Raw genomic sequence first — 110538 nt, forward strand, 5'->3', positions numbered from 1 at the left:
CTCCCGTTCCTCCCGTCGCTCCAACGACGATTGCCTTTTCCATATTCGGTCACCTCTCGCTTAAATTGTGATTGATCAATTACTAACTTGAAACCAATATAACACCCGTTTATTGATTGGTCAATAACTCAACCTGAAAAACCTTCCGCGTTCATTTTTCCATCAACTCGGGCATGCCCAAAGCCGCGGAAACGTTGCACAGCATCCCCCTCGCCAGAAATAGCATCGTGCGCTCCTCGGCATTCGGTAATTCCGCTCTGCAGAAGGAATCGAGCACGATTCGGCGAACCTCTCCAAATCCGTTGCGCATCGCTTCCCGGATGACGTCTTCCCCGATCGTCTGAGCTTGCATTTGCAGGAAAACCTCGTTCCGATGGGATTGCAGAATGTCTTCGTAGGCCTTGGTCAGAGCCGTCTCCAGCCGTTCCGGCGCGGCAGATTCCGCCACTTTGCGGAACGCGTCGGCAACTCTCGTCCACGAAGCTTCCAGCGCCGCCAGCAGCAGCTCCTCCTTGGTCGAGAAGAACCGGAACACGTACGGCTGCGAGATGTTTGCCCTCTGCGCCACTTGCGCCGTCGTCGCCCTGAAGTACCCGGTCTCCGCAAACACCTCGATGGCCGCCGATATAATCTCCGATTTGCGGTTTACCGCGATCGATTCCGATTTGGCCATGGTTCTCCCGCCTCGCTTGATGGTTAGTGATGGATCAATTTTAGTATGAGTATATCGGTTAGGGCGCGGCCTTGCAACTTCCGCAGCGCACTCGTGCCGACCAAAAGACCGCGACAGTCCGCCCGCAGGCGGACCCGCACGGTCCAAATGTCCGCTCGGCTCGTACCGATCGGCCATTATCGATGCAGCGCATATCGATTCGCCTTGCTTAGACGGCGAACGGTCTGCACCTCTTCTTCCGTGAGCGGCGGCGCGTCCGCGGCGGCAAGGTTCTGCAGCAGCTGCTCGCGGGAGCTCGCGCCGGGGATGGCGACGGCTACCGCCGGATGGCTGAGCGAGTAGCGTATGGCCAGCTGCGTCAGGCTGCGCCCTTCGCTTGTCAGCTGTCCCAGCCGTTCGCGAAGCGAAATGAGCTCCTCCAGCTCGTAATCCGGCACGCCTTTGACCGGCTCGCGACGAGCCGCCAGCGCTCCGCCGGCCAAGGGCCCCCTCGCAATGACGCCGATCCCTTTCTCCCGGAGCAAAGGAAGCACCTCCTCCTCCGCCCGCCGATCCACGATGCTGTAGGCGTTCATGACGCTCGCGATCGCGGAGCGCGCGGCATATTCCCGGATGACGTTGGGGCGGATCGAAGAGATTCCGTACTCCCGGATGACGCCCTCCCGCTTCAACTGCTCGAACGCTTCGATCGTCTCGTCGATGGGGTCGTCGATCGTCCCTCCGTGCAGCTGGTAGAGATCGATGTAGTCCGTGCCGAGCCGGCGCAAGCTATCCTTGACCGCCGACAGAATGTACGTCTTGGACGGATCCCATACCCATCCGTCTTGTCCGGGAATGCGCCGGTTGCCCGCCTTCGTGGCCAGCACCACCCGGTCGCGCCGCCCCCGGATCGCTTCGCCGACCCATTCCTCGTTGCGTCCGCCGTCGTACAGATCGGCGGTGTCGAGGAAGTTGACGCCCCGCTCCAGCGCCTCGTGAACAAGCGCAACCGCCTTCCGTTCCTCCGTCCCCAGCGACATGCAGCCGAGTCCGATCTCTCCGACGATCAGATCGGATCGGCCCAGACGGTTCATTTTCATGCAAGATCAACTCCCGCTTATGAATGTGGTGCGACTGCCGGTGCAGACGGATCACTCGTGCAAGAAACGGGCGACGAATGCGCGATAGGAGGAGCGAACCGGAATGGCGTTCGCCAGCCGGACCAAGATCTCCTGCATCTCCCGCAAACATGCTCTTCCGAGCCAATCCTCCTCCAGCAGCTCCTCCGGCAGCATCGGATCGCTAAGGCTCAAATCCGCGACCAGTTCGCCCAGCTCCAGAAACCGAACGAACAAGTTCAACCCATCGTCCGGCTCGTCGAACAGCGGGGCGATCGCCGGCCGGAATTCGGTGCGGAGCCAATCGATCTTGACCCGATAGACCTCATTCAGCTCGTCCAAACGCCATATTTGTCTCGCTTGGCGAGACGCAGGGGCCCCGTGAACGAAAACTCCCCTCGCTAGGGTCACGCGGCCTTGCAAGCCGTAGTTTTCCGCGACACGAAGGATTTCCCCCGCGTAATCCCATGGCGAGACATAAACGCTCTTGTACATCGCTCCGAATCCGAGCTGCAGCAGATCGTTCCTGAACGAATCGCGCTTCTTGCGCTCAGATTCCGGCACCTCAAAGAGAACGCTCAGCCACTGGCCGTCCCAGCGTTTGTCGAGCAAGAGCGGCTTTCGGTTGATCGTGTTCATGAAATCGAGACCCGGCTGCGTAATCGAATAAGAAGAGCGCTCGGGCGATAAAACGTAGCCGTCCTTCTTCAACCGTGCGAGCGCATTCCGGATGACTTGATGGTCGATGCCCCGTTTTTCGTAAATCTCAACGAGTTGCCTTACATCGATGCTTGCAGCGGAGGAGAGAAGGAACAGCAGCTGCTTCTCCAACGACAACAAGACGTCTCCCCCTTTTATCGTTCAAATAAATGCGGAGGCAATTGACAGAATAAGTCTATTGATTATAATATAAAAAACAACGTTCGTTGCATAAATTATTATAAGAGGAGATCCGCGCCATGCATATTCGATTTCACGGCCATTCCTGTGTCCAGTTGACGTCGGTGACACATTCCGTTCTCATCGATCCTTTTGTCACCCCGAACCCGGCTGCCGTTACGAAAGTGGAGGACATTCGCGTTCAGTACGTTCTGCTGACTCACGGTCATGATGATCATATCACCGATGCGGTTTCCGTTGCAAAAGGAAATAACGCTCCGATCATCGCGGTAGAGGAGCTGGCCGAGCTCCTGGAAGGGCAAGGAGCCGAGACGGAAGCTATGCACGCGGGGGGCGATTGGGTTTTCCCGTTCGGACGCGTTTATCTGACGCAAGCCACCCATACCTCATCCGTGCGCAAAGCGGACGGACAACGGCTTTACGCCGGGGTTCCCGTCGGTTTCGTCGTCGAAATGGAAGACAAGGTCGTTTATCACGCCGGGGATACGGGGCTGTTCGGGGATATGCGATGGATTGGCGAGCGATTCGGGATCGACGTTGCCTTTCTGCCGATCGGGGGCCGGTTCACGATGGGACCGGACGATGCGTTGCAGGCCGCGGAATGGCTCCGCGCCCGGCATGTCGTTCCGATTCATTACGGAACGTTCCCTTCCATCCGCCAAGACGGGGAGAGCTTTATACGGAAGCTGGCCGGCAAGGGAATCGCGGGAACGGAGATGAAGCCGGGGGACGAATGGGAAATGCGCTAGCGGATTGCACATGAAAGGAAGGGTCGACGATGTCCATCTTCTATACGTTTTATCACATTATGTTCCCTATCTTGGTTCCGATCGGAATCGGCGCTCTTCTTCATCGGCGGTTTAAGTTCGAATTAAGCAGCTTCTCCAAGCTCATATTGAACTATTACGTTCCCGCGCTCGCATTCGTCAAAATCTACGAATCGAAGCTGTCGTTCGGGCTGGTCGCCTCCGTGTTCGGTTTCCTGCTCCTGCAATTCGCCGCCGTCGTGTCCGTCGGCTATGGAATCAGCCGCGTCATGGACTACTCCAAACCGATGACCGCCAGCTTCTCCAACAGTGTCTGTCTGACGAACAACGGCAACGTGGGCATTCCCGTCAACGCTTTGGCTTTTAAGCAAGACGCCTTCGCGATGTCCGTTCAGGTCATCGTGGTTGTCTTCGAGCTGTTCACCACGTTTACTTTCGGACTCGTGAATGCCAGCAAAGCGACCGCAGGACTTAAGGGCGCTTTGGCGCAATTCGCGAAGATGCCGGTCCTTTACGCGATCGCAGTCGGCGTATTGCTGCAAATATGTCGCATTCAACTTCCCGAACCGATCGTGACGCCGCTGGATCAGATCGCCTCCGGCATGCTCTCTTTCGCGCTTGTATCGATCGGCGCCCAGCTCGCTTCGGCGAAGCTGCAGCTGAACACCTCGGCCGTTCTGCTGAGCAGCCTCGTACGCCTGGTTATCTCGCCGGCATGCGCCTTCGCATTCATCCAATTGCTCCATCTCCACGGGATCGCGGCGCAGGCATTGATGATCGCCAGCGCGATTCCGACATCGCGCAACAGCGCGGCTCTTGCGCTCGAGTACGGCAACGAGCCCGCCTTCGCCGCCCAGGCCGTGCTCGTCTCCATGCTGCTCGGCAGCGTCACGCTTACCGTTGTCGTCGATCTGGCCATGCGGCTGTTCTGACCGTCAAGGTCCAAGCCGCGAATCAGGGCGGGGGAGCCAGCACTTTCCGGCGGGGAAGACCGAGCTCCGCCCGTCTCTGCACGTACAATCCGATGGAGATGCGAATGCGCTCCTGGCGGACTTTGGCCCTCGAACGGGACAGGCTGTTGTAGACGTTGGCCGTCGTGGTGCCGAGCAGCTTCGCGATCTCCGCCGGCGGCAGTTCCCCGAAGAAATGCGCCTCGAAAATCATGCGTTCCCGCTTGGACAGAATGCGAAGCAAGTCCCGAAGGCCCTCCAGCATATCCCTCCGCATCAAGCACTCCGACGGGTCCATGCGGCGCTGCGCTTCGAGTTCGGCAGTCGTCTGCAGCCGGAACAGGATGCGGTCGATATTCGTCCAGTCCGTCTCGCCATCTTCAGCCGCGGGGGCAGGCCGCATTCTCCCGCCGCCGTCCGGCCAGCCGGAGAACGGCCTCTCTTTGGCATAAGGCCCGCCGCGGCGAAGCTTCATGAGCGCCTGGTTCCGCACGATCCGGCACAGCCAAGGGTTGAACTTGCCCGTGTCCATCAGCGAGCCGAGATGGAGGAACGCGCGAATCAGCGCATCCTGCACGATGTCCTCCGCCAGATGGGGATCGCGGACCATCCGGTTCGCCACCCCGAGCGCCTCCGCCCGATATTGGCGGACCAGCTCCCCGAACGCCTCCCGGCTGCCTTCGCGCGCCCGCTCGATCAGCTCGCGTTCGGAGAGCCGGGGGCCGGGCTCTTCCTCAACGTCGTCCCGAATGAATTCCGGATGACTCCATCGTACGGCTCTGTCTGCTCTCCGCTCCGCCGCCACGTCGCCGACTCCCCTCATTTTCGCCTCAAGCCGATTCGGCCCTTCCTTGGACGGATGCCGCAGGATCGCGAAACCTATCGTCCGTCCGCAATTATTTCGGTTTGACGATCGTCCGCATGACAAACTCCGCGTTGGGGATCCGGTACCCTTCGCCCAGCACCATAATCCCCGAGAGGATCGAGAAGTAATTGCCGACGATCTCCTCCGGATCGCCGTCCGCGATCTCCCCCGCCTGCTGGCCTTCCTTGAACAAAGGCAGCAGCCGGTCGATATACGCTTGCAGCGGGTATTCTTTCATAAGCCGGCCGGCCTTCTCCGGCACGCCGTCCGAGTGGGCGGCCTGGTAGATGAGCATGAAATACGGCGTATTCTCCTTGCTCAGAATGTGCTCCGTCAGCAGCCGGATCCGCTCCAGAGGGGAGCCGGGCAGTCCGTACAGGCCCTCGATGGAGGCGATCGACGTCTCCACCGCCCCCTGGATGAGCATCGAGAACAGGTCGTCCTTCGTCTTGAAATAGTGGTAAACAAGCCCGTGGCTGATCCCGGCTTCCGCGGCGATCATGCTCATCTTGGTTCCGATAATCCCCCGCCGGGCGAAAACCTTAATGGCTGCCTGAACGATCTGATCCTTGCGCTCGTCGCGAATTTGATCCAGCTGCTCTTCCCTTAATGGCGACATCGTTCCTCATCCTTTGATTAGGCGTTAGCTGATTAGAAACTGCCGAACACACTGAGACACTTCCGCGGGCGACTCGCCGTTCTCCGGCGACAGATGATGGAGCTTGGGAATCGAGAGCGTCCGCGAACGCCCGATCGTCCGCTCCAGCTCTCCGGCCATGCGATGAACGGATTCCGGGCTTTTCCCGCCCGACAGGACGAGCACGTCCGCCCGGATCTCCCCGTACCTGGGATACGTGGACGCCAGACGCCTGACTTCCCGGTGCTCGTTCAGATTCTCGGACAGAAGCCGCAAAATCCGGCTCCAATGGTTCCCGCGGATGACCATCCTCAAGATGAGTTTAGCATACCATTTCGGGAGCCGCGACAGCGGCGTATGTCCCGCGCCCCGCACGAACGCTGCGAACGCCGCCCGATAGTCTCCCCGGTTCATGTCCTTCTCATATTCGGACAGCCAATTCCAGTCCGCCGGTTCCGATTGAACGACGACTCCCGGCTCATAAAGCGCGATCTTGGCGAACGCCGAAGTCGCCATGGCCGCCTCCAGCGCGGCCAGCCCTCCGTAGCTGTGGCCGAAGAGGTAGACGGCTCCCGTCGCTTCCTGCACAGCGAGAAGATCCTCGCGCTCCTTGGCGATGGAGTAATCCGGCCCCTGCGGCCCGCTGCCTCCGCGGCCCCGGCGATCCACGATATGAACCGTGAAAGAATCCGACAGCTTGCCGGCGAGCTCGGTGAATTCCTCCGATGTGCTAAGCGCTCCGGGGACGACCAGAAGCCCGGGGCCGCGGCCGAAGCTTCGATAAGCGATCGTGGTTCCGTCCTTCGACGTAACCGCGTTATAAGAATTTTTAGTCATTGGGCATCACTCCGTTTTTTTTGATTGACTAAATCAGTCAACAATAGAATATGCGAAATGCGTACCCGTGTCAACCTCGAAATGTCTACCCGCAGATAGACCGCGTCCGCTTGCGAATCCTGCCGCCGATAGACGCGGCCGGGACCGGCGGGGAAGTATGATGAAGTCAGTTCAAACGAACGAAAAATAAGAAATGCGGAGGCGACTGACAAATGAAAAGCAACAGAATGGTACGGATGGCCGGAATCGCGTTTATTCTCGGATTGGTTTTCTCGTTTCAGACGACGGGGCTTGGAGAGAAGGAGTGGGCGATCCTTGCCGGCTTCGCGATCTTGGGGTTCTGCGCCGGTGCGGTACAGGCGCAAGCGATCTTGAAGGCACGGCAAGGCGCCATGAGCAAAGCGCTGCGGAACGTGCTCGTCGTCCTCTCCTTCGCGGTGCTGTTCGCCATCAAAGGCATCGTCGCTACCAGCATCGTCTCCCATCTTCAAAATACCGGCGACTCCCTGCTCGTGCAAATTTTCTTCTCGATCTTCGGTCTGTTTCTCGCCCGCGGGCTCATTCTGGGAAATTCCTCCAGGAAACCCTCGGCCGTTTAATGAACCCACTTCTCCGAATGGTAAGCCTTCATAAAGCCGAGGAAAGACTCCAGCGCCTCGACGCCTCTCGTCTCGGCTTCCCTCGCTTGCGCAAGCAGCGCGGCGGCCCGGTCGGCGGTCTCCGGATCCTTAGGGGTTCCGCCCTGCGGAAAAGGAAACAAGGCCCGAAGCTCGGCGAACGCGGCGGCCACGGCTTCATACTCCGCGGCGGCCGCCGCCGCATATTCGCGAACCTTGCGCTCGACGAAGTTGCTCCCGTCCCACTTGACGGCGAGCTCGCGCAGGAACCGGGCCGCGAATTCTCTCGCGTCGCCGATCACCGCCGCGTTATACGCGTTGCCCAATTCGTCCGCCGCGCGATCGTTCATGACCCGGATCCAGGCATCGTAGCCGGCCAGGCCCATCGCGAACCGGTCCTTGAAAAATCCGGCGTCGTTCCACTCTCGTCCGCGGGCATGGTCGACGATCATATCCAGCGCCATCCGCAGCATTTCGTACTTCGAATGGGGAAGGCTCTCGCTGATCGTGATCAGAAACAGCACGTGGATTCTCGGATTCGCGAACTTGGCGTAGGGGATCGTGCCATCTTGGGATTTGTCCTTGGCGTAGAACAGCTGCTTCTCGTCATCATAGCCGTAGATCAGCCCGAATTCAGGCTCGAACAGGTCCACGGCAATCGCCGGCACGCCCTTATCGATCGTCTCGTGAATCAGCGCCATCGTCTTCTCCACGAGCTCCGGCGTCGCCGGCGCTTGCGCCTCCCCCATATTGCTGATAAAGCCCAGATTGCATAGATTGCGGCGAAGAATGTACCCGCCGGGAAAAGAAGTCGGGCCTTCGATGCCGACTCGCTGCCGCTCGATGTTCATGCGGAAGGCATGTCCGGTCAGGCCCATCACGTCCACGAGCGACAAATATTTTTTGTCCGTGTAGCTCACCGCGCCGTGGATGGCATAAGCCGCGGTTGTCCAAGTCTCTTCCCAATCGTCCTTGCGTTTGATTTCCGTCATCCGGACCGTTCCTCCCTCGAACCCTGTTTTTTCGGCTCCTATGCAGTCTGATGCCGCAAGCGGGAGAAATCTATCATCGGCTTATCAGCTTCTCCGCGACGATCTCCGTCGTCAGCCCGGCGATGCCAAGCTCCGTCCGTCCCCGGTCATGCCTGCTCTTAGAATCGGTTCATGAATATTTAGGGCCGGCGTCGAATAGCCATGATTTCCGTAAGTGAATTCGAGGAGGGAACGAATGAAACGTCGATTCATCGCTTGGGCCGTCTTGCTGCCGATGTTGATGCTGCTGTCGCCGCTGCAAGCATGGGCCGCCGGGGGAAGCGCTGCGGCAGGAACCGGTTCCGAGACGCTTCTGTATCAGGTGAACGGAACCCTGTCGGACTTCGACCAAAGCCGCGTTCTATGGACGGAGACGGGCAATCATGCGCTCTGGCTGATCGACCGCAAGGACGGGAGTCAGATCAAAGTGTTTGACGCCGGCGGGTCCGGCACTGTCGATCAGGCGAAACTAACCGCTCAAGGCGTCGTGTTCGCCTCGGCCGGATCGGCCCGTTATTGGGAGAACGGCACGGTGCGGGAGCTCGGCGTCAGTCAGAGGCTGAACGCGGCCAAAGGGAATTTTGCGGTATTTTCGAGCGTGGTCGTCGACTTGGGGACCGGCCGGATCCGTTCGCTGCCGAACTCGGGTTTTCAGAATGCGAACCGGTTCGATCTTGCGGCTGACGGCACGGTCGTTTATACGGATTCGACTTACACGTCGAAGCTGTACCAATCGCTGGCCGACGGAACGTTGACCGCTTGGGTGCCTCCCAATCCCCCCTATACCGCCTATTCCGGGGTGCTGACGGACGGAACCAACCTGATTTACAGAGTTCTCAAGTATACGAGCAGCGGAGAAAAGTGGTCTTTGCGCTTCCGCGATGGGGCCGGCCAAGCGACGGAGCTCGCGCTGAATCCGTTTCTCGGGGACTACTTCGACAACAGCAAGCAGGCTTTTCAAATCCGCAACGGCTGGGTCGCTTATAAAGCCTACGATAAAGACAAAGGCCACTGGATCTTGTACGTCCGGTCGCCGGAAGGCCCGACCCGGCAAGTTTACGAGGGTCCCTCTTCGTGGTCGGTCATGGATATTTTCAGGCGTCTCAGCCTCAACGAGCTCGGAGCGGACGGCTCGGTCGTGTTCACGGCCGATAATGTTGCCTACTACGCTTCGGCTCAAACGAACGGACTTGTGCGTCTGCCCGGCAGCTCGGGAGAATATCGCTACCTGGAGCACGTTGTCGGCGGGCCGGGCGGGACCGAGTATCGGCTCGGCGCATGGTACCGGCTCTCCGGCGATTCGTTGTACGGAGTTCAGGTTTAATACGGAAAGGCAGCGGCGATCGTTCGTCCGCTGCCTTCCTTCATACGGTGCCGTCCCACTCCGACCGGAACTGCTCCAGGTATCGCTCCATGAACCGGTGCCGTTCCTCGGCGATTCGCATCGCGGAAGGCGTGTTGATCCGATCTTTGAGTTTCAGCAGCTTCTCGTGAAAATGATTGATGGCCGTGCTCTTCCCTTGACGATACTCCGCCGGGGTCATCGAATCCCGAGGCGGCAGGGAGGGATCGTAGATCGGATGCCCCTTCCAACCGGCATATAGAAACGTTCGGGCGATCGCGATCGCTCCGATTGCATCCAGGCGGTCCGCGTCTTGGACGATTTTCCCCTCGAGCGTGCGCATCGGGGGATTGGCGCCTGCATTGTACGACATCGTGGAGATGATCTCGATGACGTGCTCGCGATCGTTCCCTTCGAGCGGCTGTCGTTGAAGCCAATCGCCAACCTTCTTTAGCCCGCTCTCCTTGGACTCGTTCAGCTTCTCGTCCGCCACGTCGTGAAGAAGGGCGGCGACCGTGCAGACGAAAAGATCCGCACCTTCGCCGACCGCCAATCTCCCGGCCATTCGCGCGACCCGCCGGACATGCCACCAGTCGTGCCCGGTGTTGTCATGCTCCAAGACGGATCTGGCAAAATGCTCGGCGGCGCGAACGATGCTCCCTTGCTCTTCCGTTAGCTCCAACAGGCTCTCCTCCCTAAGTGCCGCAGAACGTTCGATAAGGCACGGCGGATTCTTCGGGCAATGCGCAGTACTCCTCTTGTTCGGGAGAATGGTCGTACGGATGGGCCAGAACGCCGAGCAGGCGCTCCATCACGCTGTAGTCCCCGCGTTCCGTCGCCGCGGCCAATGCTTCTTCCACCCGATGGTTGCGGGGGATGACCGCCGGATTGCTGCGGCGCATCAGCTCTTCGGAGGAGACTTCGGATTCCGCGTTCCTCCCCTGTCTCGCGCGCCACCGTTCCCGCCACTGGACGAACTCCGGCGTATCGATCGGCGCCGAGCCTTCCCGGCTGCCGATCGTGAGAGAACGGAAGGTGTTGGTGTAGTCGGCACGGTGTTTTCGCATCAAATCAAGCAGGCTCTCGATCAGCGCTTCATCCTCCGCCTCTTCGCCGGTCATCCCCAGCTTCGCCCTCATTCCCGTCAGCCAATGGCTTTTGAACTGCGGGCCGAATTCGGCGATGGCCTCCTCGGCCAGACGAAGGGCCTGCGTCTCGTCGTCATGAAATAGCGGCAGCAAAGCTTCGGCCAGTCTCGCAAGATTCCATGCGGCGATATAGGGCTGATTGCCGTAAGCGTAGCGGCCCTGAACGTCGATGGAGCTGAACACCGTCGCCGGGTCGTAGACATCCATGAAGGCGCAGGGCCCGTAATCGATCGTCTCCCCGCTGATCGCCATGTTGTCGGTGTTCATCACTCCGTGAATGAAGCCGACCAGCTGCCATTTCGCGATGAGCGAGGCCTGGCGCTTGATGACTTCCCGCAGAAGAAGGAGGTAGCGGTTCCCATCCTCCTCCTTGCCGATATCCGGATCATGCCGCTGCAGCGCATAATCCGCCAGCGTCCGAAGATCCTGCTCCTCTCCCCAATTCGCGGCGAATTGGAACGTGCCGACCCGCAAATGGCTGGCCGCGACGCGGGTGAGCACCGCGCCGGGCAGCTCGGTCTCGCGAAGGATCTCTTCGCCGGTCGTCGCGACCGCCAAGCTGCGCGTCGTCGGGATGCCGAGTCCGTGCATGGCTTCGCTAATGATGTATTCCCGCAGCATCGGCCCCAGCGCCGCGCGGCCGTCTCCCCCTCGGGAGTACGGCGTTCGGCCCGAGCCTTTCAGCTGGATGTCCACCCGCTTGCCTTGGGGCGTGATCTGCTCTCCCAGCAAAATCGCGCGGCCGTCCCCGAGCATCGCGAAGTGCCCGAACTGATGCCCCGCGTAAGCCTGAGCGAGCGGGAGAGCTCCCTGGGGAATCCGGTTGCCCGCGAACGTCTCCGCCCCTTCTTCGCTCCTCAGCGCTTCGGCTTTTAGCCCCAGCTCTTTGGCCAGAGCCTCGTTCAGAATCGCCAGTTTCGGCAAAGGTACGGGTGTCGGTTTCTGTCTGGCGAACAGTCTCTCCGGCAGACGGGCGTAGCTGTTGTCGAAGTTCCACCCGGCATCGTTGGTCGTGGTCATCGTATCCTCCCGGATGCTTTCTTTTTCCAGCTTATTATAACCCGCTATCTCCGCTCTAAAAAGGCAGCCTCACGCAATCTGCCCGTCGATCAGCGCCAATGCGGTGACCGAGAACAGCTCCGGCTTGAAATCGGCCTTGTTCATATAAGCGACCATAGCGGCTCCGCTCCACACCATGCGCAGCTTATCGGACAGCTCGCGCGGATTCGGGAGCCCGGCTTCCTCGGCCATGTCCGCCATCCGGTCGAACACTTCGTTGCGGCATTGAAGCGCTTTGATATGGCATGGATGATCGGTCTCGGGGAACTCCACGAGCGTATTCATGAAGGCGCACCCTCGATACGCAGGCCGCTTCATTCGCTCCGCAACATACTCGATCAAGAAACGAAGCTGCTCCAAGGCCGACTCCGGACGTTCGCGGCGCGCATGCTCGATATGGCCGAGACTGCGCGACAGGTGATGCTCCAAGTAGGCGGCGACCAGATCGTCTTTGGTCGGGTAGTTCCGATAAAAGCTGGCCTTGGCCACGCCCGACTCCAGAATGATTCGGTCGATGCCGACCGCCCGCACGCCTTCTTGATAAAACAATTCGTTGGCCACCCGCAAAATGCGCTCTTTCGCGCTTTCCTTTTTTTCCATCGCCGACCTTCACCCGCCCCTATTTATTTTCCAAAATTTTCGCTGTTCCCGATTGACATGAGACAGATCTGTCTGTATCATCAGACCATGATATGAGACAGAACTGTCTACCTCATTTTACTGCGGTTGCTGTCTCGGATCAACCCGATATCCCGAGAGAGGTGTAAAAAAGTGAGTCACGCAAGCCCAACAACCCCTTTTATCGATCCGAGAAGATGGTTATCGCTCTCCATCGTGATTCTGGCTACGTTTATGGTCGTGCTGGATACCTTTATCGTGAACGTTGCGCTTCCTTCGATCGCGCAGGAGCTTCATGCCGATTTTTCCGAACTGCAGCTGATCGTCGCCGCTTATGTGCTCGGGTATGCCGTGCTCTTGGTGACGGGCGGAAGATTGGGAGATCTGTTCGGACGCAAGATCATGTTCCTCGTTGGCGTCGCAGGCTTCGTCGGGGCGTCGGCCTGGTGCGGATTGTCCGATTCGGCGAACATGCTGATCGCCGCGAGGATCGCCCAGGGAATCTCGGCCGCCGCGATGGCGCCGCAGGTGTTGTCGATCATTCAAGTTATGTTCCCTGCGGAAGAGAGGGGTAAAGCGCTCGGCATTTACGGCGGCGTACTCGGCCTTGGCGCCATCGCGGGCCAGATCGCCGGCGGCTTGCTGCTGAGAGCGGATTGGTGGGGGATGGGCTGGAGGCTGGTTTTCCTCGTGAACGTTCCGGTCGGAATCTTCGCCTTCGTCTTCGCGCTCAAGATGCTTCGGGAATCGCGCGCGCCCGAGCGAAAGCGAGTGGACTTCGTCGGCGTCGGTCTGCTCGCGGCCGGGCTCGGCTTGTTCATCTATCCGCTGGTCGTGGGGCAGGAACGAGGGTGGCCGCTGTGGACATACGTCGATCTCTTCGCCTCTCTTCCCCTGCTCGCGATCTTCGTTCGCTACGAGATCGGACTTCTCCGCCGCGGATCTTCGCCGCTGCTTCCCATGACGCTGTTCCGCGAACGGTCGTTTCGGATGGGGATGGGAATCGCGCTGGCCTTCTACAGCGGAAATGCCGCGCTCTATTTGCTGCTGTCGGTCTTCATGCAATCCGGCAGAGGCGCCGCGCCGCTTCAATCCGCCTACGCCTTCGTTCCGCTCGCGGCCGGCTTCTTCGTCGCTTCCTTGCTCTCTCCGCGGTTGAAAAAGCGCTGGGGCAACCGCATATTGATGGCCGGAGCGCTCCTGATGGCCGTCGGCTATCTGTTGCTGATCGGGGTTGCGAACGGGTTGACCGGCTTGGGAATCGGGGAGATGTTCGTCCCGCTGCTGATCGCGGGCCTCGGCCAAGGCGCGGTCGCCGCGCCGCTGATCCAGACCGTTCTCAGCGGGGTCCAAGGCCCTCATGCCGGCGCGGCGTCCGGCGTGCTGAACACGTTCACGCAGGTCGCCCAAGCGATCGGAATCGCGGTCATCGGCACCTTGTACCAATCGCTGCTGGAGCACTACGGCGGCGAATCGTCGGCCGATCCCAGCATTCGCACGATGCAAGGGGCGCTTACCGCCATTCTGCTCCTGGCCGCGCTGACTTTCCTCCTGCTGACCCTTCTCGGCCGCAAACGGAAGGAAGCCGCCTCGCAAGTCGCCGCGTAAGCAGGCGCCCTAAAGGCCGAGCGCTCGCCGCGCTCGGTCTTTGAGGTCTTTCTTGGTCTTTCTTGGTCTTTCTTGGTCTTTGAGGTCTTTGAGGTCTTTGAGGTCTTATTCGGTATTACTTAGTATTACTAAGTTTCTCCGCACCTCGTCCGAGGTTTTTGATCTGATTTCAGACTAATTCCGCTCCTTCTCGCTCCCGCGCGCCGCTTTTAGTTTGATTTCAGACTAACTTCGCGCTTCCACCCTCTCACACGCGACTTTTGCTCTGATTTCAGACTAATTCCACACTTCTAACCTCTCACAAGCGACTTTTAGTCTGATTTCAAACTAACTTCGCGCTTCCACCCTCTCACACGCGACTTTTGCTCTGATTTCAAACTAACTCCGCACTTCTACCCTCTCACACGCGACTTTTAATCTGATTTCAAACTAACTCAGCACTTCTACCTTCTCACATGCGACTTTTAATCTGATTTCAAACTAATTCCGCGTCTCCACCCTCCCACACGCGACTTTTAGTCTGATCTCAAACTAATTCCGCGTTTCCACCCTCCCACACGCAGTTTTTGCTCTGATTTCAAACTAACTCCGCCCCTCCGGTCTCCTGAAGTCAGACTGAAGAAGCCCATAATACCTCAAATCCTCATACCCCTCTCCCTTCCGGATATGCTGGCGCAGAACCCCCTCGTGCTTCATGCCGATCTTCTCCATCACGCGATAGGAAGCCGGGTTCCGAGTCATCGCCGCCGCGAAAACCCGGTTGAGCTTCAATTCTTCAAACGCAAACTCCACAACGCGCGAAGCCGCTTCCGTACCATAGCCCGCGCCCCAATAAGGCTTGCCGATCCAATACGCCAGTTCCGCCGTGCGATGAGACTTGTTGATATGCAGACCGACAATCCCGATAAAAGCCCCGTCCGAGTCAAGAGTCACGGCGAACGAATAGCCGTCTCCCCCGGCCGCCGCCTCGCGTCTCGCACGGATAAATGCGGGGGCCGAGCCTGCCGGATACGGATGAGGGATGCCCAACGTCGTATCCGCTACTTCTTTGTCCCCGGCCAAAGTCTCAATCGCTTCCGCATCGCGAAGCTCAAGCGCGCGCAAAATCAATCGTGCCGTTATCATGACCTCCGTCATGCAGATCCCCCCATGTTCATGCCGTACCTTGAACCGACCGAGCCCTTCCCTTTCAAGATCCATACACTTTATACGGATCTGAAAATTCTGTCAACTCATTTGCGAATCCTACACTGTTACCATTCGAACGTCTGTTCTATAATGAAGCAGAAAGGGGCTGCGGCGATGACCGCTTCAAGTTCGGCTCGAAATCAAGATTCTTTAAGCCAAACCCAGATAGACGCTCTTATTCGGATCGTTCTAACGAACCCTCTCCTGAATACCGTTTTCCGGAAGACTCCCCATTTGAACTTGCCGGAATATTACATAGGAGCAGGCTGCATCGCCCAGTCCGTCTGGAATCATTCCTTCGGGATGCCGATCGATAACGGAATACGCGATATCGATTGGGTTTACTATGATCCGGATCTTTCGTACGACAAGGAATGCGAGGTTATCGACTCTGTCCGGCGGGAATTCGACTCTCTCGCCGTCCGCTTGGACATTAAAAATCAAGCCCGTGTCCATCTGTGGTACGAGCAGCATTTCGGATATCCGATCGAACCTTTTTCGTCGCTTGAAGAAGCGATCCGTACCTGGCCGACGACGGCCACCGCGATTGGCATGCGCATGAACCCGAACAAGGAGTGGAAAGTGTATGCGCCATTCGGATTGAGCGACCTCTTCTCCTTAACCGTAAGGGCAAATAAAGTCCAGATTACCGAAGAGATTTACGAGAGGAAAATCAACCGGTGGAAGGCGATATGGCCGGGCCTTACGGTTATCCCTTGGGAGTAAGCCTGCGTGTTTTTCGTTAACCCACGGAGCAAGGCCTGTGCTAAAATTTATAGACAGGGCTACTATTCCCAGGGGGTGTCCCGTGACGACAACCGGCAGCAACGAAACACCCGGCTTCGTTCCCAAATCGCTTGCGATCGAGTTTGACGTGCGCCAGTTGGTGTCGCTGCACTATTTCGAATTCGCCAAAGATTTCATCTTCAGCGGAGAGAGACACGACTTCTGGGAGTTTCTATACATTGATAAAGGCGAGATCGAAGTCATGGCCGACACGACCGGCTATAAGCTGAAGCAAGGCGACATGATCTTCCACCGGCCGAACGAGTTCCATAGCGTTTGGGCCAACCGGAAGATCGCCTCCAACGCGATCGTCATCTCCTTCGTCTGCGAGTCTCCCGCGATGTCCTTTTTCGAAGGAAAGGCTTTCTGCCTGGAGAATCACGAGCGCAACCTCATCGCGGAACTGATCCGCTACGGCTTCGCCGCGTTCGAACCGCCATTCGACGATCCGACCCTGCACGACCTCGTAACGAAAGCCGAAGCTCCGGCCGGCGTCGAGCAGCTGATCAAGATTCATCTGGAGCTGCTGCTGCTTATGCTGCGATCCAGAGGCAACGCCATGCCGGGAACCAAGCGGCTGTCCTTCACGGCCAAGGAACGGAGCGAGGATGAGATCGTGCGCCGCGCCATCCGGTTCATGGAGGATAACGTGCAGCGGAATCTATCGCTCGAAGAGATCGCGAGCCGTCTCCATATCGTTCAGTCGCATCTGCATGCGTTGTTCAGGCAGAAGGTGGGCATGAGCGTCATGCGCTACTTCAAGAACATGAAGATTGAGACGGCGAAGTTGTTGATTCGCGAAGAAACGAGCAATTTTACGGAGATAGCCGACCGGTTAGGCTACAGCAGCATCCATTCCTTCTCCCGCCACTTCAAGAACGTAACCGATATGACGCCTTCGGAATACGCCCGTTCCGTTAAGGCGAGGGTTACATAGTGGTGGAAAAACGGCGCTTCAAACCATTGCGGGACTGACCCCCATTTCTGAGACAGGGATCAAAACCCCTTATTTTACGAAGCAGCCAGTTGCCGATATTCAATCGGAGACTGGTTGTTTAGTTTCGCTTGAATCCGAATTGCGTTATCGTAATGGATGTACTCTTGTACTGTTTGTACAATGATTGCCGTCGTCATACAAGTGAGATTGTCGAGGTAGAACGTTTCAGACTTTAGCGTGGAATGAAACGATTCGATGAGGGCATTATCAACGGGCGTTCCCTTGCGGACATGCTCATGGTAATGCCCTTTTCCTTGACTGCCTTTTGGTAATCGTGCGATGTGTACACGGAGCCTTGGTCGCTATGAAGCATCGCCCCCTTCACGTCAGGCAACTGCTGTAGCGTGTCCAACACAAATTGGACATCCTGCTTGTCTCCAATACTGTAGGCGACAACTTCGCCGTTGTACAGCTCCAAAATGCTCGACAAATACATCATGGTGCTGCCGTAAGGAAGATACGTAATATCGGTGACCAGCTTTTGCAGAGGGCGGTCCGCGTGAAATTGCCGCTTCAGCAAGTGTTCCGCTACTTGCGCAGGCTGACCTGTCTGCTTCCGTTTCTTCGCCTTCACCCGGCATTGCCACCCGTATCGTTGCATGGCCCGCTGCACCCGCTTAGGATTGACGGTCTCCTGGCGCCGGATCTGAGAGGTGATCTTTCGGTATCCGTAACGGAAGCGATGCTTTAAGCACAGCTCCTGAACGCGTGAGACAAGCGCGTCTTGCTTTGCCGGTAAGCCTTGCTTCTTCCAGCGATAGTACGTAGAGCGCGGCAAGCTAGCACTTCGATTTGCTGCCTAAGGAGACGGTTCTCCGCACGCAGTTCCTCCATCTCCGATTTGAGTTTGAGGCCTTTTCCATAGCTATACTGCTTGCCGACAGGTTGCTCTAGGCGATGTAGCTCACCTGATCGATACCAGCGTACCAAGTTTCGATTTGCGATTTGTTGCGTATGTTAAGCTGCTCCATAATCTCACGCTTGGTAATTCCCGCTAGCCTCATTTCAATGGCCTTCATCTTAATTTCTACCGGGTAACTGACCCTAGTTGCCAATGCAAAAACACCTCCAAAGTTGTCCCTTACATCTTTCGATGAAGAGCAATTCTTTTGAAGGTGTTTTGATTTGTCTCACGCTAGGGGGTCAGTCTCTTGCCGATTTGCGCGCCGTTTTTTGTGCCCGTTCGCGGCGGGCGTCATGATGACCGTCACGGGTGGGCCATCAAGCCTTCGATATCCTTGACCGCTTGGGCGATGTCCCCGTCTCCTTGCAGCGGAAGCGCCAGCTTCTGCGGAATGAACTCCCACAGCAGGCGGTCCTTGCCGTCGGACCAAGGAGCGGGGATCGCTTTGGCCTGGGCGTCCAAGAACATTCCATTTAAAAAATTAAAGCCAGTCGATCGCTTGAAAAGTCCCGGATTGTGCCGATTCGCGAGCTTTCAGGCACATGAGCGCGCTGAGCAGACCGGAATCGAGCGTACTGTCCGAAGACGAGGCGGTCCCCCTCATCAAATCGACGAAATTGCGAGCGAGCGCGATATCCCCTCCGCCGTGCCCATCTTTGCCTTGCCCAAGCCGATAGGTCTCCACGCGGTCCGTATGATGCATGAACACTTTAATCTCGTCCTTATACCAATCGAATTCGAGCGTTCCTTTGTAGCCGAGCAGCCGCGCGCCTCTCGCCGCCGCCCCCCGGCGGGCGAAGAAGTTTTGCGAGTAGGCCGCGTGCATGCCGGATTCGTATCGGATCAGGGCGCTGCCGGAATCCTCGTTCCCCGTGTCCTCGGCGAAGCTGCAGAACTCCCCCGGCGGCGGATCCGGAAAGATGTCCCTTCGGATCGTGCTCTCCTCGCACGTCCGGTTCTCCTCGCATTCGGCGCAGCGTAGGCCCGCCGGCTTGTTCCCGCGAAAGACCCGCTTGGAAGTCATCGCGCTGACGAGGACGGGCTTGAGCCCGATCAATTCGTTCAGATAATCGAAATCGTGCGTCGCTTTCTGCAGGAACATCCCGCCGGTCTCCCGTTCGTCCCGGTACCAATGGTGATAGTAGACGCCGCCGTAAGGAACGTTGTTGACGGCTTGCACGTGCTCCACGGTTCCCAGCTTGCCGGAGGCGACGATCTCCTTGGCCAAGCGCAGCAGCGGCGTAAACCGGAGCGGGAACGAGACGACCACCGGCGAAGCCGATCGCTCTTTGCCCTTCCGGAGCCGGTCCAAATCTTCGTACGTCGTCGCGATCGGCTTCTCCAGGAAGAGCGGCAATCCGGCCGCCATGACCTTCAGCGCCATCTCCGTGTGCAGCGAGCATCTCGTACCGACCGCGACGCCGTCCAGTTTCTCCTGCGCCAGCATCTCATCCGCCGAAGCATAGAACCGGATGCGGCCGCGATCCGGTTCGTCGATCCCCGTCCGAATCCGCTCCCAATCGGGATCGGCGACCGCCGCCAATCGGCAGTCCGAATCGGCCTCCGCCATTTGCGAGACCATCCACCGAATCCGGGAACCGTAGCCGATAACACCCAATCTCATGACGTTTAACCTCCGTTTGTACGTGCTTGGAACGGCATTATAATCCTCTCGATCTCAGTTGACTTCGGGAACCAGCGGCCCAGCCAGCTCTTCGAGATAGAACAATCTGCCGGGCAGCGTCGGCATGAAACTGGACGGCAGCCAGCGATCCGGTCCGTGCCGTAAGGTCGCCCAGAGCGACAGCCCTTGCCACTGCATCCCCCGGCCGAGCGCCCCGTCGCAGCCTCCGATGATCCGATCCGACCGCAGGAACAGCGCCGGCCCGATCGTGTTCGCTCGGCACGGAACGAGAGTCGTCCGGCTCTTGAAGCTCGTGAAGGCGTTCTGTTCGACGGTCAGCGGATGCAGCATGGCTCCGATTCGATAAGGCTGCGCCTTCCACTCCTCGTCCGTCGCGAATTCCTCCGCGAAGTGGGGCTCCCAGAAGGCGATGTGCATCATGCGGCCGATGCCGAAGATGGTAATAAGCTCGGCGCCTTCCGCTTGGAGAGCGGCAATCTTGCCCGGATAGGACGGCAATTGCCCGAGCGTGGCAAAGTGCCGTTGATCCGGCGGCACCGTAAGGTCGCCTAGCGGACCGTAGAACGCCTGTTCCATCGCATAACGGAACGAGCCCGGGTGGTCCGGCGGCAGCGTATTCCCTTCGCCGTCGCTCCACTCGTCCATATTGAAGCCGTAGACATGGCGGCAATCGACGCCCCATTCCCTCAGGAAGTAGACCGTCCACTTGTACATGCCCATCGGTCCCGCCGGCAGGATCAGGGCCAGCTTCCTGCCTTCGTCCCGGGTTCTCCGAATCTGAAGCGCGATCTCGTGCCCCATCATCGTATCCAGGTCCTGCGTGCTGCCGCAGCCGACCGGTTCGAACCCTTCGTTCCAGAAGGGTTGACGCTCGCCGATCTTCTCCGGAGGTAGCGAGCAGCAAGCGTCGATCTTGCGAAGATCCCAGCCCGCCGGAAGAAAATGCTCCAGCAGCGAGCCTTTCGACGTCGTCAAATAATCCATTCCGTTCTCCTCCTCGGCTTAGGGAAGCAATCGGGCGGCCGACAGCCGCGGCCACGCCCGGCAAGCGGTGAAGCCTTCCGCGAATCCGGCCCCGCTTTGCAGCCCCCGGAACTTGGACACCGTGCGCACGAAGTCGATAAAGTCGATGCCGTCGTGCTCGTACAGCCATTTGATCTGGCTCTCGTGACAAGCGTTCATCCGCAGCTTGATCTCGATCTGGGCCGTGATGTCCACGTATTCGGTCGGCAGAAACCCGACGCCCGCCAGCGTATCCATGTAATAGATGGGCGGGACCTCGTCGCAAGCCGCGAGATTGGCCGACGGCCGATAATACGGCACCGTCGCCGCGAAGCTGGCGTCGAAAACCGCCCGCGAAACTTCCATGTGATCCTTCATGTAATCTTCCGGCGGATGCGTAATGATATAATCGGGCCGGCAGCTTCGGAACACATCCGACAGCATGCGGACCAGTTCGTCGTTGTCGGCCTTGACCGACAGATCGGGAATGTCGAGGCCGATCACGTCCGCCCCGATCAGCTTGCCCGCCGCTTCGGCCTCCCGTGCCCGAATCCGCCTCAGCTCCTCCGACGGAATGACCTTGTGTCCCTTGTCCCCGTTGGCGACGTGAACCATCGTAACGCGATGTCCCACCTCGGCCAGCTTGGCCAGCGTTCCTGCGCACCCGATCTCCAGATCGTCCGGATGACAACCGACCGCGACGATATTCATAGCGGCGCCCCTCCGTTCTTCGTCTTCCAGGATTCCATCCATGGAGGCCGACGTTTGTTGGTGATGATCTTGCTTTGAAGCTAATTCTAACGGGGAAGCGGAGAAAAAGATTTACCAAAGTTTTCGAAAAATTTATCAATTCCTGCATGGTGCGGCAGCGCGGCAGGAGTGGATAGAGACGGGGGCCTACCGCCTCGGCCATCGATAAGAAGCCGCGTGCCGCAGCATCGCCAGAAACAGAGCCGCCCACTGCTCCGGCGACCAGGACGCGACCGGTTGATCGCGCTCTACCTTCGCATGCTTCAGCGTCGGCCTCAACTGCGCCGGCGTAAAAATGCCCTTCAGCGCATCCGCCGCCGGCGCCCTCGGTTCGCGCAGGACGTATCGCGCGAATGCGGCGAACCTCTTTCCTTCCCTGTGGGGCACCAGCGGACAGTCCCGTCGGGCAATTCTTACGATCGCCGCATCGACGCGCGGCGGCGGGGCGAAATGGGTGCGAGGCACAACCGTTCTCAGCTCGAACGTAAAATGCATCCTCCAGGTCAACAGCCGAGGGTCCCGCGCGGCGCTCCCCGTAAACCTGCGGGCCGCGCCCTTCTCCAGGATCAGCGCCCCCTGCCGGAACGATTGGCCCTCGGCTCCCAGCAGCCTGTCCAGAATGGTCGTCGTGATGGAGAACGGAATGTTCGCCACCACGCAGAACGGCTTCGCGGGAAGCCGGATTTCCCGGATATCGCCTTGGATCACGGCGATTCTCGGATGTCCCTGCGCTTTTGCGCGCAGGGTCTCGGCAAAGGCAGGGTCCGCCTCGACCGCCAGCACTCGGGCGGCTTGCTCGGCGATCGGGAACGTCAGGGCGCCTTTGCCCGCGCCGATGTCCAGCACGGTGTCGGTCGGCCGCAAGCTTGCCGTCTCGATCAGGCGCTTGATCGTTTGCGGGTTGTGGAGCAGATGCTGGGCCGAGAAATTCGGCCCGGACAGGCATTTTCGAATCGTTCGATGATTTTTGTCGTGTTGGTGCATGAATTCGTTCCTCCCCAGGCATTGGCCTGCGGCGAAACAAAGGGAGAGGTGGATGTGCGCATTCAAACCAACCCTTGTCTATGGGAACGACAAGAAGCCGGCCGGATTGTCGATTGCGTAGACGGATCCTCGCGTTTCCTCGGGAGAACGCAAAAAAGGAGACAGCCGAGCTGTCCCCTTCTATCCGTCTATGCAGAAGGATATCCTAAAATGGGCAGACCGATTCCGTTTGCTCCGCGCGCAGGCAGAGTCTTTGCTCACTATGGAATTAGTGGGACAAAGCGACAAAACGCAATCTTCCGTAATTAATAACACCCATTATTAGGACGACCCTCCATTCCTTGAGTTGAAGTCATTGTAGCACATTCGGCGCTCGCGTTCCAACGCATGCCGAAAGGTTCACAGCCGATCGCCGTCCTCCGGAATGACGACCCGTTCAAGCAGATGCTCGGCCGACAGTCTGGCCTTTAGAACATCCCGGGTGACGCGGCAATGGTTGATCGTATCCATATGAACGGCCGCGACCCGGGTATACGGCGCGTAGCCGACGAGACGGATCACGTCGTCTTCGTCCATCGTGATCGGATCGCCGACGGCGAACCTCGCCCCGCCCGCGTTGACGATCGTCACCTTGGGCTTATACGTATCGAGAGCCGCCTTCACGTCCTCGCACCAGACCGTATCCCCTGCGAGGTACAGCGTAGGCTCTTTTTCCGCTTGCAGGACGAAGCCGGATACCGACCCCATTTTCCGGCCGATCTCACCCGTCCCGTGCCGACCGTCCATGCGATGGATCGTGATTCCTTGAAAAGTCGCCGAGTCCCGAACCTCCGTGATATCGGCAAAGCCCGACGATCCGATCGCGTCGCGGTCTCCCGGCTGGCAGAAGATCGGCACCGACTTCGGCAGCGCCCGAGCCGCCGCTTCGTCCCAGTGATCGCGATGCAGATGGCTCACGAGGACGGCATCGGGAGCGAGCCATGCATCCGGCTTCCCGGGCAGCGGCACGAGCGGATTGCGCCGTTCGTCTCCGGAGTCCGGGATCGGCGGATTGACTCCCTTGTCGCTGAACATCGGATCGACCAGGATCGTCGCTCCCGCGTATTCCAACCATAAAGTCGCATGGCGAATGAGTTGAACGTTCATCAGTGAGGCCCCCGATCCAATGGATGGCGAATCTGTTACAATATCGATGATAGCATCTGTCCCTTCGGCGATACATAACCCGATGAACGGATTCGGGAGGATTTGCTTTCATCGTGAAAGAGGTGATGCCCCCATGGCCAACCCGGCGATCGACGATACGGATTTGCGGATTTTGCAAGCTCTCTTGGACAACGCGCTGCTCACCCACAAGGAGATCGGGGAGATCGTCCATCTCACCGGACAGGCGGTGGGCGCTCGGGTTCGCAAGCTGCAGGACCTCGGCATCATCGAAGGCTACACGCTGCGTTGGAACCCCGAGAAGATCGGGCTGAGCGTGCATGCCTTCCTGATCGTGTTCATGAACTCGAATCAATCCCATCAGCCTTTCCGGGACTTCGTTCGGTCGAACGAAGCCGTGACGGAGGCGCACCGCGTAAGCGGAGAGGGCTGCTACTTGCTTCGCGTGCGCGTGAGCGACGGCTCCGGGCTGAACAAGCTGCTGGAGGAAGTGCTGCAGTACGGCAATTACAAGCTCAGTCTGTCGATCGGGCAGATCAAGTAGAACCTATGCGAGGAGAGAGCCCCCATGCAGTTAACGATTGAAGCGGACGATTTGACCCGGCCCGAGGTTCGGGCCCTAATCCGGCATCACCTGACGGAGATGCATGAGTTCTCTCCGCCGGAGAGCGTGCATGCGCTCGATCTGGACGGGCTCCGCGGTCCGAACATCACCTTCTGGAGCGCCTGGGAAGGCGGCCGGATTGCCGGCATCGGCGCGTTAAAGGAACTGGATCCCTCGCACGGAGAGGTCAAGTCGATGCGAACCGCGCCCGATTACCTGCGGAAGGGCGTCGCCCGCCTCCTTCTCGAGCGGATCATTGAGACGGCCCGGGAGCGAGGATACCGCAGACTCAGCCTGGAGACAGGCTCCATGGCGCAGTTCGAGCCGGCCCGCAGCCTGTACCTCCGTTACGGCTTCGAAAACACCGTACCGTTCGCGGACTATGCGGAGGACCCGAACAGCGTGTTCATGACCTTGGAGCTGTAAAGTCAATCATCGGTAACCGGAAGCGTCCGCCGGCTTGCCCGCATCCTGAACTTCGACGAGATACCGCCAACAGTCCGGCTGCGAGCCGTCGAGATCGCGGAAGCCGTACACTTTCGCGAGCTCGCCGCTGGACGTGGAGCGGCCGTTCCACCGGGCGGCTTCCGGATCGCCGGCCAGCGCGGCAACGGCCCGTCCCACGAAGCGAGGCGATTCCGAGATGACGAAATGAGGCTCCTTCGCCGCAGCGTCCCGCCAGTTCTCCTCCTGAACGCCAAAGTGATCCAGCATGATTTCGGAACGCATCCACCCCGGGGTCAAGGCTACGGCGTTGCAGCGATAAGGAGAAAGCTCATGCGCCAAAGACCGGGCCAGCCGGATGACGGACGTCTTGGCCAGATCGTAGAACAGCGAGAGCCGATAGTTTTGGTCGTTATATTCCGCCGTCCCGTCCGTCATTTCCACGACCAGTCCGTTCGGGTTGCGAATGAGCAGGGGCAGCGCGAAGTGACTGGTGATCACATGCGTATCGATCGCAAGCCGAAGTTGGCGGAATCCCCGTTCCAGGGAGTGCTCCCATACGGGCACGTTCCATTGCGTCAAATACTCGGCTCCCCACACGTCGTTGACCAGGATGTCCAATTTTCCCTGCTCCCGTTCGATTCGGGCCACGAGCGCCTCAACCTGGCCGGGATCCAAATGATCCGCTTGAACCGCGATGCCCCGGCCTCCCGCCTGATTGACCAAATCCGCGGTATCCTCGATCGTTTCGGGACGATCGTATTCGGATCGCCGGGTTCGCGTCGTGCGGCCCGTCGCATAAACCGTGGCCCCCGCCGCGCCCAATTCGATCGCGATTCCCCTGCCGGCGCCGCGCGTCGCGCCCGCCACCAAAGCTACTTTTCCCATGAGCGGCTTCATTCCCGTTCCTCCTCTCGTTGATACGCCTCCCATTATAGACCGATAAATACGTCAACCTTTGTCCTATTAATCTTCACTCTTCATAGACATTCTCTATGCGAAGCTTCATAAAGCAAAACAAACTTTATCGAAAACGGGAGCTTGGGCTGACTCGCCCCTTACAAACGCCCGGTAAACTGAGAGCGTAAATGGGCCAAATTTCCTACTCCGAGGGTGATGATCCGTATGTCCGCTGCACTGCTGCCGTCCGGGAAGGGCCGTTCCTTCGCGCTTCGGCTGCTGAATCCGCGAAGATCGGTCGGGATGAAGCTGTTCCTCATTATTTTTTGCAGCATTTTGATCTGCGTGCTGGCGGGGGGACTGCTGTCCAGCCGAATCTCCAAGGAGATCGTCCGGGAGAAGGTGTCGGACGCCGGCCTGCAAACCGTTCAGCAGACTTCAGGGAAGCTGAACCTGCTGCTGTCCAGCCTGGAAGGCATCACGGACCAGATTCTGACGGACCAGGTGGTGCAGGACCAGATGGATGCGCTCCTTACGCCAAAGCTCGGCTCCTACCTCGTCTACCAAGTCTACAGCAAGCTGACGGAAAGGCTGCTGACGTATGCGGCGAGCAACCCGATGATTACGGACGGCTATCTCATTCCGGTGAACGAAACCGCCAAGGAATCGATCGCCGCCACCTCTTCCTCCGTGATCGGCACCTCCTCGATTCTGGGGGACGACGCGGCCGCCAAGCCGTGGTTCCAAGCCGTGCTGGCAGCCAAGGGGGAGCCGGTATGGATCCCGACGACGCCGGTCGAACCCGAGAGCGCGTCCAACAGCTCGCAGGCGGGGCCTACGATCGGCGTCGCGCGGCTGATCGCCAGCAAATCCAAAAACACGGATGTCTTCGTGCTGCTGCTTCAAATCCGCTTGAGCGATGTCGCGAACCAATTCCGGAAGGTCGAATTGGGTCAGGGAAGCGAGCTTGTCATCGCGGACGGAAGCGGCCGCTACGTATACGCTCCGAATGCCGGGGCGATCGGACAAGCGCTGGCCGTGCCGCTGCCTAAGGACGCCGGAGCGACGGGCAGCCGGCAAGTCGCGGAGCCGGGCGGGGGAGAAACGATGCTCTTCTACGATAAGCTCGCGCTGAACGGCTGGCAGCTGATCGGGACCGTCCCTGTCCGCAATCTCGTCAAGGATGCCGATCGCATCTCCGTCGTCACGTGGTCGGTCGTCGGCGCCGCGGCCCTGCTGGCGCTGGCGATCGGCCTGTTCGTCATCCGGATCGTCGCCCTGCCGCTGAACCGGCTGCAGAGCCTGATGAGCGAAGGGCAGACCGGCCGGCTGCATGTACGAGCCGACCTTGCCGCCAAGGACGAGATCGGGCAGCTCGCGCAAAGCTTCAACGAGATGATGGCGCAGATCACAACGTTGGTCGGGCAAATGGGGGCGTCGGCCCGCGATGTGCTGAATACGGCGGAAGAGCTGACGGCGGCTTCCGCCCATACGGCCGGGGCGGCGCGGGAGCTGTCGCTTGCGACCGGCGAAATCGCGAGCAGCGCGTCCGGTCTGGCGGCGGAAGCGGAGAAGGGGAGCGAGTGGGTCGGCGCCATCGAACGGCAAAGAAGCCTCGTTGCCGAGGCCGGAACGCAAATGAAGGCGGCGGCGGCCGGGGTGAAGGAGGCCGGCGAAGCGGGAGCGGCCTCCATGGACGTCATGCTGGAGCGAACCGGACAGACGGAAGAGGTGGCTCGCCGCATGGCGGAGAAGATCGGCCATCTGAAGAACAGCACAGGCGCCATCCGCAGCATTCTGGACATGCTCAACGGGCTCGCGCAGACGACCGACATCCTGTCGCTCAACGCTTCCATCGAAGCGGCGCGGGCGGGCGAAGCGGGCAAGTCGTTCATGGTCGTGGCCGGCGAGATTCGGAACTTGGCGGAGCAGTCGCGGAAGTCGATCGGCAACATCGGGCAGCTGACCGATTCGATTCAGCTCGAGATCGAAGATACCGTCCGTTCCGTCGCCGAGGTGTACCCGCTGTTGCAGCACCAGATCGGCTCGGTGCGGGAATCCGGGCGTATTTTCGAATCGGTGCAGAACCGCATGGAGCAGTTCATCGCGTCTCTGGAATCGATGACGGACTCCATCGGCGAGCTGGATCAGTCCCAGGCGAGGCTATCGGAGACGGTCAGCCACGTCAGCGCGGTATCGGAGGAGACGCTGGCTGCCTCGCAGGAGGTTTCTTCGGTCACCAGCGGCCAGGTGGCGCTCGGGGAACGGCTTGTGCAGCTTTCCGGCAAGCTGGAGGAAGTGTCCAAGCAGTTGGAAGCCTCGCTGTCGCGGTTTACGATTTGAACAAGCGAAGGTTGTGTAATGGGCGGATCAAGTGACCGTGAAGTTGGCCCCATATAAGACCAGGTTCGCTTTCCTCGCCACGCTCCGGGATGCCCTGTTGTCCCAAGAGGTACTGTATAGCGGGAGACACCCCGTCTCCCGGACCGCCGCGGCCCATCCGGCCACGACTTCGGCGGCATATCCGTTGCCGCGGTACCGCTCCAATGTGTCCAGCCCCGCTTCATGAGCTCTGGGGGCGATGCGAACGCTGCGGCAGACCGACACGGCCCGGCCATCCCGAACGAGCGCGATGCAGGGCTGCGCGTAATCGATCTCCGAGACCAGCCACTCGAAGCCGCCCCGCGACAATTCCGTTACGTTCTCCCGAGTAACGCGGACCGTCTGCATCGTCGGCGTCAACTCGGCGGGAACGAGATAGCAAGGTCCCATCGTGAACTGTTCGGCTTGAAGAAGGCTCAAATACGCCTCGAAGTGCTTCGGCTTCTCCCGGTAATCGACCGTCTCGTCGGCAACCCGTTCTTCCATCTGCTCGACAAGCAGATCCGGAACGTCGTGCCGAAACCGGCAGATGGCCGTCCCCTCTACGGTCCGGCCGAGGAAAAACCGGGCGGCCGGGGCCGCTCCGGGCCAAGGCTCGTTTACGTCGCGAAGCCGCAGGCGGCGGTCGTGCGTAAACAACGCCTCGACATGCAGCTCCATCCATTCATGAGCGGTCGGTATGATCTCATTCAAAGGTACGGTCCCTCCGTTCCGGGAAAATGAACTTTCTTCGCTACTTTCCATCGTATCAAACTTTCCGGCAAGCGCCTCGGAACGATTTGGTTATAGTCAAAATCTCCCTTGGCGGGCAGAGCAAAAAGGGACCCCGGCAAGCAGGTTGCTCCAGTCCGTCGCAGTCCCCCGAGACACACGCTTGATCGCGGGTCTCATTTTAATGTAAAATATACTTGACATTATGAATGGTATTTTATACATTATGTACAAATAACTTAACTTATTGAATTGCCTATCGGAGGTTCCCGCCATGACTTATCAGGAAAAGAAGAGCATCGTCTCGATTGCCAGCGCCATCTTTATCTTCGTCGTTTACAGCGCGTACAAATATGCGGTGTATCCGGACGGAGAATTGGAGCCGAAGGAGATGTTTCATTACTGGGGCTCCTTCGTCCTCGTCCTGACGCTGGTCTCCATCGTCGCGCATATCGTGATCAGCATCGTGTTCAATATCGTCTTTCGGATGACGACCGGGGAGAAGGAACCGAAGTTCGCGGACGAACTGGATAAACTCATCGAACTAAAGGCGCACCGGAACGGATTTTTCGTGTTCATCCTCGGCTTTCTTCTGGCCATGGGCTCGCTCGCGACCGACCGGCCGATCCAGGCGATGTTCATGATCCTCATCGTCTCGGGATTCGCGTCCGACGTCACCGGCTCCGTCACGAAACTTTATCACTACAGGAGAGGAGTCTAAAATGGGCAAGAACCTTGTCGGCAACCACATCAGAAGGCTTCGGTTCAATCACGGCGAGATGACGCAGCAGCAACTGGCCGACATGGTTGGCGTAACCAGACAAACGATCGTGGCGCTGGAAAAGGGCAATTACTCTCCTTCGTTGGAACTGGCTTTTCGTATTGCCCGCGCATTCAACCTGCCATTGGAAGAAGTCTTCTTCTATGGGGAGCAAACCGGTCAAAATGAGGATGAAGGTTCCATATAAAACCAGACCGCGTCGCGGCAAAAATCGTCGGCATCGTCAGCGTGCTGTCCCTGTTGACCCTGAGCCGGGAATATGTCGCATCGGGCGCACCCGATACAGCCTCATTTGAAGCTTCGGGCCGTGTTATGATCGCCGTTCACGATTGGACGTTTCTGCTCGGGCGCGCTGATGTCGCCGCCCGTGGCGGCGAACGAGATGATTCTGGCCGTATGGCTCATCGCCAAAGGGTTCCGGCCCTCCGCGCTCGGTTCCTTGCTCGCGACAAGGGAAATTCCCCCTACGGGTGCCGGTGCCTCGCTTCGCGCCCATGCATAGGAAACCGGCAGCAACAAAATACACCGCCCGGATCGCCATCCGGAAGCGGTGTACTTTTTTGTGCGGCTACAGCCGCTCGTACTCGAGGAACGGATCGGGAATTTCGAGCTTGAACGACTCCGCGTCGCTGGCGCCGACGTAAAGCTCCGCCGTACCGCCGGCCTTGCGCACCAGCCCGCCGCTGAAGACCACATCGTCGAGGTCGGCCCGCTTGGTCTGCCCTGCCGGGCAGTCGCCGCGCCGCGCGATGATCTTCATCGGGGTCGTCTCCATCGTGTCCGGATGAAAGGCGAAAGCGATCGCTTGATAGTGGCGAGCCTCCTGGCTGTCGAAAGAAGCGATATGCCCGAGAACGCCGATCAGCCCGTTGGCGAGCGGATGCAGCTCGTTCGCGCCGCCCCACTCTTCGTCGGTGAATTGGCCGGAGAACAGGGGCGCGTCGCCGATTCTGCGAGCCGTAATTTCCTCGTAGGATCCGACCTTGAAAAAGCCGATTTTCCCGCGCCCGCCTTTATAGCCCTGCGGCCTCGTCACGACGCCGATCCCGCCGCCCGGCAGCTCGACCAGGCGAAGGTCTTTCATATGGTATGGACCTCTTAGCATCCACTGCAAATCGGCTATATTCCGGCCGCGGTAAAATTCCGTCACCCAGGCGACGATGTTCTCGGGGCACAAGGGGTCCGCAATGACCCGAACGCCTCCGAAAACGAGTTCTCCCCGAATCCTCGTCAAGAAAGGGTCCTGCAGCTCGTAAGGCGAATACGCCGGGTGAGGCGTCCACGCTTCGCCTTCCTGACGGAAGAAGATCGCTTGCGAAAATTCGGACTTCCGGTCTTCCGCGCGCCCCGCAATGATCCGCTCGCCTCGGTCGAGGAACGGGGCGGTGATGTTGTAGACGTCCCTGTTCCCGACGCCCTCGAAGCGAATGCGCTCGGCGGGCCGAAGAATATTGGGCGCATAACGCTTCAGCAACTCCTTTGAGGATTGCGTACGGGTCCGTATTTGCAGCATACTGTTTCCTCCCGATCGGAAGCTGTCGATTGATTCCTATGCATCCTCCGGGAGATGATATTCCTTGCGTCCAGGTCTATGTATACCCGAAAAAAAAAGACGGTAGGGTTTACGCCCATTCCGTCCGGGGATTGGTCAAACAAATAAGCCGGGCTGACTTCATAATTCGATCGGTTCTCTTGAACTTCGATGGAAACGGCAGACCGGGACGGCTTGATCTCTTCGCCGGTCAGAATCGCCGGAGCAAGGCCGCCGCTCCGGCGTCTCCCCCGAACAGCTCGACGGCGAACGAGGCAACGGCGTCCGCTCCGACATCCGGAACCTCTCGCGCCTTCAGGTACTCTGCCAGCTTGGCGTCGGCGCTCTCCCTGAGGTTCGCGGGAGCCAGACATTTGAGCAGGAAGTAACGGTTTCTCCCGTCCGGCGTCCACCTCTCCCCGATTCCAAGATCGACGAAGAAAAGATCCTCCCGCTTCCGCTTCTCCGCCAGCAGGCTCTCTTCCCCGACGACCCCGTCCCGCGGAATGCCGAGCCGCTCGAATTGCTCCGGCGGAGCGTCGTTCTCCCGCATCAGTCTCGCCAATAGCCGAATCATCCGCATCTCCGCTTCCGGGTCGTCGACCGTCGAATTTTGGGCGGAATCCTTCTCCAAATCGAACAGGAGATTTCCGTAAAGGTACGGATTCAGAAAAGGGCGGGCGCCGATCTTCATCGTACGGCACCCTTTGGTAAATTCGAACGGCTCCTGCAGCTCGAGATCGGCCAGCTCCCCGACGTCGAACGGCTGGTGCATGTGCGTCGGCATCAGCGTGTACTCGTGCAGCGGACCGTTCGCCGGATCGCCCGGCCCCCGCATATAGACGTACCGTCCGTCCGTTACGTTGACGTGGCCGCCGTGTATGCCGAACAGAGCTGCCTCGCGCACCGGCTGTCCTTCCTCGATGACCGGATGGAGCGACCGGCCCTGCATGTCCTTCGGCGCCTTGATGCCGAAGTAATGGAGGAGAGTCGGAGCAAGATCGATCGTCTGAACGAGGGAGTCGCGCCGCTCGCCCGCCCGGCCGTACCGGGGATCCCAGATAAACAGCGGAATATGCGAGATTTCGTTGTACAGCGGCTGAATGTTCTTGCCCCACCAGCGGTGTTCGCCGAGCAGGAATCCGTGGTCCGTATTGACGATGAGCATCGTGTCTTTCCACAGATCCAGCCGGTCGAAGGCGTCGAGCACCTGGCCCAGATACGCGTCGCACATGCTGAGCAGCGCGGCGTATTCGTATACGGCGTGGCGCACCTCTTCCGGGGTCTCCTTTACTTTTCCGTAGTCCGGCCAATCGAAGTGCTTGCCCGTGTAAGAATGCGGATAAAGGTCCTTGTACTTCTGCTGGGTGAAAAAAGGCTCGTGCGGATCGAACGCCTCGATCTGAAGAAACCAGTTGTCCTGCTCGCGGTTGGTCTCGATAAAAGAGAGTCCGTTCGCGACCGTGACGGCCAGCGGCTGCTTCTCCTCCGAGTCCAGATAGGGGCGGTTCACCCAATCCTGGCGCCACAGGTCGCCGATCTTCGGTCCCGACAACGATTCGGGCACATCCGGGTCTTCGACGCGGCCTTTCCACGGATCGCCTTCCTGGCCCCGGGCGAACTCCCAGGAATTGTACTGAGTGTGGTAGGTCGCGCCTCCGGCTTCGAAGTAATGCCCATGATCCGTGCACAAATGCGTGTACACGCCCCGCTTCCGAAGCAGCCCGACGACCGAATCGTCGAATGGCTCGAGCGGTCCCCAACTTCGGTGAAGAAAATGGTATCTGCCCGTATGCAGCTCGCGCCGCGCCGGCATGCAGGGCAAGCTTCCCGCGTAGCAGTTGTCGAAGGTAACCGCCTGTTCCGACAGCCTGGCAAAGTGGGGCGCCCGGATCCAATCGCAGCCGTAATTCGGCAGCAGGTGACGGTTCAAGGAATCGAACATGACCATGACCGCTCTCACGCTTCCATCTCCTTCCTATCCGCTTCTTGAGACCGGGAGGGCTCCGTTCGGTCAGTCAGCGGGTGCAGGCAGCGGACTTCCCGGCCCGAATCCGTCGTCGCGATCAAACCGACGTCGCTTCGGGCGCAATCTTCCCGCGCATAAGGACAGCGGTGCCGGAAGCGGCAGCCGGTCTCCGGCAGCCCGGCCTCCTCCCGGCCGGCCGCCTGGAACGCGGCCGCCTCCACCTGCTCCCGCCTTGGGTCCGGCGAAGCGTACAGCAGCGCCTTCGTATAAGGATGCTTGGGGGCGGCGATCACTTCCTCGGTCGGCCCGGATTCGACGATCTGTCCGCCGAACATGATGGCGATCCGGTCGGACATGTACCGGGCGCTGCCCAGATTGTGCGTGATCCACAGCAGCGACAGCTCGTGGTCCCGCTTCAAGTCGAGCATCAAATTCATGATGTCGATGCCGATCGACACGTCCAGCATCGAGGTCGGTTCGTCGGCGACGAGCACGCGCGGGCCGATGCCGAGCGCCCTGGCGATCATGACGCGCTGCTTCTGCCCGCCGGACAGCTGGGAAGGATACTTGTCGATGTAGTCTTCCGCCGGGGTCAGTCCGACCTGGCGCAGCAGCTTCAATACCCGATCGCGGAAGGGGCCTTTCGCTCCGTGCAGCTGCAGAGGCCGTCCGATGACGGTCTCCACCTTCTGGTTCGAATTGATCGTCTCGAAGGGGTCCTGGAAAATCATCTGCAGCCGCTTGGCCGTCTCCAAACGACCGCCTCCGCGGCGGACGACCGGCCGGCCGTCCAACTCGACGCGGCCCTCGGTCGGCGGCAGCAGCCCGAGAATCATGCGGGCGAGCGTGCTTTTGCCGCATCCCGATTCGCCTACGACGGCGAGTACTTCTCCTTCGCGGAGCTCGAGGCTGACGTCGCGTACAGCCCTGACTCTGCTCTTGCGAAGAAAGCCGCCGCTCTCATAGACCTGGCTGACGTTATGAACCTGCAGCAGCGGCTTCATCCAGCGCGTCCTCCTTTGCATACAAGTGGCAGCTCACGACGCCGTCTTCGCCCGCTTGAACCGGCGGCTGTACGCTCCCGCATACCGGAAGCGCATGAGGGCAGCGGTCGCGGAAGCGGCAGCCCGACGGGGGAGCGACCAGATCGGGCGTCGAGCCGGGAATGCCTTCGAGACGAACCCGCGGCCCCGTCAGCGATGGGAATGACCTCAGCAAGCCCTGCGTATACGGATGCCGGGCGCCGGCCAGCATCCGTTCCCGGGCGGCGATCTCCGCCATCCGTCCGGCGTACATCACCCCGACCCGGTCGCAAATCTCCAGCATCAGGGGAAGATCGTGCGTGATGAAGAGCACGGAGAATCCGAACGTGCGCTTGAGCTCGACGATCTTGTCGATGATCCCCTTCTGCGTAATCACGTCGAGGGCGGTCGTCGGCTCGTCCATAATGATCAGCTCGGGCCGCAGCGCCAGCGCCATGGCGATCACGACGCGTTGGCGCATGCCGCCGGACAGCTCGTGCGGGAATCGCTCCAGCCGGTCCTTCGGCAGATCCGCCAGCTCCATCAGCTCGCCGGCTTGACGAAGCGCGTCCGCCCGGGAAATTCCCGTGCGGTGGGCCAGAATCGCGTCGATCAGCTGCTCCTTGATTTTCATCACCGGATTCAGGTTGTTCATCGCGCTCTGCAGCACGATGGAGATCCGCGCCCACCGGTACGCATCGAACTGCGCGTCGGACAGCTTCGTCAGCTCGACGCCGTCCATCCGGACGCTTCCGCCGACGATTCGTGCCGCCCCCCGCAGAAGCCGGGCGATTCCGTAGGCCGTCGTGGATTTTCCGCACCCGGATTCGCCGGCCAGTCCGAAGATTTCCCCCCGTTCGATGGAGAAGCTCACCCCGTCCACGGCTTTGAAGGGTCCCCTGGCGGAGGCGTATTCGATCTGCAAATCCCGTACTTCCAGCAAGCTCATCGCTCTGCCCCCTTCTTCTATCATTGCTGCGACGCGCCGCGCTTGTAGCGGAATCTCTCCAGCGAACCGTTGCCGATGAGGATGAAGCCGAAGCAGAACAGCGCGGTCGCCAGCCCGGGCGGAACGATCCACCACCAGGCGTCGTACATAATCGCGTTGTTGGCGTGCGCCAGCGCCAGAATCGTTCCCCAGCTGACGCTTTTCGGATCGCCGATGCCGAGGAAGCTGAGTCCGGCCTCGGCCAGCACGGCCTGGGTGGTCACGCTGACCAGGTTCGCCAGAATGATCGGATACAGATTGGGCAGAATCTCCCTCCGCATAATGGACCCGTCGCTCATCCCCGCGACCCGGGCGGCCTCGACGTAGCCCCGCTGCCGTTCGGACAGCGTTTGGCTTCGGATGCTGCGAGCCATGTACAGCCAGCTTAGCAGGCCGATGACCAGGATGATGCTGGTCAGCCCCATCGAGGGCAGGAACGACGCGAGGATGATCATGAGAGCCATGATCGGAATGATCAGCAGCAGGTCGACGAGGAACATGAGCGCATCGCTCACCCAGCGCCGGTAGAAGCCTGCCGTCACCCCGACGGTCACGCCGATGATCGTCGTGATCAACCCCGCCAGAATACCGACGAGGAAGGAGGTGCGCGTACCGTAGACAAGCTGGGAGAACACATCCTGTCCATAACTGTCCGTACCGAGGAGGTGAACCGCCGAAGGAACAAGCCACGGCTCGAAGTCGATATCGTTCTTCGGGTAAGGCGCGATCTGCGCCGCCGCCAGCGAGACCGCGGCGAAGAGCAGCAGGATGCAGGCGCCGGCCCACAGCTTCGCCTTGCCGGAGCGCGGGCGGGGTTTCGATCGGTTGTTGCGCATCTGCGGTCGCTCCTAATCGAGATTGACGCGGGGGTCGATGAACGGATAGATCAAATCGGCGAGCAAGTTCACCGCGATGATCGATGCCGCAATCATCAGAAACGCGCCTTGAATCAACGGATAGTCGTGGTTCAGTATCGCATTGTAAGTCAGCATGCCGATGCCGGGATACGAGAAGACGATCTCCATGGTGATCGCACCGCCTACGACATGGCCCAGGGACAGCATGAAGCCGGTAAAGGACGGGAGAAAAGCGTTGCGCACGCCATACTGGAACGTGCGCCTTCGGGATGACAGCCCCTTCGCGCGGGCCAGAACCATGTAGTCCTCGGTGAGCGCCCGGCTTAAGTTGTTCCGGAGCACCAGAATGTGGCTGGCGAGAGACGCGATCGCAAGCGACACGATCGGCAGGACCGCATGGTACGAGATCGAGCGCAGCTTGCCCGCCGCCGAGAGCGAGTCGTATTCGACCGAGAACGCTTGCCCCATGGGGAACCAATCGAGCTTGTAGCCGAACAGCAGAATGAGTAAAATCCCGATCCAGAAATACGGAACGGAATTGATGAAGAAGCTGACGGCCAGGGCGGCGTTGTCGAACCAAGTCCCGGGCTTCAGCGCGCCGCGGATGCCGACGAGCCATCCGGCGGCATAGCTGAGCAAGGTCGAGATCAGCACGATGCCAAGCGTCCAGGGCAGCGCGTGGAGCAGAACCTGGGACACCGGCGTCGGATAGTTGAAGTAGGAGATGCCCAGGTTGCCGTGCGCCAATTGGACGAGATATTGCTTGAACTGATAGAGCAGGCTGTCGTTCTCCAGCCCGAACTGCTTCTTGATCGCTTCCGCCACCTCGGGAGAGCCGAGCGCCGTCTGGGAGGCGATCATCTCGGCCGGATTGCCCGCGATCAGCCGGGGCAGCAGAAAGTTCATGACGATCGCGGCGAGAAGAGTCGCCGCGGCGAACGCGACCCTTCTCGCGACATAGGCTGGTTGAATTCTCATAGCAAGCTTCTCCTTCGCCGAACCGCGAAGACGCGGCGATTACTTGGGCGTGACTTGGGACAGCGAGAGGGCGGACGTCGCGGGCACGGTCGTGTCGTAGCCTGTGAACTTCGTCTCGCTATACGGCGCTTTGCCGCTCGTATAAAGCACCGCTACCGGCGCGAGCTCGGCAATGCGATCCTGAATTTGCTTGTACAGCCCTGCGCGATCCGCCGCGGAAGCGGTCGAAGCCTGGTCGAGCCAAGCGTCGATCTGATCGTCGCGGAATCTCATCCAGTTCAGCCCCGGCGTGTTCTGTCCGATCGGAGCCGTCATTTTGCTGTGGAACACCTCCAGCGCGGCCTGAGGGTCCGGCGGCACGGTAATGCCGTTCTGGATCAGATCGTAATTGCCGGCCACGGCGATGCTCGTGAGCTCCGGCCAGGTCGCCATCTTGATCGTCGTGCCGATGCCGACCTTGGAGAGCCAATCGGTGATCATGGCCGCTTCCTTGTTCTGGGCGGGCGCGTTTGCCGCCGTGTAATAAACGAAGGAGAGCTCGACCCCGTCCTTCTCGTACACGCCCTTGCCGTTCTTCTTGTATCCGGCTCCGGTCAACAGTTCGTTGGCCTTATCGATGTTCGTCTGATAATCCGGATTGTCCAACAGCGTCTGATCGACCAGATCCCCGAAACCTTGGGACAGGAATCCCGGATTGCCGATCGTCGCCGCGCCCATCTCGCCCTTCTCCACGAGCTCCTTCTTGTCGATGGCCAGCTGGATCGCCTTGCGGACGATGGGGTCCTTCAGCCCCGGCTTGTCGTTGTTGATGATCACGGCGTACGTGCTAAGCCCCGGATACTGCTGCAGCTTGTTGTCCTTGTTCTCCAGCAGCTTCGGCAGACTGGGCATCGCCAGCGTCCCCGTCGACCCTTGAATCTCGCCCTTTTGCAGAGCCAGCGTCAATCCCGGAGAATCCTTGAAGCGCTGGATGACCAGTTCGCCGATCTTCGGCGCTCCTCCGAAGTAGTCGGCGTTCGCCTTCAGAATAATCGCGCTCTCGTTGATCGACTGGAAGACGAACGCGCCGGTGCCGATCGGATTTTTGTTCAGGAACGTCTCCGGGTTCTCCTTGGAGAACAGATGCTCGGGCACGATGTAGACGGTCGACAGATAGTTCGGCAGCGACGGGAACGGCGCGGACAGCTCAAACGTCACCGTGTCGTCGCCGGCCGCCTTCACGTCTTTCAGCCGATTGTCTCCCCACAGCCGGTAGTAATCGAGCGCCGCATGCTCCTTCAGCGCCTGGAACGTGTAGACGACGTCGTTCGCGGTGAACGCTTCGCCGTCCTGCCACTTCGCTTGGGAATTCAATTTGACGGTGAAGCTCTTGCCGTCCCCGGACCAGGTTCCCGCGTCGGCCGCAAGCCGGGGAATCAGTTCGCCCTTGACCGGATTGAAATAATAAAGCGAGTTGTAGATGTAATCGAACAGAGGGGCGTAATTGCCGGTTTTGAGAAAAGGGTTGAAATTGTTCGTTTGCTCCGGATTCACGATATCGCCCAGACGGTAAGAGACCGTTTGACCGCCGGCCGCTGCCGCCGCCGAAGAAGCCGGGGCGCTGCCGCTCGAAGGCGCATTCGGCTTCGACTGGCTGGAGCAGGCCGCCAAAGAAGCGACCGTCATGGCCATGACGGCGCCGATCGCCAGCGTTTTTTTCCACTTCTGAATGTTCCGCATTGTTCTCAAAACCTCTCCTCATGAAATGAACCATCGTTTTTCCGCACGAAAAAAGACACAACCTCACCCTCCACTCCCCGAGGAGTCGATGGCAGCCGTGTCTCCAGTCGTCTGGTAGACCTATATTTCACATGCGGATACTCGGTATTAAAAATAAAAATTGCCGTTGGAACGGTTGCTCTTATCATACACTGGACTTTACACGGTGTAAACCCCCCTTTTTATAGGACGTTTGGATATGATAGGATGGATTCCGACGTCCGGCGGGATCGGACGGCCCAAGAAGGAATCGCCGAGGGGACGGGATGGTTGTCTTGAAGAACGGGAACGAGGAGATCGTCGAGATTCGCTTCAAGCGCAGGGAATCGATTCTGGAGTCCGCCAAGCGGCTGTTCCTGGAGAAGGACTGGAACGGGATGACGATCGGACACATCGCGTCAGAGGCCGGCATCAGCCGGGTGACCCTTTATAAATATTTCAGCTCGATGCAGGATATTATCTTCGAACTGCAGATAAGGTGCCTGCGGGAGATCGCCTCCCACATGAACCGCATGGGGAAGGCGGGCGGTACCGGCTCGGAGAAGCTGTCGAGAATGATGAAGGGGCTTCTCGAAGTATTCCGCGACCGGAAAGAAGAGATCCGGTTCGTGGCCATGTTCGATCACCACTATCGGTTCACGTTTCCGTCCGAGGAATTTCGGCTGAAGTACAAGGCGGCGCTGCAGCAGGATTTCATCGACTTCCACGGCGTCATCCGGGAAGGCATGCGGGACGGAACGCTGAGCAGCGAATTCGATCCGGATCTGCTGTCCGAAATGTTCACCCATTCGATGCTCAGCCTTCTGCAGCGAATGGCCGTTCGCGGTCACCTCATTCAGAAGCAATGGGGGTTCGAGCCCGAAGAGGTGGTCCGCTATTTGACGCTGTTTTTCGCGGAGTTCTCGAAGGCAGAGCCGGACCCGGGAGCGTTCGGACCGCCGGCCTCCCGCTCTCCGTAAACTCCGCCTTCTTTCTCAACAACCGATGTCATCCGGATGAAGCCTGACGGGATGCGCGGATGATGCCTGCGCAAGCCCAGAACATCATGAGCGCGATAACAGGGTGCAGGGCGGACAGCGCTCCGATTTTGGGCGACAGGACGGCAGTAAGGAACATTCCGATCACCATGCCGAGCAAACCGGCGCTTCTCCCGATCTGCCGCCCGGGCAAACGCGCGATCCATGCGAAGGCAAGCATCAGGAGAGGGACAACCGCCAGGACTCTGGCAAAGCCGCCATGGATCGTCCAGTTGTCCGAATCGACGAACAAGGCCAGGCCCGCGAAGAAGACTTGAAGCAGAACCGATACCGCGAAAACCCAGGCTAGCGCCATGAAACCGATGCGTCCGATTCGAGAATAACGTCCGTCATTCATTGCGATCAACCCCCTCCCTTGTCGAAGACCCGCTCTCCGGAAGATCGGCCATGATGACTTGAGAAATGTGATTCGGATCGATCGCCTCGATCGCATAGACCTGCGGCGGTTTCGGCAGGCGCAAGCGCGTATGATCATGAAAAACCCGCGTCACCAACGTCCCAAGCTCCTTGCCGTTCCCCTGCCGGATCACGCTCCAGAACCGACGTTCCCGATTTTCCCTAGGACCCCAATGCTCTTCCGATCGGGGAAAGGCCCCCGGCAGAACCGGCCCGGGGGCGAATCCCGCCTCCTCCATCTCCGCCTCCAAGGGCTGAAAAAGCTTGAGACAGAAGAAGCCGTAAGCCGAATCTCCTCCCTTGGCATAAATCCGTTCCAGCTCCGGCAGATGGCGGTCCCAGACCCCCTTCCACCGCTCGTCGATCGACTGCTGAACGAAGGTACGCAGCATCCTCATGACGGTCGTATGGTAAGTCTCGATTAAATGGCTCATCTTCTTTTTGCCTCCCTTTCGTTGCACGCCGCCGGCTATACGCGGTCGTAGTCGGCTTTCCAGGCTTGAATGGATCGTTTGATGCCGTCGGGACTCATGTTTTCGTTCGCCGCTTTCTCGCACAAGAGCTGCCACTCCTCATCCGAAGCGAAGCGCAGTGCGATGATCTGCTGCAGGGTCAGGCGCGGATCGAGCCGTTGTCCGGACAGGGCGTAGCTTCGCAAGCTCTCTTCCGCCCGAATGGCGCGGTCCTGAACCTTGCAGGCGAATTTTCGCGCGAAAATCATCGTTAGGACGGCGATCAAGGAAAGAGAGAGGATCAACAGAGGAGCGAACGGGGATTCCCCTCTCCAGAACGAGATTCCCAGATGAACGGCCGCGGCAGCCAGCGTCGTTAAGCCAAGCGGCACGAGGAACATGTGGAAAGCCGGAATCAGCCGTTCGTGGTTCTTGTAGTTTTGCGGTTTCACGATTCGCAATCTCCTTTCTTTCGGGTTGAGTGAGCGCACACTCAATCGCAGGCGCGTGAAGCCCAATTCCCCCTTGCAAGACTGGACTCGCTTGACTTTGGGTGAGCACTCACTCATAATGGGAGCATACCCGGCTTTTCATGCCGTGTCAAGAGGTGGGAATCCGATGGAATTGAAAAACAAAATCGCCGAAGCCGCCGAACGGGTGCTGTTAACGAACGGGCTTGCCAAAACGACGACGAAGGAAATCGCCAAGGCCGCCGGCTGCTCGGAAGGCTCGCTATACAATCACTTTCAAAGCAAGGAGGATTTATTCCTCCATGTGCTGCGGGGACAATTGAAGCATCTGATGGGAACCTTATCCTCGCTTCGAAGTCTCGCCGGCCAGGAATCCGTCAGGAGCAATCTGGAAAAGGTGGCCTATGCGGCCCTGGAAGACTTCGCAAGCTCCATGTCCTTGATCTGTTCGGTCTTCTCGGAGCCGGGTATTCTGCGGCGCCATCGGGAAGGCTTTACCTCGCGCAACGAAGGGCCCCATCGGGCGAATGAGGCCGTCGCGGCGTATGTGGCGAGCGAGCAGAAGCTCGGCCGAGTCCGAGAGGAAGCCGATCCGAGAGCGGCGGCGGATTTATTGCTTGGAAGCTGTTTTCAGCACGCGTTCCAGATGAACTTTCTGGGCAACGAGGAGACCCCGGAAGAACGAATCCGGTATGCAGGCCGAATTCTGGATTCCGTGTGCCTCCTCTTGGAGTGACTTCAATTCTCGATCACGATCTCCCCTTCCCCGCTGGGTTCTTCAAACCCGTTGAGGAAGGTGGCGAGGATCTCTTCCGTGATCGGGAAGGCCGCGTTGGCGTCAAAACGCCGGCTGCGAATCCGCAGGCGTCTTCGCAATTCGTCGGGATGCACTTTCAAGTAGACCAGTCTCCATTGCCCTCCCGCTTGTTCAATCAGACGCTTGCAGTTATCCCTTTCGGACCGGTTCCAGAAGCTGGAGTCGAACACCACCCTTTTTTTCGCCCGAACGAGCGCTACGAGTTTCTGACGCAATCTCTCACGAACCTCGTCCAGGAACTCCCTATATTTCTCCGCGGGATAGTCGATTCCATATCGTCCATGGGTCGACCATACCTCTTCATCGATAGAAAGGCGCTCGAACCCGTTCTTCTCCAGCATTTGGGAAAAGGTCGTTTTGCCGGAGCCCGCTATGCCGCACATAAGCACCGCCAAAGAGGAGTGACGGCCCTCTTCCCCGCCGATTATTCGGTCGATATTCCACTGTTCCGGCATGGATCTCCCTCCTCGAATTCAAACAAGTCGGTAACGGCGCCTTTGGAAGCCGATGCGACCAGTCTGGCGTATTTGGCGAGCGCGCCCGACGATACTTTGAGCGGGGGCTGCACCCAGGCCTGCTCGCGGGCATGCCGTTCTTCCTCCGTCACGTCGAACGAGATCCGCTGCGTTTCGCTGTCGATCGTGACGATGTCTCCATTCTTCAACAGCGCGATCGGCCCGCCGACTTGCGCTTCGGGTGAGACGTGCCCGACGACGAAGCCGTGCGATCCCCCGGAGAATCTGCCGTCGGTCATCAGCGCGACTTCTCCCCCCAGCCCTTTGCCGACGATTAGCGCCGTAACCGAGAGCATCTCCGGCATGCCGGGACCGCCTTTCGGACCGCAATACCGAATGACGAGCACATCCCCTTTCTGAATCTCGTCCTTCAGAATGGCCTCCGTGGCGGCCTCTTCGCTGTCGAATACTTTGGCCGGCCCCGTGAACCGAAGCTTCTTCATGCCCGACATCTTGGCCACGGCTCCGTCCGGCGCAAGGTTGCCTCTTAGCACGACCAACGGTCCGTTCGGCTTGAGCGGGTCGTTCAACGGGCGGATAATGTCTTGATCGTCCCGAAGGGGAGGCGCCTCCGCGAGATTCTCCGCCAGCGTCTTGCCGGTTACCGTCAGGCAATCGCCGTGAAGGAGTCCTTCCGCCAGAAGCAGCTTCATGACCCCCGGAACGCCTCCGATCTCGTTCAGATCCTGCATGACATGCTTGCCGCTCGGCTTCAGGTCGGCCAAGTGCGGAACCCTCAGCCGAATCCGCTCGAAGTCGTCCAAGGACAGATCGACGCCGGCCGAGTGCGCGATCGCCAGCAGATGCAGGAAAGCATTCGTAGACCCGCCAAGCGCCATCACGACGGTAATGGCGTTCTCGAACGCTTTCTTCGTCATAATATCTCTCGGATAGATGCTTTGCTCCAGCAAGGCGACGACCTGACCTCCCGCTCTCGCGCATTCGTCCGCCTTAGCGGGAGAGACCGCGGGCGTGGACGACGAGCCCGGAAGGCTCATGCCCATCGCCTCCGCCGCGGCGGCCATCGTATTCGCCGTGTACATCCCGCCGCAGGCTCCGGGTCCCGGACAAGCGCTGCATTCGATCTGGCGGAAGCGTTCATCCGTTATTTGGCCGTCATGGTATTGGCCGACCGCCTCGAACGCCGAGACGATATCGATATCGCGGCCGTCGAGACGGCCTGGCTGGATCGTTCCGCCATACACGTAGACGGAAGGAATATTCATTCGGCCGATCGCCATGAGACAAGCCGGCGTGTTCTTATCGCAGCCGCCGATGGCGACCAGGCCGTCGAATCTCTCCGCTCCCGCGACGATCTCAATCGAATCCGCGATCGCCTCGCGGCTGGGCAGCGAGAACAGCATCCCGCCGTGTCCCATCGAGATGCCGTCGGATACCGTGATCGTGTTGAAAATCAGCGGCGCTCCGCCATTTTCCCGTGCCCCTTGTTTGGCCGCCGCCGCCAACCCGTCGATATGCATGTTGCATGGGGTTACCTCGCTCCAGGTGCTGGCCACGCCGATCATCGGCTTCCGGAAATCCTCGTCGTCAAACCCGACCGCCCGCAGCATCGCCCGGTTCGGCATCCGATTGACGCCCTCGCTGATCACCTTGCTGCGTATGCGCAGATCTTTGCCTGTTGTCATCCTGCTTCCTCCCCGCTTGACTTAGATCAACTCGTGCAGCTCCTGCATCGGCCGGATGAAGTTCTGCCTCATGAGCTCTCTCGCCCGATCGCTGTCCTTGCTCTCGAACGCCGCTATGATGGCGGAATGCTCGTTGACGGAAGCTTGCGTCGCCTGGATGGGCTGCTTCAAGAACACATACTTGAATCGCCGGATATGAATCTGAAGCGAGCTGCTGAAGGAATCGATATACGGATTCTGGGCAAGCTCCACGATCAGATTATGGAACTGTTCGTCCGCCTCCATCGCTTGATACGCCTGACCGCTCCGAATCGTATGGGCAAAATCCAGATTGATCGCGCGCAGCTGCTCGATTTGCTCCGCCGTGATCGCTTGCGCCGTCACTTCCGCGGCCAGGGATTGCAACGCCGCCATCGTCGAATACAGCTTGAAGATGTCTCCCTTCTCGATGGTCGTTACTTTCGTTTCCTTGCCGGGGTGGGTCGAGACGAGCCCCTGCACCTCCAGCAGCTGGAACGCTTCTCGGATCGGCGTCCGGCTGACGCCAAGCGACTCCGCCAATTCCGCGTCCAGCAGCTTCTCGCCCGGCTGCAGCGTTCCGTCGATGATCCAGCGTTGGATCTGGGAAAAGGCTCTTTCCTTGGCGGACATCCGCGCCGGCGATACGAAATCTTTAGGTACTGGCAATAAAATCATCCCTTTGTCTTGTTATATGCAATATATCGCATACAGATGCCGCGTGCAAGGGCTATTTTCTGAACCTGGAGGACGATAAACGCAAAAAAGGCCGCGACCGGCCTGCCGATCGGCAGCCGGCCGCAGCCTCTCCAACCCTCCTCAGTCGCTCAGCCTTCCTCGACCCGTCTCAATATCCTCATACTGAATTCGCGTCCGAATTGAGGCGCGAGGACTTGCCACAGGGCGCCTATCGCGGCTTCGATTTTCTCCATGTTGTCGGAGCCGCCTACATCTATCGGATCGAGCCCGATATCGCGGCATAACCGGGCGACCGTTGCCTTGGCCTCGGCATGGTCTCCGCTCAGGAACGCGGTCGCGTTCGTCGGGCCGAACCGGGGGTTCTCGAGCGCTTCCCAAGGAAACGTGTGGAAAGCCCGGACGACGCGCGCGTTCCGGGCGAGCCGAAGCACCTCCAAATCCGCAGACTTCCCATCGAAGCGATTCGTGCAGTTGATCAGAATCTTATTTTCCAGATCCCCCGCTTCCCGCAAGACTCGCTCAACCTCCGTCGGGATAACGGCCAGTAGGACGATCTCCCCGAAAGCAACCGCCTCCTGTAACGTTCCCGCTTGAGCTTTGGGACCTGCTGCCTGAAGCAGGTTCCGGATCTTGTCGCTATGCGGATCGCGCGATCCGAACATCACCTGGTAGCCTTCCCCTGCCCATCGTTTGCCCAACGTTCCTCCCATATGACCCGAACCGATAACCGCGATTTTCATGTCAACGTCTCCCTTCGCGCTATTGTGATATCGTTTCTTTCAGAACCTCATTGTAAAAACCCAATTTATCCTTGGTCTGCTTGATCAGATCGTCCAGCGCTTGGCGCTGCCGCTCCATCCTTTCCAATTGCTTCAAGAGAATCTGGCTGCGGGTCGATACGGTTTGCAGATCTTCATCGCTCCATAAAGAGGAATGATCCGCTAGGCATCGTCCTTCCTGAATGAACTCCTTCATATCGTCCAGCGACATTCCGGTTTTCTTCAGACAATGAACGGCCGATGCCAGGCGAACGTCCTCCTCGCTATACATCCGCACCTCTCCCGAGCCTCTTTGCGGCGACTTCAGCAGACCGATTTTCTCGTAATACCGCAAAGTATCGGGGCTGAAGCCGGTCAGGTCGGCAACCTGACGGATCGTGTACATGAGCGAACCGCCTCCTTCTCCTTTTCCGCCATTCTAGCCGCTGGAGCCAGCTCCAAGTCAAGACCCGATGCGAAAAAAAAGGCCGCGAACAGATTCGCCCTACGGCAGTCTGCCACGACCCTCACGACTCGCGATTCCTATTTCAGAAACCGGGCTTGCCCATCTTGCCGGATTGAAAATCCTTAAACGCCTCGATCAGCTCCTCCCGGCTGTTCATGACGAACGGTCCGTGCTGGAAGACGGGCTCGTCGATCGGCTCGCCGCTTAGAACGATGACCAGCGCGTCGTCGGTACGCCCTTCGATGGCGATGGCTCCCGCGCCGTCGGCGAACAGAAGGAAGTCGCCGGCTTTGGCCGTCTCCGTCCCGTTGACCGCGACTTCTCCCCGCAGGACGAGCGCCGCCGCATGGAAGCTGGCCGGCAGCTCGAACGCCGCCCTTCCTCCCTGGCGCAATGCGATGTCGAACAAACGGATCGGGGTGAACGTCACGGCCGGTCCCTTGACGCCATCGTATTCCCCGGCGATCACCCTGACCTCGCCTCCGCCGTTCGGCAGCGCGACACGCCCCATCTGCTCCTTGAGCAGCTCCTGATAGCGGGGCGGATGCATCTTCTGCTCCCGCGGCAGGTTGACCCAGAGCTGAATCACATGGAACAGCCCGCCGCGCCTGGAGAATTCCCGCTCGTGATACTCTTTGTGCAGCAGTCCGGAGCCTGCCGTCATCCACTGAACGTCGCCGGGGCCGATGACCCCGCGATTGCCGAAGCTGTCGTTATGCTCGACATGCCCGTCATACGCGATCGTCACCGTCTCGAAGCCGCGGTGCGGATGCGCGCCGATTCCCTTCGGGACGTCGCTGAGCGGGAATACGTAAGGCGCGTTGTAGTCGAGCAGAAGGAACGGACTGAGGCGCGTGCCGAAATCGTTGCCGCCCGGAAAATAATTGGAGACGCGAAAACCGTCCCCCACCATATGAAACGGAGCGCCCCGGTAACGCCCTTCGATGCCGCGATAGGTTGCCATGAGGATCGAGCCCCTTTCCAATATCTTAATTTTAAGATAATCGGCGCAAGGGGAATTGTCAAGCCCCTCCATGAGCTCGGAAAGGAGGACGATGGTCACCCGGAAATGGAGATTCCCGCCTCTTTCGCAAGGGTGGCCAGGCGCTCTGCCGAACCGTCCAGCGAGTCGGGGATGAAAACGTTCAAGTACTGTTGGCGGCTTTCTTCATCGCGCAGCAGCTGCGTCGTTAGATTGAGCAGTCCGGCACGGGGGTGCGAAATGACACGAGGGTGCTGACTCGTACACCGGACCTCGTAGCCGTCCCACCATTCGGCGAACTCGGGACTGCCCTCCTTCAGCTTGGCAATGAAGATTTGATACCACTGATCTTCGATATGACGCGTATACAATGTCCGGAAATTGCCGAGCAACGAGATGGCCAGGCTCTCCCACCCGATAAACAGCATCCGGTACGTCGGCATCATGAACATGCGCCAAATCAAGTTGCGCCCATAGGGGTCAGCAGTCTCAAACGGCCCGAATACTACGGATGCCAAATCGTTCCAAGCCAGCACGTTCATCTTATCGTCCGATATATAGGCGGGAACCGTCGCCATCTGATCCAACACAAATAGCAGCGAGGACGATGCGGCCGGGTGCCGGTCGTTCGGATTCGATTCCGGCCGATGCGGCGGGCAGGCGAGGAAAAAAAGATGCCTCCGCTCATCGGCGCTCAGGCGCAGCGCCCTTGCCAAGCCGTCGAGCACCTGATCGGAGACTTTGATGTCTCTGCCTTGTTCGAGCGAATTGTACCAGGGCAGCGAAATGCCGGCGAGCGCAGCCACTTCCTCCCGCCGAAGCCCTTTCGTTCTCCGCCGGGAATAATTGGCGTGCTGAAAGCCTGCGATCTGCGGCGACAACCGCAGCCGCCGCGTACGCAGGAATCGGCTGAGCTCCGAACGACGCTGATCATCGCTCATGTCATCCACTCCTCTCAAGCTGATACTCATACTATCAGAATAATAAATAACGATAGGCTTCATTAGGATACAAACGCAGTTCTTCCTTGTCTACGCAAGCGGCGGTAAGATGGTGCCGTACCCCAAATCCCCCTTTCTGTCGGGGGCAGGCCATCCAGCGGCACTGCTTAGATTATAACGGGATTCAACCCATTATGTACAACGAGGATGGATCCATCTTTGGCGGTAAAATCATGAACCAATGGGAGGGATGTCCGATGTCCGTAAATTTGCTATCGCCGTATCAGATCAAGGGATTGGAATTGAAGAACCGCATCGTAATGGCGCCCATGTGCCAATATTCCGCGGCCGCAAAGGACGGGAAACCGACGGATTGGCACTATGTGCATTATGTAAGCCGTGCCGTGGGCGGCACGGGCCTTATCATTACGGAGATGACCGACGTGCATCCCGACGGACGCACCACCGACTTTGATTTGGGGCTCTGGTCAGATGAACATATTCCCGCTTTCCGGCGCATCATCGACGGCGTTCATTCGCATGGCGCCAAAATCGGGATTCAGCTTGCCCATGCCGGCCGTAAGGCTCAGGATGCGCCGGAACCGGTCGCTCCATCCGCGATCCGGTTTCCGGGAGACCGATACAAAACGCCGCGAGCTTTGACAACAGCTGAAGTGAAAGAGACGGTGCGGTTGTACGGCGACGCGGCTCGGCGAGCGGTGGAGGCCGGGGTCGATATGATCGAGCTGCATGGGGCTCACGGATATTTGATTCAGCAATTCCAATCAGCCTTTACGAATCGGCGAGACGATATGTACGGACAAGATTTGGCACGCTTCGGGGTCGAGGTCGTTCAAGCCGTGAAAAAAGAAATGCCCGCCGGAATGCCGCTGTTCTTCCGTATCTCCGCAGTAGAGTATGCCGATGGCGGCTATGATCTCGATCATGCGATCAAGCTGGGAAAAGCGTACCGCGATGCAGGGGTAGACGTATTCCATGTCAGCTCCGGCGGCGAAGGAATGGCCGGAGTCCGCAAGCCGGGCAACTATCCGGGGTATCAAGTGCCGTTTGCCCGTCGCTTCCGGGAAGAGCTGCAAGTGCCGACGGTCGCCGTCGGGATGCTGGACGAGCAGGCGGTCGCTCAATCCGTTATCGGGAGAGAAGATGCCGACTTGGTTGCCGTAGCCCGCGGCATGCTTCGGGACCCATATTGGGCAACCCATGCGGCATTAGCCCTCGGCGGCAAAGACCAGGCTTCCATTCCTCAGCAGTATACGGTATCCTATTGAGTTGAAGAAGCAGCCGAAGGCGTAGAGCCTCCGGCTTTTTTTAATCATCGAACCACGCGATGCGCAGCAGCTCCTTCGCCTTTCTCAGCTTCCTCGCATCCAATTGCCGGAGCATCGCAGTAATCTCGGCGATCTCTTCCGCCTGGGACGATTCGATTCCTTCTACCGGCGCATCGTGAACGATCTGTTCCTCTTTCTTCTCGATATCGCCTGTCTCCGGACGAACCCACGAAGTCTCCGCCGTTTCCTTCATGCATCGCTCGAGGAATCGCATTTGCTCCAGATCGAATCGGCCAAGAAATTCCCGGATATTGCGGTCCATATGGGCATGAAGCTTCTGATGCAGTAGATAGATCTGCGTACCCGACGAAGTGAGCCGGAACAGCACCTCTTTCTTGTTGTCCGGAAGCGACTCGGCTTGAACGACTCCCTGCTCCGTCAACCGGCGCGTAATCTTGGACACGCTGCCTCTCGGGATGCCGAATCGCTTGGAGATCGTAATTCCGTTCACCGGCTCCGCCTCTCCGATCGCGTCCACGACGTGAAGCGTAAGAACGGTGGCTTCCTTCAGAAAATCGATAACGGCGGCGTCCGAGGCGTTCGCCATCATCCAGCGCCGCTCTTCGTCCTCACCCTCGGCTTGAAATCGCTTCTGCATGGCGGCGACATGATCCATCATTTTCGCGATCAAAAGCTCTCGCTCGCCACCACCCGCTTTGCGATTCATCGGTCATTCCCCCTTTTCCGTACGGCATGGTGCCATCCTCGTCCCAGTATATCAACCGATCGGGGAAAAATAAATATTCCAGGAATCATTATTGACATCATGGAAACAAAAATATTAATATTGTTTCCATAGATTACTTTTTGATTCTAAGAAACATAAAATGGAATGAGGTGCCGTTTATGAACTTCGTCATTGTCTTCGATCATCCTTATGGAGCCTCGGCTTCCGAGAACGTCCCGCATCGAAGAAGCTACTCCGCCGCATTATTGGCCGCCGTTATGAAAGGTCTGCTATCCGGCGGTCACCGCATAGACCTGATCGACCTGCATGCGGACGGCTTCAATCCCGTCACGTCCGCCTCGGATCTCGCCGCCTGGCGGCAGAAGCGAACCCACGATCCTCTCGCGGCCGACTATCAGCGGCGGCTCTTGTCGGCCGATCACATCATCTTTATTTTTCCCATCTGGTGGGAGGGGATGCCGGCGCTGATGAAGGGGTTCCTCGACAAGGTGTTCGTGAAGGGCGTGGTCTACGCCGAGACGAAGCCGGGACGCCCCTTCAAGTGCTTGCTCCCCCGCTTGAAAGGAGTATCCATGCTGACGGTCATGGCCACGCCCACCTTCGTCTATCGCTGGTTCCTCGGCAATCCGATCACGAAAATGATGTTCCGCGGGACCTTCCGGAAGATGGGCGTGAACCGTCTCAAATGGTACAACTACTCCGGCATGGAGAACCGCAGCCTTGAGCAGCGCCGGAACGTACTGGCCAAGACGGAGCGAATTTTCTCGACGCGTTGGAAATCTCCATCCGTATAATCAACTATCTCATCTCTTCTTCGGCTGCCCGCTCTTGTCAACTTGCCGTTCCTTCACAAGCTTTAAGGTCGCGACGATCAGAAAACTGACGATGACCAGCAGCAGCCAGGAGCTTACCTTGCCCAAATGGACGAGCCGCCACGATCCCGACTGGTCCGGATACTCCCAGGCTCCGAAGAAGGTAGCGACGTTCTCCGCGATCCAGATAAAGAGGCCGATCAGAACGAAGGAAAGCGCAAGCGGCATCCGGTAGCGCGTTCCGCCGACCTCATACGCGACCCGTGTCCGCCAAAATACGAGCAGCACGAGCGCCGACAGCCACCATCGTACATCGATCCAAAAATGGTGGGTAAAAAAGTTGGCGTAAATCATGACGGCAAGCGGCACCACCGCCGGGAACGGCGGCCATCCGATCAGCTCGACCTTCAACCGCCGCCACGCCTGGCAGAGGTAGCTCGCGACGCTCGCGTACATAAATCCGCTGTATAACGGAACGCCGAACACCTTCGAGTACCCCTCCTCGGGATACGACCATGAACCCATATGCACCTTGAACAGCTCAAGCGCCAGGCCGATAAGGTGGAACATGGTAATCACTTTGAGCTCGTCGCGCGTCTCCAGACCGGAGCGAACCATCCCCCATTGCATGACCAGGCACAGGAGCAGCAGCCAGTCATACCGCGGCAGCCAAGGGAGCGGAATCAGCTTCGTGACGGCCAACGAGGCGAAAATGACCATGGGAAACACGCAAGACAGCGCCTGCTCCCGGCCGAAACGAAAGAGCTGCAGCCATGCCGTCCGCATGGCATCCCCTCGCCGCCCGGACCCCATTTTAACCGTGAGCGTCTTCATCGCTTTTATACTCCAATAGGTCTCCGGGTTGGCAATCCAAAGCCTTGCAGATCGCCTCCAGCGTCGATAATCTTACCGCTTTCGCCTTTCCGTTTTTCAAGATGGACAGGTTGGCCATCGTGATCCCGATCCGCTCCGAGAGCTCGGTTACGCTCATTTTTCTTCTCGCCAGCATCACATCGATATGGATGATGATCGCCATGGGTTTCACCTCAGACCGTCAAATCATTTACCGATTTGATCTCGATGGCATTCTGGAGCAGCATTTGAAGAACGGCGGCGAAGACCGCGATCACAAGGGAAGCGAAAGGAATGACCAATCCGAGGGCCAGGAGCCCGGGGGCGTCGACCCGATCCGCCATGTGATATAGGAACGGCACGCAGGCCGCATACAAAACGGCGATCGCAACCGCGCAGTATTTGATCTTCTTCAAGGCGACGACCGACAATTCCGAGAAAGCTTCGTTCCTGTCGATATAGCTTAACAGTCTGAAAGCTTGATACAGCGCCATGAAAAACGGGATCGCGGATCCGTACATGCCGACGAGAGCGGGATACAGCCAATGCGCCGGAAAATGATCCGCCGCTTCCTTCGCGATCCAGGGCAGCCCGATACACAAGGCAACGACCGGAATTCCGATCAGAAAAACCGTCACCTTCAAAAAGAGCGTCGATGCTCGTTCCATCCCATTCACCCCGAGTCGTTTTTTACGATTTCAACTTATCACAATATTTATCGTTTTGCAATAAATTTTATTCGAAATACAATTTGTTTTTAGTGTTTTTCATGCTTTCCGAAATGATCAAAAGGGCCGTGCGCAGCCTGCCTTCCGGCAGACTGGCACGACCCCTTAAACCCGCGTCCAGCGCGGATCTCCAACATGAACGGCGGGCTTCGAAAATGCTGCGACCGGCTCACGAGCGAGCCGATACATTGGACGGCTGCTTGGGCACGGAGAAGGAGACGGCCGTTCCCTCGCCGGCACGGCTGCGTACGAGCAAGCCTTTCCCGTAAATTTGCTTAAGCCGGCGATCGGTATTGGCCAAGCCGATGCCGGAATGACGGCCGAGCGATCCGCCGAGATGCAGCACCCGCGACAGTCTTTCGGGCTCCATGCCGATTCCGTCGTCTTCGATCGAGATGCCGACCTCGTCCTCCAGCTCCCGGATCCGAATCTGGACGGTGCCCCCCTTGGATCGTTTGAGCAGGCCGTGCCGAACGGCATTCTCCACCAGAGGCTGGATGGACAGCGGCGGAACTTGCAGCAGGAGCCGGTCGTCCGCCTCCCATACATCCTGAATCCGATCTCCGAACCGCTCCTTCTCGATATACAGATAAGCCCGTACCAGGTCCAATTCCTTCTTCAGCGGTACCAGCCGGTCCGAATTGGCGGAGTCGAAGCTGGCCCGCAGGTAATCGCCGAAGGCAATCAGCAGATCGCGCATGCGGGCCGTGTCGACATCCCCCAGCGCGGCGATCGAGTTGAGCGTATTGAACAGAAAATGCGGCTGAATTTGCGCCTGCAGCCACGCCGCCTCCAGTCTCTTCTGCTCGCGGGCGGCCCGGGCCACGTCCGTCAGCGCCTTTACCCGCATTCTCAGCTCTTGCGTGTCGACGGGCTTGACGATATAATCGTTGGCTTCCGCTTTGAATCCCGCTTCGATATCTTCCGCCCGATGGCGAGCCGTCAGCAGCAGAATCGGCAGCTCGGACGGAGAGAAGATGGCGCGGACGGTCCGGGCGACTTCGTAGCCGGATATATCCGGCATCATAACGTCCGCGACCAGCAGATCCCATGGTCCCGAATTCAGAAGGGACAGCGCCTCGGAACCGCTTGTCGTCGTCGTGATTTCGTAAAGATCCGAATCGAGCACGTGCTTCAGGATTCGCAGATTCACCGGATCGTCGTCGACGGCAAGAATGCGGGACCGGTCCGCGGGGGCGGAGACCGCCGGCGAAGGATCGGCCGCCGTCTCTTCGCTCGCGAGCGACTCATCTTCTTCGGTCAGCCTGGCCGCGGCGACCTCGTTCGCCGCCGACTCCGTACCGGACATCTCCGCCGCGGGAAGCGTAAATCGGAAGACGGAGCCGGCGTTCGGAACCGAGCTGACCGTCAACTGTCCGCCGTGAAGCTCCGCCAGCCGCTTGCTGATCGCAAGGCCCAGCCCGAATCCCGCCGCGTTCGTCTCCGCCGGGTTCTCTCCTTGTTCATAAGGCCGGAAAATCCGGCTTGCCGTTTCCTCGTCCATTCCGAACCCGGTGTCCGCCACGCGGACGACGACCTTGTCTTCTTCGGCTTCCGCCTCGATCCAGATTCGACCCTCATTCGTAAACTTGACCGCGTTATGCAGCAGGTTGAACAATATCTGCACCAGCCGGTTCTCGTCCGCCAGCACCGCCGGAAGCGAATCCGGAACCCGGTTCTCGAGCCGAACCGGCTTGCCGTCCGTCATGAACCGGACCATGTCCAGCACGCCCGCCGCTTTCGCCTGCAGCCGGAGAGGCCCCATATTCACCCGTAAGCGATTCTCCCGCAGCCGATTCAGATCGACGAGGTCATTCAGCAGAAAGGACATGCGCTTGCCCACCGAGACGAGCAGGGCCAGGCGCGCCCGGTTCGTCCCCTCGCCCAGCCGTTCGCCGCTGTCGAGCACGGCCTGGGCCATGTTCAGAATGCCGTGAAGCGGATTCCTAAGCTCGTGCGAGGTATGAACCAGGAATTCGTCCTTGCGTTTGTCGGCCGCCTGAAGCCGATCCGCCAATCGGGCGGTCTCGGCGGCATTGCGGAAATATCGCTTGAACCAATAAAGCGCGAAGGCGATAAAGAAGGTCAGCATATCGAAGGGATAGTAGCCGATATCCAGAGAAAACGTGTAATTCAAGAGCCCCCAGATCAGATTCGAAGCCACGGCCGACGCTCCGAGCAGCAGATAGATCGCATCCGGAGAACCTCTTCGGACCGCCCGATAGATGAAAATGGGGGCCGCGGCGAACGCTGCCACAGCATCAGAGCCGTATGGAGCCCGTCCGCATAGGTATACAGCCTGGCCGGCAGCGCCAGCACGGACAGCCCGAAGACGGCGCACGCGGCGAAGTGCCAGCGCGAATGACGAAGGATCGGGAATTCGGGCAGCAGGCTTCTGACGTATTGCAGCAGCAGCGCCGCCACGCCCAGGTAGGATAAATAGAAGATTTTATAGAACGCTTCGAATCCGACCCCGAACCAGGCGGACAGAATGCGGTCCACATCGCTAAGGACGGACACCGCCCCGCAAAGCCCCAGCGCGGAAAAGATAAGCAGCGGCTTCTGCCGGGTACCGATGAAATAAAGGACGAAGGCGTACAAGGCGTGCATGATCATCAGCAGACTGAGCGCCGCTTGCGATCCGGCGGAAAACCAGTAAGCCCTGCTCATCGCCCGGGCCGTTCCGAACTTGACGGGCTCCGCCAGACCGCCCATGACGCGATTGTCATAGTTCGCCACTTGCAGCACGAGATCCAGGACGTTGCGGTCGGCGGCGAACGTGACGGAATAAGGCGCGATGCTCGCCTTATAGGAGGAGGCACGGTCCGCCGGGTACCCGGCGCTGCCCAGCAAGCGCCCGTTCACGTACAAAGCCGAAGAAGCGGAGAGCCCCGGCACTTGAACGGTCAACTCCGGCAAGCCTCCGGACGGCAGCATGACGCGCAGCCGATAGGTTCCGTACCCTATGGCAGATCCTCCCGACGGAGAAAGATCCCTTTGCCAGCTTCCGGGAACCGTCGCGAATCCGGCAGCGGGGCCTTCCGATCGAAGGGTACCGTCCGGACCGGGGATAGCCAGCCGGGAAGGATAGAACTCCCACTGTCCGGAGAGAGATAAGATCGGTTTGGAAGAGGGATCCCACCGGCTCAGATCCAGCAGGCCGCCTACGGCCTCGGCCCTCGCGGAAGACGTCTGGATGCCGATCCAGGCGAAGCGGACCCCTGTCAATACGAGAAGGAACAGCCCGACGATGGCTGCGATTTTTCTTCTTTTCATCATCATGGATACGGATTCGACAGAAAATGGCGAAATTCCTCCGTAGGTCAGTCGCACCGGCTTATGATGAGAGCAAAAGCTTTGTACATCACGCCGATCGTATAATCGTCGCTGCCTTTCTTGCCGGTCTCCGATACAACCTCGCCTTCGCCGCCGATAAGATCGACGACCTCCTGGTACTTCATTCCATTCTCAATCTTGGCATATTGATCTTTCGTAATTTTGACGGAGTCCGAATCCTCCGGCTGCGTCAGAGCGCTATGCCGAGCTCCCGGTCGGCTCGGATTGATTATGGTTATTCGAGTTGCCGCATGCCGCCATCATGATCATAAGACAGAGAACGATTGCGAGACGAATCAAATTCATAGTTCCTCCTGCATATACGGTCGCTATGCGATTCAAATGCTCGAACTATTGTTTTGTCGGATAACCATTTTCATTTCGCTAAGATCAACGTTCGAGACTTCACAATCCCAAATAAGCCAAGAACGACCGGGAAAGTTTAATGCAATCTCAGTACGAAGCGGAAAATGATGCGTTAAACTAGATATGTTTCCTTTATTTAACTTTTCATACATTTTTCGTGACGGAGGTGAGCAGCGCAGCATTTCACGGCCCGGCGGCCGAGCCGGACCGGGGTCCCTGTATCGCCGCCTGAATCCAGGATACGAGGAGGTACTCTGATGAGAAAAAGGCTTTTGACTGCGCCATTGTCGATCGTCATGCTGCTGTCCGCCCTGTTCGGAATCGCATCGTCATCATCCGCCGATACGGTCACGATATCCGGCAACCCCATTTTCACGAGCATCTTTACCGCCGATCCCTCCGCGCATGTGTGGAGCGACGGACGGATCTACGTATATGCTTCGCACGATATTTTCCCCTCCAGGGGCAGCGATTTGATGGACAAATATCACGTCTTCTCGTCGGATAACATGGTGGACTGGGTGGACGAAGGCGAAATCCTGAGCGCCGCCGACGTACCTTGGGGACGGCCGGAGGGCGGCTTCATGTGGGCCCCCGACGCCGCCTACAAGGACGGCACCTATTACTTCTATTTCCCTCACCCCAGCGGGAGCGACTGGAACAATACCTGGAAGATCGGCGTCGCCACAAGCGACAAGCCCGCCGCGGACTTCACCGTCCAGGGCTATATCGAGGGACTGCCCGGCAGCAACATGATCGACCCGGCCGTTTTTCGCGACGACGACGGCAGCTATTACCTCTATGCCGGAGGCGGCGGACACAGCTATGGGGTCAAGCTCGCCGGCAACATGACGTCGCTGGACGGAACGATTCGCGAGTTCACCGAGCTGCAGGATTTTCATGAAGCCTCTTGGGTGTTTAAGCGGGGAAGCCTGTATTACATGATGTATGCCGACAACACTTCGAGCGGCAACCGGATGCGGTATGCCACGAGCAGCAGCCCGCTCGGACCTTGGACCAACCGCGGCGTCCTGCTCGACCCGGTATTGAACAGCGGAACGACCCACGGCTCCATCGTGCAGTATAAGGGCAACTGGTATCTGTTCTACCATAACGCGAAGATCTCTTCCAACGGCACGCTGCGCTCCGTCTGCGTAGATCAGCTGAACTTCAACGCGGACGGGACGATTCAAAAAGTCGTGCAAACGTCCGACGGCGTACCGGCCGTAGGGCCGCGTTCCACGGCGACCGAGGTCAAGTATTACGATCTGGTGAACCAAAACTACGACGACTACACCCAGAAGACGGAGTATCCCATGAGCGCAAGCAACGTAACCGTCGGTGGCGGGGCGACCCTGTCGAACGGGAATGTCGAGAACATGCACATTCAGGGCTCCTACATTCAGCTGAACGGCATCGACGGCGGCGCAGGCGGTAAGGCGGAGATTACCGTGCTCTACGCTTCCGGCGACAGCGGAGCCGCCTTCAAAGTGGACGCGAGCGGCGACACGACCGGAGACGGCTACTTCCTTTCGCTGCCCGGAACGGGAGGCTGGGGGAACTATACGGGGGAGACCAGCCGTCTGATCGATTTGAACGCGGGCACGAACAACGTCATCAAACTGAGCGGCGGCATGGGAGGCGCGAACGTATCCCGCGTCATCGTATCGCGGAAGCCATCAACTGCTCCGACGCCTACGCCGACTCCGACGCCTACGCCGACTCCGACACCAACACCTACGCCTACACCGACGCCAACACCTACTCCGACGCCTTCGCCCGGCACCAACCTGGCCCTTAACAAGGCCGTCGCCGATAGCGGCCATGCCGACGTTTACGTCTCCCCCAACGCGGTGGACGGCAACCAGGCTTCCTATTGGGAAAGCACGAACAACGCGTTCCCTCAATGGTTCCGCGTCGATCTGGGCGGCGCCGCGAACGTCGGCTCCGTCGTCCTGAAGCTGCCGGCGGGATGGGGCTCCCGCACGCAAACGCTCTCGGTCCTCGGCAGTGCGAACGACAGCGCGTATACGACGATCGTGGACCCCGCGACGTATACGTTCGATCCGAACAGCGGCAATCAAGTGAAGATCGACTTTCCCTCTACGAGTGCCAGATACATCAAGGTGAACTTTACCGCCAACTCCGGATGGCCGGCCGGACAACTCTCCGAGCTCGAAGTTTACGGTACGGCTTAACCGACGCCGGCATGCGTCCAACGCTAACGAAAGTACCTAGAAAATGCAAACGAACCCTTTCGGGAACGAAGGGGTTCGTTTTTATGCCGAAACCGGACGCGCATGCGTCCCCGGCGGCAACCTCCGGCTTCCGCCAACCTGCTCAAGAGCCGCGAATTTCCAAGATGATGGAGCTGAGAAATTTTTGTTGTTCAACGCTCGCTTTTTCACATAGCCCCCACAGCAATTGGTTCTCATGCTCGGTCAAATCCCGTTTGAGAGTGGAGCTCATTTTTTGTTTCAAGTCGAAATACACGCCTCTTTCTTCGACCGCCCGAATATAATGTCCGTCCGGATCATAAAAGGTGAAATAACCGAACTCCTTCGTAAATACAGGCTCTTTATCCATATGGACTCCCGCTTGTTTCATCCGTTCATGCAAAGCAAGCAAATCATTCGTTAAAAGCTCCACCATCGTCACGTGCCCCGTGCCGTTCGCGACAAAGAAGGAACGGGGAAATACAAACTTCAAGGATGCGATATTTTCCGGTTTGGTTTCCATCAAAAAGATACCCGGACCGATTCCGTTTTTCAGCCCAATATGTGCCTCTCCAAACGCATAGTCCGCCGAAATGAGTTCATAGCCCAATACATCGCAATAAAAATCTATCGACTTTCTCAAATTGGCGACCGGAAATCTCAAGCAGCAGTAGCCGATCACATCCGCAGCATTCGCCTTTTTGCTCAACATATGCTATATTCTCCTTTTTAAGATTCCTTTATCGTCATTGCCGGTTTCCGGCTTCCTTGAATTTATGGATTCGTTAAAAAATTCCACAATCCTGCCGAGAACCGGAACTCCGCACGGAACCGCTCGGTCACCGACTGACCTGGGCCATGGCGATCTTCCGACTCGCGTTCTTGCGCAGGAATAGCCGGCCCTACCGTAGAAAGTAACCTGGATATAGACCGAACAGACGCAAGCAAAGGAGGTTGTCCGCGTGAAGACCATCACCGTACAGAATCTCGCGGATCGATTCAAGCTGGAGCTGGTGGCGGGTACCGGCCGCATGGACCGGGAAATCTCGCGTTCGAGAGCTCATCGGCCGGGCCTGGAGTTTGTCGGGTACTTCGAATTTTTCCCGATGGAACGCGTGCAGGTGCTGGGCCGCAAGGAGATCAACTATCTGCTGCAGTTGAGCGTCGAGGAGCGGCTGCTTCATATCGGCAATATCGTCAAATACCACCCGCCCTGCTTCATTGTGACGGCCGGACAGCAGGAAGTTCCTTATCTGAAAAAATTTTGCGACGAGGAAGGCATTCCGCTGCTGCGAACGCCCGATTCGACAGTGGAATTCATCGCCAAGCTGGACGGCTACCTGGTGAAGGCGCTGGCGCCGGAGCAGTCGATCCACGGCGTGTGCGTGAACGTATCGGGCATCGGGATCTTGCTGAGAGGCAAGTCCGGCATCGGCAAGAGCGAGACGGCTCACACGCTCATCCGCAGGGGCCACCGGTTCGTCGCAGACGATATCGTCGTGCTGAAAAAGCTGGGTCCGGCGCTTCTGCTCGGATCGCACAACGAGACGACCCGCGAATTTCTAGCGCTGCGCAGCGTCGGCTTGATCAACGTCGTCCGCCAATACGGCCGCAGAGCGTTCCAGGACGAGACTCGCATCGTGCTGGATATCGAGCTGACGACCTGGCGGGAAGGGGAACTCAGCAACGCACTGGAGCTCGAGCCCCAATTTACCGAATACATGGGCGTGCAGATTCCCCATATCGAGATTCCGCTGCAGCCCGGGCGCGATGTCGCCGGCCTGATCGAAGCGGCGGCGAACAATTGGTATCTGAAGCAGCTCGGCTACAGCGCCGCGGAAGAGTTCATGCAGCGGATTCAGAGCTCTATGCAATAAGCAGTCTTTTTGCCGGACATCAGGCGATCGGCGGCGGCGGGGCTCACGATTCAAACCGGTAAAAGCAGTGACGACTAGGATCCCAACAGCCCGATGGTTGTTTACGCATTTACCATTTCGCTTTGACCGCCGTTGCCGAGCACGGCTTCACACGAAAAGAGCCTTTCCGATATCAGGCATCGAAAGGGCTCTTTCACTTCCCCCGTTCTCGATTGTACGAATCAGATAAAAAGTCCGCCCAGACGATCGTCGGACGGAGGCGGGCAGCCCAGATGTCTTGCCATCGTTACGATTTGACCTTTGTGATGAAATTCATGCTTTTCCACATGAGTTAACAGCAGCAGAGGAGTAGCTGTCTTCGGGTAACCCTTCCAGCTCTCGTCTTGCTCGATAGATTCAGACCAACGATCGGAATATTCGTCTAAGAACCTTTGAACGAGTTCATCCACTTCCGTAAATCTTTCGCGGACGTACTTCACGTCAACGCGTTCAGTCACGGAAATATCCCTATGTTCGTTTAACTTCTTAAAAGCGAAAGATCCCAACCAGAACCGATAACAGTCCACGACATGAGCATGGGTTCGCATGATCGTTCCATGCCCGAAATCCGGAACCGGTCGATGCAACAGTTGAAGAGGCAGCTCTTCCAGGAACGTAAACATGTTTTGTCTAACGGATCGGATCCAATCGTATTGTTGCCGCAACACGTCCAACAGCGCAATCACTCCTTGGATTTCGAAGGATACGGTCCATCTTGCCATTTCAACTTCTCCGTTATCGTCAATACATGGCCGTCGGGGTCGACAATTGTAAAATAAAGCATACTTCCGCGCATTTCGACCCGATCCAACACTGCGCCGTCTTCTATCATCGTCTGGTACGAACGGAATATCGCATAGGGGTCCGCACGGCGAAAACCGTCGACCAACGCTTCGAACACCTCGATGCTAAGTCCGCGGCGCGGAGCCGTAAACACGGATTCGTCCCAATACTCGGGATGGCGCTCAACGGCCGTCTTCAGCCTCGTTCTCGCCCGTTTCAAAGCCGCCTTCACCGAACCCTCGGACTGCCCGAACAGCTTTCCCGTTTCCTTCGCGGTAAAGTGAAAGACATCGATCAGCAAAATAAGAACGACTTGCTTGGGTTCAAGCCGATCGGACAACAGTTCGAGCGCCTCGCGCACATCCCACTGGCTCCATTCCTCATAGGAACCGATGTGGTGCGCTTCGAGCGGCCCGACCCGGGGCTCCCATTTGCGGCTGCGGCACAGATCCACCCACGCGTTCGCGGCAATTCGGAACAAAAAAGGCTTCGTGATTTCCCTGTTCGGGAACCGAGTATGCCAACGATAGGCTTTAAGAAGCGACTCCTGCAGCAAATCGTCCGCATCCCACTCCGAGCCTGCCTTAGCCAGACAATACCGTCTCAGATCGCCTTGCAGCGGAAGCGTCATCTCCGCGAACGTCTCATATCCCGCGTCCGAACGATCTCCCTGCGGCACTATTTTGCATTCCTTAAATGATTCTTGTGAGTAAAATACGGCGTTTGCCCCGTCTCTTCCACAATATCAACGGGATTTCCGTCCAGATCGAACGCTTGAAAAAATCGGTATCCGTCCTCTTCGTGGATTTCGCTTAATTCCGCTCCCTTGGCCTTAAGCTGTCTATACGAACGGTCGATATCGTACGAAGTGAAATTGAAGTAAGGCATCAAATCTTTGCCGGTATCGAATTGGACAGGCTGCGGTTTTTCCACTTTCCATAATAAAACCAATGTTTGAGCGTTAGGGAACTTAAGTCCGACTCGATATTCGGTCTTCTCAATCGTCTCCAGACCGAACATTCGAACGTACCACTCTTCCGAACGTGCAATGTCGGTCACCGGAATGAAGATGCCGGATACGAACGAAATGATTTTCTCCATGGATCGACCACTCTCCTCTAGTTTAATTTTCAATCTATTAACGATAAAAATCCATGAAAAGATACGGGTAGGCATTGAGGTTAAAAATAAATTAGCTTGGCTTATTGTTTGCAGCCTGCTGCCCGAGAATGCCAAAGAGGGCCGCAACAGCCTGCCCATCGGCAGCCTGTCACAGCCCTCCAACCCGCGTCCGGCGCGGCATCTTGGCTCTTACTCTTCTTCCGTCGCCACCGGATTTTCCTCATACGAGATCCAATCGCTCCAGCTGCCCGCGTACAGCTTTACTTTCTCGAAGCCGGCTTCGCTTAACGCGAGCACGTTCGGAGTGGCGGTGACGCCGGAGCCGCAGTAGACGACGATCTCCTTGTCGCGCGGCAGATCGGCGAAGTGCTCGCCCAGCGCTTCCTCGTCCTTGAACCGGCCTTGCTCGTCCAGTACGCCCTTCCAGAACCGGTTCCGCGCGCCCGGAATGTGACCCGCCTTCTTGTCGATCGGCTCGGCCTCGCCGCGGTAACGCGGCGCTTCGCGGGAGTCGATGAGAAGCACGTCGTCGCTTCCAAGCGACTCGCGAACCTCGTCGACCTCGACGAGCATGTTGTGCTGCACGGTCGCGAGGAACGTCGCCGGGATGAGCACCTTTTGGTCCGCATTCACCGGGTACCCTTCCCGTTTCCATGCGGAGAAGCCTTCGTCCATCACGTACACCTGATCGTGACCGAGATACCGCAGCAGCCACCACAGCCGCGATGCCATCGCCCCGCCCTGGTCGTCGTAAGCGACGACGCGGGTATCGTTGCCGATGCCGGCGCGGCCTAGCCGGCCGGCAAGCTCGGCGGCATCGGGCAGCGGATGACGCCCGCCGTGTTCGCCTAAGGGAGCGGACAGATCCCGCTCCAGGTCCAGGTACACGGCCCCGGGAATATGCGACTCTTCATAGGCCTGGCGCTCCGCGTCGGGTTGACCCAGCAGGAAGCGGCAATCCGCGATGACCAGGTCGGGCTCATATAGCCGGGCCAGCAGCCATTTCATGGATACGATATGTTTCATCCTGAAAATCCCCCGCTTTTCAAAGTAAATGTACGATGACTTAAGCGCCCTCAAGCAAAACAACCGACCGCCTCGCGCGTCTGTACAAATAAACCGCAACGCCGATAATCGCGAGCATCAACACGGCCGTCCCGGCGAACAGCCATTTGGTAGCCGTCGTGCCGTACTCGTCGAGGCACCAGCCGGTAATCTTCGGAACGAGACCGCCCCCCAGAAGGCCGCAGGCTATAAGCACGCTCGTCGTTCGCTCGGTGATGCCGGGAACGGCCTGGTTGGCGAACACCAGCGCGATGGCGAAGATGCCCGACATGGACAGTCCCGCCAAAAAAGCGAGCACGAACATCGCCGGAGCGCCAGAAGTCACGCTCATCAGCAGGAAGCAGACGATGCTTGCCAGGCAGGATGCGACCAAATAGACCGCGCCGCCGATCCGGTCGGCGAGTCTTCCGGCGAACAGCCGGCCGATCGTCATCGCGCCCCAGAACGCGGCAAGCGCCAGCGTCGCGGTCGCGTCCGACAAGCCGTTCGACTTCACCAGCAGCGACGGCAAGTAGTGCGTGAAGCTCATCTCTACGCCGACGTAGGCCGCGAAGAACAAGGCGCAGATCGCCAGAATGAAGCCGGGTCCGCCGACGACGCTTCGCCCCGCGCGCGCATTGGAGCTCTCGTCGCCGGAAGCCGCCGATGCATCCGCTTCGCCCGCCGGTTCCAACGAACGTCCGCCGAGCAGCTGCTTCGGCCAGAAGCGCAGCCACAGCGCGAACGACAGTACCGCCAACACGCCCACGACGCCGAAGGACAAGCGCCATTGTCCCGCTTCGATCAGCGCCGCGCCGGCGAACGGAACGATCAGCGCCCCCACGCCGAAAAACGTCTCCACGCGCGTCATCGCCACATTCGCGTTGGCTCCGGCTCCCGATATAACGAGCGAGCCGACCAGCGTCTCGATCACGCCGAAGCTGAAGCCCGTCACCGGCGCGATGGTCAGCATCGCTCCCCAGGGCGGCAGCGCCGTGTAGGCGATCTCCATCGCGGTCATCACGCCGAACGCCGATAACAACAGCGCTTTGCGTCCCATTCTGCGGATCAGCCACGGAGCGCAAAGCGTTCCGAACAATCCCCCGAGGAACTGGTTCATCACCAGTTGTCCCCCGTCGCTATATTGCACGCCGTATGCATGGACCATCGGTTCCAGTATGGCCCCGAGAACCAGTTCTCCGAGGCCGATCGTCAAATAGGCCATGCATCCGAGCAAAATCAATCGAGCCATCCGGTACGCATTCTCCCTTCCCGTCCGCGCAAAAAATGCCGCTGCCGCGAGCGGGCAGACGATTTATTATACCATGAACCCGATGCTGTGTTATGTTGTATTCAAGGAGAGATGCCGCGATGAACGAGAACGTCCCCCGCTTCCGTTTTGCCGCCATGTCCGAGCGGGACGGCGAGGAGATCTGCTCTTGGCGTTACCCGCCGCCCTATGACGTCTATCAATGGCCGGCGTGGCCGCGCATGCTCGCCGAGGAGATCGAATTCGGCGATCCTGACATTCGGGAACGCCAATACGCCTCCGTTCTGGACGAGAACGGAGACTTCGTCGGCTACGCGCAATTTTTCCCGATGGCGGGAGTCATCCGGTTGGGCCTCGGCCTGAGGCCGGATTGCTGCGGACGCGGCTGGGGAGCGGCCTTCTTAGAAGCGGCCGCCCGGGAAGCGGCGCGGCGGGCGCCGGACGCGGAGATCGATCTGGAGGTCGAGGTCTGGAACAAACGGGCGATTCGCGCTTACCAGAAGGCGGGCTTCGAGATCGACGACCGCTACGATCGCAAGGCCGTGCACGGAATCGTCTCTCTCTACTGCATGGTCCGAAAAAGCAGTCAGGGAGCGGTTCGTTGAGGTGCGCTTCCTAACGAAACCTAGAGATCTTATCCGGCGATTTTACGACCGCAGTAAAACGTAACGAAACGAAAGCATCTTATTCCCGCTCAAACGGGGGATCCAAGCCTCAAACGAGCCGAATAAGGCTTCCTGAGTTCGTTAGACTTCATTTATTCGGAAAATGGGGCAAATAGCGTCGGCACGTTTCGTTAGCGGTCAGCAGCAGCCTCGCGGCGTCGGCTAGGACGACTATTTCAGCTGTTTAACGCGGATAATCCGCGTTAGCGAGCCGCTCGTGCGTCCATATGACGGTTTAACGCGGATAATCCGCGTTAGCAGGCTGCTCGAGCGTCCCTGCGACGAATTAACGCGATAAATCCGAGTAAACGGGCCGGGCGATGCCTTGCCCGGCCCGATCCGTCCCCGTATGCTTTTAGTCGAACAGATCCCCGAACACATCCATAACGCTTCTTTTCTTCTTATGCTTCGATCCGTGCCCGCCATGCCCGCCGTACCCGCCCTCGTACCGCCGATCGTCCTCGCGAGGCGGCGGATAGCCGTCGCTGCGGCTTCCGCGCCGCTCGTCGTTGTAATACCACTCGTTGTAGTCGTCCCGGACTTCCCGAACTTCCTTCATCAGCTTGTCGAGCTCCCCGCGATCCAGCCACACGCCTTTGCAGCTCGGGCAGATGTCGATAAGAACCCCGTCCTTCTCCACTTCCCGCATTCGAGAATCGCTGCAAACCGGACAGTTCATCCAAGAACTCCTCCTTCCTTATTTAAGTTTATGTACGGCCCGACCCGCAGGCCGGTTTCAGGGAGCAGCAGCCGCTCGTACGCGGCGGCGGATTCCAGGTCCAGCTCCGTCAGCCCGCCCGAGTGCCAGGTCGTGAGCCGCAGCGTGACCCGCCGGTAATCGATCGCGATGAACGGATGGTGGTTCCGCTTCTCCGCTTCCTCGGCCACCCGGTTCACGAACGAGATCGCCTCGGAGAACGCGGGGAACAGGATTTTGCGGAGGATCCTTTTCCCCTCCTCTACCGTCCAACCCGGCAGCTCCTCCAATCCCTTTTCCAATTCTTCCGGCGTCAACAAAGGCTTCTTGCTCATCGGCAGCTCCTCCTCTTGTCATCCTGAGCCGCGCCCATCAAGCTTATTTTGCGAAAATGGGATCGCGGTCCTCTAAACCTTTCGCCCCGGCATGTCGATAAACCTAGTAAAGTGTCGGCTCGCGCAAAACCATTCATTACTCGACAATCTGGGGTGTACGAATGAAAAATTCAACGATTATCGGTTTGGCATTGGGACTCGTGGCGCTGCTGGTCGGGATGGTCCTGAAGGGCGCCCCGATCACGGCTTTGATCTCCAACCCGGCCGCCTATGTCATTATTCTGGTCGGTACCGCCGCTTCGGTGTTCGTGGCTTTCCCGATGCGGGACTTGGCCAAGGTTCCCAAGCTTCTGAAGATCATCTTCGCCGAACAGAAGCTCATTCCGAAGGATGAAGTGATCAGCATGTTCATGGAATGGGCCGGGATCACCCGTCGCGAAGGCCTGCTGGCGCTCGAGACGAGGGTCGAAGAGATCGAGGACCAATTCCTGAAGAACGGGATGCGGATGATCATCGACGGCAACGACCAGGAATTCGTGCGGGACGTGCTGCTCGAGGATATCTCGGCGACCGAAGACCGGCACAAGGGCGGCGCGGCGATCTTCTCCCAAGCCGGGATGTACGCGCCGACGCTCGGGGTGCTCGGAGCGGTTATCGGCTTGATCGCGGCGCTCGGCAACCTGGCCGAGATGGAGAAGCTGGCGCATGCCGTCGCCGCCGCGTTCGTCGCCACGCTGCTCGGTATTTTCACCGGTTACGTGCTGTGGCACCCGATGGCCAACAAGCTGAAGCGGCTGTCCAAGCGCGAAGTCGAGCTGCGGCTGATGATGGTCGAAGGCCTCCTCTCTATTCAGTCCGGCGTCTCCACAACCGCGATCCAGCAGAAGCTGTCCGTGTTCCTCACCCCGACGGAACGGCTCAAGCTGGCCGAGAAGGAGGAGAGCGAACGTGAGCAAAAAGCATCGGCGTGAGGAAGATGATGAGCACCCGGACGAATCCTGGCTGCTTCCCTATTCCGACTTGATGACGCTGCTGCTTGCTCTTTTTATCGTGCTGTATGCGGCGAGCTCCGTCAATATCTCGAAGCTTGAAGAGCTGAGCCACGCATTCGACAACGCCTTCAGCTCCGGGATCAACATTCTGGACAAGAACGCCTTGATCAAGGCGACCGACGAGCAGAACAAGCATCAGCAGCAGCGCCATGAAGACGTTGGAGCCCGGCCCAACAAGGAGCAGTTGAAGCAGGAAGAGCAGGAGAACCTGGAGAACCTCAAGAAGAAGCTGGACAGCTACATCAAGCAGAACGGTCTGTCCACCCAGCTGCAAACGCAGCTCAACCAGTCCCAGCTCCTGATTACGATACGCGACAACGCCCTGTTCCCTTCGGGAAGCGCCGACGTGAAGCCGGACGCCCAGAAGCTGGCCGTCGCCATCGGACAGATGCTGCAGAGCTATCCCGATTACGAAGTGATCGTGTCCGGACATACCGACAACGAACCGATCAACACGCAGGAGTTCGCCTCGAACTGGGAGCTGAGCTCCAAACGGGCGATCAACTTCATGAAGATTCTGCTTCAGAATCCCGCGTTCGATCCGAAGAAGTTCAGTGCCATCGGCTACGGCGAATACCGTCCGGTCGACACGAACAACACGGCGGAAGGACGGGCCAAAAACCGGCGGGTCGAGGTGTCCATTCTGCGGAAGTACACGGATACGGCGACCGACGACACCGTTCTCGACGCCATTGCCGCACAGGATCAGAAGGACGCATCGACCGCAAGCCCGTAACGCCGGACGCGAGACGGCCTGCCCTTTGGGGCGGGCCGTCTTTTTCATAGGGAATGAGCGGGGTGATCGGGTGCGGACGGAGAGCTTCAGAGCCTGCATCCGGCTCGTTTGACCTTCCTCCCCACTCTGCTACAATGAATATGCATCGGGCGGGAGGGCAAGGTCTTGGCGTACCGCCAATCGGCACCGCTCGTCAAAAATTGACAAACAAATCCGTGATCCACTGATATTGGGGCTTTCATTCTACTTATACCCACAGAAAAGAACAAAATGTGCATAATTCTGTGGACAATCTTGTCGTTATCCACAGAATTGTGCACAGCATGTTAACAACGAATAAGTGTTCGCGGGAAAAGAAAGGGGTACGTTCGCTTGTTCGACGACGAACATTGGATGGCCGAAGCGATCCGCCAGGCCCGACTGGCCGAGCAAATCGGCGAAGTTCCGATCGGAGCGGTCGTCGTGCGGGACGATCTCGTGATCGGCGCCGGCTATAACGTAAGGGAGACGACGCACGATCCGACCGCCCATGCGGAGATGATCGCGATCCGTCAAGCGAGCGAAGCGCTCGGCGCCTGGCGTCTTCTGGGCTGCACCCTATACGTAACGCTGGAGCCCTGCCCGATGTGCGCAGGGGCTATTCTTCAGTCCCGGGTGGAACGAGTCGTCTACGGGACCGGCGATCCGAAAGCGGGCTGCGTCGGCACGCTGATGGACCTGCTGCAAGACGGCCGCTTCAACCACGTGTCGGAATGGAGATCAGGGGTGCTTCAAGATGAGTGCTCCGCTCTCCTGACCGACTTTTTCCGGCGTCTTCGGGTCCGCAAATAAAGGATCTTCCGGTTTTCGGCCGCGCGAGCTTCGCGCTTTGCGTTCATTCATGCGCTCCTTCTGCAGCTGCAAAATCAGTCTGTCGGCCTCCTCGCTGACAGCCAGGATGTCGGGATCGGTCAGATTGCCCCGGTTGTTCGCCATCTCGTAAAGACGGTTCTGCAACAGCTGAAGCCGATGAATGAGCAGATTCTTGTCCATAGGTCTCCGGCCGCCCCTTTCCGTAGGAGGATTCGTCACAGAGCGCTATCATCCGTGAACTAACTTCCATTATATGATGAAAAGGTTTCGGTTCTTGTTGAACATTGTCGAGTTATTTTGGTAAATTTCTATCATTTTCCGACATAATTGGTTCTCACGAACTATATTCCGGGAAACGTTCGCCAGTCGGCTGCGTCCCCCGACCCTTCGGAGGTTCCGAACATGTCCAGTCCGCATCTTCTGCTGGTTGAAGACGACGAAGCGCTGCACCGGGGAATCGAGTTCACCCTGCGGCAGGAAGGTTACGACGTGACCGGGGTCCGCTTCGCGGCGGAAGCGCTGGCCGCGGTGGAGAAGCGAGCGTTCGACCTGATCGTGCTGGACGTCCAGCTTCCCGACGGCAACGGCTTCGACGTCTGTGTCCGGCTGCGCGAGAGCACCGACATTCCGATCGTGTTCCTCACCGCGAGCGACAGCGAGCTCGATATCGTCCGCGGCCTCGACCTCGGCGGCGACGATTACATTACGAAGCCGTTCCGGCTACGGGAATTTCTGTCGCGCATCCAGGCCGTGCTCCGGCGCCGCTCCGCCGTTCGGCCGGCACGGGCCGAAGCGGCCGTGCTGCAGAGCGAAGGGCTGACGCTGCATACCGCCGAGATGAGGCTGTCGAAAAACGGACAGGACATCCCGCTCAGCGTGACGGAGTTCCGGCTGCTGGCGCTGCTGATGAGCCATCCGAAGGCCGTCCTCTCCAAGGAGCAAATCCTGCAGCAGCTGTGGCAGGAAGGCGGCGAATACATGGACGACAACACGGTGGCGGTCAACATTCGCCGGCTGCGCGAGAAGATCGAAGACCGGCCGAACGATCCCCGGTTGATTCTGACCGTCCGAGGAGCCGGATATCGATGGAACGGCTGAGCATAGCCCGCAGAGGAGCCGGGAGATTGTGGCGTAATTCGGGCACCCGCCGCCTGGCGCTGCTGCTGGCCGTCGCCGCGCTCGTCTCGATCGCCGCCGCCTGGGCGTTCGCCGCCTACGAGACGAACCGGCTCAAACGGGATTGGACGGATCGCGATAACGCCCTGATCGGCGAGCTCGCGTCCAGACACCCCGAACTGTCCGCCGAGCTGCCCGGCCTGTTCGCTTCCAAAGAGATCGCCGCCGATCCGAAGGCGCGGGAGGCGGGCCGCAAGCTGGCGGCCGAATACGGGCTGGAAGACATCGACGTCTCGTTGCTTCCGATCGTCGGCAGCGACAGGCATCGCCTGAGGATCTCGCTGACCGTCGGCCTGCTGTTTCTGTTCGCCTCCCTGACCGTCCTGCTAATCCGCGAATTCGACCGGCCGAACCGCCAGATCCGTCGGTTAACCGATGCGTTGGAGTCGGTCGTCAAACAGAATCGGCCGATGGATTACCGCATCTATGGAGAAGACGACCTGGGACAGCTCGCGCATCGCGTGCAGGAGCTTGCTCTTCGGCTGCAGGAGACGATCTCGCAGCTCCATCGCGACAAGGATTTCCTCAAAGAGACGATCGCCGACATCTCCCACCAGCTCAAAACTCCGCTCGCTTCGCTCATGGTGTACAACGAGCTGCTGAAGGACGAGCGGACGGCTCCCGTCGACGCCGGCGAGTTTCTGGACATCTGCGGCCGCGAGCTGGAGCGGATGGAATGGCTCATTCTGACGCTGCTCAAGATCGCCCGGCTGGAAGCCGGCGCGCTGGACCTGCAGCGGGTCCGCGCCCCTCTGGGCGCCACGATCGAGCGAGCGGTCGAGCCTCTCCGCAAGCTCGCTTCGCAGAAGGAAGTCGACATTCGCGTCATCGAGCCGGAAAAGCCGGCCGAAGCGGTTCACGATCCGCGCTGGCTGGCCGAAGCGATCGGCAACCTGGTCAAGAACGCGGTGGAGCACAGTCCGCCGGGGAGCGCCGTCACGATTCGCACGGAGCGAACGCCCGTCTTCATCCGCATCTTCGTTCGCGACGAAGGGCAGGGCGTCGACGAGCGCCATCTCCCCCATATTTTCAAGAAATTCTACCGCGCCCAGTCCGGCAGCGGAGTCGGCCTCGGTCTGCCGCTGGCCAAATCGGTTGCGGAGCGTCATGAGGGCATCCTGTCGGCCGTGCGCAACGAAGGCGCCGGCATGACGTTCGTTCTGGCGCTGCCGGCCGGCCGCGACGGGCAGGGAGACGGCTCCCTTACAACTCTGTAAGCTTCGAACCGCTCCCCTGTAAGATAAGGCGGCTATACTGCTCCTATAGATTACAGGGGAAGGATGAATTTAAGATGAACGTCATCGAAGCGGACCATTTGAGCAAAAAATACGGAAAAGACAGCACGATGGTGGAAGCGCTCCGGGAGGTCAGCTTCAGCGTGCCGCAAGGGGAATTCGTGGCGATCGTCGGCGCGAGCGGCTCGGGCAAGAGCACGCTGCTTCACTTGCTCGGCGGGCTGGATCGTCCTTCTTCCGGCATCGTGCGGATCGACGGAGAGGATTTGTACGCGCTGAAGGAGCGCGAACGCGCGGTTTTTCGGCGGCGGAAGATCGGATTCATTTTCCAATCGTTCAATCTCATCCCCGTTCTCAACGTCGAAGAGAACATCCAGCTGCCGCTGCTTCTCGACCATCGGCAGCCGGATAAGGAATATATCCGCGATCTGATCCAGACGCTGGGCCTGACCGATCGCCGCAAGCATCTGCCGTCGGAGCTGTCCGGCGGCCAGCAGCAGCGGGTGGCCATCGGCCGCGCTCTCGCCTACCGTCCCGCCATCGTGCTCGCGGACGAGCCGACCGGCAACCTGGACAGCGCGAACGGCCGCGAGGTGCTGGAGCTGCTGAAGCTGGCCGTCCGCCAGTACCATCAGACCGTCATCGTGATCTCCCACGACATGAACGTCGCCGCCGAAGCGGACCGCGTGCTGCGCATGCAGGACGGGCGGCTGATGAGCGACACGCGCGGGGGGAGCGGCGTATGAACGGGTACGGAGCGCTATCCGGGCGCTATTTAAAGCAGCAGCGCAAGCGGTCGATCCTGACGATTATCGGCATCATCCTTTCGGTCGCGCTGATCAGCGCGATCGGCACGATGGGCCAAAGCTTGACGGACAACATGCTTCAGCGCGCGATCTATGAGCAAGGGGCCTATCATTTCGGATACGGCAAGGCGGATGCCAAGCTGTACAACGAGCTTAAGAACAACGTGCTGGTCGGAAAACTCGGCTTTGTGACGGAAGGGCAAGATACGGCTCTGGACGACACTTTTAAGATTAGGCTGTCCGAAGTCAACGCGGACTTTTTCGAGCTGGCGCCCGTGCACCTGCAGGAAGGCCGTTGGCCGCAGAACGACCGGGAAGCGGTGCTGGAGCAGTGGATGCTCTCCCATCTGCCGGGCAAGCCCAAGATCGGCGATGAGGCGAAGCTGAACGGACCGGACGGGAAGCCGGCTTCCTACCGGATTGTCGGCGTGATGATCAACTCCAAGAACAGCCAATTAAACGCCGAGTCGTCGGCTTACACGCTGACGAACGAAGGCGGCATTCCGAGCGGAAACTTCATCGTTCTGGCCGCGTTCAAGCCCGGCGTCGATATCAGCAGCCATCTGAAGGCGTTCAGCGGCATGGGCGAGAAGTTCAAAGCCAACGATCAGATGCTGGCTTATATGGGCGAATCGTCGGACAACAACATTAACAAGGTTTTCGCGATCATCTTCGGTACGCTCATCGGCTTGGTCGTGCTGTCGACGGCGGCGGTCATCTACAATATTTTTCACATCTCGGTCCTGGAACGGATCCGGCAGTTTGGCTTGCTGCGAACGATCGGGGCGACGCCGGCCCAAATTCGCAGCCTCGTGTTCCGGGAAGCGACCGTGCTCGGGATCATCGGCATTCCGATCGGCCTGCTCGTCGGCTGGGGCGCGCTTTGGCTGGCCATCAAGCTGATGCTGGAGTCCGGCTTCAAGATTTTGCAGATGGAGGATTTCAAGCTCACCGTCCATGCCTGGATTATCGGCGGCAGCGCGCTGATCGGCCTGCTCTCGGTCTATCTCGCGGCCTGGCTCCCGGCCCGCAAGGCGGCTTCGGTCTCTCCGGTCGAAGCCGTCCGGGGCGCAGGCAGCATCGTGCGCGAATCGTTCCGGCGGGGACGGATTCCGTCCCCGCTGCAGGGCTTCGGCGTCGGCGGCAAGATGGCGGCCAAGAACATCCGGCGCAACCGGAGCAAATTCCGGATCACCACGTTCTCGATCGTCATCAGCGTGTGCCTGTTCACCGTGTTCCATTATTTTACCCAGGAGACGCTCTTCATTACGACCGATTCCAACGAGGAGGACCGGATCGCCTTCTCCGTTTATCCGAACCGCGACACATCGGATAAGCCTTTCATGACCCAGGAGCAAATGGACGACCTGGCATCGACGTCGGGCGTCAGGGGCGTTTACGGAGACTATTGGTCGAACGGCAGCGCCGTTTGGGTTCCGGAGAACAAACTCAACCCGAATTTTTATTCCGTCTTGAGAAGGACTCCGGCGGAGATGCAGCGCGACGGCGCCAAGTACGTGTTCACGAACGGCATCGTCAATCTCTATGACGACGCCAGGCTGAAGGATTCGGCGCCGTACCTGGTTGCCGGGACGGTCGACCCGAAGAAGCTGGCGGCGGACAACGCCGTTCTGATCGTCCAGACGGTCAAGCCGGTCGATCCGAAAGACGGCAAGAGAACGCAGTTGGACATGACAAGCTACAAAGTCGGCGACAAGCTGCTGATCGATATGTCGCAAAGCGAGAAGCCCGATTCGTTCCAGGAAGTGACGGTGGGCGGCATCCTGTCGCAGTCCCCGTTCGGGGAGACGTATTTGAAGGATAATCTGAACATGATGGCGCCGAGACAAGTGTTCGAGCGGCTAAACAAGGCAGTGCCCGTGCAGCCGGGGGAAGAAAGTCAGGGACCGCATATGTACGGAATCGATATCGCCATGAAAGACGGGGCCGACAACGGAGCGATCCGCGCCAAGCTGCAGGCGCTGGTCGATTCGCAGCCGAATATCCGAATTTCGGATATCGCCGCCCAGCAGAAGGAAGAACGCCAGTTCAATCTGCAGATGCAAATCTTCGTCTACGGCTTCCTGATCGTCATCGGAGGCATCGGCAGCCTGAACATCATCAACACCGTTCAGACGAACCTGCTGCTGCGCCGCCGCGAGTTCGGCCTGCTGCAGGCGGTCGGCATGACGGTCCGCCAGCTCCGCCGCATGGCCTCGCTCGAGGGCATCTGGTATGGCGCGCTCGGCAGCTTCTGGGGACTCGTGTCCGGCTACGTGCTGAGTTACCTGCTCTTCATCGAGCTGTCGGGCCTTCAGGGCATGCCGTTCCGCTTCCCTTGGCCCGGCGTCCTGATCGCCTGCGGAATCGCGCTGCTCGTCGGGCTTCTGTCGGTGCAAGGTCCGATGAGCCGCATCTCCAAGGCGAACCTGATCGACTCTTTGCGGGAGGAAGCGTAAGGGCGGTTGACAGGCGAAAACGGCATCGTTGATCGTTCGAGGCGCCTTCCCCACCCTTTCGGTTAAAAAGCCTGCGAAAACGCAGGCTTTTTCTCATAGAATGGGGGGCTTGCACGAAAACCTGCAAACGTGCAGGCTTTTCCCTGGGTTCGGCCCATTTTCCCGTCTCGGCGCGATTAAAACCTGCATATTTACAGTTATTCTAACGGTCTACGGCCTCGCTCGGGCCAAAAGATGCACACTTGCAGGTTTGCTTTGGCCGACCCTCTTGGCGATGCGATGCCGCCCCCAGGAACAGGCCCGAGAGCCATACCGCGAGTCGACTCCGTCAGCCCCGCAAACGGAAGCGTCATCGTCGTTCAGCCATCGCCCGTCCCGAACGAAGAAACGGCAAGCCCGTAGGCTTGCCGCTTCTTTCTCGTCACGGAGCCGGCGCGCAGGTGCCGCGGGATACCCACTCCGTCGGCAGAATCACTTGCTTCGACGGAATGTCCGCTTCGCGGATCAGGTCGTCGAGCAGCTCCACCGCCTTGCGACCGATCGACTGCGTATCCTGGCGAATCGTCGTCAGCGCCGGGCGTACGCTGCGCGCCGCTTCGATATCGTCGAAGCCGACGATGGAGAGGTCGTCCGGCACGGACAAGCCTTCCTCGGCCGCCGCCTCCATCGCCCCGATCGCGCTCATGTCGGAGCAGCAGACGATCGCCGTCGGCCGTTCCCGCACCGGGAGCGCGAGCAAGCGCTTGGCCGCCTCATACCCGCTCTCCCGCGTGAAATCGCCCGCGATGACGTATTCCTGGCGGAACGGCAGCCTGAATTCGGCCAGTCCTTCGCGGTAGCCTTCGAAACGGGTCCGGCTCGCATACGAGCCCGGCTGCCCCGCGATAAACGCGATGCGCCGATGGTTCCACTCGTGCAGCCGCCGGACCGCCGAGCGAATCGCTTCGACATTGTCCGACGAGATCGTGGCGATATGGCTGCCGCTGATCTCCATGTCGATGAAGACGGCAGGCAGCCTGGACTCGATCAGTTCGCCGAAATCCATATCCGACTCCTGGAAGCCGAACACGAGCACGCCCTCCACGTTGCGGCTTCGGCAGTGCCGGACGAAGTTGTATTCCTCGCGCCAGGACACTTGGGACAGGTAGATCAGATCGTAACCCCGCGCCTGCAAGGCCTGGTCGACCCCGCCCAGCAGACTTGCGAAGAAGGGGTGGGATAATCCTGTCGTCAGGAATACGCCGAGCGTCATCGACCGCTGTCCGACAAGCGAACGGGCCGCCGCGTTCGGGTGGAATTGCATCTCCTTCGCGATTCGCTGCACCTTCTCGCGTGTGGAGGCGTTTACACTTCTGTAACCGTTTAAAGCCTTGGATACCGTCGCCACCGAAACGCCGGCCGCTTTGGCGATATCCCGAATGTTTACCGGCATTGTTCGAACCCGCCTTGGTCTACTCTGTTTGGTTTAAAAATACCGCGATTCCTCGCTTTTGGCAACAAAGACCCGAAAATTCGCTCCGATGCAACTTTCCGCCGAAAGGCGCCGTCTCTTTTGGTAAGAGGTGACTCCAATTCTTTGAAAGAGGTGGCGACATGAGAAAAAAGTGGATTGCGGTTCTAGGTACGGCTATCGCCGTTCTGGCGATCAGCAGCTCGGTCTACGCATCGGGTTCGATCAAGCTCGTCGTGAACGGGCATACGGTGAACTCGGATACGGCGCCCCGCGTGATCGACGGGCGTACGATGGTTCCGATCCGAACGGCTGCCGAAGCGCTCGGGGCGACCGTGAATTGGCACAGCGATACCCAGACGGTAACGATCGACACGAATACCGGCGGGGGAGACCAGGGGCAGCAGCAGGAGATTCAACTGCTTCAGCAAGCGCTTGCGCCGGCGACGGCGGACGAAGCCGTGCAAACTTGGGCCGAATCGGTGAAAAGCCGCAACGGCGCGGCGCAATATGCGGTTCTGTCCGCCACTCTGCAGGGTGAGACGGTCCAAACCTACAAGGATCTGAACTGGGTCACGGGCCTATCGAGCCCGTGGGTGGCGAGCTATGACGTTTCCAAGCCCGCCCAAGCGGCGAACGGCAGTTCCGTTTACACCGTGGTCTTCAAGCTGGCGGACTCGACCGGGGACGCCGGAAGCGGAACGGTGAAGGTGACGGTCTCCGCCAAGGATTCGAAATGGTTCATCGGCGGTTTGCAAATGACCGACGGAGCCGACAACCTGGGCGGTATCGTCGTGGTGCCCGGGAAATAAGCAAGCGAGTAGGCGCATGGAAAAAGGCCGCAGACCCGTTCCTTACGGGCTGCGGCCTTATTGCGTATGTAGGAACGCTTGTCATAAACTGGCGGCCCCGAGATGAATCGAACATCCGACACCACGTTTAGGAAACGTGTGCTCTATCCGCTGAGCTACGGGGCCACGGCAAAAATCATTATATCATAAGTCTTACCAAGAGCCAAAAGGAATTGCTCGGATCTCCGAAAGCCGCCGGCCGCCCGAATCAAAACCAGCGCCCCGAAAGCGAGGCGCTGGCGAGGATCGGGAAACGCATCCTTATTCGTTGATGTAATTGAATTGCCAGCCGATTCCGAATTTGTCCGTCACCATGCCGTAGCATTTGCTCCAAAACGTCTCCTGCAGCTCCATGGTAATGCTGCCGCCTTCCTTCAGCTTATGGAACGCCTCGCGCACTGCGGCCTCGCTCTTGCTGGAGAAGGAGAGAGAGATGTTGTTCCCTTGCTGGAAAGGCATCCCCGGGAATACGTCCGAGAACATCAAGTCGCTGCCTTCGATCGTCAGTCTCGCATGCATGACCAAATTCTCGGAGCCGGGCGGCAACGGATTCGCCGGATCCGCCGGCATCGAGCCGAACGTCATAATGTCGGCTTCCACCCCGAAAACCTCGGCATAGAACTCGACGACCTCGCGCGTGTTGCCGTTGAAGTTCAAATAGGCATTAAGCGGCACTTTATCCACTCCTTGGACAAGTTTGACGAACAAACAAATTTTAGCATGACCACTCGCCAAAAGCAAACGCATGTTCTTAAAATGAGCTTCAAGTCGGAGACTTTGTTCCCCTTTTGTTCTGTACGAAGGCATTCGGTCATGTTATATTCTAAGCAATTAATCATCGGACTGCTTCATCGCCCGAATTCCGGGAGGTCGAGGATGGACATAGGGAGATTCACGGATTCCAAAACAGGGAAGGAGATCGCGAAGCTTCTAAAGGATAAAGACCGCAGGCTGCTGGTTCTGTGGGCCGCGGAATGCGCCGAGCGAGTGCTGCCATGCTTCGAGAAGCAGTATCCGGGCGACGGGCGCCCCCGTCAAGCGATCGAAGCCGGACGCGCCTGGGTGCGCGGCGTCGTTCCGATGGGCGAAGCCCGCAAAGCCGCGTTCGCCGCCCACACCGCCGCTCGCGACGCCGGTCATGCCGCTGCCGGCGCCGCCGCCCGCGCGGCCGGTCACGCCGCGGCTGCCGCTCACGTGGCCGGGCATGCGGCACACGCCGCCACCTACGCGGCCAAATCCGCCGCGTTCGCCGCCGAACCGGCCGAGGCCGCCAAGCGGACCGAGGCGGAGCGCCGCTGGCAGCGGCAGAGACTCATGGAATTGAAAATCGTTTCGGAGAGCGCTCCAAAAACGAATAGACTGAAAATTTAGTCAAAGTTTCGATCGGGAGGCCTGCGGATGAAGATCGGATTCGTGCTGTTTGACGGTCTCACGTTTTTGGATTTCGTCGGGTTTTACGATGTGATCAACCGGTTGAATTTGTTCGAGGATACGAAGGGGACGACGTGGGAGCTGTGCGGGCCGGCTCCCGAAGTTACCGACGAGAGGGGCCTGACCGTCAAGGTAGACAAGATCAAGCCGGATCTGTCCGCCTATGACCTGATCTTCGTTCCGGGAGGAATGGGGACGCGCCGGCTCCGCTACGACGAGGAGTTCGTCGCGTGGCTCCGCCAAGCCGCTTCCGCCCGCTACCTCGTCTCGGTCTGCACGGGTTCCCTGCTGCTCGGCGCCGCCGGTTTCCTGCACGGCAAAAAGGCGACGACCCATCCGAACGTTTACGACTTGCTGGAGCCTTATTGCGAAGAAGTCGTTCGCTCCCGGATCGTGAGGGACGGAGACTTGATTACCGCCGGAGGCGTATCCGCCTCGATCGACCTCGGATTGTACGTGATCGGGATGCTGGCCGGTCAGGAAGCGGCCGCAACCGTCCAGAAACAAATCGACTATCCTTATGAGGCGCAGGGAATCGCCGAGATCGGATAATCGGGCGATATCGCTCACGCCCTTGCGGTTCCGGCACGCAGCCCGTCGCAGACGACGGTCATCATCTTCCTCCACGCGTCCCCCCCGGCGTCCTGACGCTTAACGAGCAGAACGCCGGAGAGCAGCGCCAGCACGTCGGCGACGCCGACGTCGCTCCGCACCGCTCCGGCACGCTGCGCGCGGGACAGCAGCTCGCCGATCGCGTCGTATAGCTCCTGCTGGGCATTCTCGTCGCAAGGGACGTCGGCGCCGGCTTTCGCGATCCCGTCCGCCAGCGCCTTATTCATGAGGGAAGCCTCGACGATATGGGTCGCGAACCCGAAGAACGCCTCTCCCGGCTTTTCATGATCGAACAACGATCTCGCTTTCTCGATCAGCCGCCGCTTATGGCCCGAGACGACGGCCTCGAACAAAGCTTCCTTCGTCGGAAAATGGCGGTACACCGTTCCGACCCCCACGCCGGCCCGGCTGGCGATCTCGTCGATCTGCACCGCAAGCCCCTCGCTCGCGAACGCCTCGCCCGCGACTTCGAGCAGCCGTTCCCGGTTCCGCCTTGCGTCCGCACGCAGCTTGGTCATCGCTTCCGCACGCTCCTTTTCCTAGATTGTATGGGAAAAGGACATGCGCTGACAAGCGCCGGTCAGTCCGGCCGGCCGTCGCCCGATAGCCGCTCGACAAGCCGCGGCAGCATCCCCAGCGTCTCCGCGATCGCCAGCGGATTCGTATAAGCCCGCATGGATACGATCCGCCCTTCCCGAACCCGCATGATCAGGAGATCCGAGAAACGGAACTCGCGATTCGTCTCGATCAGCCTGCCGCTCATGTTGTACTCGGCAATCAAGACCTCCGGGTCGAGCGTCTCGTGAACGACCACCGAATCGAACCCGTCAATCTTCATCGGGAACATCTGATGCGCCGCCTTCAGCCGCGCCCGAATCTGCTCGCGGCCCGTCATCCGGCCGCTGTCGCCCGGAGAGGCGAACACGCTTTCCGACACCGCGTCCTCCGCGTGCAAATCCGCATAGGCGTCCATATCCCTCGTTTGCAAATACCGAAACACCCGATCCAGAACCTCGCGCGGACTTCCGACAGGGTAAGATGATGGCTCGGACAACAGAATCACTTCTCCTTTTCGCATATAATCGGAACCACGGTTCCGTTTATCATTATACGGAGTTATGGTTCCGTTTGTCAAAACAGAAAAGCCGGCTTGCGGAACATACGTCCCGGGCCGGCTTGCATGTCGTATGGATCAGGAGGAGAGATTCCGCTCGAATCGGTCCAGAATGCCATGCAGCATGGCGTGGGAATCGCGGGTGCGCGCAAGCTGTTCCCGGATGCGGTCGGCGTCCTGGATATACGGCGCTGCTTGCAATTCCCCCGACCACCGGTTCAGCATCGTCTCGATGCAGGACGGCGTCGACTCCAGGTGGAACTGAGTACCGAGCACGTTCGGACCGTACGCGAACGCCTGATTCCGGCAAGCTTCCGAATAGGCGAGCCGCTCCGCGCCGGGCGGCAAGTCGAACGCATCCCCGTGCCACTGGTAAGAGTGGAAGCGATCCGGCATTCCTTCAAACAAAGGGTGGGGCTGACCGGTCCGCCGAATCGAATGGAAGCCGATCTCCTTGTGCTCATGCCGGTATACTTTGCCGCCCAGCACTTCGGCCAGCAGCTGTCCGCCGAGGCAGATGCCGAGGACGGCCTTGCCCCCGCGAACCGCCCCGAGGATAAATTTCTTCTCCTCCGCCAGCCACGGATAACGCTCTTCCTCGTAGACGCTCATCGGGCCGCCCAGCACAACCAAGAAATCGAACGGCTCCATGTCAGATAATATTCCCCCAATGGACGGGTCGATGATCGTGCAGTCATGGCCCCTTTCCTCCGCCCAGCCCGTAACCGCGCTCTCGTCATCGAAGTCAAAATGCTTCAGCAGCAAAACTCTCATCGTTCTCCCCCCGGTCGCTCGCCCTTCCGATGCTGCGTCAAGTATGATCGTCATTTTAGTCTCGATCCGATTTTATGTCAATAAACCTTACGCACTCTCGTTCTATGCAGCTCAAATTTAGAAGTGCTATACTGATTGCGATTCTTTCCGCCACGGAGGAGCTCTACGATGATCTCACCCCCTAACGGCTATTCGCGCAACGAAGCGATCCTGCTCGTCGACGACGAGGAAGGTCTGCTGGTCATGCTGGAAAATCTCCTTCGTCAGGAAGGATTCGCCCGCATTACGAAGGCCGGTTCCGCCGCCGAAGCGCTCCAGGCCGCGCGGACGGCGAGCTTCGATATGATCGTGCTCGATGTCATGCTCCCGGACCGGGACGGCTTCTCGCTGTGCGCCGAGCTGCGGCAAACCGTGCGCGCCCCCATTCTGTTCCTGACCGCCCGCTCCAGCGATCTGGATAAGCTGAGAGGCTTGCACCTGGGCGGCGACGACTACGTCACGAAGCCGTTCAATCCGATGGAAGTGGTCGCCCGCATCCAGGCCCACCTGAGAAGAAGCTCCGTCTACGCGGCGGCGGATATCCGCGGGCCCGAGCCCGAGGAAGTTTACTCCTACGAAGTTTTTACGGTGAACCGTACGACCGGGCAATTGATCGTGAACGGAACGGAGATCCCTTGCCCGGCCAAGGAGCTGGAGCTGCTGCTCTACTTCTGCAAGCATCCGAACCGGGTGTTTACCGCCCAGCAGCTCTATGAGCAAGTATGGGGCTCCATGATCGAGGGCGACGAGAAAACGGTGGTCATCCATATCTCCAGGCTGCGCAAGAAGCTGGAGGCCGACCCGTCCGACCCCAAAGTCATCGTCACGCTAAGAGGCATCGGGTACAAATTCGTTCCGCCGCGGGGAGGCTGAGCCGATGAACTTCATGGTGCGCGTCGCGCTTCAGCTGCTGGCGGCCGCCGTCCTCTTCGCTCTGTGCGTCCAGGCCGTCGCGATCGGAGCGGTATGGCTCATCTGGCCGGGGGCGGCGACGGACGAGCAGGGATTGGGGAGCTTTCAGATTTTCACGCTCGTCCTATGCGCCGTTCTCTTCCTGCTGACGCTGCTTCTGATCGGCTGGTACTTGGGGAAGCCGGTCTACCTTGTCATGGTCTGGATCCGGCGTCTGGCCGGCGGGAACTACGAATCTCCCTTGCGCTGGGATCCGATCACCCGGAAAAACGGATCGCTGAAGATTCCATACGCGGTATACAAAGAATTGTTCGAGCATCTTCGGATGCTGGCAAGTACGCTTCAACAAAACGAGAAAGAGCTGCGGCAAGCGGAACAAACGAAGCAAGAATGGATCCAAGGCATCTCCCACGATCTGAAAACGCCGCTCGCCTACATCGCCGGCTACTCCGCCATGCTGACCAACGGGCAATATCGGTGGAGCGAAGCGGAGCGGCAGCAGTTCCTGTCCGTCATTCACCAGAAGGCGACCCATCTGCAGGAATTGGTTCAGGATCTGAACGAGACGATGGAAGGGCAAATTCCGCTTCGAAAAGAAGCGGCGGACTTGGCCGAGCTTACGCGCCGAACGGTGGCGGATATCGGCAGCGCGCCTTGGGCGGAAGGCTACTCGTTCTCCATGGAGTCGGAGCCGGCATCGGTTCCGTTCGTCGGCGATCCGAAGCTGCTGACGAGAGCGATTCGCAACCTGCTCGTCAACGCGGTCGTCCACAACCCGGAAGGAACCGGGATCGCGGTCCGTCTCTCGCTTCTTCCCGATCGGACGGCGGAGATCCGCATCGAAGACGACGGGATCGGATTCGCCGAGCCCCGGTCCTCAAGCGGCGAGTCCCCGGCCGAGCGCCCGGGGCTGGGCCTGTCGATCGCGAGACAGCTCGTCGAAGCCCATGGCGGGACCTTTAGCATCTTCAGCAAGCCGGGCGAAGGAACCTCTCTGTCGATCAGGCTGCCGCTAGCGCAAAGTTAGGATCGTGTTGAGCTTCCGTTTACCTCCTGTTTACCTCATCCGCTTATACTGAGGGCAACGAGGACAGAGGAGGTGAATGGACATGATTCGGTTTGCATCCGCGAAATGGGGCTATGCCGCCTCGATCGCTCTCCTCCCTTACGCCATCCTCAAAACCTTATGGGCGAACGGGTTCGCCGTTCTGGCCACCTCGGCCGGCATCCGGGAGCTTCATGCTTCCATGATGGCAAACGGCGACCCCGTCAGCCGCTTCCTGTACCTTTACGGCGTCGACCCGACCGCCCTGCTCGCGCTGATCGCTTCCCTTCTTGCGCTTGCGCTGGTCCGGAATTGGGGACGCAGGCTCCCGCTCTGGCTGCTGCTTCTGCCCGCCGGCTTGGGCGGGCTTGGCTTCCTCTTCGTCTGCCTCGTCACTTCGTACCGGCTGCTGGCCGGCGACATCCGGATGTCCGACAGCCCGGAGTTCAGCCCTTGGGTGCTGCTCCCGGTGTACGGAGGCTTTCTGGCGTGGGGAGTGACGATCTGCATGGCGGCTTTGTCTTACGGCATCCGCAGGAGCCTTGCCGCCCGGGCGTGACTGCGAAACGCACAATGGTTAGAATCGAGCTTTCATGTGAATTATTTCACAAAAAAGGAGGTTCTTTAGCATGAGCCAACGAAATCATTCCTTCGCGGATTTTCCCCGGATTTCGGCATGGCCTGTCTACGCCGGATGCGCGTGGGCGCTCCTGTATGCCGTGCTGATCCGGTTCTATCAGGCAGCGGGAGGAACGATCGGCCTCCCGGGGACGATCCACGACCCCGACGCCTTCCGCCAAGCCAGCTATAACGCGGGCGTCGCCATCACGGTGTGCGCGTTCATTCTGCTGGCCCTCGCGAACCCCGGGCGCCGGGCTCTCTTCCCGCGAATTCCTTGGATCGGCAGAAGGCGGGTTCAACGGTTCGCGCTGCTTGCCCCCACCTTGTTTTTCAGCTGTATTTTGCTTGCCCACGGGGTCGCCGGAATGCTCCGGAATGTTTTATTCCTGACAGGCTCCATCTCCATCGACCTTCCGCTGTTCGATACCGTTAACCTGCGTCTGTTCTCTCTGTGGGATCTTCTCGTTTACGAACTGTGGTTTTTGATCATGGGAGTGCTGTCGGGTCTGGCTGCCGCGCATTACGCGCAATCTTCCGGCGTCTCCCCTTCCGCGATTCGCGTGGGCGCACTCCTTTATTCGCTCGTTTCCTTGCTGGCTTCGGCGCTGCTCCTCTATGCGGTGCTCGCCTGATGCGGCCGCCCAATCTGCATGGACCGAAAGGGAGACGTGATTCCAAGATGACTGGCATCGGTACAGAAAATGTTGAAGCGGACACGACGGCAGCGCAGAGGATCGCCCCGCTTCGCTTTTGGAAACGCTGGCCCGAATGGATTCGAGATGCGGCGCTGGTCTGGACGCTCATCTATGGCACGGCAGCCTTATATTGGTCGCTGGGCGGAGCAGGTTTCCCCTTGGGCCTGGAGAACGATCCGGCGGCGGGAAGCTCGATTTTCAGCCGGGCGACCGCCTCGGCCGGCGCGCCGATCGCCGCCGTCCTCTGCTTGCTGGGGGCAATCGCTCTTCTCCTGTTCCGTCTTCGGGTACGCGGGCTCGTCCGGACGCTTCTGCTCGGCTATGCCTGGATCGCCGCGGCGACCCTCATCTTCGCCGTCCCCGACGCCCGCGTGCTGATCGCGACCGCCTATGCCCCAATTGCCTTGGTCGCCGCTTTGATCGGCCGGCCGGTTCATTATTTGGATTCCTTCTCCTGGCCGATCGTCCATCAGTTCGTCTGCCTGGCGGGCGGTCTGCTGTGGGGAGCGGCGGTGTTGTCCTTTCAGCGGCGAACCCGGGACGCCTGCGCGTCCTGCGGACGCCGCTCCGGCGCAAGCCGCGAGACGGTGGCCGAAACGGCGGCTCGCTGGGGCCGTCGGGCGACCTATGTCGCGATTGGGTCTCCCGTCTACTACGACGCCACGCGCATCGCCTGGCTGTTCCGAATCCCGCTGGGAATCTCCCGGGAGATGCTGGACGACCTGTGGTCCACCGGAGGGGTATGGGCCGGCATGGGTCTTGCCCTCGTGTCGCTGACCGGCACCGTGTTGATGCACGGACTGATTCGGCCCTGGGGAGAGATCTTCCCTCGCTGGGTCCCCTTTTGGGCCGGCAAACGCGTTCCCCCGGCACTCGCCATCGTTCCGGCCGCGCTGGCATCCGTGATGATCGCCGTGACCGGCATCCAAGTCGCCGGTCAATTCCTGTTCGAGCCGGCTATCGTCGGCCTTGGATGGGGCGCTTCGACCCCGCTTCTGCTGCTGCCGGTCTGGGGAGTCGCTTTGGGGATCGCGACGATCGCCTATTATTACCGGCGGCGGGGCCGCTGCGAAAAGTGCGGCAGAGGGTAAAGGCCCCGATCTTACTTTAAGCTTGCGGCCTCGCTCTCAACGAAGCGGAAGCGCGGATCCGATCAAGCAGTTCGTGTACGGTTACGGCCGTGCGGAAGTCGGGAGCCCGCCGGCCGTTCGCCGTCAGATCTTCCCGGATTGCCTCGTACATCAGCGCGACGTTCAAGATCGGCCCGGCCTGAACCTGACCGGCCAACCGGTCGTACCGGGCCGGCACCTGCAGCTCCTCGTAGCGGGCGCCGCTCCCCTTCGCAGCTTTTATCAGGAAGGAGTCAATCTGGAACATGAAGCCGCTTCTGGATTCCAGGATCAGATCTCCTTCGGTTCCGTTCACCTCCATAACGAAGCGGCCCGCATGGGAATTGCGGACATGAGCCGACAGAATGGCTCCTTCTCTGAATTTTCCGCTCACGACGACATGATCCGGCGCGGTCACCTGCACCGTCTCCCCTGTCTCCTCGATCCGGACTTCCCGAACCTCCGTCTCCAGAAGGCCCGATACCTCGGGCACCGATCCGAACAGATAAAGAAGCCCGTCCAGGAGATGACCCGCCGTAATCGTGAGGTTGTTGGCCCCATTGGCCGCATCCAGCATGTAAGATCGCGACCGCTTCAGCTCCTTCGAACGGGTCGGATAGGTCGGCAGCGAGTAATTGACGTTGAACGCCCTCACCCGTCCGATATAACCTTCGGCCAACAAGTCCCTCACGTAGGATAGCTCCGGATTGACCCGCGCCTGCAGTCCGACGAAATGGCGGATTCCTTTCTCTTCCGCCGTCTGCAGCATAAGAGCCGCTTCCGCAGTCGTCCTGCCGAGCGGAAATTCGCAATAGACATGCTTCCCGGCGGCAACCGCCATGCGGACGAGCTTCTCGTGCTCCGGGACTCTAACCGTAACCGACACGAGATCGACGTCCGGATCCGATACCAGCTCGTACGGATTGATGTAGGCGCGGGGGACCGCGAACTGTTTGGCCGTCCGATCGGCGCTTTCCTGCCGGGTCGCGGCGACCGCCATCGTGCGGAACCCCTGCAGTCCCTGCAAAGCCGGCAGGTGCGCAGCTCCTCCCCATGTTCCGTCCAGACTCGCTCCAATGACGCCTACGCCTAAGATGCCGTCTTTCATCCGAATCCTCTCCTTCTCGCGTTTCTGCCGTTTTCCGAACCTCGACATCATGATAATCCGAATATTACAATGGTTGTAGAAGGCACTTTTCGGTTCGTACGAACCCGGCGGTGCGTAGGAGGAGATGGCTATGGCGAAGCGGGACCCGATCATCACCCTTGAGGAATGCTCCTATCGAAAAATTTTGGACATCGTCTCCAGCAAGTGGGCCGTCCTCGTCATGGCCGTTCTCTCCGGCGGAACCAAGCGATACGGCGAGCTGCGAAGGCGGATTGCCGACATCTCCCAGAAGATGCTGACGCAAACGCTCAAGCAGCTCGAAAGGGACGGATTGGTCGAGCGCAACGCCATCCCGTCCGTGCCCCCGACCGTCGAATATTCTCTGACTCCGCTCGGCCAAACGCTGATCCCCCATTTTGCCCAGATGAGGCAATGGGCGAACGAATATTACGATTCCGTCGAACGGGCGAGAATGGACTATGACCGGAAAGCCGAGAACCCGGCTGCAGGCGAACAGAGGTAAGTACGATTCTGGCGAACGCTTCTGGAGGCATCTCAATGAACCGGCACCTGTTCGACACCTTCCTGTTCTTGACTCGGCGGCTCAACGAAGACTTGGGGATCATTCCGCTGCTGTACGGCTCCTTGGGGCTGGAGGCGATAACGGATGCGGAGCTGTTCCCGCTGGATATCGACTTGCTGATCCCAGAGGTGCATCTGACTGACGGCTGGAGCGAGTTGGAACGGAGAATGGCAAGCTACGGCTACGGGCTCGTCGACCTGCATGAGCATGAATTTGCGAACGGCCGCACCAAGGCGGCCTTCGCCCGATTAGAGGAGCTGGAGACGTTCGCCGGTATCCGGCCGGACGCCTTGGAGACCGTAAACCGCGAGGGAGCCCTGTTTCGGCAGCTCAAGCTGGAACAGTTTCTGCGCGTCTATCGAAGATCGTCTCAGGACGGCTACCGCAGCACGAAAAAAAGCGGCAAAGACGCCGGCAAAATCCGGCTAATCGAAGACCTGTTGCAGCGTAATTATGGGAGATTGACTTGCCATGAAACTCCGAACTTATCGACGACCCAACCAAACTTCCTGCTGAACGAATAATCAGCTAAAGGCATGAGGACAGCTCCGCCTTCGGATAATTGTTTATAAAGACGGTCAATCTCTTCTTCCGTATCGGTTGTAATAAAAAGAGAAAACGAAGGGGTAAAAGTAAAATTATGCTTCACGTTGCTATCGATACACATATATTCCCGGCCCTTTAACGTAAAGGTGGCCTGAAACACGCTTCCCTCATCGCCCGCTTCATTTGCTCCATAACGGGAGATGCTCGTAATCTCCGAATCCTCGATGACGGAGGTGTAATAATTCATCGCCTCCTCCGCTTTTCCTTGAAACATTAAGAACGGCGTAACCTTTTCCATAACGATTCACTCCTTTTTCTTTTTTCTGAAGGCCGACGAGCCTTCAATCTTTCCGCGTCTTCTTGCCCCTCGCGATCTCGGTTTCGAGCGCGCCGAGCTTCGGTTCCCAGAAGGAGCGAAAACGATCGAGCCAATCGTCGACCTCCTGCAGCAACCTGGCGTCCAACGAATAGATTCGACGCTGCTTATCGATCTTTACGTTGGCGAAACCGCTGTCCCGCAGAACCCGAAGATGCTGCGAAACAGCGGCTTGGGTGATGCCGAACTCTTGTTGGATGTCCTCGACAATATCGCCCGAGCGCCGCTCGCCCTCGGCGAGCAGCTCCAGGATGCGGCGCCGTACCGGGTCGCCAAGTACGTCGAAGGCGTTCATTCGGCGCCCTGCGGTCCGCTTCCCGTATAGAAGGCCGTGACCTGCTTCGCTGCATCCTCGGCCCAGGACGCGTTCTCTCCGGCTGCAACAGCCGCACGCCGCCAGTCCTCGCTGCAGTCGGCCATGAAAGACTTTCCTTCCCTCGAGGCCATAAAGGCATTTTCATCTATGCGGTCCGCATCGCTCGCCGAAAGGTGGAACTCCAACCCAACCAAGGCCAGATCCCAGCCGACGCCGACCGCACCCGGCCCAAACTTCTTCCAGTGGTCGTCAACCGGGCAAATATGAGACAACGTCAGGCGGGACCGGTCTTCCCCTTCAGCGGATAAGCGCAGCTCGACCCAGCTTAAGCCGCCTCCGAATTCCCAGGTCACGGAAAAATAATGCGGCGGCACGCACTCGGTAATGAGGCCGCCGGCATTATCCTTGATTTGATACCGGCCCCCGAGCTTCAATTCGCCGCTGACCGGCGCAAACCAGCGGGGCAACCGCTCCGGATTGGTCACGGCATCCCATAAATCGTCCGGCGTCGTGTCGTAAGAGCGCTCCAGCGTAACATTGCGAACGGGCTTCCCCTCTCGCTCGAGCTCCGACACCGTGCGGGTAACCGCTCCCAAACAAGACTCTAAATTGAACATCCTCACTCATCTCCATTCGCAAATTTGTTTATACAAGTTTACACTTATATAATTTTAGGCTTGTATAAAATTTAGCTTGTATTTGGAGCTATGTCAAGGGAACGATTAGCTTTTCTGGCTCTTCCCTTTTAAATAAAGGGACCGATCAGCTACACTAAGACGTAACGGCCTCAATCCCGGATCGCTGGATTCGTTGGAACACATCCGCAAGGAGGAAAGCGCGTGACGAACGTTCGAATCGTCGAATGCAAGCGATTGGACCTCGCCGCTCTTCAGAAGCTGCTCCGCGAGAGCGAAGAAGAAGGACACCGGCACATTCGGAGGCTGATTCGGGACTACGAGTCCGGCGCCAATCGCTTCGACAAGAGCGGCGAGGCCTTATGGACGGCTTCGGTCGGAGAAACCACTGTCGGCGTCTGCGGGCTGAACCGAGATCCCTACTCGGCGGCGGACGGAATCGGCAGGCTTCGGCGTATGTATGTCATGCGGGATTTTCGAAGGCGCGGCGTCGGAAGCGCGCTGGTTCGGGAAGCGATCCGCGAGGCGCGAAAGCATTACGGCTCGTTGGCGTTAAAGACCGATAACCCCGCCGCGGATTCGTTTTACCAGTCGCTCGGCTTTCAGGAGCTCCCTCCCGATCCGAACGCATCGGCGACCCATCTGATGGTGCTGGAAGAACCATAAGGAGGAATCAGAAGCGGTGAATCTATCAGACATCCGGTACGAACGCTTAAGAAAGAAAGACTATCCTACCGCCAAAGAACTGCTAAGCTACGACGCCGGTGCGGGCGAGGACATCCTGCGGGTGCTTGCCAAAGAACCGGAATTGTTCGTTGCCGCGTTTTTGAAGGATCGGTTCGTTGCGCTGGCCCAAGTGAACGAACCGGCGCCCCAAACCTATTTGACGGTGTTCGTCCATCCGCAACTGCGCAGGCAAGGAATCGGTTCCGCCATGGTAAAGTATGCCGAAAACGAATTAAGGGCAGGCGGAGCCCAGAAAATCAGAAGCTCTTTTCGCGCAGGCGACCCGTCATCCGCTGAGTTCGCGCGTAAGCATGGGTATGAGCGAGCCTTCTCATCGGCCTATATGCAGCGAACCGGCGGCTTCTTTCCCCTGGAGGAGCTTCCGGTAAGGCCGTACGCAGACGATGACTATCCGGCCAGCCAATCGATGTACGCCAAAGCTTTTCATGAAATGCGCGTCCGCGTCGGCGGCTTTCCCGATTCTGTCATTGCCCGGCCCAGCGAGAAAGAAAGAAGAGAATGGAATGAGGACGCGGAAGACCGTTTTGTCTACGAGCTGGATGGGGAAATTATCGCTTACAGCCACATCTCCGGCAACGAACTTAGCAGCGTTTCCGTTCGCACGGACTTTCAGGGGCGCGGAATCGGAAGAAAGTTTGTTCCGTATTTATGCAACGAGATTTATCGGCGCGGCCATTCAACCGTCAACCTTTGGTGCGTTGTCGGGAATTATGCGAGAGATCTGTACGATAGCCTTGGATTTCAAGAGAATTACAAGATGGATTTCATGAGAAAAACGTTGATCTAATCTTGACGAGAGTTCTAACCGCTCCCCTCCTCCCAACATCCAATCTTGTCTCCGCATTGCCCGATCAGACCGGGCTTGACCCTTCCATGCACGCCACTGTTTGATTCGCCTTGGGTATCTCTGAGGATTATTCGCGGTAGCCCTAACGATTATCCCCGGCCTATCATGCCGGAGCGGCGGGGAATGAGGGACGCCGTCGGAGCTTCGCGCAATTGTCGCTGTCAGGATTGTAGCCATTTATCCGGAGCTACGGTTCGGCTGCTGCGTTCCGCAACCGGAAGGAGTTGAAATCGCATGATGAGATGAAGCCCTGACACATTTTTGGAGCAGCTGCACGCCCGCACGCCCGATTACGCGTTCCATGCCGAATCGTACCGGGAGGGGGAGTTGTGGAGGGCCGGACTCGCCGCGGCGCTGCGGGACGCTTTGGCTCTGCCGTCCATGGAGGGCGGCTTGGCTCCGCCCGTCTTGCTTGAGCGGACGGACTGCGGGACGTACATACGCGAGCATATGGAGATGGCTACGGCTCCGCATCTGACCATGCCGTTCTACCTGCTCACGCCCAAGGAGGCACAGCCGCTCTATCCGGCGGTTCTGGCCTGTCCCGGCCACGGGTACGGCTACAAGCAGCTGCTCGGCCTGCTTCCCGACGGCACCGCGCGGACCGGGGAGCCGGGCCTGTACAAGGATTATCCCGCCGAGCTCGCCAGGCGGGGCATGATGGTCATCGTTCCCGAGCTGCTGGGGCTCGGGGACCGGCGGCTGGAGCGCGACCGGGACAAGGAACCGGAAGCCAATTCATGCTTCTCCCTGGCGATGAATCTGCTGATGGCGGGGAAGACTCTGGCCGGCTTCCGCGTGCACGAGATGATGCGCTGCATCGACTACGTGTTGTCCCGCGGCGATGTTGCGCCGGAGAGGATCGGCTGCATGGGCTTCTCCGGCGGCGGATTTGTCTGCGCCTTGACGGCAGCGCTCGATGAGCGGATCGCGGCGACCGTCATCAGCGGCTATACCAATACGTTCCGGGACAGCACCATGGCCAAGCCGCACTGCTCCGACAATTACGTTCCCGGCTTGCAGAGGCTGGCCGAAATGCCTGACATCTGGGGGCTGATCGCGCCCCGGCCGCTGCTGATCGAATCAGGCGAAGCGGATGCGGGCTTCCCGCTGTACGGCGCGCTGAAGGCGATCGGCCGTCTGGAAGACGTTTACCGCGCGGCGGGCGCGGAAGCGAGCCTGTTCAAGGACATTCACCCGGGAAAGCATGAGATATCCGGGGCGGTCGCTTTCGACTGGCTGCAGGATCGGCTGGGAGCAGGGTAACGGCAGCAAGGCAACGCTGAAGGAGACTGAAATTCGGCTGGACGATATACGGCTCCGATATCATCGGCTTGTTGTTGATTGGTTGCGCGGAGAACCGCTGCCGGCAATGCTTCTCGAGTCTAAACGCGGGTTACATCGTAAAGCTTCGGCATTCGTGCCGAAGCTTTTGTTATTGCCTCAATGTACGATGGTTCTCATTCAAAAAAGAAGTTGTTGACACGACACCATTAGGTGTCTTATTATCTAACAAGACACCAAACGGTGTCCAATTAAAAATCTAAACTAGCAACGATCAGGAGAGAGAAGATGAGTTCCATCACTGTCGAAGGAACAGATTCGAAGACACCGAACCGGTCTCGAAAAAAAGCGATCGCTTACTGGGTGGCTACCGTGCTGCTTGTATTCGTGGTGGGCGCAGGCGGAATCGGGGAGCTGACGCGCCAATGGGGAACGATGGACACCGTGAAGATCGTGGGATACCCGATCTATTTCCTGACCATTCTCGGGACTTGGAAGGTACTCGGGGCGATCGCCCTCCTCGTGCCGGGCTTTCCGCGCCTCAAAGAATGGGCGTATGCGGGCATCGTCTTCGGGATGACTGGCGCGGCCGCTTCTCATGCTTTCGCGGATGATATTGGAGCTTACGCTTATCATCTGTTCAGCCCCCTTGGCTTTGCGATTCTCGCCCTTATTTCATGGGCGCTGCGCCCGAAGAGCCGCACGCTAAAGGAGGTGATCCGATGGCGATCTGACGGATAGTCCCAAACTAGGAGAGGGTGTCGTGAGCGACAATAACCGGCTGCGGGACGTGTTTGACGCGATTGCGGATCCGACCCGGCGGCGGCTGATTCGCCTCTTGGCGGAAACGGACGAGATGCCGCTTCATGAATTGACGGCACCGTTCAACATGGGCCGTACCGCGGTATCGAAGCATTTAGCCATTCTGAAAGAGGCCGGTTTGGTGCTCGACCGAAAAGTCGGCAGAGAAACGCGATTCCGGCTGAACGCCGCTCCGCTCAGAGAAATTCAAGACTGGCTGGCGTTCTACAGCAGGTTCTGGAACACGAACTTACGGCGCTTGAACCAACTATTAGAGGAGGAAGAAAAATGAGTTCTACGGTATCCCTGGATTTTCAATATACGACGTCGATCGAGAAGGTTTGGTCCGCTTTAACCGATTCCGGCAAGCTTGCCCAATGGGTCATGGAGAACGATTTTAAAGCGGTCGAAGGTCATCGCTTCCAGTTCCGCACGACGCCGTCCGAATGGTGGAACGGAATCGTTGACAGCGAAGTGCTTGTCGTGGACGCGCCGAACCGGTTGTCCTATACCTGGGTCAGCGGAGGGGAGAAGAACACGGTCACCTGGACGCTGCAGGATCTGGGGAACGGGAAGGTGAGCCTTCATCTCGAGCAATCCGGAATCGAGAATGCGAAAGTGCTCGAAGGCGCCAAGTACGGCTGGACCAAAATGTGCGGCGATCTTGAGAATGTATTGAATCCATAATAAACGAATCTGTGATGATCATAAATACGCTTAAAAAGGCCATCCAAAACGGGATGGCCTTCAGGCTGTCGCCCCATTTATCTCGCGGTAATTGATTCAGAAAAGGTTTAATAAGCGGATCAGAAAGCGCCAAAGAATCCTAGGAACCTTCTCGACACTATAAGGCATTTTCAAATAGGATGTAAGAATCATGTCAAGAGTCACGAAATACATAAGTTTCCAATCATATTGAATGACCTAAAGCATAGTTGATATAATAGGGGAGGCATTGAAGATTTAGGTGTTAGGAGCTAATACCATGTACTTAGTATATGTTGATGAGAGTGGGGATATTGGGTTAACTGGATCTCCGACTCCTTATTTTGCACTAAGTGCGTTAGTTGTGCATGAATCACAATGGAGAAGATTATTGGATGATGTAGTTCAATTTCGAACGAACATGCGGAATTTTTATGGTCTAAAATTGAGAGAAGAAATTCATGCAGCCCATTTCTTTGCTAAACCTGGAGATCTAGCTCGAATACCTAAACACGATAGACTTCAAATCTGTAAGAGGGCAATCGACTTCCAAGAGAACTTGGGCTATATCAATCTAGTTAATATTGTTGTAAAGAAGGCTGGAAAAGCACCAACCTTTGATGTTTTTGAAATGGCATGGAACCGTTTAGTGCAAAGAATCGATAACACTATCCAATATGGGAATTTCCCAAATGGTAATGGCAGAGGTGTTGATAAGGCTATTATCATTCCGGATCAGACAGATAATAAGAAATTAACTGGGTTAGTTCGGAGAATGCGGAGGTATAATCCGGTTCCTAACTTAGGGGCACCTGGATATAGAATGTTACAAACTAATCTCATTGTTGAAGATCCTTACTTCAAAGACTCTTCCGATTCTTATCTTCATCAGCTTGTTGATGTCAACGCATACTTTCTCTACCAAATGCATCATCCGAATTCATATATTCGTTCAAAATCGGCTCAGAATTTCTTTAAACGGTATAACACTGCGTTATGCAAAGTTGCCTCGCTCAGTGACCCTCTCGGTATCGTTTATATTTAGCAACAAAAATAAAAGGCCCTGTAAGGGCCGGTGGGAGCCTACTACCGAGTCGAGCTCGGGTTCAGTTCCAACTTAATTTTAATTGAATAATTTCGTGATGTCAAAGCAAGAAAATTAAACAAAGAACAGCTAATCAACTCGAAGCGCACCGCCGCCCCCGGAGCTCGGGAGCGGCGGATTTGATTTCTTACCCTGTAATGACAGCCACGATTTTAGGGACAGGGATAAACATTTTGGTTCCAAGCAGCGTTCGAAGGACGACGATCCCCTTGTTCACTTTCACCACGACGCCTCCGACTTCTTCCGCCGAAACTAATTTAAGCACGACGGCTTTCCCGCGACAACGCCTCAAAAGACCCACAATCATGGCGATCCCTCCTCTTCATGTCCCCCTTTTTATTACTATGAAAGGGTTGCATTAGGGTTCGGGCTCCATCAAGCCGAAAAGTCGGCCGCTGCGGCATCCGCTTCCGGATACGCTTTGGCCAAAACCTCCTCCCTTGGCGTTGAATGGTTCCCCTGGGCGCGGATGATTTGATAATCAACCCCCATAAAGTTGAACATCGACTTCAAATACTTGTGAGAAAACTCGACTTCCGTGTACCAATCCTGATTCGTATAAACGCCGTCGCTCGCTTGGATAACGAGAACGTTCCTTCCGTCGTGCAGCAGACCGACCGATCCCTTGTCCGTGTAAGCGAAGGTCTCTTTGGCGATCAGGATGTTATCGATGTAGTCCTTCAGCTTCGACGGAATACTGAAGTTATGCAACGGCATGGCGATGACGTACCTTTTGGCGCTCTTGAATTGCCGAAGAATCTCGGACATCCGGTCGGCGACCTTCCGCTCCTCTTCGGTCAAAGGCTCGTTCCTTCCGTTTTTCTCCTGTATGCTCAAGAAGATCCGATCGATGCAGGGAACATAATCGCGGTACAAATCGATTTGCTCGACGGGACCTTCCGGGTTGAACTTGCGATAAGTTTCCAGGAAACGGCGAAGCACGAGCAGGCTTACGGACGAGTCGGATTCCACTTTGGGGTGCGCATTGATGACGAGCAGCTTTTCCATTGATGTCTCTCTCCTTTGTCTTTAACAAGTCGGGGATATAAAGAAGACAAAGTTCCTGCGGAGTTTGTGACAAAAGAAGTGCCTTCCGGCGGACATAGAATAAAAAAGCGGCTGCGAGCTACCATGCAGCCGGTTGATTTCGATTCGGGTCTCGGGGCCGGGCTTCATCTTTCTTGGTTGTTGCGCTCCGGTTTGCGTACTCATTTGTTATTTCCTCCTCGCCGTTGAATTATTCGGACTCTTTACGCTTGCGCATCCGCACGAGAAGCCGTCTGCCGCCTCAGGTTCCGGACCGTCAGCGCCAGGTTCTGTTCGTTCGCCGCGCGGCTCCATTCGTCCCAGAACCGGACGGACGGCGATTCGGGAGCGTAAGCAGGCTCCCGAAGGCGAATCCGGCTCGGCAGCGGACAGGCGTCGCCCACGACGACCGCTTCGCCGACGCCGAGCGTCGCCAGCAAGTCCTCGATGCCTCCCTGGTTCTCGGGGAGCAGGCGGGATACCGCGCTTTTGTCGGCGGAATGGGCGAGCCGCAGCGCGACGACATTGTGGCATTGGCTCGCCACTGCCGGGTTCAGCTCGGAGGGGCGCTGGCTCACGACGAGCAGGCTGACGCCGTATTTGCGCCCCTCCTTCGCGATTCGCCCGAACGGGTCGAGCGCCCGCGCTTCCGCCGCGTCCGCGGCCGCCCGGTGCGGCAGGTAGAGATGCGCTTCCTCGCATATAAGCGCTATCGGACGCCGATGCCGGCGGTCGGACCACATCTGCAGCTGGAACACCAGCCGTGCCGTCAGACCGATCACCATCGGCAGAATGTCCGAAGGCACTTCGCTGAAGTCAACGATCTTCACCCCCGCCCGCTCCGCCGAACCGGCTCTCATCAGCTTCTCGGCCAATACGTCTAAATAGCTTGACGATAAGGCCGCCTCCGGCAGCGCGAACAGAAATCCGAGCCGGCGGTCGCTTCGCTTGGCGTCCAGGCGCGGGAGAAAGCGGTTGAACCGCCCGTAAAAAGGGCCGTTGACCGGGCCGTTCTTGCCCGGCACCTTCTGCTCGTTCAGCTCGGCGATCTCCGCGACCGCATCGTCCAGACGGTAAGGAACGGGACTGTCGATGGTGAACGTGTCCAGCTCCTCCGCCATGCCGGCGGCGGACAGCGATGCCCGTTTGGCATGGACGACGGCCTGGCTGAACGCCATCGCCTGGTTCGGAGCGTTCTCGTCGCTCCGGTCCAGAATGAGCGCCAGCATGTCCTCATATCCGAGCAGCCAATACGGCAGAAAGAGCGCGCTATCGCCGGGTCGCTCCAGATCGGCCGGTCCGGCGATCCGGTATCGCGTCACGCGAGGGTGCTTCGCCAGCGGTTCATATTCCCCGTGCAGATCGAACAGAATCGCGTTGGCGCTCGCCAATTCGGCGACCTGCTCCATCAAGGCGGCCACCGCCCACGATTTTCCCGAGCCGGTCGAGCCGACGATCAGGGCATGGCGTTGGAAAAACGCGTTGCCGTCCAGCCAGGCTTCCGTCTCCGGCTCATCTGCCAGCGCATAAGTCCCCAGCGACAGCGGCGCCCCGTGACGCGCGGACCCTTCGGCGACCAGAGCGACGAACTGCGCCAGATCCTCCCCAAGCAGCAGGAAGCATTGGGCGCCGATCTCGGGCAGCGACTCCACTGCGCGGGTGAATACCGCCTGTTCTCTTCCTCCGCCGGGCCCCTTCAGCGTACCCAGCGCATGAATCGTCACGTCGTTCAGAACCGTCCCGAAGCCGCGCGCATCCTCATTTTTTCCCGGATCGGCTTCGAACCGCACCACGCGCGCGATTCTTCCGATCAATCTGGCGTTCGCATCGGCCGTATGGAGGATGACGTAGCCGTTCACGTTCGCCCGTCTGAGCTGCCGCTCGTCCGTCGTCGAGACGTTCACGCGGCAGCTGTCGACTTTGTTTACCAGTCCGATTCGCCGATTCGGGCGAAGATTAAACAAGTCCGGTCGTTCCCGCATCCGCCTCCACCCCCCACGCGGCCGCGAGCAGCCCTTTGAGCGTCCACAGGCCGGGATCCCGAACGGAGAACGTCTGCCCCCCGTCTCCGACGATCCGGCTGCCGTCCCCTTCCTTCTCGAAGGCGAAGTAATGACGGATTTTGCGCTCCCGGATCAACGCTTTGACGCTGTCCGACAGATTCCTCGCCGCAATGACCTTCGGCACCGATTCGTCGCGAAGAAGCGTCTCGAAGCTCGCCTGAACATGATGGTCGTTGAATCCGAAGCCGACGACGACCAAGGCTCGGCACCCTTCGAGCGCGGAGCGCATCTGCGCCAGCACGCCGGCATAAGGATCCCGGTGCGTCTCCAGATACTTGCCCGTGCCCGGCGTCACGATGGCCGGCGTAATCTTCACCTTGGCCAGCTGCGGCAGCAGGTGGCTGCCGACGCCTTGAACTTTCCGAATCTGCCCGTCCGGATACTTGAACCAGCTGAGCGACCCGTGAGGCTTATAGAGCCGCACGTAGGGATAACGCGTCGTGATCGTCCGCTTGCCGAGCCTCGTGATGTTCTTCATTCGCTCGTCCAGCTCCGCGGCCGAAAGCGGAACGCCGATGGCACCCTCGTTGAATCCGTCCCAGACGCCCCAGCCGGAAGCGGACGCCGACCACTCCAACAGATGGTCGTAGTTCGTCGTCACCATATCGATCGTGAAATGATTCGTATTTCTCGCATTGCGAAAATAGCGGACGAACCCCGTCGGATCGCATCCGTTCGAGATGTCCAGCACCTGCTTCTGCTCGTCCTCGGAGATGCGGCGCCACGTATGCCGCACGATCTCTTGAAGCAGCGATTCGCTGAGCGCCTCGCCCGAAAGCTGCAGCGCTTCCTCCAGCCCCCGGCGTTCGGCCGTCAGCCGGCGGAGGATCCGCCTCCACTCCCTCGCATCCGCGAGCGAGAGCAAATCCGCCGAGACGTGCTCGGCCAGATAAGCGGCCAATCGGGCCATGGTGGAGATTCCCGCTCCCGCGGAAGACCCGCTTCCGACCAGGAAAACCGGATGGAGACGGAACACATTCTCGATAAAAGCGGCATAAGGAGCGTTCATGGCAATTCTCCTATTGAGAGAGTATTCTAGGAATAGCCTGCTCAATAGATAGATTTCTCATACTTCCATTTGACTTCAAAGCGCGCGACTAGATGGGAAAAAGCTTGATGCGAGGGGAGAAAACTCTTTGTCGTACAAACTCTATCACTATTACGAGGCGTCGACCGGCCCTTTCCGCAACTTGTCCGTTCTGTCTCCGGAAGAAGCCCAAAAGGTGTCGCGCCGAATCCGCGAAGAAGGAACGGCGTTCGCCGGCCGCAGGCCGCCCGACTATCTCGAGATCCGGCGGGAGTTGGAGGGCAAGGCTCGGGAGCTGTTCGTCCGCAAAGGCGGCAAGCCCCGCAGCCCTTTCCCGCATTATATGACCCTTGGAGCCTGCGACTGGCTGAAGACGTGGTACAAGCGTCCGGCCTGGATCGCCATCGATTGGGACGCGTTCGACGAGAAGACGATCAGCTTCGCCTACGGGGATTTGTTCCCGACCATGAGAGTACAAGACGGGAAATCTTACCGCCGGCAGATCTATACCAAGCGGGAGATTGTGGAGGTCATTCGCGAATTCGGCTGGCCTCAGGAATGGAACCGGGACGGAGACCGCGGCCCCGAACGCTATATCGAAGCGCAGGTATGGGACGACGAGGCGATTCGGCCGTTCTTCTAATCTTCCGGAAGCGGCTTGCGGCCGCGAAAGCCGTCATGCCAGCCGTGGTAGTGGGATGCGCGCTCTTCCCCTTCCTTCCAGCAGATGAGCGCGTCTTCGCCGTCAACAATCGCGGGGAAGTCGATCAGCCCCGGCTGGACCATCTTGAGCAGAACCCCCTTGCGCTCGAAGTTATCGACCATGAGCTGCACTTCCAACCGCATGAAGTCCAGCCGGCCCTCCACTTCGAAAAAGGGATCCATTCCCCCCGATTCGGGCGTGTAGGACGCCAGCGTATTTTTGCGCCGCTGCAGCTCCACCTTCTGTTCCTCGTATTCGTCGAGCAGCGTCTGCAAGCGATGCAGATCGCGCTTCAATTCCGGCAGCAGCTCGTTCGCCTCTTGAACGGTAAACCGTCTCATGACTCCTCCGCTCCCTTCATTACTTTATTGCAAATTCCGACACAGTCCGCGACTTCTGTCTTTATGATAACCGAACGTACCTGCTCGTTTCCATTCGTTTTCCGGCCTGTTCCTCCCGTTCGACCATGATCGGAAGTCAACACGACGTACCCGCCGATTCTCGTCTCCATCACGGACGGCTTCGATGATATGTACCACACCAAGGACCCTTCCAAAACCGATTACGAGCTGAAAACGATCGAGGTCGATATCGGCGGAGTTAGCAGCGTTTGGGTCGATGCCGAGGCGTCCGAAGGCGGAACTGTATTCGTGCCTCTGACCACCTCGTATTATAAATCAGCGGCGGCTTCGCTCGCCCCTATCGCCAAGGCGGCCGGCAAAGCCGTCTTTTTTTATCCTAAATCAATGTTTTTTGCTACAATACAGCTAAAGCGGAAATATCGGAGTGATTCCTATTTTAGAATTGTCAATGGAGCGCCCGGAGGAGCTGGCCCGGGTGGCCCATGCGCTGTCGACGGAGCTCCGGCTCAGCATGATGAAGCTGCTCAACGCGCGGAGAATGAACGTGGCGGAGCTCGCTGAAGCGCTGAACATCCCCGTATCCACGGCTGCCTCCAACGTCAAAGTATTGGAGCAGGCCGGTCTGATCGAGACCGAGCTGCTGCCCGCCACGAGAGGCGCGATGAAGGTGTGCAGCCGCACGTTCGACGATATCCGAATCGCGTTGAACGAACCGGGACCGCGTGCCTTGGACGGGGAACGCCGCTATGAGATCGAGATGCCGATCGGCAGCTTCGTCTCCTGCGAAGCGGCGCCGACTTGCGGCATGGTCGGCGAGGAAGGCCGGATCATTGCGGAGGATGTGCCGGCCGCGTTTTTTCATCCGAACCGCCTGCAGGCTCAGCTCATCTGGCTGCGCAAAGGCTACCTGGAGTACCGTTTCCCGCTGGAGATCCCTGCGGGGACCCGCATCCGGCGCATCGAGTTCTCGATGGAGATTTGTTCGGAAGCCCCCAACTACGACAACGACTGGCCATCGGACATCACGTTGTGGATCAATGACGCCGAGATCGGAACGTGGACGTCGCCGGGCGACTTCGGAGGCAGGCGCGGCAGGCTGAACCCCGCCTGGTGGCCGGATACCGGAACGCAATACGGCATGCTCAAAACATGGGCGGTCGACGCCAACCGCAGTACGATGGACCATGAAGAGATTTCCGCCGTCGGGTTGTCCCGGCTCGATCTGCCCGGCCGCGCCTTCGTGGATATGCGAATCGGCGTAAAGGAGGATGCCGTCTTCAAGGGAGGGCTCAATCTGTTCGGCAGACGATTCGGGAACTTCGAGCAGGATATCGTGATGAGAATCGATTATGAAGCCGCATCCTCCTGATAGAGCGCAGGGCGGCAACGGGAGCAGGGCCGGACGAACTCGGCCCGCTCTCTTTTTTTGCGCTCGTGTCGTTGACTTTTGAGCGATAAGCTTCTATGCTAAAGCCATTGTTACAATTATTTTGTATTAATGCAATAAAAATGTTCATAAGGAGCGTTGCTGCATCATGACGACCGGTCATTACGTCAAAGATTATCCTCGGCCGCAGTTTGTCCGCGACAATTGGCAGAGCCTGAACGGGGAATGGGATTTCCGCTTCGACGACCAGAATGTCGGAGAACGCGCCAGGTGGTACGATGATCTGCACGGCGATTTGAAAATCCAAGTTCCGTTCACCTACGAAACGAAAGCCGGCGGGATCGGCGAAGAGAAGTTCCACCCTTACGTATGGTATCAGCGGGAATGGCCGACGCCGCCTGATTTGGGGGAACAGCGGGTCATCCTCCACTTTCAGGCCGTCGATTACGTCGCCAAAGTGTGGGTGAACGGCGTATTCGCAGGGCGCCACCAAGGGGGCTATGCAGCCTTCTCGCTCGATATTACGGATAGTCTGGCACGGGAGCCGGGCGCGGCCAACCGGATCGTCGTCAAGGCCGAGGACAGCCAGAGCTGCACGCAGCCGCGGGGCAAGCAGCGCTGGGTGGACGACAACTTCGAATGCTTCTATGTGCAGACGACCGGCATCTGGCAGAGCGTTTGGCTGGAGCGTGTCTCCCCTTCTCATCTCAAAGCGGTCAAGATCACGCCGGATCTGGACAACCGCTCCGTCCGGTTCGAGTATCAGACCCATCTAGCCCCCGCTCCCGATCGCGAGCTTCGGCTGGAGACCCGGATCCGCTTCCGGGGGAAAACGCTGAAGCGGGCGCAGCTTACGATCGACCGTCCGTGGCTGCAGCTGGACGTGGACCTGACGCACGAGGCGAACGGCCCGTGGAAGCTGGCGACCTGGTCCCCGCAAAATCCGAACTTGTACGATGTGGAGTTTACGCTGTACGAAGGGGAGGCGGTCATCGACCAAGCGTATTCCTATTTCGGCATGCGAAAGATTTCCATCGAGAAAAACAAGGTGCTGCTGAACAACGCGCCGATCTATCAGAGGCTCATCCTGGACCAGGGCTACTGGCCGGACAGCCACCTCACCCCTCCTTCCGAAGAGGCGCTGATCGAGGATATCGACGCCTTTCTGGCGATGGGCTACAACGGCGTGCGCAAGCACATGAAGATCGAGGACGCCCGCTTCCTGTACTGGTGCGACGTGAAAGGCGTCCTTGTCTGGTCCGAGATGGCGGCGACGTTCGAATTCAACGACGAGGCAGTCGATACGTTCGCGGCGGAATGGACGGAGATCGTCAGGCAGCAGTATAATCACCCTTCCATCGTCACCTGGGTCCCGTTCAACGAATCGTGGGGCATTCCGCAGGTGCTTACGAGCGTGAAGCAGCAGAAATTTACGGAGGCGATCTATCACCTGACCAAATCGTTTGATCCCCACCGTCCGGTCATCGTGAACGACGGATGGGAGCATACGGTCAGCGACATCGTGACTTTGCACGATTACGAGGAGCGGGGCGAAGCGCTGAAGGAGCGCTATGCGGACGCCGAAGCTCTGCTCGGCGGCCACATTGCGTTCAACCGCGCGAAGTACGCGATGGCGCGAGGCTACGAGTACCGCGGCCAGCCGATCATCGTCAGCGAGTTCGGCGGCATCGCCCTCCGGTCCGGCAAGGGCTGGGGCTACGGGGAACAGGTGGACGGGGAGGACGCATTCGTCGAGCGGTTCCGCTCGATTACGCAAGCGATCAAGGATACGGACTATATTTGCGGATACTGCTACACCCAAATTACCGACGTCCAGCAGGAAGTGAACGGCCTGCTGACGGAAGACCGGAAGCCGAAGATCCCGCTCGACGTGATCAAGCAAATCAATCTCGGCTAACCCCTCTTCTCCCCGCAACCCCAACGCGCACAGCTGCGTCCAAAATGCTGGGAGGGGATTTATACGATGAGAGGGCGGCTTTTCCTAATTTTGAGCTTCGCGGTTTTGTTGCTCGTCTCTTGCACCGATAAGGGCGGCCGGACGGCCGCCGGATTACCGGCGATATCCAAGCCGTACGGCTCGGACCGGGCGATCGAGAACGGCGACATTGTCAACGCCCACGGGAAACTTTACAACGGCGAGAAATGGAATACGTTCATGTCGAGCTTGGAAAACCATGCGCCATCCGCTGTTCGGATCACGCAATACACAACCGAAGGCGATCCGATCTTCTACGAACTGGCATATGACGGCAGCTCCATTCGCTATACGTACGACAATTCCATGGATAAGTTCGGAGCAGATACAGGCAGGCCGAGCACCAGTTGCCAAAACGTGGAACTGCAAAAGAAGGCGCAGGACAGGCAGGGGTACGCGCTGACAGGGTGCGACAACACGGAGACCGGCGATACGTTCTGGTTCTCGCTGCCTTAGCGATACGGATGCGGTGAAAGCTGCAGGCGCGACGATGCGATGAACAGGATCGCATCGTCGCGCCTTTTTTTGTTTCCAGGAGGTCATGGGACTTCGATCCGATCCGCCCCTCCTAAGGCCATTCTTCTCCCTTCCCGGGCAAAAATCGTAAGATCGTTTACCAAAAACCGGCAGATTGTCGGTGTTCTTGCAGCGGCGGGCATTTTACACTACAAACTGAAAGCCCTTACACCAAAAAAGGAGGGAAGCACGTTTCGGTCAGAAGGCAGCGGCACGGCACCATCGTTTTTCAAATCCAATCGCACGGGAGGGAATTCGTTATGCTGCGAAAGTTATTCGCATCGTTTGCCGGCATTCTGAGCTTTATTCTGATCGCCACCGCGCTTCCGACGTTTGCGGCCAATGGCCCTATCCTCTGGGGGTCGACCTCGACCGTCACGAACATCAACACGTTCACGGACGCGGGCACCGACGCCCGAGGCATTCATCCCGGCACGTTCGGGTCCGAGTATCCCCGGATGCTCAAGCTGGCGAACGGCACCTGGCTGGCGGTCGCCGCCATCTACGACAACAACGGGTATACGAAAGTCTCGTGGGGCGGCACCCGGATCCAAGTGTTCCGCAGCACGGACAACTGCCGAACCTGGTCGCTCGCCGCCACGCTGTGGGAGGACGGGCGCGACCTTGACAACGGGCAGATGATTCAACTGGCCAACGGCGACCTCCTGCTCGCCATGCGTTCGGTCCGGTGGCAGGAATCGTACCAGCTTCACGTGTACAAGAGTACGAACGGCGGCTCGAACTGGAGTTTTCTGAGCACGATCGACGAGAACAACGGCACCCCCGGCTCGCTCGGCAGCCCGGACAAAGGCGTGTACGAGCCGCATATGCAGCTGCTGGACGACGGATCGCTTGCCGTCATGTACGCGAACGAGAAGCATGTGACCGAGAGCCCGTCCTACAGCCAGCTCATCTCCGAGCGGATCTCGACGAACGGCGGCGCCAGCTGGGGCAGCGAGATCTATGTCGCCTGGGACCCGTCCAACTCCGCCGCGCGCCCGGGCATGCCGGTGTGGACCAAGATGGCCAACGGACAGTATATCGTGACGTACGAGGTTTGCGGCACGCAGGGCTGCCATATTTACACCAAGAAGAGCTCGGACGGGAGAACGTGGGCCAGCGGCATCGGCAGCCGGGTGTCCACCAACCAGCAAGGCGGACCTTATCTGCTGTCGCTCAGCGACGGCCGGCTCGTGCTCACCTCCAACACGAACGTGGTCTCGATGAGCAACGACTACGGTAACACCTGGTATGACAACGACCTGCCGGCCTTCGGCAACAACCTGTGGGCTTCGCTGTACCAGACCGGTCCGAACGAGATTGCGCTTATCGATTCCGTGGACCGCAGCGTCGGCGGCCACAATATCCAGGTCCGGTTCGGCACCCTGAGCAGCGCCGCGTATTCCAACGATTTCTCCGCGAACGAGAACGGCTGGGTGCACTACGGCGGAACTTGGTCCGTCAGCGGCGGAACGTATAACGTCGCCTCGGCGAATGCCGACAAGTCGTTGCTGACGCCATATCCGTCGAGGGCGAGCTTCACGCTGGAAGGCGACATCAAGCTGAACAACGCCGGACAGGGCAGCCTCGTCTTCAACGTGACGAATCCGACCAACGGAGCCGATTCTCAATCCGGCTACGGCGCGGGCATCGATTCGAACGGCGTCATCTGGCTGGGACGCTTCAACAACAGTTGGACGCCGCTGCAGACCGTCAACGCGACGATCTCGACGAACACGTGGTACCACGTCAAAGTCGTCGTGGGCGGCGGGAACATCAGGTTCTACGTCGGCGACATGACGACTCCCAAGATCAACGTGAACGACGCGACGTATACCGGCGGCACGATCGGCGTGCGCGGCGGGTTCGGCAACAGCGTCAGCTTCGACAATATCAATTTGTACTGAGCGGAAAAAGCGGCGGCAGCCGGGACGCAAGCGGCGTCTCGGACTTCCGCCGCTTTCTTTAACGAAACGGAGAGACTCTATTGAGGGGTTCCGGAGGGTTTGAGAAATGTAACGAAATTCAGCGCCGTTATTTGGCGCGAGAACGACTTTTCGTTGGCGATCTTGGGCAAATAAGCGCACTCCGTTTCTTTAGAAAAGAAAAACCCGTCTTTTCCCACAAATAAGAGCGCTCAGATTCGTTACCTCTTAAAAGGGCGCTCAGTTCCGTTAGCGCTCCCCACCGGTCATTTCCTCCTCCCTGTACATTTTCCCCCTACCGTAACATTCGCCACCCCGGCCGCGCGGAAGCGCTTCGAACATCTGTAATTTGTTCGAGCAGGAGCGGCCTTTTGTCGGTTCATCGGAGGAGCCGGCAGCGGTAAAGTAAGTCATGAAGAAAGCACTTACAAATAATCGGATAGCGCTTTCTCGGGTACGTACACAACTGGAAAGGGTGGTTAAACATGCAACACCGCAAGAAATCCGCCGTGCTCCTGTCGGCCGGCATGACGCTGGCATTGGCGCTGGCAGGCTGTTCGTCCGGGAACGGGAACAACGGCAACGCGTCATCGAGCGCGTCGCCTAGCGCTTCTTCAGGAGCGTCCGCAAGCAGCGCAGCGCCGTCTTCTTCCGCGCCGGCGAGCAACTCCGGTGGCGGCGGCAGCCCGGTCGAGATTACGTTCTGGAACATGTTCGGCGGCGGCGAGGGAGACTTCGTCGACCAGATCATCAAGGGCTTCAACGATTCGCAGAAGGAAGTGACCGTGAAGCAGCTGCGGCTGGAATCGAACGAGTATTACGCGAAGCTGAGCACGGCGCTCTCCTCCGGCAAGGGCCCGGACGTCGCCGTCGCCCACGTCGACCGGATCTCGCCGTTCGTCAAGGCGAAGCAGATCGTGCCGATCGACGATCTGGCCTCCAAGGTCGGCTTCGACCTCGCCCAGATTACGCAGTCCAATCTCGACAGCGTCTCCTATGACGGCCAGCATTACGCCGTTCCGCTGGATACGCACTTCCATATGTTCTACTACAATAAAGATTTGCTGCAAAAGGCCGGCCTGCTGAACGACGACGGCACGCCGAAGCTCGGCGACATGACGCCGGAAGGCTTCGAGCAGACGCTGGCGCAAATTCACGACAAGGTGCCGGACGTGCAGGCGATCGCCGTCAATACGCCTTACTTCCAGGAGCCGTTCCTGAACATGTATTACGAAGCCGGCGGAGACATCCTGAACGCCGACATGACCAAGGCCGCCATCAACAACGACAAGGCACTCAGCGTCCTGAAGTTCTATAAGGACCTCTACGACAAGAAATACGCCGACCTGAACGACAAAAATCCGTGGGACAGCTTCAGCAACGGCAAAGCCGCCTTCTGGTTCGGCGGCGTCTGGGAAGCGGGCCTGCTGCTCGGCGACGAGTCGAAGCATATCGGCGCGATGCCGCTGCCGCCGATCTTCGGCAGCGAGACGCATTGGGCCAGCTCCCACACGCTCGTCGTCCCGTCGTACGTCTCTCCGGAGAAGCAGGAGGCTGCGGCCAAGTTCATGAAGTACTTTTCCGAAGTCGGAGGTTCGACCTGGGGCAAGGCGGGCCACGTGCCGGCCAACAAGAACGTCACGTCCAGCCAGGATTATCTCAACCTGCCGTACCGCAGCGAATTCCTGAAGGCGCAGAAGACGGTCAAATTCGCGCCGACGACCGACAAGTACAACACGATCTACACCACCCTGTCCGAGTCGCTTCAGAATATCATCTTCGGCAGCGCAACGCCGGAGAAGGGACTCGCGGACCTGGAGAAGCAAATCAACGAAGTGCTGGCCAACTGACGCAGCTCGCGGAGAGGAAGCGGCCCGGACGGTCCGGGAGCTTCTTCTCCTCGTCTTAGAGAGAGAATCGCATGACTTCGAGGAGAGTGGACAATGGAAACGATACGAGCCGAATCGCAAGCGGGCGCAGCCGCCGCCCGCCGCACCCGGCGGAGAGGCTGGCGGAGCGAGCTGCAGGCGATTCTGTACGTCGTCCCGTTCCTGATTCCCTTCGCCGTGTTCTATCTGTGGCCCGTTCTGCGCGGCGCCTGGATGAGCCTGCACGTGTGGGGCATTCAGGGGATGGAGAAGTACGTCGGACTCGACAACTACGGGAAGCTTCTGCGCAATCCCGATTTCTATAAGTACCTGTGGCATTCCTTTTCCTTCGTGCTGCTGTGCACGCCGACCGTCATCGTACTGGGCCTTCTGCTGGCCCTGATCGTCCATCAGAAAATTTGGGTCCGGACGTTCATCCGCTCCGCCTTCTTCCTGCCGTATGTCCTGTCCGTGTCGGTGATCAGCTTCATCTGGCTCCATCTGTTCGATCCGAAGAACGGCCCCGTGAACGCGCTGCTGCGGCTGTTCGGCTCGAGCGGAGAGGTCAACTGGCTGACCGACAAGCATTTCGTCTGGTGGGCGATCACCATCGCGACCGACTGGTGGACGGTCGGCTTCGTCATGGTGCTGTTCCTGGCGGGACTTCAGGAGATCCCGGCCGACCATTACGAAGCCGCCAAGATCGACGGCGCGGGCGCGTGGAGCCGATTCCGGCACATTACCCTGCCTGGTCTGTCCCGAGTAACGAAGATTCAGATCTTCTACCAGATCATCGCCAGCCTGAAGCTGTTCGGCCAGGTGCAGATCATGACGGGCGGCGGTCCGGGAGACGCCACGAACACGATGATCCGCTATATTTACGTCACCGGCTTCAAGAAGGATATGTTCGGCCTGGCTTCGGCGCAGTCGATTCTGTTCTGCGTCATCATGCTGCTCTTTGCCGCGATTCAATTCAAACTGACGGACCGGAAAGACGGGTAAGGAGAGAAACGCATGAACAAATGGGTGCTCAACGTCATAGCCGCGCTGCTGGCGCTGCTGTTTATTTTCCCGCTGCTCTGGATGCTTCTCGTCTCGCTCAAGCCCGACGGCACGAGCGTCTATTCTCTCGCCGATTGGGTCCGCTGGTCCGACCTGAATACGGACAACTACGTGAAGGTCGTACGCGATTCGGAGATTTTGCGCTGGACGTGGAACAGCCTCGTTATCGGCGTGCTGACGACGGTCATCGCCATCCTGTTCAGCTCGCTGGCCGCGTTCTCGTTCTCGAAGCTGCCTTTTCGCACCCGCGGGCTGTTCTACATCGTCATCGTCTCGGGGCTGCTCATTCCGACGGAAGCGATTCTGATCCCGCTGTACGAGACGACGCTTCATCTGAAGCTGATCGACAACATCTGGGCGATCATTCTGCCCGGGCTCACCAACCCGATCGGCGTGCTGCTGCTGAAGCAGTTCATGGACGGGGTGCCGCGGGACTATATCGAAGCGGCCCAGATCGACGGCAGCCGCAACTTCGGCCTGTGGTGGAGAGTGTGCCTGCCGCTCACGAAATCCGCGATGGTGTCGGTCGGCATCTTCTACTTCATCCTGTCCTGGAACAACTTTCTGTGGCCGTACCTGTCGATCACCTCGGCGGAAAACATGATTCTGTCGGCAGGGCTGCCTACCTTTTTGTCGAATAATACAATGTCCCTGAACATGATCATGACGGCGAGCGCGATCGCGGCGATTCCGACGATCGTCGTCTTCATCCTGCTGCAGCGCCACATCGTGCAAGGAGTTTCCATGTCCGGCATCAAGGGATGACAACAAGCGAAGAGGCTTCAGGGGTGACCCATATGCCAGAGCAGCCCGTCCGGCTAACCCGGGGACGCCCGTTCTCCCGGATATTCATATGGAGAAGCAGCATGCGCACCAAGTGGATGCTGCTTTTGTTTCTGTTCTCCTTGACGCCTCTTCTGGTCATGGGGATCATTTCTTTCTCTATCTCCCGCTCCACGATCAACGACAAGGCGACGGAATATTCCGAGCATCTGCTGAACCAGACGGCCGACAATCTGGATACGCGCTTGGGCATCTACAAGGAAATGATGATGCAGGTGCTGAACAACAACGAGATCGTCGAAATGCTGCGGAAGCTGAACGCGGCGGATCCCGCCCAATACGACCTGGACAGCCTGTCGCTGACGACGAAGCTGTCGACGATCGTGGCCATCAACCAGGACGTGCAGTCGATCTCGTTCATCTCCGACCGGCATTATATCAAGGGCATCTACCGCTGGAGCAAGCGGACGACGACGGAGTCCGCCCCCTATCTGCTGACGTTGGGCGACGGCAGCAACTTTCGCTGGTACCCGACCCGCTATGCCACCTACGTGGACAGCCTGAACTCCCAGAGCACGAATGTGTTCTCGCTGGCCAAGCAGCTGTACAAAATATCCGACGACAGCCCCGTGGGCATCGTCGCGGTGCTGGATATCCGCGAGGAAGTGATCAAGGAGCTCGTCTCCAAGGCCGTGAGCAACAACCGGGACCTGCAAAGCTTCATCGTCGACGGCCGCGGCAGCCTGGTCTCCTACCCGGATAATGCGCTCATCGGGAAAAGCGTGGCCGAGGTGCTGGGGCAAGACGGGTACGATCGGATCGTCGGCGCGGACGCCGGAGATGGTTCGGGGGAGCTGAAGTTCCCGCTCCGCTACAACGGCAATCAGTTCGTCGTCAACGTTCGGAAGCTGCGCACGAACGACTGGATGGTCGTCAACGTCATCTCGAAGTCCGCGCTGTACCAGGACTCGAACCGGCTGCTGCAGATCATTCTCGTCATCGCGCTGATCTGCATCGTCTTCTCGATCGTGACGGCGGTCGTGCTGGCGGGCTCGATCACGAAGCCGATCCTCAAGATGATCCGGCTCATGAAGCGGGTCATGTCGGGAGACATGGCGGTGCGCTATCAGACGAAGCGGCGGCACGACGAATTCGACGTGCTGGGCAGCAGCTTCAACTACATGGTCACGCGGATCGACGAGCTGCTGCACGCGGTTTACATCGAGCAGGACCAGAAGCGGATCGCGGAGCTGAGGGCGCTTCAAGCGCAGATCAACCCGCATTTTCTATACAACACGCTCGATATTATCAAATGGACGGCGCTGATCCAGAAGGCGAACAATGCGGCGGAGATGGTCAGCCTTCTTTCGCGGCTGTTGCGAATCAGCATCGGCAAGGGCGAAGAGACCGTAACCGTCGAGGAAGAGATCGAGCATGTCCAATGCTACCTGGGCATCCAGAAGTTCCGGTTCAACTTCCATATCGAGACGGACGTCGAGATGGACGAGGAGGTCCGCCGGCTGCGGACGCCCAAGCTGATTCTTCAACCTATCGTGGAAAATGCCATCCTGCACGCCTTCGCCGACCGGGAGACCGGCGGCCGGATCGTCATTACTTGCGCGAAGGAGCCGGGCGGAGGTATTCTGTTCGTTGTGGCGGACAACGGGATCGGAATGGATCCCGAGCTGGCCGGGAGCCTGCTGACCGAAGAGGCCGCAGACAAGCAAAAAACCGGAGGCATCGGCCTGGCCAACGTGGACGAACGGATCAAGCTCATCTGCGGGCAGGCGTACGGCATTCGGATCGATACCGAGCCCGGGGCCGGCACGCGGATCCGCATCCGGCTCCCCCGCATGACCTGAAGGGAGAGTGCGTCCGATGTATCGAGTCATGATCGTCGAAGACGAATTTATCGTCCGGTACGGCAT

Annotated in this window: 121 protein-coding genes, 1 tRNA gene and 1 pseudogene (2 of these 123 running past the window's edge); 53 read left to right on the top strand and 70 right to left on the bottom strand. The window is 58.8% G+C overall.

Annotated features, from left to right (window positions below; genetic code table 11):
- The 4 genes from H7C18_RS23355 to H7C18_RS23370 form a co-directional block, all read right to left on the bottom strand.
- Window positions 1–43: the 5' end (the start) of an NAD-dependent epimerase/dehydratase family protein gene (locus H7C18_RS23355; protein ID WP_185131520.1), read on the bottom strand. 932 nt of this gene lie to the left of the window's left edge; only the first 43 of its 975 coding nucleotides appear in the window; its start codon is at window positions 41–43; its stop codon lies off the left edge, out of view.
- Between the two features lie 108 nt (window positions 44–151).
- A complete protein-coding gene (locus H7C18_RS23360) occupies window positions 152–673 on the bottom strand; it encodes a TetR/AcrR family transcriptional regulator (protein WP_185131521.1) in 522 nt (173 codons plus the stop codon).
- A gap of 176 nt (window positions 674–849) precedes the next feature.
- Window positions 850–1752 (bottom strand): aldo/keto reductase, encoded by a 903-nt coding sequence (locus H7C18_RS23365; protein WP_185131522.1) that lies wholly within the window; start codon window positions 1750–1752, stop codon window positions 850–852.
- A gap of 51 nt (window positions 1753–1803) precedes the next feature.
- On the bottom strand, window positions 1804–2610 hold the full coding sequence (locus H7C18_RS23370; RefSeq protein WP_185131523.1) for a PaaX family transcriptional regulator C-terminal domain-containing protein: 807 nt from the start codon (window positions 2608–2610) through the stop codon (window positions 1804–1806).
- Window positions 2611–2729: 119 nt separating this feature from the next.
- Between H7C18_RS23370 and H7C18_RS23375 the strand changes: the two genes are divergently transcribed.
- Both H7C18_RS23375 and H7C18_RS23380 read left to right on the top strand, forming a co-directional pair.
- On the top strand, window positions 2730–3419 hold the full coding sequence (locus tag H7C18_RS23375) for a metal-dependent hydrolase (protein WP_185131524.1): 690 nt from the start codon (window positions 2730–2732) through the stop codon (window positions 3417–3419).
- A 29-nt stretch (window positions 3420–3448) separates the two neighbouring features.
- Window positions 3449–4369: an AEC family transporter gene (locus H7C18_RS23380; protein ID WP_185131525.1), complete on the top strand. Its 921-nt coding sequence runs from the start codon at window positions 3449–3451 to the stop codon at window positions 4367–4369.
- 22 nt (window positions 4370–4391) lie between these two features.
- On the opposite strand, the gene H7C18_RS23385 is transcribed toward H7C18_RS23380, so the two are convergent.
- From H7C18_RS23385 to H7C18_RS23395, 3 genes are all read right to left on the bottom strand, one after another.
- Window positions 4392–5192: an RNA polymerase sigma factor gene (locus H7C18_RS23385; RefSeq protein ID WP_337913895.1), complete on the bottom strand. Its 801-nt coding sequence runs from the start codon at window positions 5190–5192 to the stop codon at window positions 4392–4394.
- Between the two features lie 91 nt (window positions 5193–5283).
- The gene (locus H7C18_RS23390; protein WP_185131527.1) at window positions 5284–5871 is read right to left on the bottom strand and encodes a TetR/AcrR family transcriptional regulator; all 588 of its coding nucleotides are present in this window, start codon (window positions 5869–5871) and stop codon (window positions 5284–5286) included.
- A 24-nt stretch (window positions 5872–5895) separates the two neighbouring features.
- Window positions 5896–6726 (bottom strand): alpha/beta fold hydrolase, encoded by an 831-nt coding sequence (locus tag H7C18_RS23395; RefSeq protein WP_185131528.1) that lies wholly within the window; start codon window positions 6724–6726, stop codon window positions 5896–5898.
- 212 nt (window positions 6727–6938) lie between these two features.
- Between H7C18_RS23395 and H7C18_RS23400 the strand changes: the two genes are divergently transcribed.
- Window positions 6939–7325: a hypothetical protein gene (locus tag H7C18_RS23400; RefSeq protein WP_185131529.1), complete on the top strand. Its 387-nt coding sequence runs from the start codon at window positions 6939–6941 to the stop codon at window positions 7323–7325.
- Here the strand turns inward: H7C18_RS23400 and H7C18_RS23405 are convergent.
- On the bottom strand, window positions 7322–8335 hold the full coding sequence (locus H7C18_RS23405) for a hypothetical protein (RefSeq protein WP_185131530.1): 1014 nt from the start codon (window positions 8333–8335) through the stop codon (window positions 7322–7324). The genes H7C18_RS23400 and H7C18_RS23405 overlap by 4 nt on opposite strands.
- A gap of 235 nt (window positions 8336–8570) precedes the next feature.
- On the opposite strand from H7C18_RS23405, the gene H7C18_RS23410 reads away from it, so the two are divergent.
- Window positions 8571–9698: an NHL repeat-containing protein gene (locus H7C18_RS23410; protein ID WP_185131531.1), complete on the top strand. Its 1128-nt coding sequence runs from the start codon at window positions 8571–8573 to the stop codon at window positions 9696–9698.
- A gap of 40 nt (window positions 9699–9738) precedes the next feature.
- Here H7C18_RS23410 and H7C18_RS23415 read toward each other — a convergent pair whose 3' ends face one another.
- The 3 genes from H7C18_RS23415 to H7C18_RS23425 form a co-directional block, all read right to left on the bottom strand.
- Window positions 9739–10398 carry an HD domain-containing protein gene (locus H7C18_RS23415; protein ID WP_185131532.1) on the bottom strand — a complete coding sequence of 220 codons (660 nt, stop codon included), beginning with the start codon at window positions 10396–10398 and terminating at the stop codon, window positions 9739–9741.
- 13 nt (window positions 10399–10411) lie between these two features.
- Window positions 10412–11884 carry a protein adenylyltransferase SelO gene (locus tag H7C18_RS23420; RefSeq protein WP_185131533.1) on the bottom strand — a complete coding sequence of 491 codons (1473 nt, stop codon included), beginning with the start codon at window positions 11882–11884 and terminating at the stop codon, window positions 10412–10414.
- A 69-nt stretch (window positions 11885–11953) separates the two neighbouring features.
- The gene (locus H7C18_RS23425; RefSeq protein WP_185131534.1) at window positions 11954–12523 is read right to left on the bottom strand and encodes a TetR/AcrR family transcriptional regulator; all 570 of its coding nucleotides are present in this window, start codon (window positions 12521–12523) and stop codon (window positions 11954–11956) included.
- A 171-nt stretch (window positions 12524–12694) separates the two neighbouring features.
- Here H7C18_RS23425 and H7C18_RS23430 point away from each other — a divergent pair, with 171 nt between their 5' ends.
- Window positions 12695–14149, top strand: a complete 1455-nt coding sequence (locus tag H7C18_RS23430; protein ID WP_185131535.1) for an MFS transporter — start codon at window positions 12695–12697, stop codon at window positions 14147–14149.
- A gap of 582 nt (window positions 14150–14731) precedes the next feature.
- On the opposite strand, the gene H7C18_RS23435 is transcribed toward H7C18_RS23430, so the two are convergent.
- Window positions 14732–15286, bottom strand: a complete 555-nt coding sequence (locus tag H7C18_RS23435) for a GNAT family N-acetyltransferase (protein ID WP_185131536.1) — start codon at window positions 15284–15286, stop codon at window positions 14732–14734.
- 285 nt (window positions 15287–15571) lie between these two features.
- On the opposite strand from H7C18_RS23435, the gene H7C18_RS23440 reads away from it, so the two are divergent.
- A complete protein-coding gene (locus H7C18_RS23440; RefSeq protein ID WP_238357902.1) occupies window positions 15572–16063 on the top strand; it encodes a nucleotidyltransferase family protein in 492 nt (163 codons plus the stop codon).
- An 82-nt stretch (window positions 16064–16145) separates the two neighbouring features.
- The gene (locus tag H7C18_RS23445; protein WP_202887312.1) at window positions 16146–17060 is read left to right on the top strand and encodes a helix-turn-helix domain-containing protein; all 915 of its coding nucleotides are present in this window, start codon (window positions 16146–16148) and stop codon (window positions 17058–17060) included.
- 74 nt (window positions 17061–17134) lie between these two features.
- Here the strand turns inward: H7C18_RS23445 and H7C18_RS23450 are convergent.
- From H7C18_RS23450 to H7C18_RS23480, 7 genes and pseudogenes are all read right to left on the bottom strand, one after another.
- Window positions 17135–18175 (bottom strand): annotated as a pseudogene (locus tag H7C18_RS23450) (IS3 family transposase).
- 152 nt (window positions 18176–18327) lie between these two features.
- Window positions 18328–18486 carry a hypothetical protein gene (locus tag H7C18_RS23455; protein ID WP_185131538.1) on the bottom strand — a complete coding sequence of 53 codons (159 nt, stop codon included), beginning with the start codon at window positions 18484–18486 and terminating at the stop codon, window positions 18328–18330.
- Between the two features lie 19 nt (window positions 18487–18505).
- The gene (locus H7C18_RS23460) at window positions 18506–19648 is read right to left on the bottom strand and encodes a Gfo/Idh/MocA family protein (RefSeq protein ID WP_185131539.1); all 1143 of its coding nucleotides are present in this window, start codon (window positions 19646–19648) and stop codon (window positions 18506–18508) included.
- A gap of 54 nt (window positions 19649–19702) precedes the next feature.
- On the bottom strand, window positions 19703–20653 hold the full coding sequence (locus H7C18_RS23465; protein WP_185131540.1) for a sugar phosphate isomerase family: 951 nt from the start codon (window positions 20651–20653) through the stop codon (window positions 19703–19705).
- Between the two features lie 18 nt (window positions 20654–20671).
- Window positions 20672–21382 carry a PIG-L deacetylase family protein gene (locus H7C18_RS23470; RefSeq protein ID WP_185131541.1) on the bottom strand — a complete coding sequence of 237 codons (711 nt, stop codon included), beginning with the start codon at window positions 21380–21382 and terminating at the stop codon, window positions 20672–20674.
- Window positions 21383–21568: 186 nt separating this feature from the next.
- The gene (gene erm / locus H7C18_RS23475; RefSeq protein WP_185131542.1) at window positions 21569–22405 is read right to left on the bottom strand and encodes a 23S ribosomal RNA methyltransferase Erm; all 837 of its coding nucleotides are present in this window, start codon (window positions 22403–22405) and stop codon (window positions 21569–21571) included.
- 399 nt (window positions 22406–22804) lie between these two features.
- A complete protein-coding gene (locus H7C18_RS23480; RefSeq protein WP_185131543.1) occupies window positions 22805–23551 on the bottom strand; it encodes an MBL fold metallo-hydrolase in 747 nt (248 codons plus the stop codon).
- A 133-nt stretch (window positions 23552–23684) separates the two neighbouring features.
- On the opposite strand from H7C18_RS23480, the gene H7C18_RS23485 reads away from it, so the two are divergent.
- Together H7C18_RS23485 and H7C18_RS23490 are read left to right on the top strand one after the other, a co-directional pair.
- A complete protein-coding gene (locus tag H7C18_RS23485; protein WP_185131544.1) occupies window positions 23685–24113 on the top strand; it encodes an Lrp/AsnC family transcriptional regulator in 429 nt (142 codons plus the stop codon).
- Window positions 24114–24137: 24 nt separating this feature from the next.
- Complete coding sequence (locus H7C18_RS23490) at window positions 24138–24599, top strand: GNAT family N-acetyltransferase (RefSeq protein ID WP_185131545.1); 462 nt, start codon at window positions 24138–24140, stop codon at window positions 24597–24599.
- 6 nt (window positions 24600–24605) lie between these two features.
- Here H7C18_RS23490 and H7C18_RS23495 read toward each other — a convergent pair whose 3' ends face one another.
- On the bottom strand, window positions 24606–25517 hold the full coding sequence (locus H7C18_RS23495) for an SDR family oxidoreductase (protein ID WP_185131546.1): 912 nt from the start codon (window positions 25515–25517) through the stop codon (window positions 24606–24608).
- Between the two features lie 225 nt (window positions 25518–25742).
- Between H7C18_RS23495 and H7C18_RS23500 the strand changes: the two genes are divergently transcribed.
- Window positions 25743–27860 carry a methyl-accepting chemotaxis protein gene (locus H7C18_RS23500; protein ID WP_185131547.1) on the top strand — a complete coding sequence of 706 codons (2118 nt, stop codon included), beginning with the start codon at window positions 25743–25745 and terminating at the stop codon, window positions 27858–27860.
- Between the two features lie 27 nt (window positions 27861–27887).
- Here H7C18_RS23500 and H7C18_RS23505 read toward each other — a convergent pair whose 3' ends face one another.
- The gene (locus H7C18_RS23505) at window positions 27888–28592 is read right to left on the bottom strand and encodes a GNAT family N-acetyltransferase (protein ID WP_238357903.1); all 705 of its coding nucleotides are present in this window, start codon (window positions 28590–28592) and stop codon (window positions 27888–27890) included.
- Window positions 28593–28884: 292 nt separating this feature from the next.
- Here H7C18_RS23505 and H7C18_RS23510 point away from each other — a divergent pair, with 292 nt between their 5' ends.
- Together H7C18_RS23510 and H7C18_RS23515 are read left to right on the top strand one after the other, a co-directional pair.
- Window positions 28885–29331 carry a hypothetical protein gene (locus H7C18_RS23510; protein WP_185131548.1) on the top strand — a complete coding sequence of 149 codons (447 nt, stop codon included), beginning with the start codon at window positions 28885–28887 and terminating at the stop codon, window positions 29329–29331.
- A 1-nt stretch (window position 29332) separates the two neighbouring features.
- Entirely contained in the window at window positions 29333–29578 is a 246-nt protein-coding gene (locus H7C18_RS23515; protein WP_185131549.1) for a helix-turn-helix transcriptional regulator, read from the top strand.
- A 101-nt stretch (window positions 29579–29679) separates the two neighbouring features.
- Here the strand turns inward: H7C18_RS23515 and H7C18_RS35590 are convergent, their stop codons facing one another.
- The 8 genes from H7C18_RS35590 to H7C18_RS23550 form a co-directional block, all read right to left on the bottom strand.
- Entirely contained in the window at window positions 29680–29802 is a 123-nt protein-coding gene (locus H7C18_RS35590) for a hypothetical protein (RefSeq protein ID WP_273387815.1), read from the bottom strand.
- A 157-nt stretch (window positions 29803–29959) separates the two neighbouring features.
- Window positions 29960–30904: a DUF1861 family protein gene (locus tag H7C18_RS23520; RefSeq protein ID WP_238357904.1), complete on the bottom strand. Its 945-nt coding sequence runs from the start codon at window positions 30902–30904 to the stop codon at window positions 29960–29962.
- Window positions 30905–31133: 229 nt separating this feature from the next.
- Complete coding sequence (locus tag H7C18_RS23525; RefSeq protein ID WP_185131550.1) at window positions 31134–32885, bottom strand: sulfatase-like hydrolase/transferase; 1752 nt, start codon at window positions 32883–32885, stop codon at window positions 31134–31136.
- Window positions 32882–33895, bottom strand: coding sequence for an ABC transporter ATP-binding protein (locus tag H7C18_RS23530; protein WP_238357905.1), 1014 nt, complete (start codon window positions 33893–33895; stop codon window positions 32882–32884). Before H7C18_RS23530 ends, H7C18_RS23525 begins: the two co-directional genes overlap by 4 nt.
- A complete protein-coding gene (locus H7C18_RS23535) occupies window positions 33870–34862 on the bottom strand; it encodes an ABC transporter ATP-binding protein (RefSeq protein ID WP_185131552.1) in 993 nt (330 codons plus the stop codon). The genes H7C18_RS23530 and H7C18_RS23535 overlap by 26 nt, the downstream gene beginning before the upstream one ends.
- Window positions 34863–34882: 20 nt before the next feature.
- Entirely contained in the window at window positions 34883–35737 is an 855-nt protein-coding gene (locus H7C18_RS23540) for an ABC transporter permease (protein WP_185131553.1), read from the bottom strand.
- 12 nt (window positions 35738–35749) lie between these two features.
- A complete protein-coding gene (locus H7C18_RS23545) occupies window positions 35750–36736 on the bottom strand; it encodes an ABC transporter permease (protein WP_185131554.1) in 987 nt (328 codons plus the stop codon).
- Window positions 36737–36775: 39 nt separating this feature from the next.
- Window positions 36776–38455, bottom strand: a complete 1680-nt coding sequence (locus H7C18_RS23550) for an ABC transporter substrate-binding protein (RefSeq protein ID WP_185131555.1) — start codon at window positions 38453–38455, stop codon at window positions 36776–36778.
- Window positions 38456–38769: 314 nt separating this feature from the next.
- Here H7C18_RS23550 and H7C18_RS23555 point away from each other — a divergent pair, with 314 nt between their 5' ends.
- Window positions 38770–39453 carry a TetR/AcrR family transcriptional regulator gene (locus H7C18_RS23555; RefSeq protein ID WP_185131556.1) on the top strand — a complete coding sequence of 228 codons (684 nt, stop codon included), beginning with the start codon at window positions 38770–38772 and terminating at the stop codon, window positions 39451–39453.
- A gap of 28 nt (window positions 39454–39481) precedes the next feature.
- Here the strand turns inward: H7C18_RS23555 and H7C18_RS23560 are convergent, their stop codons facing one another.
- From H7C18_RS23560 to H7C18_RS23570, 3 genes are read right to left on the bottom strand one after another with little or no spacing between them, the layout of a single operon-like run.
- Window positions 39482–39868, bottom strand: coding sequence for a DUF6220 domain-containing protein (locus H7C18_RS23560; protein ID WP_185131557.1), 387 nt, complete (start codon window positions 39866–39868; stop codon window positions 39482–39484).
- Window positions 39861–40361 (bottom strand): DUF6022 family protein, encoded by a 501-nt coding sequence (locus H7C18_RS23565; RefSeq protein ID WP_185131558.1) that lies wholly within the window; start codon window positions 40359–40361, stop codon window positions 39861–39863. Before H7C18_RS23565 ends, H7C18_RS23560 begins: the two co-directional genes overlap by 8 nt.
- Before the next feature lie 35 nt (window positions 40362–40396).
- Complete coding sequence (locus H7C18_RS23570; protein ID WP_185131559.1) at window positions 40397–40831, bottom strand: DUF6526 family protein; 435 nt, start codon at window positions 40829–40831, stop codon at window positions 40397–40399.
- A gap of 166 nt (window positions 40832–40997) precedes the next feature.
- On the opposite strand from H7C18_RS23570, the gene H7C18_RS23575 reads away from it, so the two are divergent.
- A complete protein-coding gene (locus H7C18_RS23575; protein ID WP_185131560.1) occupies window positions 40998–41585 on the top strand; it encodes a TetR/AcrR family transcriptional regulator in 588 nt (195 codons plus the stop codon).
- 2 nt (window positions 41586–41587) lie between these two features.
- Here the strand turns inward: H7C18_RS23575 and H7C18_RS23580 are convergent, their stop codons facing one another.
- From H7C18_RS23580 to H7C18_RS23610, 7 genes are all read right to left on the bottom strand, one after another.
- Window positions 41588–42121, bottom strand: a complete 534-nt coding sequence (locus H7C18_RS23580) for a P-loop nucleotide/nucleoside kinase family protein (protein WP_185131561.1) — start codon at window positions 42119–42121, stop codon at window positions 41588–41590.
- Window positions 42091–43827 (bottom strand): dihydroxy-acid dehydratase, encoded by a 1737-nt coding sequence (gene ilvD, locus H7C18_RS23585; protein ID WP_185131562.1) that lies wholly within the window; start codon window positions 43825–43827, stop codon window positions 42091–42093. The genes H7C18_RS23580 and ilvD overlap by 31 nt, the downstream gene beginning before the upstream one ends.
- Before the next feature lie 21 nt (window positions 43828–43848).
- Window positions 43849–44514, bottom strand: a complete 666-nt coding sequence (locus H7C18_RS23590) for a GntR family transcriptional regulator (RefSeq protein ID WP_185131563.1) — start codon at window positions 44512–44514, stop codon at window positions 43849–43851.
- Between the two features lie 158 nt (window positions 44515–44672).
- On the bottom strand, window positions 44673–45284 hold the full coding sequence (locus H7C18_RS23595) for an NADPH-dependent F420 reductase (RefSeq protein ID WP_185131564.1): 612 nt from the start codon (window positions 45282–45284) through the stop codon (window positions 44673–44675).
- Between the two features lie 19 nt (window positions 45285–45303).
- Window positions 45304–45708: a MerR family transcriptional regulator gene (locus tag H7C18_RS23600; protein WP_185131565.1), complete on the bottom strand. Its 405-nt coding sequence runs from the start codon at window positions 45706–45708 to the stop codon at window positions 45304–45306.
- Between the two features lie 142 nt (window positions 45709–45850).
- Window positions 45851–46732, bottom strand: a complete 882-nt coding sequence (locus H7C18_RS23605) for a pirin family protein (protein ID WP_185131566.1) — start codon at window positions 46730–46732, stop codon at window positions 45851–45853.
- A 95-nt stretch (window positions 46733–46827) separates the two neighbouring features.
- Window positions 46828–47691: a helix-turn-helix transcriptional regulator gene (locus H7C18_RS23610; RefSeq protein ID WP_185131567.1), complete on the bottom strand. Its 864-nt coding sequence runs from the start codon at window positions 47689–47691 to the stop codon at window positions 46828–46830.
- Between the two features lie 257 nt (window positions 47692–47948).
- Here H7C18_RS23610 and H7C18_RS23615 point away from each other — a divergent pair, with 257 nt between their 5' ends.
- A complete protein-coding gene (locus H7C18_RS23615) occupies window positions 47949–48980 on the top strand; it encodes an NADH:flavin oxidoreductase/NADH oxidase (protein WP_185131568.1) in 1032 nt (343 codons plus the stop codon).
- 40 nt (window positions 48981–49020) lie between these two features.
- Here H7C18_RS23615 and H7C18_RS23620 read toward each other — a convergent pair whose 3' ends face one another.
- Entirely contained in the window at window positions 49021–49707 is a 687-nt protein-coding gene (locus tag H7C18_RS23620; protein WP_185131569.1) for a winged helix DNA-binding protein, read from the bottom strand.
- A gap of 179 nt (window positions 49708–49886) precedes the next feature.
- Here H7C18_RS23620 and H7C18_RS23625 point away from each other — a divergent pair, with 179 nt between their 5' ends.
- Window positions 49887–50522, top strand: coding sequence for an NAD(P)H-dependent oxidoreductase (locus H7C18_RS23625; protein ID WP_185131570.1), 636 nt, complete (start codon window positions 49887–49889; stop codon window positions 50520–50522).
- A gap of 9 nt (window positions 50523–50531) precedes the next feature.
- Here the strand turns inward: H7C18_RS23625 and H7C18_RS23630 are convergent, their stop codons facing one another.
- The 6 genes from H7C18_RS23630 to H7C18_RS23655 all read right to left on the bottom strand — a co-directional run bounded on the left by H7C18_RS23630 (window position 50532) and on the right by H7C18_RS23655 (window position 55581).
- Entirely contained in the window at window positions 50532–51326 is a 795-nt protein-coding gene (locus H7C18_RS23630; protein ID WP_185131571.1) for a DUF817 domain-containing protein, read from the bottom strand.
- A gap of 28 nt (window positions 51327–51354) precedes the next feature.
- The gene (locus tag H7C18_RS23635; protein WP_185131572.1) at window positions 51355–51576 is read right to left on the bottom strand and encodes a helix-turn-helix domain-containing protein; all 222 of its coding nucleotides are present in this window, start codon (window positions 51574–51576) and stop codon (window positions 51355–51357) included.
- Between the two features lie 10 nt (window positions 51577–51586).
- Window positions 51587–52060 (bottom strand): DUF2975 domain-containing protein, encoded by a 474-nt coding sequence (locus H7C18_RS23640; protein ID WP_185131573.1) that lies wholly within the window; start codon window positions 52058–52060, stop codon window positions 51587–51589.
- Window positions 52061–52289: 229 nt separating this feature from the next.
- Window positions 52290–54284, bottom strand: coding sequence for an ATP-binding protein (locus H7C18_RS23645; RefSeq protein ID WP_185131574.1), 1995 nt, complete (start codon window positions 54282–54284; stop codon window positions 52290–52292).
- A complete protein-coding gene (locus H7C18_RS23650) occupies window positions 54269–55402 on the bottom strand; it encodes a 7TM diverse intracellular signaling domain-containing protein (RefSeq protein ID WP_185131575.1) in 1134 nt (377 codons plus the stop codon). The genes H7C18_RS23645 and H7C18_RS23650 overlap by 16 nt, the downstream gene beginning before the upstream one ends.
- A 41-nt stretch (window positions 55403–55443) precedes the next feature.
- Window positions 55444–55581: a hypothetical protein gene (locus H7C18_RS23655; protein WP_185131576.1), complete on the bottom strand. Its 138-nt coding sequence runs from the start codon at window positions 55579–55581 to the stop codon at window positions 55444–55446.
- 498 nt (window positions 55582–56079) lie between these two features.
- On the opposite strand from H7C18_RS23655, the gene H7C18_RS23660 reads away from it, so the two are divergent.
- A complete protein-coding gene (locus H7C18_RS23660) occupies window positions 56080–58020 on the top strand; it encodes a family 43 glycosylhydrolase (RefSeq protein WP_185131577.1) in 1941 nt (646 codons plus the stop codon).
- 142 nt (window positions 58021–58162) lie between these two features.
- Here H7C18_RS23660 and H7C18_RS23665 read toward each other — a convergent pair whose 3' ends face one another.
- On the bottom strand, window positions 58163–58750 hold the full coding sequence (locus tag H7C18_RS23665; RefSeq protein ID WP_185131578.1) for a VOC family protein: 588 nt from the start codon (window positions 58748–58750) through the stop codon (window positions 58163–58165).
- 250 nt (window positions 58751–59000) lie between these two features.
- On the opposite strand from H7C18_RS23665, the gene hprK reads away from it, so the two are divergent.
- A complete protein-coding gene (hprK, locus tag H7C18_RS23670) occupies window positions 59001–59915 on the top strand; it encodes an HPr(Ser) kinase/phosphatase (RefSeq protein ID WP_185131579.1) in 915 nt (304 codons plus the stop codon).
- 221 nt (window positions 59916–60136) lie between these two features.
- Here the strand turns inward: hprK and H7C18_RS23675 are convergent, their stop codons facing one another.
- The 5 genes from H7C18_RS23675 to H7C18_RS23695 form a co-directional block, all read right to left on the bottom strand.
- Window positions 60137–60631 carry a DinB family protein gene (locus H7C18_RS23675; protein WP_185131672.1) on the bottom strand — a complete coding sequence of 165 codons (495 nt, stop codon included), beginning with the start codon at window positions 60629–60631 and terminating at the stop codon, window positions 60137–60139.
- A 5-nt stretch (window positions 60632–60636) separates the two neighbouring features.
- Window positions 60637–61416, bottom strand: coding sequence for a sigma-70 family RNA polymerase sigma factor (locus H7C18_RS23680; protein WP_185131580.1), 780 nt, complete (start codon window positions 61414–61416; stop codon window positions 60637–60639).
- Window positions 61416–61838: a VOC family protein gene (locus H7C18_RS23685; RefSeq protein WP_185131581.1), complete on the bottom strand. Its 423-nt coding sequence runs from the start codon at window positions 61836–61838 to the stop codon at window positions 61416–61418. The genes H7C18_RS23680 and H7C18_RS23685 overlap by 1 nt, the downstream gene beginning before the upstream one ends.
- 210 nt (window positions 61839–62048) lie before the next feature.
- Window positions 62049–62885 carry a sulfurtransferase gene (locus H7C18_RS23690; protein WP_185131582.1) on the bottom strand — a complete coding sequence of 279 codons (837 nt, stop codon included), beginning with the start codon at window positions 62883–62885 and terminating at the stop codon, window positions 62049–62051.
- A gap of 40 nt (window positions 62886–62925) precedes the next feature.
- Entirely contained in the window at window positions 62926–64155 is a 1230-nt protein-coding gene (locus H7C18_RS23695) for an MFS transporter (protein WP_238357906.1), read from the bottom strand.
- A 119-nt stretch (window positions 64156–64274) separates the two neighbouring features.
- Between H7C18_RS23695 and H7C18_RS23700 the strand changes: the two genes are divergently transcribed.
- Window positions 64275–64778: a GNAT family N-acetyltransferase gene (locus H7C18_RS23700; protein WP_185131583.1), complete on the top strand. Its 504-nt coding sequence runs from the start codon at window positions 64275–64277 to the stop codon at window positions 64776–64778.
- 415 nt (window positions 64779–65193) lie between these two features.
- Here H7C18_RS23700 and H7C18_RS23705 read toward each other — a convergent pair whose 3' ends face one another.
- Window positions 65194–65517, bottom strand: coding sequence for a TFIIB-type zinc ribbon-containing protein (locus H7C18_RS23705; protein WP_185131584.1), 324 nt, complete (start codon window positions 65515–65517; stop codon window positions 65194–65196).
- Entirely contained in the window at window positions 65514–65870 is a 357-nt protein-coding gene (locus tag H7C18_RS23710) for a 4a-hydroxytetrahydrobiopterin dehydratase (protein ID WP_185131585.1), read from the bottom strand. Before H7C18_RS23710 ends, H7C18_RS23705 begins: the two co-directional genes overlap by 4 nt.
- Before the next feature lie 161 nt (window positions 65871–66031).
- Here H7C18_RS23710 and motA point away from each other — a divergent pair, with 161 nt between their 5' ends.
- The 3 genes from motA (at window position 66032) to tadA (ending at window position 68489) form a co-directional block, all read left to right on the top strand.
- Window positions 66032–66841 (top strand): flagellar motor stator protein MotA, encoded by an 810-nt coding sequence (gene motA / locus H7C18_RS23715; protein ID WP_185131586.1) that lies wholly within the window; start codon window positions 66032–66034, stop codon window positions 66839–66841.
- Window positions 66819–67658, top strand: coding sequence for a flagellar motor protein MotB (motB, locus tag H7C18_RS23720; RefSeq protein WP_185131587.1), 840 nt, complete (start codon window positions 66819–66821; stop codon window positions 67656–67658). Before motA ends, motB begins: the two co-directional genes overlap by 23 nt.
- A gap of 393 nt (window positions 67659–68051) precedes the next feature.
- Window positions 68052–68489, top strand: a complete 438-nt coding sequence (gene tadA, locus H7C18_RS23725; RefSeq protein WP_238357922.1) for a tRNA adenosine(34) deaminase TadA — start codon at window positions 68052–68054, stop codon at window positions 68487–68489.
- Here the strand turns inward: tadA and H7C18_RS23730 are convergent.
- A complete protein-coding gene (locus tag H7C18_RS23730) occupies window positions 68418–68690 on the bottom strand; it encodes an aspartyl-phosphate phosphatase Spo0E family protein (RefSeq protein WP_185131589.1) in 273 nt (90 codons plus the stop codon). The two genes, tadA and H7C18_RS23730, sit on opposite strands and share 72 nt — an antisense overlap.
- Window positions 68691–68912: 222 nt before the next feature.
- Here H7C18_RS23730 and H7C18_RS23735 point away from each other — a divergent pair, with 222 nt between their 5' ends.
- The 4 genes from H7C18_RS23735 to H7C18_RS23750 all read left to right on the top strand — a co-directional run bounded on the left by H7C18_RS23735 (window position 68913) and on the right by H7C18_RS23750 (window position 74186).
- Entirely contained in the window at window positions 68913–69608 is a 696-nt protein-coding gene (locus H7C18_RS23735) for a response regulator transcription factor (RefSeq protein WP_185131590.1), read from the top strand.
- A gap of 26 nt (window positions 69609–69634) precedes the next feature.
- Window positions 69635–70903, top strand: coding sequence for a sensor histidine kinase (locus H7C18_RS23740; protein ID WP_185131591.1), 1269 nt, complete (start codon window positions 69635–69637; stop codon window positions 70901–70903).
- Window positions 70904–70977: 74 nt separating this feature from the next.
- Complete coding sequence (locus tag H7C18_RS23745; RefSeq protein ID WP_185131592.1) at window positions 70978–71667, top strand: ABC transporter ATP-binding protein; 690 nt, start codon at window positions 70978–70980, stop codon at window positions 71665–71667.
- Window positions 71664–74186, top strand: coding sequence for an ABC transporter permease (locus tag H7C18_RS23750; protein ID WP_185131593.1), 2523 nt, complete (start codon window positions 71664–71666; stop codon window positions 74184–74186). The genes H7C18_RS23745 and H7C18_RS23750 overlap by 4 nt, the downstream gene beginning before the upstream one ends.
- A 421-nt stretch (window positions 74187–74607) precedes the next feature.
- Here H7C18_RS23750 and H7C18_RS23755 read toward each other — a convergent pair whose 3' ends face one another.
- Window positions 74608–75618 (bottom strand): LacI family DNA-binding transcriptional regulator, encoded by a 1011-nt coding sequence (locus H7C18_RS23755; RefSeq protein WP_185131594.1) that lies wholly within the window; start codon window positions 75616–75618, stop codon window positions 74608–74610.
- A gap of 161 nt (window positions 75619–75779) precedes the next feature.
- Here H7C18_RS23755 and H7C18_RS23760 point away from each other — a divergent pair, with 161 nt between their 5' ends.
- On the top strand, window positions 75780–76448 hold the full coding sequence (locus H7C18_RS23760) for a copper amine oxidase N-terminal domain-containing protein (RefSeq protein WP_185131595.1): 669 nt from the start codon (window positions 75780–75782) through the stop codon (window positions 76446–76448).
- Window positions 76449–76537: 89 nt separating this feature from the next.
- On the opposite strand, the gene H7C18_RS23765 is transcribed toward H7C18_RS23760, so the two are convergent.
- Window positions 76538–76613: transfer RNA gene (locus H7C18_RS23765), tRNA-Arg, on the bottom strand.
- A gap of 135 nt (window positions 76614–76748) precedes the next feature.
- Window positions 76749–77162, bottom strand: a complete 414-nt coding sequence (locus H7C18_RS23770) for a VOC family protein (RefSeq protein WP_185131596.1) — start codon at window positions 77160–77162, stop codon at window positions 76749–76751.
- Window positions 77163–77363: 201 nt separating this feature from the next.
- Between H7C18_RS23770 and H7C18_RS23775 the strand changes: the two genes are divergently transcribed.
- Together H7C18_RS23775 and H7C18_RS23780 are read left to right on the top strand one after the other, a co-directional pair.
- Window positions 77364–77858, top strand: a complete 495-nt coding sequence (locus tag H7C18_RS23775) for a putative immunity protein (protein WP_185131597.1) — start codon at window positions 77364–77366, stop codon at window positions 77856–77858.
- Between the two features lie 27 nt (window positions 77859–77885).
- Window positions 77886–78470, top strand: a complete 585-nt coding sequence (locus H7C18_RS23780; protein WP_185131598.1) for a DJ-1/PfpI family protein — start codon at window positions 77886–77888, stop codon at window positions 78468–78470.
- 14 nt (window positions 78471–78484) lie between these two features.
- Here H7C18_RS23780 and H7C18_RS23785 read toward each other — a convergent pair whose 3' ends face one another.
- From H7C18_RS23785 to H7C18_RS23795, 3 genes are all read right to left on the bottom strand, one after another.
- On the bottom strand, window positions 78485–79048 hold the full coding sequence (locus tag H7C18_RS23785; RefSeq protein ID WP_185131599.1) for a TetR/AcrR family transcriptional regulator: 564 nt from the start codon (window positions 79046–79048) through the stop codon (window positions 78485–78487).
- 62 nt (window positions 79049–79110) lie between these two features.
- Window positions 79111–79584, bottom strand: coding sequence for a nuclear transport factor 2 family protein (locus tag H7C18_RS23790; RefSeq protein ID WP_185131600.1), 474 nt, complete (start codon window positions 79582–79584; stop codon window positions 79111–79113).
- A 138-nt stretch (window positions 79585–79722) separates the two neighbouring features.
- Window positions 79723–80418 carry a type 1 glutamine amidotransferase gene (locus tag H7C18_RS23795; RefSeq protein ID WP_185131601.1) on the bottom strand — a complete coding sequence of 232 codons (696 nt, stop codon included), beginning with the start codon at window positions 80416–80418 and terminating at the stop codon, window positions 79723–79725.
- 168 nt (window positions 80419–80586) lie between these two features.
- On the opposite strand from H7C18_RS23795, the gene H7C18_RS23800 reads away from it, so the two are divergent.
- From H7C18_RS23800 to H7C18_RS23820, 5 genes are all read left to right on the top strand, one after another.
- Window positions 80587–81330, top strand: coding sequence for a response regulator transcription factor (locus H7C18_RS23800; RefSeq protein WP_185131602.1), 744 nt, complete (start codon window positions 80587–80589; stop codon window positions 81328–81330).
- Between the two features lie 4 nt (window positions 81331–81334).
- Complete coding sequence (locus H7C18_RS23805) at window positions 81335–82396, top strand: sensor histidine kinase (RefSeq protein WP_185131603.1); 1062 nt, start codon at window positions 81335–81337, stop codon at window positions 82394–82396.
- Between the two features lie 82 nt (window positions 82397–82478).
- Window positions 82479–82973, top strand: a complete 495-nt coding sequence (locus tag H7C18_RS23810) for a hypothetical protein (RefSeq protein WP_185131604.1) — start codon at window positions 82479–82481, stop codon at window positions 82971–82973.
- A 70-nt stretch (window positions 82974–83043) separates the two neighbouring features.
- Complete coding sequence (locus H7C18_RS23815) at window positions 83044–83667, top strand: DUF3995 domain-containing protein (protein ID WP_185131605.1); 624 nt, start codon at window positions 83044–83046, stop codon at window positions 83665–83667.
- A gap of 47 nt (window positions 83668–83714) precedes the next feature.
- On the top strand, window positions 83715–84821 hold the full coding sequence (locus H7C18_RS23820; protein WP_202887326.1) for a hypothetical protein: 1107 nt from the start codon (window positions 83715–83717) through the stop codon (window positions 84819–84821).
- Window positions 84822–84837: 16 nt separating this feature from the next.
- On the opposite strand, the gene H7C18_RS23825 is transcribed toward H7C18_RS23820, so the two are convergent.
- Window positions 84838–85947: a Gfo/Idh/MocA family protein gene (locus H7C18_RS23825; RefSeq protein ID WP_185131606.1), complete on the bottom strand. Its 1110-nt coding sequence runs from the start codon at window positions 85945–85947 to the stop codon at window positions 84838–84840.
- 130 nt (window positions 85948–86077) lie between these two features.
- Between H7C18_RS23825 and H7C18_RS23830 the strand changes: the two genes are divergently transcribed.
- Together H7C18_RS23830 and H7C18_RS23835 are read left to right on the top strand one after the other, a co-directional pair.
- Complete coding sequence (locus tag H7C18_RS23830; RefSeq protein ID WP_185131607.1) at window positions 86078–86470, top strand: winged helix-turn-helix transcriptional regulator; 393 nt, start codon at window positions 86078–86080, stop codon at window positions 86468–86470.
- Between the two features lie 35 nt (window positions 86471–86505).
- Window positions 86506–87054, top strand: a complete 549-nt coding sequence (locus tag H7C18_RS23835; protein WP_185131608.1) for a hypothetical protein — start codon at window positions 86506–86508, stop codon at window positions 87052–87054.
- Here the strand turns inward: H7C18_RS23835 and H7C18_RS23840 are convergent.
- From H7C18_RS23840 to H7C18_RS23850, 3 genes are read right to left on the bottom strand one after another with little or no spacing between them, the layout of a single operon-like run.
- Window positions 86982–87374, bottom strand: a complete 393-nt coding sequence (locus tag H7C18_RS23840) for a VOC family protein (RefSeq protein WP_185131609.1) — start codon at window positions 87372–87374, stop codon at window positions 86982–86984. The genes H7C18_RS23835 and H7C18_RS23840 overlap by 73 nt on opposite strands.
- A 43-nt stretch (window positions 87375–87417) precedes the next feature.
- Window positions 87418–87747, bottom strand: coding sequence for an ArsR/SmtB family transcription factor (locus H7C18_RS23845; RefSeq protein WP_185131610.1), 330 nt, complete (start codon window positions 87745–87747; stop codon window positions 87418–87420).
- Window positions 87744–88385: an SRPBCC family protein gene (locus tag H7C18_RS23850; RefSeq protein WP_185131611.1), complete on the bottom strand. Its 642-nt coding sequence runs from the start codon at window positions 88383–88385 to the stop codon at window positions 87744–87746. The genes H7C18_RS23845 and H7C18_RS23850 overlap by 4 nt, the downstream gene beginning before the upstream one ends.
- Before the next feature lie 222 nt (window positions 88386–88607).
- Here H7C18_RS23850 and H7C18_RS23855 point away from each other — a divergent pair, with 222 nt between their 5' ends.
- From H7C18_RS23855 to H7C18_RS23885, 7 genes are all read left to right on the top strand, one after another.
- On the top strand, window positions 88608–89069 hold the full coding sequence (locus tag H7C18_RS23855) for a GNAT family N-acetyltransferase (protein ID WP_185131612.1): 462 nt from the start codon (window positions 88608–88610) through the stop codon (window positions 89067–89069).
- A 16-nt stretch (window positions 89070–89085) separates the two neighbouring features.
- On the top strand, window positions 89086–89937 hold the full coding sequence (locus H7C18_RS23860; RefSeq protein ID WP_185131613.1) for a GNAT family N-acetyltransferase: 852 nt from the start codon (window positions 89086–89088) through the stop codon (window positions 89935–89937).
- Between the two features lie 321 nt (window positions 89938–90258).
- Window positions 90259–91263 carry an alpha/beta hydrolase family protein gene (locus H7C18_RS23865; protein ID WP_185131614.1) on the top strand — a complete coding sequence of 335 codons (1005 nt, stop codon included), beginning with the start codon at window positions 90259–90261 and terminating at the stop codon, window positions 91261–91263.
- A 306-nt stretch (window positions 91264–91569) separates the two neighbouring features.
- On the top strand, window positions 91570–92022 hold the full coding sequence (locus H7C18_RS23870) for a DoxX family protein (protein ID WP_185131615.1): 453 nt from the start codon (window positions 91570–91572) through the stop codon (window positions 92020–92022).
- 22 nt (window positions 92023–92044) lie between these two features.
- Window positions 92045–92374 (top strand): metalloregulator ArsR/SmtB family transcription factor, encoded by a 330-nt coding sequence (locus tag H7C18_RS23875; protein WP_185131616.1) that lies wholly within the window; start codon window positions 92045–92047, stop codon window positions 92372–92374.
- Window positions 92371–92769, top strand: a complete 399-nt coding sequence (locus H7C18_RS23880) for an SRPBCC family protein (RefSeq protein ID WP_185131617.1) — start codon at window positions 92371–92373, stop codon at window positions 92767–92769. The genes H7C18_RS23875 and H7C18_RS23880 overlap by 4 nt, the downstream gene beginning before the upstream one ends.
- 298 nt (window positions 92770–93067) lie before the next feature.
- Window positions 93068–93832, top strand: coding sequence for a DUF3800 domain-containing protein (locus tag H7C18_RS23885; RefSeq protein ID WP_185131618.1), 765 nt, complete (start codon window positions 93068–93070; stop codon window positions 93830–93832).
- A 187-nt stretch (window positions 93833–94019) separates the two neighbouring features.
- Here H7C18_RS23885 and H7C18_RS23890 read toward each other — a convergent pair whose 3' ends face one another.
- From H7C18_RS23890 to H7C18_RS23905, 4 genes are all read right to left on the bottom strand, one after another.
- The gene (locus H7C18_RS23890; protein WP_185131619.1) at window positions 94020–94199 is read right to left on the bottom strand and encodes a hypothetical protein; all 180 of its coding nucleotides are present in this window, start codon (window positions 94197–94199) and stop codon (window positions 94020–94022) included.
- A gap of 68 nt (window positions 94200–94267) precedes the next feature.
- Entirely contained in the window at window positions 94268–94900 is a 633-nt protein-coding gene (locus H7C18_RS23895; RefSeq protein ID WP_185131620.1) for an FMN-dependent NADH-azoreductase, read from the bottom strand.
- A gap of 242 nt (window positions 94901–95142) precedes the next feature.
- The gene (locus H7C18_RS23900; RefSeq protein ID WP_185131621.1) at window positions 95143–96900 is read right to left on the bottom strand and encodes an ATP-binding protein; all 1758 of its coding nucleotides are present in this window, start codon (window positions 96898–96900) and stop codon (window positions 95143–95145) included.
- On the bottom strand, window positions 96875–97990 hold the full coding sequence (locus H7C18_RS23905) for an SIR2 family protein (protein WP_185131622.1): 1116 nt from the start codon (window positions 97988–97990) through the stop codon (window positions 96875–96877). Before H7C18_RS23905 ends, H7C18_RS23900 begins: the two co-directional genes overlap by 26 nt.
- A gap of 127 nt (window positions 97991–98117) precedes the next feature.
- Here H7C18_RS23905 and H7C18_RS23910 point away from each other — a divergent pair, with 127 nt between their 5' ends.
- Window positions 98118–98651: a hypothetical protein gene (locus tag H7C18_RS23910; protein WP_185131623.1), complete on the top strand. Its 534-nt coding sequence runs from the start codon at window positions 98118–98120 to the stop codon at window positions 98649–98651.
- Here the strand turns inward: H7C18_RS23910 and H7C18_RS23915 are convergent.
- Window positions 98648–99052, bottom strand: coding sequence for a DUF2203 domain-containing protein (locus tag H7C18_RS23915; RefSeq protein ID WP_185131624.1), 405 nt, complete (start codon window positions 99050–99052; stop codon window positions 98648–98650). The two genes, H7C18_RS23910 and H7C18_RS23915, sit on opposite strands and share 4 nt — an antisense overlap.
- Before the next feature lie 445 nt (window positions 99053–99497).
- Between H7C18_RS23915 and H7C18_RS23920 the strand changes: the two genes are divergently transcribed.
- The 9 genes from H7C18_RS23920 to H7C18_RS23960 form a co-directional block, all read left to right on the top strand.
- On the top strand, window positions 99498–100442 hold the full coding sequence (locus tag H7C18_RS23920) for an ArsR/SmtB family transcription factor (RefSeq protein ID WP_337913896.1): 945 nt from the start codon (window positions 99498–99500) through the stop codon (window positions 100440–100442).
- A gap of 166 nt (window positions 100443–100608) precedes the next feature.
- Complete coding sequence (locus tag H7C18_RS23925; protein WP_185131625.1) at window positions 100609–102378, top strand: glycoside hydrolase family 2 protein; 1770 nt, start codon at window positions 100609–100611, stop codon at window positions 102376–102378.
- Between the two features lie 66 nt (window positions 102379–102444).
- Complete coding sequence (locus tag H7C18_RS23930; RefSeq protein ID WP_185131626.1) at window positions 102445–102912, top strand: DUF4362 domain-containing protein; 468 nt, start codon at window positions 102445–102447, stop codon at window positions 102910–102912.
- Between the two features lie 320 nt (window positions 102913–103232).
- Complete coding sequence (locus H7C18_RS23935; RefSeq protein WP_185131627.1) at window positions 103233–104879, top strand: 3-keto-alpha-glucoside-1,2-lyase-like domain-containing protein; 1647 nt, start codon at window positions 103233–103235, stop codon at window positions 104877–104879.
- A gap of 503 nt (window positions 104880–105382) precedes the next feature.
- Entirely contained in the window at window positions 105383–106747 is a 1365-nt protein-coding gene (locus H7C18_RS23940) for an ABC transporter substrate-binding protein (RefSeq protein WP_185131628.1), read from the top strand.
- A 93-nt stretch (window positions 106748–106840) separates the two neighbouring features.
- The gene (locus H7C18_RS23945) at window positions 106841–107767 is read left to right on the top strand and encodes a carbohydrate ABC transporter permease (protein WP_185131629.1); all 927 of its coding nucleotides are present in this window, start codon (window positions 106841–106843) and stop codon (window positions 107765–107767) included.
- 12 nt (window positions 107768–107779) lie between these two features.
- Complete coding sequence (locus H7C18_RS23950) at window positions 107780–108592, top strand: carbohydrate ABC transporter permease (protein WP_185131630.1); 813 nt, start codon at window positions 107780–107782, stop codon at window positions 108590–108592.
- A gap of 101 nt (window positions 108593–108693) precedes the next feature.
- Window positions 108694–110472, top strand: a complete 1779-nt coding sequence (locus H7C18_RS23955) for a sensor histidine kinase (protein ID WP_185131631.1) — start codon at window positions 108694–108696, stop codon at window positions 110470–110472.
- A 16-nt stretch (window positions 110473–110488) separates the two neighbouring features.
- Window positions 110489–110538, top strand: the 5' end (the start) of a protein-coding gene (locus H7C18_RS23960) for a response regulator (RefSeq protein ID WP_185131632.1). It continues 1576 nt past the right edge of the window; 50 of the gene's 1626 nt are visible here — the first part of the coding sequence; it begins with the start codon at window positions 110489–110491; its stop codon lies beyond the right edge, outside the window.

Origin of the sequence: Cohnella zeiphila (assembly GCF_014212055.1) — a bacterium.
In the GTDB taxonomy this organism is placed as follows: domain Bacteria; phylum Bacillota; class Bacilli; order Paenibacillales; family Paenibacillaceae; genus Cohnella; species Cohnella zeiphila.

Excerpts from the sequence above, each read along its gene's own strand:
- H7C18_RS23360 (WP_185131521.1), bottom strand. The coding sequence starts at position 673 with ATGGCCAAATCGGAATCGATCGCGGTAAACCGCAAATCGGAGATTATA.
- H7C18_RS23365 (WP_185131522.1), bottom strand. The coding sequence starts at position 1,752 with ATGAAAATGAACCGTCTGGGCCGATCCGATCTGATCGTCGGAGAGATC.
- H7C18_RS23375 (WP_185131524.1), top strand. The coding sequence starts at position 2,730 with ATGCATATTCGATTTCACGGCCATTCCTGTGTCCAGTTGACGTCGGTG.
- H7C18_RS23380 (WP_185131525.1), top strand. The coding sequence starts at position 3,449 with ATGTCCATCTTCTATACGTTTTATCACATTATGTTCCCTATCTTGGTT.
- H7C18_RS23390 (WP_185131527.1), bottom strand. The coding sequence starts at position 5,871 with ATGTCGCCATTAAGGGAAGAGCAGCTGGATCAAATTCGCGACGAGCGC.
- H7C18_RS23395 (WP_185131528.1), bottom strand. The coding sequence starts at position 6,726 with ATGACTAAAAATTCTTATAACGCGGTTACGTCGAAGGACGGAACCACG.
- H7C18_RS23400 (WP_185131529.1), top strand. The coding sequence starts at position 6,939 with ATGAAAAGCAACAGAATGGTACGGATGGCCGGAATCGCGTTTATTCTC.
- H7C18_RS23405 (WP_185131530.1), bottom strand. The coding sequence starts at position 8,335 with ATGACGGAAATCAAACGCAAGGACGATTGGGAAGAGACTTGGACAACC.
- H7C18_RS23410 (WP_185131531.1), top strand. The coding sequence starts at position 8,571 with ATGAAACGTCGATTCATCGCTTGGGCCGTCTTGCTGCCGATGTTGATG.
- H7C18_RS23420 (WP_185131533.1), bottom strand. The coding sequence starts at position 11,884 with ATGACCACGACCAACGATGCCGGGTGGAACTTCGACAACAGCTACGCC.
- H7C18_RS23425 (WP_185131534.1), bottom strand. The coding sequence starts at position 12,523 with ATGGAAAAAAAGGAAAGCGCGAAAGAGCGCATTTTGCGGGTGGCCAAC.
- H7C18_RS23435 (WP_185131536.1), bottom strand. The coding sequence starts at position 15,286 with ATGACGGAGGTCATGATAACGGCACGATTGATTTTGCGCGCGCTTGAG.
- H7C18_RS23460 (WP_185131539.1), bottom strand. The coding sequence starts at position 19,648 with ATGAGATTGGGTGTTATCGGCTACGGTTCCCGGATTCGGTGGATGGTC.
- H7C18_RS23465 (WP_185131540.1), bottom strand. The coding sequence starts at position 20,653 with ATGGATTATTTGACGACGTCGAAAGGCTCGCTGCTGGAGCATTTTCTT.
- H7C18_RS23470 (WP_185131541.1), bottom strand. The coding sequence starts at position 21,382 with ATGAATATCGTCGCGGTCGGTTGTCATCCGGACGATCTGGAGATCGGG.
- erm (WP_185131542.1), bottom strand. The coding sequence starts at position 22,405 with ATGCACCAACACGACAAAAATCATCGAACGATTCGAAAATGCCTGTCC.
- H7C18_RS23480 (WP_185131543.1), bottom strand. The coding sequence starts at position 23,551 with ATGAACGTTCAACTCATTCGCCATGCGACTTTATGGTTGGAATACGCG.
- H7C18_RS23485 (WP_185131544.1), top strand. The coding sequence starts at position 23,685 with ATGGCCAACCCGGCGATCGACGATACGGATTTGCGGATTTTGCAAGCT.
- H7C18_RS23490 (WP_185131545.1), top strand. The coding sequence starts at position 24,138 with ATGCAGTTAACGATTGAAGCGGACGATTTGACCCGGCCCGAGGTTCGG.
- H7C18_RS23495 (WP_185131546.1), bottom strand. The coding sequence starts at position 25,517 with ATGAAGCCGCTCATGGGAAAAGTAGCTTTGGTGGCGGGCGCGACGCGC.
- H7C18_RS23500 (WP_185131547.1), top strand. The coding sequence starts at position 25,743 with ATGTCCGCTGCACTGCTGCCGTCCGGGAAGGGCCGTTCCTTCGCGCTT.
- H7C18_RS23510 (WP_185131548.1), top strand. The coding sequence starts at position 28,885 with ATGACTTATCAGGAAAAGAAGAGCATCGTCTCGATTGCCAGCGCCATC.
- H7C18_RS23515 (WP_185131549.1), top strand. The coding sequence starts at position 29,333 with ATGGGCAAGAACCTTGTCGGCAACCACATCAGAAGGCTTCGGTTCAAT.
- H7C18_RS23520 (WP_238357904.1), bottom strand. The coding sequence starts at position 30,904 with ATGCTGCAAATACGGACCCGTACGCAATCCTCAAAGGAGTTGCTGAAG.
- H7C18_RS23530 (WP_238357905.1), bottom strand. The coding sequence starts at position 33,895 with ATGAAGCCGCTGCTGCAGGTTCATAACGTCAGCCAGGTCTATGAGAGC.
- H7C18_RS23535 (WP_185131552.1), bottom strand. The coding sequence starts at position 34,862 with ATGAGCTTGCTGGAAGTACGGGATTTGCAGATCGAATACGCCTCCGCC.
- H7C18_RS23540 (WP_185131553.1), bottom strand. The coding sequence starts at position 35,737 with ATGCGCAACAACCGATCGAAACCCCGCCCGCGCTCCGGCAAGGCGAAG.
- H7C18_RS23545 (WP_185131554.1), bottom strand. The coding sequence starts at position 36,736 with ATGAGAATTCAACCAGCCTATGTCGCGAGAAGGGTCGCGTTCGCCGCG.
- H7C18_RS23550 (WP_185131555.1), bottom strand. The coding sequence starts at position 38,455 with ATGCGGAACATTCAGAAGTGGAAAAAAACGCTGGCGATCGGCGCCGTC.
- H7C18_RS23560 (WP_185131557.1), bottom strand. The coding sequence starts at position 39,868 with ATGAATGACGGACGTTATTCTCGAATCGGACGCATCGGTTTCATGGCG.
- H7C18_RS23565 (WP_185131558.1), bottom strand. The coding sequence starts at position 40,361 with ATGAGCCATTTAATCGAGACTTACCATACGACCGTCATGAGGATGCTG.
- H7C18_RS23575 (WP_185131560.1), top strand. The coding sequence starts at position 40,998 with ATGGAATTGAAAAACAAAATCGCCGAAGCCGCCGAACGGGTGCTGTTA.
- H7C18_RS23580 (WP_185131561.1), bottom strand. The coding sequence starts at position 42,121 with ATGCCGGAACAGTGGAATATCGACCGAATAATCGGCGGGGAAGAGGGC.
- ilvD (WP_185131562.1), bottom strand. The coding sequence starts at position 43,827 with ATGACAACAGGCAAAGATCTGCGCATACGCAGCAAGGTGATCAGCGAG.
- H7C18_RS23595 (WP_185131564.1), bottom strand. The coding sequence starts at position 45,284 with ATGAAAATCGCGGTTATCGGTTCGGGTCATATGGGAGGAACGTTGGGC.
- H7C18_RS23600 (WP_185131565.1), bottom strand. The coding sequence starts at position 45,708 with ATGTACACGATCCGTCAGGTTGCCGACCTGACCGGCTTCAGCCCCGAT.
- H7C18_RS23605 (WP_185131566.1), bottom strand. The coding sequence starts at position 46,732 with ATGGCAACCTATCGCGGCATCGAAGGGCGTTACCGGGGCGCTCCGTTT.
- H7C18_RS23610 (WP_185131567.1), bottom strand. The coding sequence starts at position 47,691 with ATGAGCGATGATCAGCGTCGTTCGGAGCTCAGCCGATTCCTGCGTACG.
- H7C18_RS23615 (WP_185131568.1), top strand. The coding sequence starts at position 47,949 with ATGTCCGTAAATTTGCTATCGCCGTATCAGATCAAGGGATTGGAATTG.
- H7C18_RS23620 (WP_185131569.1), bottom strand. The coding sequence starts at position 49,707 with ATGAATCGCAAAGCGGGTGGTGGCGAGCGAGAGCTTTTGATCGCGAAA.
- H7C18_RS23625 (WP_185131570.1), top strand. The coding sequence starts at position 49,887 with ATGAACTTCGTCATTGTCTTCGATCATCCTTATGGAGCCTCGGCTTCC.
- H7C18_RS23630 (WP_185131571.1), bottom strand. The coding sequence starts at position 51,326 with ATGCGGACGGCATGGCTGCAGCTCTTTCGTTTCGGCCGGGAGCAGGCG.
- H7C18_RS23635 (WP_185131572.1), bottom strand. The coding sequence starts at position 51,576 with ATGGCGATCATCATCCATATCGATGTGATGCTGGCGAGAAGAAAAATG.
- H7C18_RS23640 (WP_185131573.1), bottom strand. The coding sequence starts at position 52,060 with ATGGAACGAGCATCGACGCTCTTTTTGAAGGTGACGGTTTTTCTGATC.
- H7C18_RS23650 (WP_185131575.1), bottom strand. The coding sequence starts at position 55,402 with ATGATGATGAAAAGAAGAAAAATCGCAGCCATCGTCGGGCTGTTCCTT.
- H7C18_RS23655 (WP_185131576.1), bottom strand. The coding sequence starts at position 55,581 with ATGAAGTACCAGGAGGTCGTCGATCTTATCGGCGGCGAAGGCGAGGTT.
- H7C18_RS23660 (WP_185131577.1), top strand. The coding sequence starts at position 56,080 with ATGAGAAAAAGGCTTTTGACTGCGCCATTGTCGATCGTCATGCTGCTG.
- H7C18_RS23665 (WP_185131578.1), bottom strand. The coding sequence starts at position 58,750 with ATGTTGAGCAAAAAGGCGAATGCTGCGGATGTGATCGGCTACTGCTGC.
- H7C18_RS23685 (WP_185131581.1), bottom strand. The coding sequence starts at position 61,838 with ATGGAGAAAATCATTTCGTTCGTATCCGGCATCTTCATTCCGGTGACC.
- H7C18_RS23690 (WP_185131582.1), bottom strand. The coding sequence starts at position 62,885 with ATGAAACATATCGTATCCATGAAATGGCTGCTGGCCCGGCTATATGAG.
- H7C18_RS23695 (WP_238357906.1), bottom strand. The coding sequence starts at position 64,155 with ATGGCTCGATTGATTTTGCTCGGATGCATGGCCTATTTGACGATCGGC.
- H7C18_RS23700 (WP_185131583.1), top strand. The coding sequence starts at position 64,275 with ATGAACGAGAACGTCCCCCGCTTCCGTTTTGCCGCCATGTCCGAGCGG.
- H7C18_RS23705 (WP_185131584.1), bottom strand. The coding sequence starts at position 65,517 with ATGAACTGTCCGGTTTGCAGCGATTCTCGAATGCGGGAAGTGGAGAAG.
- H7C18_RS23710 (WP_185131585.1), bottom strand. The coding sequence starts at position 65,870 with ATGAGCAAGAAGCCTTTGTTGACGCCGGAAGAATTGGAAAAGGGATTG.
- motA (WP_185131586.1), top strand. The coding sequence starts at position 66,032 with ATGAAAAATTCAACGATTATCGGTTTGGCATTGGGACTCGTGGCGCTG.
- tadA (WP_238357922.1), top strand. The coding sequence starts at position 68,052 with ATGGCCGAAGCGATCCGCCAGGCCCGACTGGCCGAGCAAATCGGCGAA.
- H7C18_RS23730 (WP_185131589.1), bottom strand. The coding sequence starts at position 68,690 with ATGGACAAGAATCTGCTCATTCATCGGCTTCAGCTGTTGCAGAACCGT.
- H7C18_RS23735 (WP_185131590.1), top strand. The coding sequence starts at position 68,913 with ATGTCCAGTCCGCATCTTCTGCTGGTTGAAGACGACGAAGCGCTGCAC.
- H7C18_RS23745 (WP_185131592.1), top strand. The coding sequence starts at position 70,978 with ATGAACGTCATCGAAGCGGACCATTTGAGCAAAAAATACGGAAAAGAC.
- H7C18_RS23750 (WP_185131593.1), top strand. The coding sequence starts at position 71,664 with ATGAACGGGTACGGAGCGCTATCCGGGCGCTATTTAAAGCAGCAGCGC.
- H7C18_RS23755 (WP_185131594.1), bottom strand. The coding sequence starts at position 75,618 with ATGCCGGTAAACATTCGGGATATCGCCAAAGCGGCCGGCGTTTCGGTG.
- H7C18_RS23760 (WP_185131595.1), top strand. The coding sequence starts at position 75,780 with ATGAGAAAAAAGTGGATTGCGGTTCTAGGTACGGCTATCGCCGTTCTG.
- H7C18_RS23775 (WP_185131597.1), top strand. The coding sequence starts at position 77,364 with ATGGACATAGGGAGATTCACGGATTCCAAAACAGGGAAGGAGATCGCG.
- H7C18_RS23780 (WP_185131598.1), top strand. The coding sequence starts at position 77,886 with ATGAAGATCGGATTCGTGCTGTTTGACGGTCTCACGTTTTTGGATTTC.
- H7C18_RS23785 (WP_185131599.1), bottom strand. The coding sequence starts at position 79,048 with ATGACCAAGCTGCGTGCGGACGCAAGGCGGAACCGGGAACGGCTGCTC.
- H7C18_RS23795 (WP_185131601.1), bottom strand. The coding sequence starts at position 80,418 with ATGAGAGTTTTGCTGCTGAAGCATTTTGACTTCGATGACGAGAGCGCG.
- H7C18_RS23800 (WP_185131602.1), top strand. The coding sequence starts at position 80,587 with ATGATCTCACCCCCTAACGGCTATTCGCGCAACGAAGCGATCCTGCTC.
- H7C18_RS23805 (WP_185131603.1), top strand. The coding sequence starts at position 81,335 with ATGAACTTCATGGTGCGCGTCGCGCTTCAGCTGCTGGCGGCCGCCGTC.
- H7C18_RS23810 (WP_185131604.1), top strand. The coding sequence starts at position 82,479 with ATGATTCGGTTTGCATCCGCGAAATGGGGCTATGCCGCCTCGATCGCT.
- H7C18_RS23815 (WP_185131605.1), top strand. The coding sequence starts at position 83,044 with ATGAGCCAACGAAATCATTCCTTCGCGGATTTTCCCCGGATTTCGGCA.
- H7C18_RS23820 (WP_202887326.1), top strand. The coding sequence starts at position 83,715 with ATGACTGGCATCGGTACAGAAAATGTTGAAGCGGACACGACGGCAGCG.
- H7C18_RS23825 (WP_185131606.1), bottom strand. The coding sequence starts at position 85,947 with ATGAAAGACGGCATCTTAGGCGTAGGCGTCATTGGAGCGAGTCTGGAC.
- H7C18_RS23830 (WP_185131607.1), top strand. The coding sequence starts at position 86,078 with ATGGCGAAGCGGGACCCGATCATCACCCTTGAGGAATGCTCCTATCGA.
- H7C18_RS23835 (WP_185131608.1), top strand. The coding sequence starts at position 86,506 with ATGAACCGGCACCTGTTCGACACCTTCCTGTTCTTGACTCGGCGGCTC.
- H7C18_RS23840 (WP_185131609.1), bottom strand. The coding sequence starts at position 87,374 with ATGGAAAAGGTTACGCCGTTCTTAATGTTTCAAGGAAAAGCGGAGGAG.
- H7C18_RS23845 (WP_185131610.1), bottom strand. The coding sequence starts at position 87,747 with ATGAACGCCTTCGACGTACTTGGCGACCCGGTACGGCGCCGCATCCTG.
- H7C18_RS23850 (WP_185131611.1), bottom strand. The coding sequence starts at position 88,385 with ATGTTCAATTTAGAGTCTTGTTTGGGAGCGGTTACCCGCACGGTGTCG.
- H7C18_RS23870 (WP_185131615.1), top strand. The coding sequence starts at position 91,570 with ATGAGTTCCATCACTGTCGAAGGAACAGATTCGAAGACACCGAACCGG.
- H7C18_RS23880 (WP_185131617.1), top strand. The coding sequence starts at position 92,371 with ATGAGTTCTACGGTATCCCTGGATTTTCAATATACGACGTCGATCGAG.
- H7C18_RS23885 (WP_185131618.1), top strand. The coding sequence starts at position 93,068 with ATGTACTTAGTATATGTTGATGAGAGTGGGGATATTGGGTTAACTGGA.
- H7C18_RS23890 (WP_185131619.1), bottom strand. The coding sequence starts at position 94,199 with ATGATTGTGGGTCTTTTGAGGCGTTGTCGCGGGAAAGCCGTCGTGCTT.
- H7C18_RS23895 (WP_185131620.1), bottom strand. The coding sequence starts at position 94,900 with ATGGAAAAGCTGCTCGTCATCAATGCGCACCCCAAAGTGGAATCCGAC.
- H7C18_RS23900 (WP_185131621.1), bottom strand. The coding sequence starts at position 96,900 with ATGCGGGAACGACCGGACTTGTTTAATCTTCGCCCGAATCGGCGAATC.
- H7C18_RS23905 (WP_185131622.1), bottom strand. The coding sequence starts at position 97,990 with ATGAACGCTCCTTATGCCGCTTTTATCGAGAATGTGTTCCGTCTCCAT.
- H7C18_RS23915 (WP_185131624.1), bottom strand. The coding sequence starts at position 99,052 with ATGAGACGGTTTACCGTTCAAGAGGCGAACGAGCTGCTGCCGGAATTG.
- H7C18_RS23925 (WP_185131625.1), top strand. The coding sequence starts at position 100,609 with ATGACGACCGGTCATTACGTCAAAGATTATCCTCGGCCGCAGTTTGTC.
- H7C18_RS23930 (WP_185131626.1), top strand. The coding sequence starts at position 102,445 with ATGAGAGGGCGGCTTTTCCTAATTTTGAGCTTCGCGGTTTTGTTGCTC.
- H7C18_RS23935 (WP_185131627.1), top strand. The coding sequence starts at position 103,233 with ATGCTGCGAAAGTTATTCGCATCGTTTGCCGGCATTCTGAGCTTTATT.
- H7C18_RS23940 (WP_185131628.1), top strand. The coding sequence starts at position 105,383 with ATGCAACACCGCAAGAAATCCGCCGTGCTCCTGTCGGCCGGCATGACG.
- H7C18_RS23945 (WP_185131629.1), top strand. The coding sequence starts at position 106,841 with ATGGAAACGATACGAGCCGAATCGCAAGCGGGCGCAGCCGCCGCCCGC.
- H7C18_RS23950 (WP_185131630.1), top strand. The coding sequence starts at position 107,780 with ATGAACAAATGGGTGCTCAACGTCATAGCCGCGCTGCTGGCGCTGCTG.
- H7C18_RS23955 (WP_185131631.1), top strand. The coding sequence starts at position 108,694 with ATGCGCACCAAGTGGATGCTGCTTTTGTTTCTGTTCTCCTTGACGCCT.